Source organism: Xanthomonas sp. (assembly GCF_017163755.1).
Classification (GTDB): domain Bacteria; phylum Pseudomonadota; class Gammaproteobacteria; order Xanthomonadales; family Xanthomonadaceae; genus Xanthomonas_A.
In genome coordinates, this window is record NZ_JAFIWC010000019.1 from 1 (window position 1) to 109,297 (window position 109,297).

Here is a 109,297-nt window from a genome sequence, read left to right on the forward strand (position 1 = left end):
GTCCCGAGTCCCGAGTCCCGAGTCCCGAGTCCCGAGTCCCGAGTCCCGAGTCCCGAGTCCCGAGTCCCGAGTCCCGCCACGCCCTTGAAACCCACCCCCGCCAGCGCCATCCAGCATGCATCCCTTTCGATGCCAGGAGTCCAGCGCCATGTTGGGAATCGGTGCCTTCAAGCAACGCCTGCCGCGCCCCGGCGAGAGCCTGCCCGGCCGCGAGCAGCCGCTGCCGCTGCACAACCGCCACTTCGTCAACGGCCGTCCGTTGCGCGATGCCTTCGCCGGGCTGGAGCAGGTGCAGTTCGGCCTGGGCTGCTTCTGGGGCGCCGAGCGCAAGTTCTGGTCGCTGCCGGGCGTGTTCACCACCGCGGTGGGCTACAGCGGCGGGCAGACCCCGAACGCCACCTACCAGGAGGTGTGTTCCGGCCAGACCGGCCACACCGAGGCGGTGCTGGTGGTCTACGACCCGCATGCGGTGACGTTCGAGCAGCTGCTGCAGACCTTCTGGGAAAGCCATGATCCGACCCAGGGCATGCGCCAGGGCAACGACACCGGCACCCAGTACCGCTCGGCGATCTACTGCAGCAGCCAGGCGCAGTACGACGCCGCGATCGCCAGCCGCGACGCCTACCAGCAGCGCCTGAACGCCGCCGGCTACGGCCCGATCACCACCGAGATCGCGTATCCGGCGCCCACGTTCTACTACGCCGAGGACGACCACCAGCAATACCTGGCGAAGAACCCCGGCGGCTACTGCGGCCTCGGCGGCACCGGGGTCAGCTGCCCGCTGGGGCTGGAGGCCTGACCGGGCGCGGCCGCGAGCGCGCCGAGCTCGCGGCCGCGCGGAGCGGTCGAGCCGGATTTCGTTGCCTGGCCGCGCGCTGCGCCGTCGCGGCGACGACCGGGGCATCGGTGGTGGAGTAGCGGCGGCTGTGGCGGCACCATCCGCGGGCAGGTGGCCATGCGCGTCGTCGCCGCGCCCGCGTGGATCGGAGCACCGCCTGCCCTCCGACATCGACGCCGTACAGCGCCTCGGCCAGCGCCAGCGCCGTCCCGGTCTTGCCGAGGCGGAGGTGCCGGCGAGCATGGGCACGCCGATCGGCTTGTGCGGGTTGTCCGGTCCGGCGCTGGGGTCTGGATGCGCTTGGCGAGCATCTCCATGGCGTGGGGTGGTGGAAAGCAAGGCATCCCCGCGGCGACCGGTGGTGCCGGCTCAGTCTGCTGTGCCTGCGTGCGCGGCCGCAGCAGGGCGTGGCAGGCGCACCGGCCTGTCCGTCACGCGCTGGCGGCGCAATGGTGTCTGCGCGGCGGCGCGCGCCGCGCCGCGGCTCATGCGAACTCGGCGGCGAACGTCTGCCGCATCTGCGCGATCTGCTCCTCGCGTTCCGGATGCAGCAGGCGCAGGCACTCGACCGCGAAGCCCACCGGGCTGGTACCGGGCGCGGTGACCAGCTGCCCGGCGCTGACCACGGGCGTTTCCTGGTAGTGCGCGGTGCCGGCGTAGACGCCCACGTGCTCGCGCAGGAACGCTTCGGAATTGCTGGTGTGCGGGCGGGTGTCGAGCAGCCCGGCGTAGGCCAGCGCCAGCGTCGCGCCGCAGATCGCGGCGACCGGACGCGCGGCGGCGATGCGTTGCTGCAGCAGCGCGCTCAGCCCGGGGATCTCGCCGGCCTGCCAGCGGTCGCTGCCCGGCAGCAGCCACAGGTCCGCGTCCAGGGGCGCAAGATCGGACAGCGCGTACTGCGGTTGCAGCGTCAGTCCGCCGATCGAACCGACCGGCTTGCCGTCGATGCTGGCCACGAGGATCTCGTCGCCGAACCACGCGCGCGCCGCCGGCAGGATCGTGCCGATCTCCCAGTCCGCCACGCCGTCGACCATCACCACCGCGATCTTGCTCATTGCTGCGCCTCTTGTTCGAAGGTGCGCAGCATAGTCGCGGGGAAGTTGCGCCGGCGCAAAGGCCGAGGCGGCGCGGCACGCGCAGCGCAACCGGCGGTGGTCGACGCGCGGCGGCGGCCGAGGTCCGGCCGATGGCGAGGGGCAAAAAAAAGGAGCGGCGTCGCCGCCGCTCCCGCGTGCCGCTTGCGCGAGGCTTACTGCGCCGCCGCCAGCTTCTGCCGGATGCTGTCGCGCAGCGCCTGCAGGTCCTTGGCGAAGGTGTCGATGCCGCTGGCCAGCTTCTCGGTCGCCATCGGGTCCTGCGCCAGGTCCGCGGCGAACCGCGCCGCGTCGATCGGCGCGTCGGTCGATGCCGCCGCGGCCGCGGCCGGGCTCAGCTTGCGCGGCAGTTCGCCGTGGTCGGCGTCGAGCTTCTCCAGCAGGTCCGGCGAGATGGTCAGGCGGTCGCAGCCGGCCAGTGCCTCGATCTGCGCGGTGGAACGGAACGAGGCACCCATCACCACCGTCGCCGCGCCGCGGCGCTTGAAGGTGTCGTAGACGCCGCGCACGAACACCACGCCCGGGTCCTCGTCGATGCTCGCCGGGGTCTGCCCCTGCGCCACGTACCAGTCGAGGATGCGGCCGACGAAGGGCGAGATCAGGAACGCCCCGGCCTCGGCGCAGGCCAGCGCCTGGGTCGGGTTGAAGATCAGGGTCAGGTTGCAGTCGATGCCGTCGCGCTGCAGCTGGCGCGCGGCCTCGATGCCTTCCCAGGTCGCGGCGACCTTGATCAGCACCTTGTCGCGGCCGATGCCGGCCGCGTCGTACATGGCGATGAACTTGTGCGCCTTGGCCACGGTGGCGGCGGTGTCGTGCGCCAGATCGGCGTCGACCTCGGTGGACACGCGGCCCGGGATCAGCGCGCTGAGCCGGCTGCCGACGCCGACGGTGAGGCGGTCGGCGATCTCGTCGACCAGCGCGTCGCGGTCGCCGCCCTGGCTGCGTGCCCAGGCCAGCGCATCGTCGATCAGGTCGGCGTAGACCGGCAGGTCCAGCGCCTTCTTCACCAGGGTGGGGTTGGTGGTGCAGTCGACCGGGCGCAGCCGCTTGATCGCATCGTAGTCGCCGGTATCGGCGACCACCACGGACAGCTCGCGCAACTGGGCCAGTTTGGAGGGAGCGGAAGACGTCATCGGTATCTCTCGGAGCGAATGAAGTGGAGGATAAACCCGTGCACGTTAACGCTCAGCGGCGCAGGTCGCCAGCGGCCTCGGGCTGGTAGTGCAGCGCGGTCACGCGCAGGCGCAACGCGCGTCCGCCGGGCGCCTGCCAGTCGATCGACTGGCCCACGGCCAGGCCGAGCAACGCGCTGCCGACCGGCGCCAGCACCGAGACGCGGCCGCGTTCCACGTCCGCCTCGTGCGGATAGACCAGGGTCAGCTGGTGGCATTCGCCGTTGAGTTCGTCTTCGCATTCCACCCGCGAATGCATGGTGACGATGCCGTCGGGGATCTGTTCGGGCGGCAGCACGGTGGCGCGGCTCAGTTCCGCGCCCAGCGCGACCGCGGCCGGGTGCCGGCTCAGCGCCGGGGATTCGAGCAAGGCTTCCAGGCGGGCCAGGTCGCGGCTGGAGACGATGATGGAAGGGGGCAGGCCGCTTTGCGGTTGCGAGGACATGGCAGACTCCTAGGGTCATGAAAAAGGCGGCGCTTCGAAGCGCCGCCCGGTGGCGCTGGCTGCAACGCGCGGCGGCCGCACGGCCGCCGGCACGCTCAGACAGCGGAAGGCTGGGGCAGGGGTTGCGCGGGCAGCAGCCGCTGCAGCAGCGCCAACAGCAACGGGCCGTCGAACAGCGCGGTGTAGCTGACGCCGACCTTGCTGCCGCCGCGCAGCTGGAACTGCAGGCGCGAGGTCCACGCCGACACGTCCATGCCGACGATGTCGTCGATGCGGATGTCGTTGCCGGCGAAGGCGATGCGCTCACGGCTGACCTGCACGGTCTCGGTGGGGCCGCGGGTGAAGCCCTTCATGTTGACCGAGAACTCGCGGCGTATCGCCGCGGCGGTGGTGACCATGCGGAAGTTCGCGCTCTGCCCGGCATCGATCTGCGCCAGCAGCACCGGCACGCGCGCCTGCAGGTAGCCGTGCATGAAGCGGTCGAGGAACTTGTAGTAGCCGCCGAGGTGGCCGTTGGCGCTGTGCCACTGCGCCTGGCCGTCGCGGCGCCAGCCCAGGTTGACCGAGATGCCGCTGCGATAGAACTGGCAGGTCTCGACGATATCGCGGTACAGGAAGGTGCCGTCGCCGCGTTCGGGCAGGCGGCGCACGCCCAGCTCGCCCTGTTCCCAGCCGCCGCGGCGGATCGCCCAGCCCAGCACGGCGACCAGCGCGCCGACCAGCACCAGGCCGAGCATGGTCCATTGCAGCGTCTGCGCCGCTTCCGGTGCGACCCGGTCGCGCACCACGAACAGCAGCACGCCGCAGGCCAGCAGGGCCACGCCGAACAGCATCACCACGATCGACAGCGTCGCGTTGTTGCGATGGCGGCCGAGCACGCTTCCGATGGAGGTCATCCGCATTCCTTTACCAGGTGGGCGCTGGATTGTCGCACCGTTCGCCGCGGCCACGTGTATCGGCGTGGTCCCGCCGCAATGCGCACGCCGCTCAGGCGGTGGCCACGCTCGGCGGCGGCGCGCTGCGCGCGGCGAGGGCGATCGGCGCGGCCTTGGCCGACAGCAGCGCCTCGGGCAGCGCCTTGAACAGCTTGGCCAGCTGTTCGAGAAAATCGCTCATCGCCGAGCTGCGCCGCCACAGCATGGCGATGCGCCGGCTGGGTCCGCTGGCGTCGTCGAAACGCAGCAGGTGGATGTTGGACGGGCTGGCCACCGGCGGCTGCACCGCCAGCAGCGGCAGCAGGGTCACGCCGACGTTGGCCGCCACCATCTGCCGCAGCGTCTCCAGGCTGGTGGCCTGGAATTCGGCCTTCTCCAGCGCGCCGGACAGATGGCATACGTCCAATGCCTGCTCGCGCAGGCAATGGCCGTCCTCGAGCAACAGCAGGCGTTGCTCGCGCAATTCGCTCAGGCTCAGCGAATCGCGCCTGGCCAGCGGATGGTTCTGCGGCACCGCCAGCACGAACGGCTCCTCGAACAGGAACTCGCTGTGCAGCTGGTCGTCGTGCAGCGGCAGCGCCAGCAGCGCGGCATCGAGCCGGCCGTCGCGCAGGCGCTCGAGCAGCACGTCGCTCTTCTCCTCGATCAGCAGCAGTTCCAGCTGCGGGAAACGCTCGCGGATGCTCGGGATCACATGCGGCAGCAGGTACGGCCCCAGCGTGGGGAAGATGCCCAGGCGCACGGTGCCGGCTTCCGGATCCTGGCTGCGCCGCGCGGCCTCCTTCATCTGCTCCACCTCGGCGACGATGCCGCGCGCGCGGCTGGCCGCCTCGCGCCCGGCCGGGGTCAGCATCACCTTGCGCGGCGCGCGTTCGACCAGCGGCACGCCCAGTTCGTCCTCGAGCTTCTTGATCTGCGTCGACAGCGTCGGCTGGCTGACGAAGCAGGCCGCCGCGGCGCGACCGAAATGCTTGTGATCGGCCAGCGCCACCAGGTATTTCAGGTCACGCAGGTTCATCCGGAGCGTCCTCGTCGGTGCGATCGGTGCGGCACCGTGGTGCCGCCGGCCTGGAAAAGCAGCTTACTCCGCGCCGGCGGCGCCGGCGCGCAGCGGCGGCCCGGTGGTTCAGGCCGCTTCGGCCACCGCGCCGCTGCCGACCGGCGCGCTGCTGCGGATCAGGTGGTCGAACGCGCTCAGCGCCGCCTTGGAGCCTTCGCCCATCGCGATGACGATCTGCTTGTACGGCACCGTGGTCGCGTCGCCGGCGGCGAACACGCCGGGCAGCGAGGTCTGGCCGCGGTCGTCGACGATGATCTCGCCGCGCGGCGACAGCGCCACCGTGTCCTTCAGCCATTCGGTGTTCGGCAGCAGGCCGATCTGCACGAAGATGCCTTCCAGCCCCAGGCGGTGGGTGTCGCCGCCGACGCGGTCGCGGTACACCAGCCCGGTGACCTTGTGCCCGTCGCCGAGGACCTCGGTGCTCTGCGCGTTGACGATGATGTCCACGTTGCCCAGGCTGCGCAGCTTGCGCTGCAGCACCTCGTCGGCGCGCAGCTTGCCGTCGAACTCGATCAGGGTGACATGGCTGACGATGCCGGCCAGATCGATCGCCGCCTCGACGCCCGAGTTGCCACCGCCGATCACCGCCACGCGCTTGCCCTTGAACAGCGGGCCGTCGCAGTGCGGGCAGTAGGCCACGCCCTTGTTGCGGTACTGGTCCTCGCCGGGCACGTTCATCTGCCGCCAGCGCGCGCCGGTGGACAGGATCACCGTCCTGGACTTCAGCGACGCGCCATTGGCCAGCCGGATCTCGACCAGGCCGTCGGCGCCGGCCGGGACCAGTTGCTCGGCACGCTGCAGGTTCATGATGTCCACGTCGTACTGGCGCACGTGCTGCTCCAGCGCCGCGGCCATCTTCGGGCCTTCGGTCTCCTGCACCGAGATGAAGTTCTCGATCGCCATCGTGTCCAGCACCTGGCCGCCGAAGCGCTCGGCGGCCACGCCGGTGCGAATGCCCTTGCGCGCGGCGTAGATCGCCGCCGCCGCGCCGGCCGGGCCGCCGCCGACCACCAGCACGTCGAACGGCGCCTTGGCCGAGAGGTTGGCCGCGTCGCGCTTGGCCGCGCCGGTGTCGAGCTTGGCGACGATCTGCTCCAGGGTCATGCGGCCCTGGTCGAACAGTTCGCCGTTCAGGTACACGGTGGGCACCGACATGATCTGTCGCGCTTCCACTTCTTGCTGGAACAGCGCGCCGTCGATCGCCACGTGCTTGATGTTCGGGTTCAGCACCGCGGCCAGGTTCAGCGCCTGCACCACGTCCGGGCAGTTCTGGCACGACAGCGAGAAATAGGTTTCGAACACGTATTCGCCCGGCAGGTTGCGCACCTGCTCGATGATTTCGGCGGTGGCCTTGGACGGATGCCCGCCGACCTGCAGCAGCGCCAGCACCAGCGACGTGAACTCATGGCCCAGCGGCAGGCCGGCGAAACGCAGGTGGATGTCCTGGCCGGGGCTGCTCAGCGCGAACGACGGGGTGCGCTCGCCGCTGTCGCGGTGCACGTCCAGGCTGATCTGGTCCGACAGCAGCACTAGGTCCTCGAGCAGGTCCAGCATCTCGCGCGACTTGGCGCCGTCGTCGACCGACGCGGTGATGTGGATGGGGCGGACGACCCGCTCCAGGTAGGACTTCAACTGGGTTTTCAGATCGGCATCCAACATGGTGGACTCCTGGCAATGGGCAAAGGAAGGGCGGGCTTCGCTGCCGCAAGGGCAGGCCGCCGCAGGAAATTGGGGAGGAGGGGTGAACCGCAGCCGGCGCGGCGGAACAGGCGGGCGTGGCGGGCGTGCCGCGACGCGGGCTGCGGTTCACCCCCACCCCCGCCGCAACGGCGGAGATGGGAGCGGGGCGCGGCTTAGATCTTGCCGACCAGGTCCAGCGACGGCTTGAGGGTCTTTTCGCCTTCCTTCCACTTGGCCGGGCACACTTCGCCCGGATGCGCGGCGACGAACTGCGCCGCCTTGAGCTTGCGCAGCGTCTCGGTGACGTCGCGGGCGATCGCGTTGTCGTGGATTTCCAGGGTCTTGACCACGCCTTCCGGGTTGATGATGAAGGTGCCGCGCAGGGCCAGGCCTTCCTCGTCGATATGCACGCCGAACGCGCGGGTCAGCTGGTGGGTCGGGTCGCCGACCAGCGGGAACTTGGCCTTGCCGACCGCCGGCGAGGTCTCGTGCCACACCTTGTGCGAGAAATGGGTGTCGGTGGTGACGATGTAGACCTCGGCGCCGATCTTCTGGAACTCGGCGTAGTTGTCGGCGGCGTCCTCGACTTCGGTGGGGCAGTTGAAGGTGAACGCGGCGGGCATGAAGATCAGCACCGACCACTTGCCCTTCAGGCTGGCGTCGGTGACTTCGACGAATTCGCCGTTGTGGTAGGCGGTGGCCTTGAACGGCTGGACCTGGGTGTTGATCAAAGACATGTAGTTTCCTCTTGGGGTTGCGAAGGGGACGGGGGATGGAACGAGGGTCATGGTAAAAGCCAGCAATAGATTTCTCAAATCGATTGATGGAATTGGATAGATAGGCTCTGACTATCGATATTCAAGCCTGGCTCTTTGGTGCGCTGCGGCGACCGCCGAAGGCGCTCCAGCCGGCGCCCGTTCTACCACGTTGGCTTTTACCCATGTCTGCGTCATCGTGACGCGGATGAACGAGACCCCCGAGACCTTGCTGCGCGCGGCCTGCACGCGGATCGAGCGCGGCGACGCCGAGCCGCTGCTGCTGCATGCGCTGCAGCGCGACCGCGCCTGGCTGTTCGCGCACGCGCGCGATCCGCTGCCGGCGCACACGGTGCAGCGCTTCGAGGCGCTGCTGGCGCGCCGCGTGCAGGGCGAGCCGGTCGCCTACCTGACCGGCCGGCGCGGCTTCTGGACGCTAGACCTGGCGGTGAGCCCGGCCACGCTGATCCCGCGCGCCGATACCGAGCGGCTGGTGGAACTGGCGCTGGAACGGCTGGACGCGCGGCCCGGGCGCCGGGTGGCCGACCTGGGCACCGGCAGCGGCGCGATCGCGCTGGCGATCGCCAGCGAGCGCCCGCAGGCGCAGGTGCTGGCCACCGACCTGAGCGAGGCGGCGCTGGCGGTGGCGCGGGCCAATGCGCTGGCGCACCGCCTGGACAACGTCCAGTTCCGCCTCGGCAGCTGGTTTTCGCCACTGGCCGGGCAACGCTTCGACCTGATCGCCAGCAACCCGCCGTACATCGCCGCGCGCGACCCGCATCTGGCGCAGGGCGACCTGCGCTACGAGCCGGCCACGGCGCTGGCGTCCGGGGTCGACGGCCTGGACGCCATCCGCGCCATCGCCGCCGCCGCGCCGGCGCACCTGCTGGCCGGCGGTTGGTTGCTGCTCGAGCACGGCTGGGACCAGGGCGCCGCGGTGCGCGCGCTGCTGGCCGCGGCCGGGTTCGACGCGGTGGCGACGCACCAGGATCTGGAGGCGCGGGACCGGGTCACGCTGGGACGCTGGCTGACCGGCTGACGCGGTTGCGCACCGTTCGAGTCGCCGCGGGGGTGGAAGAAGGATCTTGGATTGCTTGGATGGAATGCCGCAGGGCTCCAGCCCGACGCTTGCGAAGGCCGCAGGTCCATCGCTTCGCTCGCCACGATCCACGACCGCAATCGACCGGCCGCCGACGCGTCGCGGCGTGGACGAAGCCGTGCCTGTCGCGCGCGGGATCGGCCGCCACGGCGCAGCGCGCGTGCGGCGTGCGGCAGCAGGGCATCGGCAGCGCGCCATCCCGGTTAAAATCGCGGTTTCTCCGCAGGAATCGCCATGCGCACTCTGTATCCCGAGATCCAGCCGTTCGACAGCGGCACGCTGCAGGTGGACGCGCGCCACACGCTGTACTACGAACAGTGCGGCAATCCGCAGGGCAAGCCGGTGGTGCTGCTGCACGGCGGTCCCGGCGGCGGCGTCAGCGCCAAGATGCGCCGCTTCCACGACCCGGCCAAGTACCGCATCGTGCTGTTCGACCAGCGCGGTGCCGGCCGCTCCACGCCGCACGCGGACCTGGTCGACAACACCACCTGGGACCTGGTCGCCGACATCGAGAAGCTGCGCGAGAAGCTCGGCATCGGGCGTTGGCAGGTGTTCGGCGGCAGCTGGGGCTCGACCCTGGCGCTGGCCTATGCGCAGACCCACCCGCAGCACGTCACCGAACTGGTGCTGCGCGGCATCTTCATGCTGCGCCGCTGGGAGCTGGAGTGGTTTTACCAGGAAGGCGCCAGCCGCCTGTTCCCGGACGCGTGGGAGCACTACGTCGCGGCGATCCCGCCGGTGGAGCGCGCCGACCTGATCTCCGCGTTCCACCGCCGCCTGACCGGCGACGACGAGGCCGCGCGGCTGGCCGCGGCGCGTGCCTGGAGCGTGTGGGAAGCGGCCACCAGCTTCCTGCACGTGGACGCGGATTTCGTCAGCGGCCACGAGGACCCGCAGTTCGCGCTGGCGTTCGCGCGCATCGAGAACCACTACTTCGTCAACGGCGGCTTCTTCGAGGTGGAAGACCAGCTGCTGCGCGATGCGCCGCGGATCGCCGACATCCCCGGGGTGATCGTGCAAGGCCGCTACGACGTGGTGTGCCCGCTGCAGAGCGCATGGGAACTGCACAAGGCGTGGCCGAAGGCGGCGCTGGAAATCACGCCCGCGTCCGGGCATTCGGCGTTCGAGCCGGAGAACGTGGACGCGCTGGTCCGCGCCACCGATGGCTTCGCCTAGCGGTTCAAGCGGTGCGGCCGGATCGCGCCGCTTGCGGCCGCGCGGCGACCCGCAGCGTGGCCGGGTCGGCGGGCCCGGCCAGGTAGCGGCAGGCACCCGCCGCGTGGACGAGCCGGCGCGGCGGCGGCGGGCAATCCCGGCCTCGCCGCGAATGCCGGCCGTCGCCGTGCCGCACCGGCCACGCCGCGGACCGGCACGCGCCGTTCCGCGATCGCCGCAGGCGCCGCCTAGGCCGGCAACGGCAGCGGCGCCGCGGCCGCTGCCGGGCGCGCGGTCAGCGCCGCCTGGTCGGTCTGTTCGGTCCACACCACGAACGATTCCAGCGTGTTGTAGCCGAAGGTGTTGCTGATCGCGACGTCGGCCGCGTCGCGCCCGCGCGCCATCAGCACCCGGCCGATGCGCGGCAGGTTGTGGCGGGCGTCGAAGGTGTACCACTGGCCGTCCAGGAAGGCCTCGAACCAGCCGGAGAAGTCCATCGGCGCCGCCGACGCGGGCACGCCGATGTCGCCCAGGTAGCCGGTGCAGTAGCGCGCGGGGATGTTCATGCAGCGGCACAGCGCGATCGCCGAATGGGCGAAGTCGCGGCACACCCCGCGCCCTTCCTGCAACGCCTGCGCCGCGCTCTTGGTCGGCCGCGCATGTTCGTAGCCGAACTCGATCTGCGCGTGCACGTAGTCGCAGATCGCCTGCACCCGCGCCCAGCCGGTGGGCGCGCTGCCGAACAGGTCCCAGGCCATGCCGGTGAGCAGGTCGGTTTCGCAGTAGCGGCTGCCGAGCAGGTAGACCAGCGCCTCGTCGGGCAGGGCCTCGACCGGCACCTGCGCGGCGTCGTACTTGAACTGGTCGGGCAGGCCGCTGTCGCGCACCACCGCGTCGGCGCGGAAGGTGAGCGCGCCGGCCGGCGCCATCAGCCGCGTGCAGATGTTGCCGAAGCCGTCGCGGTAGCTGCGCAGCGGCACCGCCGGTTCGGTGCGCAGCGGTTCGGCGACGACCACGTCGGTGCGGCGGCTGTCGTGCAGGTCGAGCATGGCCAGCACCGGCGTCGGCTGCAGGAAGCGGTATCGAATCTCGTAGCCCAAACGGATCAGCATGAGGGGTGTCCGGTGCGGGGAAGGGCCGTGCCGTCCCCGGGCGGGAACGGCGTGTGCACCGAGAGTGCGCAGCGTTCGCTCAGCCTGGTGTGAAGGCAGCTTGCAACCGATTCAGCATGATGAGCAAGTGCGCCGCCCATTGCCGCTGCCCGGCGGCGTCGGCGATCAGGTCCTGGCGGATCTCCAGTTCCACGTGCGGCAGCCCGCGCGCTTCGCCGTGGACCGGGATCGCGTAGTCGGTGGCGTCGCTGACCGAATACGGCTGGTTGTCGCCGATCACCAGGCCCGGCAGGGCGCGCAGTTCGGCCAGCAGCGCATGGGCCAGGCGTGGATCGCGCTGGTACAGCACGCCGGCGTGCCACGGCCGGGCCACGCCGGCCATCGCCGGGGTGAAGCTGTGCAGCGCGATCAGGATCGTCGGCTGCCCGGCGGCCGCGCGGCGGTCCAGTTCGGCGGCGATGCGCGCGTGGTAGGGGGTGAAGATCTCGCGCGCGCGCGCATCGCGCGCCTGCGCGTCCAGCGCCTGGTTGCCCGGCACCACGGTGCCGTCGCTGGCCGCGACGATCGAGCCGGGCGCCGACAGCGGACGGTTGCAGTCGATCACCAGCCGCGAATAGGTCTGGGTGATCGCGAACGCGTCCAGCGCCTGCGCGAGCTCGCGGGTGACGCCGTCGATGCCGATGTCCCAGCCGATATGCCGGTCCAGTTCGTGCTGCGGCAGGCCCAGCCCGCGCAGCGCCTTGGGCACGCGTTGCCCGGCGTGGTCGGCGATCAGCAGGTACGGCGAGCGGCCCTGCGGCCGGTGCACGGTGTAGGCAGGCGGGTCGTCCGCGCCGAGCAGCGTGCCGTGCGCGTCCGGCGCCGTGCGCGCCTCAGCCACGCGCGGTGCCATCCAGCTGGTGCTCGATCATCCACAGCCCGGCCCACAGCTTGGCGTCCAGCTCGTAGCCTTCGCCCATCTTCTGCACCAGCCAGGCGGCCGCGCGCGCGCGCGGGATCGCGTGCACGATGATGTCCTCGCTGGCGTCGCCGCCGCCGCCGCTGACTTGGCGCAGCCCGGTGGCGCGGACGAAGGCGACCTTCTCGTTGCTGGCGCCCGAGGAGGTCGGACCGATCATCAGCACCTCGGCATGGTCGGCGGTCCAGCCGGTCTCCTCTTCCAGCTCGCGGATCGCCGAGGCCTCGATCGATTCGCCGGCGTCGATGTCGCCGACCAGCCCGGCCGGCATCTCGATCGTGCGCGCCTGCAGCGGCACGCGGAACTGCTCCACGAACAGCACGTCGTCGTCCGGGGTCACCGCGACGATGATCGCGGCCAGGCCGCCGGCATGCACACGCTCGGAATATTCCCAGGTGCCGCGCACCACCATGCGCTGGTACTTGCCTTCGTAGACGATGCGGGGCGGAGAGTCGTGGCGATTCATGGGCGGCATTCGCTCTGCTGATGAAGAAGGAGTCGGCGCGCGCATCGCGCGCGCCGGATGGCGGAAGTGTAGGGCCATCGGCGTCGCGGCGATGCCACGGCGCATCGCCGTGCGCTGCGCGCGCCACGCTGCCGGCAGGCGCCGCGGGGGCGGGATCGAACGGTCGCGGCCGCGCGGCCGGCACCGCGCCATCGCCCTGGACCGCGTCCACTCTTCGCTGTCGCTTGGCCCCGTACCACGCGCCACGGCGGCGCGGCCCCGGGAACGGATGGCAGGCTCAGTCGCCGGCCGTTCCAAGCCCCGCCGCCTGCAGCAGCCGGCGCCGGGTCAGCGGGCCGAAGCGCAGCGCCTCGCACAGGCCGCCGAGCATGTCCGCATCGGCGCTGCCGCGGGCGAAGCCGGCCGGCGCCGAATGCAGCGGCGCGTCCAGCGCGATGGTGGTCAGCTGCCGCCACAGCAGCGCGTGTTCGCGCTGTTCGCGCAGCCGCAGCGCCATCTGCGCGGCGCCGCGCAGGCGCAGGAACGCCACTTCGTCGATCCGTGCCAGCAAGGTGTCCAGGTCGCCGAAGTGCGCCAGCAGGATCGCCGCCGACTTGGCGCCGATGCCGGTGACCCCGGGGATGTTGTCGATCGCATCGCCGGTCAGCGCCAGGTAGTCGGCGATCTGGTGCGCGTGCACGCCGTGCCGGGCCTTCACCCCGGCCGCGCCCCAGCGCTGGCCGCGCGCGTAGTCCCACTGTTCGTCGAACTCCAGCAGCAACTGCGACAGGTCCTTGTCGGCAGACACGATCACGCCGTGGAAACCGTCGCCGCGCGCGCTGTGCAGCGCGCTGCCGATCAGGTCGTCCGCCTCGTAGTCGTGGTGCACCAGCACGCCCAGGCCCAGCGCCGCGCACAGCGCCTTGCAGTGCGCGAACTGGCGCCGCAGCGCGTCCGGGGCCGGCGCGCGGTTGGCCTTGTAGGCGGCATACAGGCGGTTGCGGAAGCAGCTGTCCAGCGCCTCGTCGAAGGCGATGACGATGTGCTGCGGGCGCTCGCGTTCGAGCAGGTCGAGCAGGAAGCGCGCGAAGCCGTGCACCGCGTTGGTCGGCCAGCCCTGCGCGTCCTGGAACTCGTCGGGAATCGAATGCCAGGCGCGGAACACGTACAGGCTGGCGTCGACCAGGTACAGCGGCCGCCGCAGCGGCGCAGCGGTCGCGCCGGATCCCGGCAGCGTCGGCGGCACCGCGTTCACGGCGTCCAGTCGCTCAGCAGCTGCCGCGGGTCCGGGCGCTCGCGTTCCGGCGCCTGCAATTTCGGCGTGCCGATATGGATGAAGCCGGCGATGCGCTCGTTCGCCTCCAGCCCCAGGTGCGCGGCGACCGCATCGTCGTAGGCCATCCACGCGGTCAGCCACTGCGCGCCGAAGCCATGCGCCTGCGCGGCCTGCAGCAGCGCGAAGCAGACGCTGCCCGCGCTCAGCCACTGCTCGATCTGCGGCACCTTCGCATCGGCCTGCAGGCGCGCGATCACGGTGACGATCAGTGGCGCATGGGCGAAGCGTTCGCGGTCCTTTTCCACCGCCGCCGCCGGCGCCGCCGGATCGCGCTGCCGCGTGCGCTGGGCCAGGAAATCGCCGAGCGCGTGCCGCGCCGCACCGGCGATGCGCAGGAAACGGAACGGCACCAGCTTGCCGTGGTCGGGCACCCGCACCGCCGACGCCAGCATCGCCAGCAGGGTCTCGTCGTCGGGCCCCGGCGCGCTCAACTGCTTGGACGGCACCGAGCGGCGTTCATCCAGCGCTTGCAGCGAGTAAAGTGTGCGCATAGTCTCGAATCGGCTGGGTAAACGCGGGATTATAGTCGCGCCTCGCGGTGCGTCCTCCTGCCCGCCGGCGCGGATGCGCGCAGCGGCGGCTTGGGTCGCGATCGCCCTGCCGCGGCGCGGATCGGATCAAGTTTCAGTTGGGATCTGCCGCTAGCTTCTGAATTGACGTACGTCTCACCTGGGCTCGCGTATCACACTGCCATGACGAAAGCTGAATACGCCGAAGAGTTGCTGCCAAGCCGCAATTCGGACCTGCTCGAGCAGGTCCGTGACGTGGTGCTGGTGCCGCTCGCCGACGCCTTCGGCGAGGTGCTCGACGTGTTGGCCGACGCGCTGTTCCGCATGGCCGAGCGCGCCGGTCCTGCGCAGAACGACTATTTCGAGGCCATCCACCTGCTGCGGCAGCAGCGCGAGCCGGTCGCGGCGCGGTTCCGCGCGCATCTGGCGCAGGCCTGGCAGGCGCTGGAGGCGGGCAAGCCGCTGTCGGTGGAGCGCGCCCTGGTGCGCGAGCGCGGCAACCTCAGCCTGGTGTCGGAACAGGAGCTGGACGTGCGCCTGGCGGTGCGCAACCTGGCCGGCGCGATCCAGCACCGCTGGCGTCCGGAACTGATGCGGCTGAACCGCTTCCTCGGCTTCATCGCCGGCGGCCAGCGCGTGGACGGCGACAACAACCCGTTCGGTCCCGAGCACGTCGGCGCGGCGGTGTATGCGGCGCTGAACGGGCTGGTGCTGGCGCCGCAGGTGCAACTGGCGATCGTCAAGATCTGCGAGCAGGAGCTGCAGGAGCGCGTCGGCGAACTGTATGCGCGGCTGGAGCAGCGCCTGGACGAGGTCGCGCGCGCGCGCGAACTGCCGCTCGGCCGCGCGCGCCGCCGCCGCATCCCGCGCGATGCCGCGGCCGACGACGGTGCCGAGGCCGCGCCGGACTGGATCAGCCGCTTCTTCGAGAGCTGGGCGGCCACGCCGCCGTCGCCGGTGCAGCGGCGCGTGGCGCTGGATGCGCATGCGCGCGACGAACGCGAAGTGCTGCCGCCGGCGTTGCGCGAGCTGCTGCACGAGGCGCGACCGCCGCTGGACGCCGACGACTCCCGGCGCCGGCTGTCGCCGCGCGAACTGCTGTCGGTGCTGTCGCTGCTGCAGACCGGACCGCTGGCCGGCTACGCCGCCGTGCTCGAGGGCGGCGGCTCGCTGCCGCAAGGGCTGCAGCGGCAGGTCGTGGCGGTCGGCGCGTCGCTGGGACTGGAACCGGCCGCCACCTGCCTGGACCCGGCCGACGCGGACACGCTGGACCTGGTCGGCCTGCTGTTCGAGGTGATGCTCGGCGAGTGCGTGCTGCAGCCGGCGCAGCGCGAACTGCTCGGGCAGATGCTGGTGCCGCTGGCCAAGGTCGCGCTGATCGACGGCCGCCTGTTCGTGCGCGACGGCCATCCGGCGCGGCGCCTGCTGAACCTGCTGGCCGACGCCTGCGACGGCAACGGCGGCGAAACCGCGGCCGAACAGGCGCTGCTGGCGCAGGCGCAGGCGGTGGTGGAACGGGTGGTGCGCGACTTCGACGAACACCTGGCGGTGTTCCTGACCCTGGAAGCGGACTTCGGCAACGCCTACGACCAGTACCGGCGCCGCGTGGAGATCGCCGAGCGGCGCGCGGCCGAACTGCAGCGCGCCGAGGAGCGCCGCGAGAAGGCGCGGGCGATCGCGGCCCGCGCGCTGCAGCAGCGGCTGGCCGGCGAACCGCTGCCGCCGCCCATCGACGCCTTCCTGCGCCAAGCCTGGTGCCACTTCCTGCAGCAATCGGCGCTGCGCGACGACGGCGAGGGGCCGGCGCTGCAGGCGGCGCTGGCGCTGGGCGATGCAGTGCTGGCGCAGTGCGCGCTGGCGCGCGCGGCCGCGCCGCCGGCCGAGGGCTGGCTGCAGCCGCAGCGCGCCGGACTGCTGCGCCTGTGGGCCAGCGTGGGGCTCGACGCGGCGGCGGCCGAGGCGGCCTGGCAGGGCCTGTGCGACGCGCTGGAGGACCTGGCCAACGCGCGGCCGGCGGCACCGCTGCCGCTGGCGCCGGCATTGCCGCCGGCGTTGGCCGAAGCGCCCGCCGCCGAACCGGTGCCGGCGCTGCCCGAGCCGGCGCAGGCGTCCGACTTCGACCACATCACCGCCGACTACTTCCGCACGCTGCCGCTGGGCACCTGGCTGGACTTCGTCGACCGCGAAGGGCGGGCGCAGCCGGGCAAGCTGTCGTGGGTCAGCCCGATCTCGGCGCGGCTGATGTTCGTCAACCGCCGCGGCGGGCGCCTGTGCGTGGCGTCGCCGGAGGCGCTGGCGATGATGGTGCGGCTGGAGCGCCTGCGCCTGCACCGCGACGACGATGCGTTCTACAGCGCGATGCAGGGCGTGGTCGACCGGCTCGACGGAGCGGCGGTGGCGGCATGAACGCCGGCGCCGGCACGCAGCCCCCGGTCTGGCCGGAACGGCCGGGATGGCCCGGTTGCGGCGTTCGACATACGCTCGTCAGGTCGGGAGCGTAAAATGCCCAGCGCATCACAGTTGTCGTTCAGGTGCCTTGCCTACCATGCGGGAGCGGAAACAGGGGCCGCTTCCGTTCGACCTCCACCCACTTTCTTCCTGGCGCCTGGCAAGGCGCGGAGCCTTTGCGCATGACGCCCAGCCCCAGTTCGCCGTACGCACATTCCGCGCGCGACCCGCGTCTTCTGGCGCAGGCGCGTGACGGCATGCTGCCGGTGCTGGGGCAGGCCTTCGCCGCGGCGTTGGCGCATTTCGACGACGTGCTGTTCGACCGCGCGGAAACCGCAGGCGCCTCGCAGCTGCTGTTCCTGGACGGCATGCGCGAACTGCGCCGGCGCCGCGACGAGATCGCCGCGCGTTTCCGCGCGCAGCTGGACCTGGCCTGGCAGTCGCTCGAAGCCGGCGCGCCGTTGTCGGCCGAAGCCGCGCTGTCCGGCCATTCCGAACATGGCCAGGGGTTGAGCCTGGTGCCCGAGCACGAACTGGAATCGCGCCTGGCCGTGCGCAACCTGGCCAGCGTGCTGCTGCGCGAATGGAAGCCGGTGCTCGGACGCATCGACCGCCGCCTGGGCTGGATCGCCGGCGGCCTGGAACTGGATGCCGACAGCAACCCGGTCGGTCCCGAACACATCGGCGTGGCGGTGCACGAAGCCTTCGCCACCAGCGACCTGGCGCCGGAAGTGCGCCTGGTGCTGATCAAGCTGTGCGAGCGCGATCTCACCGCCGGCATCGGCAAGCTGTACCAGGCGCTCGACGAGAACCTGGCCAAGGCCGGAGTGATGCCGGAGATTTCGCAGCCGCGGCGACCGCCGCCGCCGCCGCGGCGCGCGCCCGGCGCCGAGGAACGCCAGGCGCGCGCCGAGCACGCCGGCGCTGGCGCCGCCGGCGAGCACGGCTTCGGCGAGGACGGCGACTACGACGAGCAGCACGCGCCGGCCTGGGCCAGCCGCTTCGTCAACCGCTGGAACGAAAGCCGCGGCCGCCTGCAGGCCGCCGAAGGCTATGCCGAGGCCGGCGCCAACCTGCCCGGCGGCAGCCAGGGCGTGCTGCTCGAAGCGCTGCACGAACTGCTGCAGCAGACCCGCAGCGTGCGCGAGAACGCCACCTCCGCGGCCACCGCCGCGGTCGGCCAGCAGCGCCCGCTGAGCCAGCGCGAGATGATGTCGGTGCTGTCGCTGCTGCAGGCCACGCCGAGCGCGACGCTGCGCGCGGCGATCGGCGACGACGGCGAATCGCTGGCGCAGCGGCTCAAGAGCGAGGTGCTGTCCAACGCCACCCAGCTCGGCGTGGACCCGGCCAGCGCGCGGCTGGACCCGGTGGACGAGGACGCGATCGACCTGGTCGGCATGCTGTTCGACGTGATGCTCGACGAGCGCGACCTGGAAGGCCGCTCGCGCGAGCTGATCGGCCGCCTGGTGGTGCCGTTCGTCAAGGTCGCGCTGCTGGACCGGCGCATGTTCGTGCAGAAGACCCATCCGGCGCGCCGGCTGCTCAACTCGCTGGCTGAGGCCTGCGAGGGCAATACCGGCGAAAGCCCGGCCGAGCGCGTGCTGATGGGCAAGGTCGAGGAGATCATCGAGCGGCTGGTCGCCGAGTTCAACGAGAACCTGGCGATCTTCCTGACCCTGGAAGAGGAATTCCGCGATTTCCTGGCCCAGCACCGGCGCCGGATCGAGATCGCCGAGCGCCGCGCCGCCGAGACCCAGCGCGGCCAGGAGAAACTCGAGCTGGCGCGGCAGCGCGGCAGCGCCGAACTGGACGCGCGCCTGGACGGCGTGCAACTGCCGCAGGCGCTGGAGGATTTCCTGCGCCAGCCGTGGCTGCACTACCTGACCATGGCGCTGCTGCGCGAGGGCGAGGACGGTGCCGGCGTGCGCGAAGCGCTGGCGCTGGCCGACGGCCTGCTCGAGGAAGCGGCCGAGGCGCGCCGACACATCGTCGGCAAGCCGTGGCTGCAGGCGTGGCAGGCGCCGCTGCACAAGGTGCTGGCCAGCGTCGGCCTGCATGCCGATGCGGCCAATGCGGCGATCAACGCGCTGCACGACACGCTGCAGGCGGTCGCCGAGCTGCGCCCGGAGCTGGAGCGGCCGCTGCCGGAGCTGCCGCAAGTGGCGCTGCCGCAGCCGCCGGTGCAGGAAGCGCAGCCGGTGGAGGTCACCGCCGCGGAGACGGTCGAGGACTACGACAATGCCGACGCCGACCGTTTCCGCTCGATGCCGATCGGCACCTGGCTGGACTTCATCGACCGCGACGGCAAGGTGCAGACCGGCAAGCTGTCGTGGGTGAGCCCGATCTCGGCGCGGTTGCTGTTCGTGAACCGGCGCGGCGTGCGCTTCTGCGTGGCCTCGCCCGAGGAACTGGCGGTGATGGTGCGGCTGGGGCGGCTGCGCAGCCACGTCAACGACGGCGCCTTCGACAGCGCGATGCAGGGCGTGATCGACCGCCTGGACCCGCACAACGCCACCTTGCACTGAGCCGGCGCCCGCCGCGGCGCTGCCATCGCGGCGCGGACCCTGTAGCATCGGCGCCGACTTAGGCGGGCAACGCACGGGGAATCGCATGGCAGTGCAAGTGCTGGTGGTGAAGGAATCGGCGAATGGCGAGCGGCGCGTGGCCGCGACCCCGGAGACGGTGAAGAAACTGGTCGCGCTGGGCGCGCAAGTGCATGTGGAGCCGGGCGCCGGCGCGGCGGCCGGCTTCGTCGATGCCGCCTATCTGGACGCCGGCGCGCAGCTGGCCGACGCGGCCACCCCGGCGCAGGCCGATCTGGTGCTGTGCGTGCAGCCGCTGCCGGTGGTGGCGCTGAACCAGCTCAAGCCCGCGGCCAGCGTGGTCGGCATCCTGCAGCCGCAGGCCGACCCGGCGCGCGCCGAGGCGATGCAGGCGCGGCAGATCGTCGCCTTCCCGCTGGAGCGGCTGCCGCGCACCACCCGCGCGCAGGCGATGGACGTGCTCAGTTCGCAGGCCGGCATGGCCGGCTACAAGGCCACGCTGATCGCCGCGCAGCTGGCGCCGCGCTTCTTCCCGATGCTGACCACCGCCGCCGGCACCATCCGTCCTTCGAAGGTGCTGATCGTCGGCGCCGGCGTCGCCGGCCTGCAGGCCATCGCCACCGCCAAGCGGCTGGGCGCGCAAGTGGAGGGCTTCGACGTGCGCCCGGAGACGCGCGAGCAGATCGAATCGCTGGGCGGCAAGTTCCTCGACCTGGGCGTCAGCGCCGCGGGCGAGGGCGGCTACGCGCGGCAGCTGACCGACGAGGAACGCGCCGAGCAGCAGCGGCGGCTGGCCGACCACCTGAAGAACATCGACGTGGTGGTGTGCACCGCGGCAGTGCCCGGCCGCCCGGCGCCGAAGATCCTGACCGCGACGATGGTCGACGGCATGAAGCCCGGCAGCGTGATCGTGGACCTGGCCGCCGAGACCGGCGGCAACTGCGAACTGACCCGCCCCGGCGAGACGATCGAACACGGTGGCGTGGTGGTGTCCGGCCCGCTGGACCTGGCCAGCATGGGCGCGGTGCATGCCAGCGAAATGTACGCGCGCAACGTGTACAACTTCGTCGCGTTGTTCCTCAAGGACGGCGCGCTGGCCTTCGACTGGGAAGACGAGCTGCTGGCCAAGACCCGCTGGAACGGCTGAGACCCGGCGCCGCACATGCCGCGCACGCCACGGCGCCGTTGGTCGATCGTCTCAAGCTCGGCGCGGGTCGCTGCGCCGCGGCAGGAAGGCGCCGGCAACCGGGCGCCCGCCGTTGCGGTGAGGTAGCGGCTTGATGCTCTGTGGGAGGGCTTCAGCCCCCGACAGCCTCCGAAGCCGGAACGTCCACCGCTACGCTCGTCGCGGTTGAAACCGCCCTACAAAAAGCCGCCGCGTGACTGGCTGGGTGCACTGTAGAGGGGCTTCAGCCCCGACACGCTCCGGCGCCGGCCGGCTTGCCGGCGCCGCGCATCGCGATCATGGCCGCCGCTACGGGAGCGGCCGATCGGCGCCCGGCGCGGGGACGTGGCGGGCGCTGTCGTCGCTGCCGGCATTGGCCTTGACCCACTCGCTGCGCTGCTGCGGGGTCATCGCCTTCCAGCGTACATGCAGCGTCTTGCGCTGCTCCGGCGTGAGCTGGCGCATGCGCTCGAACAGCACCCGCGCTTCCTCGCGCTGCTGCGGGCTCATGTCCTCGTAGCGGCGCGCGCCCTTGCGCGCGCGCGCGCGCTGCTCGGGCGTCATCGTCTGCCAGCGCTGCGCATGCTCGAACATCTTGCGGCGCTGCTGCGGCGATTCGTTCCAGCGCTGGCGTATCGGCGCGATCAGCAGTTCGCGCTGCTGCGCGCTCAGGTGTTCCCAGTCGGGCAGCGGCGGGCCTGCGTCGTCGGCCGGTGCTGGCGGCGGCGGGGGCGGCGGCGCGGCCAGCGCCAGCGGTGCCGCGCACAGCAGCGCCAGCAGCAGGGGGAAACGGGACAAGCGGTTCATCGTGTTCATTCCATCGCCAGCGAAGTTTCGGAGCCCAGCCACAGGTACAGGTCGGGATTTTCCTCCAGCATGCCGTCGCCGGCATCGGCGTCGCCTGCCGCCGCGGCCATGGCGACGGCCGGGTCGGCCGCCGCCGGCGTGGCCGCACCGGCGACGATCGGCGCCGCGGCGTCGGACTGCGGCAGCGCCGGACGCAGCAGCAGGTGCAGGCCGAACGCCGCGCCGAGCACCGCCGGCGTTGCGGCCAGCAGCCAGCCCCAGCGCCGCGGCGCGGACGCGGCATGCGCCTGGCCGGCGCCGTGGCGCGCGGCGCGCAGCCGCGCCAGCGTCTGCGGCGGCAGCGCCTGCAGCGAGGCCTGGTGCAGTTCGCGCATGCGCGCATCGAAGGCGGGGTTAACGGATTCGGGTTTCACCGGACATCCTCCAGTCGTTTCTGCAGCGCGTCGCGGGCGCGCGACAGATGGGTCTTCACCGAGCCTTCCGAGCAGCCCATCGCGCGCGCGGTGGTGGCCACGTCGAGCTCTTCGAGCACGCGCAGCGTGAACGCCTCGCGCTGGCGCGCCGGCAGTTCGCGCAGCGCCGCCACCAGATGCGCATGCGCCTGGCGCTGCTCGTGGCGCTGCGCCGGGTCCGGCCCCTGATCGGCCCAGTCCGGCTGGCTGTCCCCGTCGCGTTCGCCGCTCGGCGCCCAGAAGCGCAGGCGGAAACCGCGGCGGCGCTGCAGGTCGATGATGCGGGTGCGCAGGATGCTCCAGAACAGCGGCGTCCATTCCTGCGGCGGACGCTCGCGGTAGGCCAGCAGCTTGATCATCGCGTCCTGCACCGCGTCCAGCGCATCCTCGCGCTGGCGCAGCCCGGCCTCGGCGAAGCGGAACGCGCGCGGGCCGATCTCGGCCAGGAACGCATCCAGCGACACCGGCACGGGACGCGCGGGCGCATCGGTCGGTGGCGGGTCGAAGGCAGGGGTGCTCACCAGCACAGCTTAGCTTCCTGGCGCGGGGATGCCTCGATAACGCGCCGCCGCGGGCGCGGTTGACCGCCGCGGCGGCGATGGACGCTGCGGCGGCCGGCAATCGCGCATGGATTCAGCACGCGGTTATGATGCGGGCGGTCGGGCACGGCGCCCGGGGAGCTGAGAATGAGCGACGGTTTCGTAGCCTTGTACATCTTCATGCTGGCGGCCATCGCCGGCCATGTGATCATTTCGCGGGTGCCGGTGATCCTGCACACGCCGCTGATGTCCGGTTCCAACTTCATCCACGGCATCGTGCTGATCGGCGCGATGGTGGTGCTCGGCCACGCCGACACTACGCTGGAGAAGGCGGTGGGTTTCATCGCCGTGCTGCTCGGCGCGGGCAACGCCGCCGGCGGTTACGTGGTCACCGAGCGCATGCTGGAGATGTTCAAGTCCAGCAAGAAGCCGGAGTCCAAGCCGTGAGCCCGACCACCGCAGACGCGCTGTCGTGGCTGGTCAAGGTCAGCTACCTGGTGGCCGCCACCCTGTTCCTGCTCGGCCTGCAGCGCATGGCCTCGCCCAAGACCGCACGCAGCGGCATCCACTGGGCCGGCTTCGGCATGCTGCTGGCCACCGCGGCGACGTTCTTCCTGCCCGGCCTGCACAACCTGACCCTGATCCTGCTGGCGATCGTGATCGGCACCGGCGCGGCGTGGATCTCGGCCAAGAAGGTCGCCATCACCGACATGCCGCAGATGGTCGCGCTGTACAACGGCATGGGCGGCGGCTCGGCGGCGGCGATCGGCGCGGTGGAGCTGCTGCGCTTTTCGTTCCTGGCGCACCGCGACACCTCGCACTGGAGCGAGAGCGCGATCGCCGCGCTGGCCGCGCGCCAGCCCGATGCGACCACGCTGGCGCTGGCCATCGTCGGCTCGGCGATCGGCGCGATCTCGCTGTCCGGTTCGGTCGTCGCCTGGGCCAAGCTCGACGGGCGCCTGGACAAGCGCGTCACCTTCCCCGGCCAGCAGGCGTTCAACCTGCTGGTGTTCGTGGCGATGCTCGCGCTCGGCGCGTGGGCCGCGATCAGCCTCAGCCCGGTGGCGATCGTCGCCTTCTTCGTGGTGGCGCTGGCGCTGGGCGTGCTGATGACGCTGCCGATCGGCGGCGCCGACATGCCGGTGGTGATCTCGCTGTACAACGCCTTCACCGGCCTGGCGGTGGCCTTCGAGGGCTACGTGCTCGGCAACGAGGCGCTGATCATCGCCGGCATGATGGTCGGCGCGGCCGGCATCCTGCTGACCCGGCTGATGGCCAAGGCGATGAACCGGCCGATCAGCGGCGTGCTGTTCTCCAACTTCGGCGGCGGCGGTGCGCAGGCGCAGGAGATCGGCGGCGCGCAGAAGCCGATCGAGGCCGGCGACGTGGCGGCGATGATGGCCTACGCCGAGCGCGTGGTGATCGTGCCCGGCTACGGCATGGCGGTGGCGCAGGCGCAGCACAAGATCTGGGAGCTGGCGCAGCGGCTGATCGAGCGCGGGGTCAAGGTCAAGTTCGCGATCCACCCGGTGGCCGGGCGCATGCCCGGGCACATGAACGTGCTGCTGGCCGAGGCCGGCGTGCCCTACGACCTGATCGCCGACATGGACGACATCAATCCCGAGTTCGCCAACACCGACATATCGCTGGTGATCGGCGCCAACGACGTGGTCAACCCGGTGGCCAAGACCGACCCGGCCAGCCCGATCTACGGCATGCCGATCCTGGACGTGGTCAATTCGAAGAACACCATCGTGATCAAGCGCGGCAAGGGCACGGGCTTTGCCGGCATCGAGAACGCGCTGTTCTATGCCGACAACACCCGCATGCTCTACGGCGACGGCGCCGAGGCGGCCGGCGCGCTGGTCAGCGAGCTGAAGGCGCTGGACGGCGGGCACTGAGCCGGCGTCCGGCAATCGGCTCCGGCGAAGTATCGGTCGCGGCTGAAGCCGCTCCTACAGGGGTACGGGAGCACTGTAGGAGCGGCTTCAGCCGCGACCGCCGCCCTCAGCGCGCGCTGAAGTACGCCACGGCCAGGCCGATGCCCAGCCACAGCACGTCGCTGGGGCGGTTGGCCAGCACGGTCAGCGTCCACGCGTAGTGCGCGCCCATCTTCAGCGCCGAATCCCACGGGTCCAGGCCCATCACCGCGCCCATGTGCGCCGAGGCGATGCCCCAGTTGGCGGCGACGATCACCAGCACGGTGGCGGCCAGCGCCACGCCCACCCGCAGCGGGCCGGCGCGCAGCGTGCCCAGGCGCAGCATCCAGGCGATCTCCAGGGCGACGAAGATCGCCATCCAGCCGGCCTGGTGGCCCAGGCTCAGTGCGACCAGCATCCATCCGATCAGCGCGGTGATGCAGCCCAGGCACAGCAGCAAGGGCCATAGCCAGTGCGAGGTCCTGGCCGGCATGGAAGAGGGCGGCATTCGATGTTCCCGGAAAGTGGAGACAGGATACTCTCCGGCGCGCCGCCCGCGCACTCGGATAAACTGGCGCACTTGCACCGGCGGGGCACGGCCCCATATCGCCTCCATGTACTCACGCAGCAGCGAACCTGTCCAATTCGAACGCGATTGCGCGGCGGTGATGGTGCCGCAGGGCGACGCGGTGACCCTGCCTGCCGGCAGCTACGGCTACATCACCCAGGCGCTGGGCGGCAGCTACACGGTGTTCGTGGAGGGCAACCTGTTCCGCATCGCCGGCAAGGACGGCGATGCGATCGGCAAGGAGCCGGCGCCGGGGCTGGAACTGCCCGAAGATGCTGGCGACGAACAGGTCGAAGCGCTGATCTGGCAGCAGCTGCGCACCTGCTTCGACCCGGAGATCCCGTTCAACATCGTCGACCTGGGCCTGATCTACGAGGTCGACATGCACCCGCGCGACGACGGCCAGCGCACGGTCGAGGTGAAGATGACGCTGACCGCGCCGGGCTGCGGCATGGGCGAGATCCTGGTCGACGACGTGCGCAGCAAGCTGGAGATGATCCCGACCATCGCCGAGGCCGACGTCGAGCTGGTGTTCGATCCGCCGTGGGGCCGGCATATGATGTCCGAGGCCGCCCGCCTCGAAACCGGCATGCTCTGACCCGCTGCGCCCGGGCCCGGGTTTCGGGGAGCGGCGCCGCCGGTGCGTAGACTACGCAGCGGCCGCGGCCGTCCCTACGACTACCCACAGGAAAACCCGGTGTCCGTTACTGAGTCGTCTTCGAATTTCCGCCAGATCCGGTCCAGCGTCGCCCGCAGCGACGCCGAGCGCGCGCAGATCCTCGCCGCCCCGGGCTTCGGCAACTACTTCACCGACCACATGGTCGCGATCGAATGGGATCGCGAACAGGGCTGGCACGATGCGCAGGTGCGCCCCTACGGCCCGTTGCAGCTGGACCCGGCCGCGTCGGTGCTGCACTACGGCCAGGAGATCTTCGAGGGCATCAAGGCCTACCGCCATGCCGACGATTCGATCTGGACCTTCCGCCCGGCCGCCAACGGCAAGCGCCTGCAGCGCTCGGCGCAGCGCCTGGCGCTGCCGGAGCTGCCGGTGGAGCTGTTCGTCGAATCGCTGCGCCAGCTGATCGCGGTCGATGCCGCGTGGGTGCCGTCGGCGCCGGAGACCAGCCTGTACTTCCGCCCCTTCATGATCGCCAACGAGGCGTTCCTGGGCGTGCGCGCGGCGCAGAAGGCCGGCTACTACGTCATCGCCAGCCCGGCCGGCGCGTACTTCGCCAAGGGCGTGGCGCCGGTAGCGATCTGGCTGTCCACCGACTACGCGCGCGCGGCCAAGGGCGGCACCGGCGCGGCCAAGTGCGGCGGCAACTACGCCGCCTCGCTGCTGCCGCAGCAGCAGGCGCAGGCGCAGGGCTGCTCGCAGGTGCTGTTCCTGGACCCGGTCGAAGGCAAGTACCTGGAGGAGCTGGGCGGCATGAACGTGTTCCTGGTGATGCGCGACGGCAGCCTGGTGACCCCGGCGCTGTCCGGCAGCATCCTCGAGGGCATCACTCGCGACAGCATCCTGCAGCTGGCGCGCGATCGCGGCATGCAGGTGGTCGAGCGCCAGGTGACCATCGACGAATGGCGCGATGGCGTGGCCTCCGGCGAGATCGCCGAGATCTTCGCCTGCGGCACCGCGGCGGTGGTGACCCCGATCGGGCAGCTGAAGGGCAAGGACTTCTCGGTGGGCGACCTGACCGCGCCGGCCGGCCCGGTGACCCTGTCGCTGCGCCAGGAGCTGACCGACATCCAGTACGGCCGCGTGCCCGACCGCCACGGCTGGCTGCTGCGTCTGGACGCCTGAGCGGCGCAGGGAGATAGATGCCGCGGCGGATACTGCCGCCGCGGGCACCGCCCTGGCGCCTGCGACGTCCGCCGCCCGACGCGCGGCCCGGACTTGCCCACCATCCGTTCGCCGCCTGTGTCGCGCCGCTGCCGCCAGGCCGGCCATAACTACGTGATGCCGGCGGCGCGCCTGCAGGCGTGCCGCCATGCGTTCGGGGCAGCGGTGCGCTAGTCCGAACCTGATCGTGGCCCGCTCTGTGCCTCCAGCCAACCGATGTCCCGCATCGGTCGCGAAGCGTCAATTCCTGTCTCTCGGGTGGCGTCGCCGTGGCGCAGCGCAGCGCCAGGCGTGCAATAACCGGCTGAACGCCGTTGATGGACGTCACGGAACGGCGTTTTGGACGACGGATTTCCTAGCGGCAGGCCTCCGTACGCCATTGTATTGACCTGCGCAATTGACTAGGTTCGATGAACGGACGGCAACAGGGGGCTGGTCCGGCCTCTCGGCTTGATGCTGCGTTCAGCCCTGCGCCGAACGCATCGTCGCCGAACTATCGCCGCTTCGCGGCCATTCAACGATAAGGAAGTTCCGATGTCCGATATTTCGCAACGTCGTTCGCGTCAGCGCACGTGGCTGGTGGTGGTGGGCGCGTCGGCACTGAGCTCGCTGCTGCTGGCGACCCCGGCATTCGCCGGCGAGGTCAACCTGTCCGGCCTGTCCTCCGAACCCACCGTGCAGCGTTTCATCGTCAAGTACCGCGATGGCAGCGCCGAACGGGCGGCGCCGTCGTCGCTGCAGCGCGCGCTCACGTCCGCCGCGGCCGCGGTGCCGGGCAAGAGCGGCCGCGCGCTTGGCCTGACCTCGCTGCGGCGCCTGGCGATCGGCCCGGAAGTGGTCAAGGCCGACCGCCCGCTCGACCGTGCCGAGGCCGAGACGCTGATGCGCCGGCTCGCCGCCGACCCGAGCGTGGAATACGTCGAGGTCGACCAGCGCATGACCGCCACGCTGACCCCCAACGACCCCAGCCTGTCCTCGCAGTGGGCATTCGGCACCGGCACCGCCGGCATCAACGTGCGCCCGGCTTGGGACCAGGCCACCGGCACCGGCGTGGTGGTGGCGGTGATCGACACCGGCATCACCAACCATGCCGATCTCAACGCCAACATCCTGCCCGGCTACGACTTCATCAGCGACACCTTCGTCTCGCGCGACGGCGACGGCCGCGACGCCAACCCGGCCGACGAGGGCGACTGGAACCCGGTGGCCAACGAGTGCTACAGCGGTTCGCCGGTGACCAATTCCAGCTGGCACGGCACCCACGTGGCCGGCACCGTGGCCGCGCAGACCAACAACGCGGTCGGCGTGGCCGGCACCGCGTTCGGCGCCAAGGTGCTGCCGGTGCGCGTGCTGGGCCGCTGCGGCGGCTACACCTCCGACATCGCCGATGCGATCGTCTGGGCCTCCGGCGGCTCGGTCAGCGGGGTTCCCGCCAACACCACCCCGGCCGAGGTGATCAACATGTCGCTCGGCGGCGGCGGCACCTGCTCGACCACCTACCAGAACGCGATCAACGGCGCGGTGGGCCGCGGCACCACGGTGGTGGTGGCGGCGGGCAACAGCGCCGCGAACGTGTCCGGCTCGGTGCCGGCGAACTGCGCCAACGTGATCGCGGTGGCGGCCACCACCTCCTCGCGCGCCAAGGCGAGCTACTCGAACTACGGCGCCGGCATCGACATCTCCGCCCCGGGCTCGAGCATCCTGTCCACGCTCAATTCCGGCACCACCACGCCGGGCAGCGCCAGCTACGCGTCCTACAACGGCACCTCGATGGCGGCCCCGCACGTGGCCGGCGTGGTCGCGCTGATGCAGTCGGTCGCGCCGTCGCCGCTGACCCCGGCGCAGGTCGAGACGACGATCAAGAACACCGCCGCCAGCTTCTCGTGCTCGCAGGGATGCGGTTCGGGCCTGCTCGACGCCAACGCCGCGGTGACCTCGGCGCTGGGCGGCGGCGGTCCCGGCCCCGGCCCCGGCAACCAGTTGCAGGACGGCGTGCCGGTCACCGGGCTGGGCGCCAGCAGCGGCGCCGAACTGAACTACACGGTGGCGGTGCCGGCCGGGGTCGGTTCGCTGAGCGTGACCATCGCCGGCGGCAGCGGCGATGCCGACCTGTACGTGCGTTTCGGCAGCGCGCCGACCGACACCACCTACGGCTGCCGTCCGTACCTCAACGGCAACAACGAGACCTGCACCTTCAACGCGCCCAGCGCCGGCACGTACTACGTGCGGGTCAAGGCGTACAGCACGTTCTCGGGCGTGACCCTGACCGCGAACTACTGAGCGCGCCGCAGGGCGATACGCCCTGATCGCGCCAGCCACGGCCCCGCGTTCCGGCGCGGGGCTTTTTTTGCGCCGGCGCCGGCCGCGCCTACTCGCACAGGTCGCAGGCGCGCGCCTGCAGCGCGTCCAGCACCTGCTCGGCGGCCATCTCCAGCAGCAGCCCGCGCTGACCGGCGTTGAACCACACGCTGCTTGCGCCCAGCGCCGCGCGCTCGATCAGCACCGGCGCGGGCCGCTGCTGGCCCAGCGGGCTGATGCCGCCGACCTTGTAGCCGGTGCGGCGCTCGGCCTCGGCCACCTCCATCATCCGTGCCGACTTGCCGCCCGCGGCGGCGGCGAGCTTCTTCAGCTGCACGCGGCGGTCGGACGGGACCACCACGCATACCGCGCGGCTGTCGACCCACGCCATCAGGCTCTTGAGCACCCGCTCCGGCGGCAGGCCGAGCGCCTGCGCGGCCTGCAGGCCCTTCGCGCCGGCCTCGGCCTCGTAGTCGTAGGGGTGCAGCCGATAGGCGACGCCGGCCGCGTCCAGTGCCCGGGTCGCGCGGGTGGCCTTGGACATCGCGGCTCAGGCGGCTTCGAAACGGTTGGCCGCCACGTTCTTGCGCACCTTCTGCGGATCCCAGATCCGGCCGTTCATCGCGATGTAGACCCCGGCCGGCAGCGACTGCACCGCGCCGACTGCGCAGCCGATGTTGAACTCCGCGTCCGAGCCGCGGAAGCGCGCCGGGTTCAGCGCGCCGGTCATCACGATGGTCTTGTCCGGAATCGTCTTCAGCACCTGCCCGGTCTGCACCATCGAATCGGTGCCGTGGGTGATCAGCACGTGGCGCGCCGACTGCGCGGCCACGGTGGCGCGGATCAGTTCGCGGTCTTCGTCGGTGATGTGCAACGAGTCCTTGCGGATGATCGGAATCACGGTGAAGCGGAAGGTCACGCCCAGTTCCTTGAGGATCTGGCCGATCTGCGGATCGCCGATCTGGTAGTCGGACTTGTCGTCGAAGTAGATCTTGTCGATCGTGCCGCCGGTGGTGACGATCAGGAGTTCTTCCATTGCCGGTTCCTAGTGCATGACGGAGCGCCGCTGCGGCGGCGCGAGGCCGCCATGATACGGCGTGGGCCAGGGCCGGCGCCTCGCCGCCGAGAAGCCGCGTCTGCCGGGCCGCGCGCCGTCGCTTGCGCCAAGCCAAGGGTTCCGGCGGCTAACCGCGCTTGCGGCCGAAGCGCGCGCGCACGCCGGGCGCGCTGGACAGGCCGATCGCCAGCAGCGCCAGCAGCAGCTCCGCCCACGCGTAGAGCCGCTGCGGCGGATGGCTCCAGGCGGTCATTACCCCGTGGCTGAACCAGAACAGCCCGAACACGCCGGCCCAGAAGCGCGCCACTGCCGAGCCGCGGAACACGCCGATCGCCATCAGCAACGGCGGCAGCGCGAACACCAGCAGCGCGGCGAGGCGGTGGCGGTCGTCGTGGAACCAGGCCGCGTACAGCGCGACCAGCGCCAGCAGGGTCGCCACCAGGGCGTAGCGCAGGCGCGCCCCGCTCATGGCTGCGCCAGCCGTTGCGCGATGCCGGCCAGGCGGCGGCCCAGCGCGCGCGCCAGGTGCGCTTCCTCGTCGCTGGGTTGCGGGTCGTCGTCGGCGCCGGCGACATGGCTGGCGCCGTAGGGGGTGCCGCCGCTGCGCGTGCTGCTGAGCATCGGCTCGGTGTAGGGGATGCCGACGATCACGCAGCCGTGGTGGAGCAGCGGGATGTGCATCGACAGCAGCGTCGCTTCCTGCCCGCCGTGCAGCGACGCGGTGGAGGTGAACACCGCCGCCGGCTTGCCGGCGAGCGTGCCGCTGGCCCATTCGGCGCCCAGGCCGTCGATGAAGTGCTTGACCGGCGCGGCCATGTTGCCGAAACGGGTGGGGCTGCCCAGGGCCAGGCCGACGCAGTCGCGCAGGTCGTCGGCGTCCACGTACGGCGCGCCGCTGTCGGGCACCGGCGGGGCGCTGGCCTGGGTCACCGCCGCCACCGGCGGCAGCGTGCGCAGGCGCGCGCCCATTCCGGGCACTTCGCCGATGCCGCGCGCGATCTGCCGCGCCAGCCGCGCCACCGATCCGCCGCGGCTGTAGTACAGGACCAGGATCTCGGCCATGCGGCCCTCTTGCGCTGGAAACGGCGCCCAGTATCGGCGATGCCGGGCATCGCGCGCATCGGGTACCCTTGCCCGATGCAGCCACTGGACACGCTCAATCACTGGATGGAACGGGTACGCGACCGCGCCCGCGTCACCAGCTTCGCGCGGTTCCTGTGGCGGCGCTTCCTCGACGACCGCCTGTTTCAGGCCGCCGGTTCGCTGGCCTACACCACGGTGTTCGCGCTGGTGCCGCTGGCGATGGTGGTGTTCGGCGTGCTGTCGGCGTTCCCGGTGTTCGACCGCTGGAGCGACCAGCTCAGCGACTACGTGTTCTCCAACTTCGTGCCCAGCGCCGCGCGCGCGGTGGAGACCTACCTGCGGCAGTTCTCGGCCAGCGCCAAGGAACTGACCGCGGCCGGCGTGATCGCGCTGATGGTGTCGCTGCTGATCACCTTGAACAGCGTCGAGCAGACCTTCAACCGCATCTGGCGGGTGGCCTCGGCACGCCCGCGTTTCACCCGCTTCCTGGTGTACTGGACCGTGCTGACGCTGGGCGCGTTCCTCGCCGCCGCGTCGCTGGCGATGTCGGCGCGGTTCTTCGCCCTGCCGCTGTTCAAGACCACCGAAGGCCGGCTGCTGGCGCAGCTGGCGCTGGGCCTGGCGCCGGTGCTGATCGAGTTCGCCTGCATCGTGCTGGTGTACCGGGTGGTGCCGCACCACACGGTCAAGCTGCGCCACGCGGTGCCCGGCGCGCTGCTGGCGGTGGCGCTGCTGGAGCTGGTGAAGGGGGGGCTGAGCCTGTACCTGGGCAGCTTCCAGTCCTACCAGCGCATCTACGGCACGGTGGCGTTCGTGCCGATCTTCCTGCTGTGGACCTACCTGAGCTGGGTCGGGATACTGCTCGGCGCCTCGCTGTCGTCGTCGATCTCCGCGTACCGCTACCAGCCGGCGGCGATGCGCCTGCCGGCCGGCTACGAACTGTACGGCCTGCTGCGCCTGCTCGGCCGTTTCGCGCAGGCGCGGCGCGAAGGGCGCGGGCTGCGCGAAGACCAGATCCTGCAACTGGAGCCGATGCTGACCGACTCGCTGGTGCAGGAACTGCTGTGCGAACTGGAAAGCATCCGCCTGCTCAGTTTCAGCGAGCGCGGCGAGTGGCTGCTGTCGCGCGACCTGCACGATGTGCCGCTGACCGAACTGTACGAGAATTGCCAGCTGCGCATTCCCATCGCCGAAGCCTACCTGCCGTGCCGCGACGATGCGCTGGGACAGGCCGCGTCCCGCGCGCTGGACGAACTGCGCATGCCGCTGCGCGACGTGCTGAAACGGCGCGTCGGCGACCTCTACCCCGATACCGGAGACACCGCATGACCCCGCGCATCCTGCTCCCGCTGCTCGCCGTCGCGGCGCTGCTGTGCGCCTGCGAGCGCCAGCCGCCGGCCGGCTCCGCCGCGCCGGCCGACGCATCGTCCCCGGCTCCGGCCGCGCCGCCGGCTGCCGCGCCGCCGGCCACGCCCGCTGCGCCGGAAACCCCGGCGGTGGTGCAGGAGACCCGCCCGCAGCCGTCGCTGAAGATGAAGGCGGTGGACGGCAGCGACTACGATCTGGCCGCGCATCGCGGGCAGTGGGTAGTGGTGAACTTCTGGGCCACCTGGTGCGCGCCGTGCCTGAAGGAGATGCCGGAGCTGTCGGCGCTGCACGTGATGCGCGACAACATCGAGGTGGTGGGCCTGGCCTACGAGGATATCGAGCCGGCTGACATGCAGGCCTTCCTGAAGGAGCATCCGGTGGCCTATCCGGTGGTGATCGTCGACACCTACGCCCCGCCGGCCGACTTCGCCACCCCGCGCGGGCTGCCAATGACCTATCTGATCGACCCGGACGGCAAGCTGAGCAAGCAGTTCCTGGGCCCGGTCACCGCGCACGACATCGAGGCGGCGATCGCCGCCGGCGGCGGCCAGGCGGGCGGCAGGGCGAAGGCCGCGGGCTGATGGCGGCGGCGCGGTTCCTGGTCAGCGGCCGGGTGCAGGGCGTGTTCTTCCGCGCCTCGACCCGCGAGCGCGCGCAGGCGCTGGGGCTGGACGGGTACGCGCGGAACCTGGCCGACGGCCGCGTCGAGGTAGTTGCCGCTGGCGAGGCTGCGGCGCTGGAGACGCTGGCGCAATGGCTGCAGCACGGCCCGCCGGCGGCGCGGGTCGTGCAGGTGTCGCGCGAGCCATGGCCGGAGCCGGTGGCGGCCGGCTTCGCGATCGGTTAAAGCCGGAATCTTGGGAATCCACACGCGCATGCGGCTGCAGAAGGGGTTGCAATCCGGCCGCGTCTTTACGGAGACGTCCGGTCGCGGCTGAAGCCGCTCCTACAGAAAACCATTGCAGCGTCAGGTGCGGGCTGCATCATCGAGTCCCGAGTCCCGAACCCGGCTTCACCCCAGATACGGCGCGATCGGTTCAAGCACCCCGAACTTCTCCTTGCGCGGCTTGTGCGGCAACGGCGGCAGTTCCAGCGCCGGTTCTTGCACGCGGGTGTCCGGCAGCTGGTCGAGCAGGTGCCGGATCAGGGTGAGCCGGCCGCGCTTCTGGTCGTTGAAATCGACCAGCGTCCACGGCGCATGCGTGCGGTGGGTGGCGTCCAGCATCGCTTCGCGGGCGCGGGTGTAGTCGGCGTACTGCGCGCGCGACTGCAGGTCGATCGGCGACAGCTTCCAGCCCTTCAACGGATCCTCCAGGCGCTCGGCGAAGCGCTTTTCCTGCTGCGCCTGGTCCACGCACAGCCAGTACTTGAACAGGCGGATGCCGTCGTCGACCAGCATCTGCTCGAACAGCGGCGCCTGGCGCAGGAAGGCGTGATAGTCGGCATCGCTACAGTAACCCATCACCCGCTCGACCCCGGCGCGGTTGTACCAGCTGCGGTCCATCAGCACGATCTCGCCGGCCGCCGGCAGATGCGCCACATGGCGCTGGAAGTACCACTGCGTGCTCTCGCGGTCGGTGGGCTTGGGCAGCGCCACCCCCCGGCACTGGCGCGGGTTCAGGTGCTCGGCGATGGCCTGGATCGCGCCGCCCTTGCCGGCGGTGTCGCGGCCTTCGAACAGCACCAGCACGCGCCCGCCGGTATGCCGCAGCCACTGCGCCAGTTCGATCAGCTCCAGCTGCAGCGGCTGCATCAACGCCAGATAGTCCTTGCGCCGCAGCTTGTTCATTTGCGGCGCCCGCGCTGGCCGGCCATGCTGCGCGCCACTTCCAGCAACGCGCCCTGCTGGCGCGGGTCCAGCTCGCGGTAGGCCTGCAGCAGGCCGTGCTCGCCGCGGGTGCGGGCCGGGTCGAGCTGGCTGGCCAGCTCGCCGAGCAGCGCGCCGGCGGGAACGCCGAAGGCGCGCGCCAGCGCGTTGAGCTGGTCGCGGCCGGGCATCTTCTCCCCGGCCAGCCAGGCCTTCACCGTGGCCGCGCCGGCGCGCGGGATGGCCGCGGCGATATCGGCGGCGGTCATGCCGCTGGCCTTGGCCAGCAGGCGCAGCGTGGTATCCAGCGACATCGGGGCTCCCAGGGTCATTCCTTTAGGCGCGGGCGCAAGGTGGCCAGGTTGCATGGCCGGGTGCGCGCGTCCAGCTGCGCGGCGACGATCTTTTCCCATGCCGTGCGGCAGGCCGAGGTGGAGCCCGGCAGGCAGAACAGGAAGGTGGCGTTGGCCAGGCCGGCGAAGGCGCGCGACTGCAGCGACGAGGTGCCGATCTCCTCGAAGCTGATCGCGCGGAACAGTTCGCCGAAGCCGGGCATCTGCTTGTCCAGCAACGGCAGCAGCGCTTCGGGGGTGGAGTCGCGGCCGGTGAAGCCGGTGCCGCCGGTGACCAGGATGCCGTCGGCCTGCGGATCGGCGATCCATGCCGACACCACCGCGCGCATCCGGTAGCGGTCGTCGGGCAGCAGTTCGCGCGCGTACAGGCGGTGGCCGGCCTCGCCGAGCGCAGACACCAGGTAGTCGCCGGAACTGTCTTCGGCCAGGCTGCGCGTATCGGACACGGTCAGCACGCACAGGTTCAATGCAATGAAATCGGCTTTGGCGCTCATGCCCGCAGCCTAGCGGCTCGTCCGGCCGGCGTACAGCGCGGCGGCATGACCGCTGGCTTACCGCGCGGCGACCCGGTCACGCCCGGCGCCGCAGCGCGGCGGCGGAGATGCCGGGCCTGAACACCTCGTGCAGCCGGTAGCGCTGCGTCGTGGCTGTGGGCAGGTGGGCGAGCGGAAGCCGCTTTGGATCCCGTTGCAGCGCGCGCCGGTAGGCGTCGTCGCTGGTCCATTCGGCGTACTCGAGCAGCGAGCGCGCGTCGTCGGCCAAGTGCAGGTGCGAGGCGATCAGCCCGCGCAGCGCATGCGCGCCGTCCTGCATCGCCGCGAAGGCGGCGTCGCCGTGCCGCCGCGCCTGCGCCGTATCGGCGGTCGCCAGCGTGGTGACCACGATGCAGCCGGGCAGGCGCCGCGGATCGGAGACGCCGCTGCGGACGCGGCGGTATGCCTGCCCGATCGGCGCCATGGCCGGCGCGGCGAGCAGCGCCCGCAGCGCGGCGCCGGCCGCGTCCGGGTCGTGGCGGCATTGCAGGTACAGCAGGTCGTGCGCGGCATCGATCGATCGCAGCCAGGCCAGCGCGTGCAGCCACGGCCCGCATGCCTGGCGCTGCAGCGCGGCGATCGCGCCGGCGCACTGCGAGGCGGGCGCGGTGGTGACCAGGACGGCATGCGCGTCCGGGCAGGGCAGGGGGAACGCGAGGTCGGCGCGCATCGTCGGGGCAGTGGCGGGGCGGGACGCGCAGTGTCCAACCTCGACCCGACTCGAGGTCAAGCATCGATCGCGCCGGGTCGGTCGGCCACGTCGAGGCGCATGCGCCGCCGCGGTCGCCGCACCTGCGCGGCGATCGCAGCACGGGGTCGCCTCATCCCGCTTGCCAGCCGTGGCGGCGCGCCGTGTGCTCGATCAAGGCGTTGAAGTCGTTGGCGAAGCCGCGCATGTCGAACAGGCCGCTGGCATCACGCCGCTCCCGCACGCGGGCACCAAGCGCGGCCAAGGCCTGCGGGTCGTTGCCCAGCCGCACCGCGGTGGCTACGAAGGCCGCGTCGTCGACCGCGTTCAACGCGTCCAGGCCGAGGTGGTGGTTGAGGCTGCCGGCCACGCGCGCGGCGAAGCTCTCGCCAGGGCAGGTCAGCACCGGGCAGCCGGCCCACAGCGCATCGGAAGCGGTGGTATGCGCATTGTACGGGTGCGTGTCCAGGAACAGGTCGGCATGGCGGTAGCGCGCCAGGTAGTGCGGATGCGCCAGCTTGGGCATGAACACCAAGCGCGCCGGATCCACCCCTTGCCGCTGCGCCGCCGCGCGCAGCCGCGCGTCGGCCTGGCCCGGGCCGGACAGCAGCCACAGCACGCTGCCGGGCACCTGGTGCAGCGTCGCCAGCATCCGCGCCACGCTGCGCGGATTGAGCTTGTAGCTGTTGTTGAAGCAGCAATACACCACGCCGCGCTCTGGCAGGCCGCAGTCGCGCCGCGACGGCGGCTCGCCGACCTGGCGGGTGTCGTCCGAGGGCTGGAACGCGCGCGGCAGGCGCAGCACCTGCTCGCTGTAGTGCGGCGCCAGCGCGTCCGGCAGCGCGTAGCCGTCGCCGATCACGTAGTCCATCCACGGCGCGCCGGTGCTGCCGGGATAGGCCAGCCAGTTGATCTGGATCGGCGCCGGACGCATCGCCAGCACCTCCGGCGCGCCGCCGCCGCCCCAGCCGCGCAGGTCGAACAGCAGGTCGATGCCGGCGTCGCGGATGCGCTGGGCGATCGCGCGGTGCGGTTGCCCGGCCATGTCGTGCAGCGCGTGCGCCGCGGCGCGCAGGCGCGCGCGGATCGCGCTGCCGTCGTCGCGGTTGAGCGCGAACAGGTGCACCTGCAGCGCCGACTGCGCGCGCAGCCGCTCGAACAGCGCCACGGTCAGCAGCCCGGTCGGATGCGCGCCGAAGCCGTTGGACAGGAAGCCCACGCGCAGCGCGCCGTGCGTGCGCAACGCCGGCGCCGGCAGTGGCGCGATCGCCTGCGCCAGCGCGCGCGCGCGGTTGCGCGCGCAGGCCAGCTGTTCGGCCGGGCCGGCCTCCTCGCTGAGGAAGGCGAACGGCTCCACCGCCGGATGCCCGCGGCGCACCGCCTCGCGGACCTGCAGCGACAAAGCGTCCAGGCCGCGCCAGTCGCACAGCTTGCGGCGCCAGTTCAGCAGGTGCGCGGCGATCGACGGCTCCTGCGGCAGCAATGCGTGTGCGCGTTCGTAGGCCTGCGCGGCGGCCTCGGCCTCGCCGTTGTCCTCCAGCGCATGGCCCAGCCACAGCGCGATGCCGGGATGCTGCGGCGCCTGCTGCAGCGCCTGGCGCAGCGCGGCGGCGGCCTCGGCGTGGCGGCCCTGGGTCCAGCGCGTGCGGCCGAGCCGCGCCAGCGCCTCGGGATGGCCGGGGTGCAGCTGCAGCGCGCGCAGCGCGGCGCGTTCGCCGGCGTCGACCGCGCCGGCGCCGAGCTCGGCATCGGCCAGCATCACCCAGGCGACGAAGTCGTTCGGGTCGCGCTGTACCGCATCGCGCAGTTGGCACAGCTCCTCGGAGGCCGCGTCGTTCATGCGCGGCCGCCGTGCGGTCGCAGCGCGAGCCGCGGCCGGGTCATCGCCGCAGCGCTTTGTGGAAATGCAGCGCGGTGTCGTCCTGCATCCAGCCCTGCGCGCGGTACAGCGCCTGCGCCTGGTGGTTGTCGCGTGCGGTCTCCAGCACGATGCGCACCGCGCCGTCGTCGGTCGCATGGCGTTCGGCGGCGTCCAGCAGCGCCTGCGCCACGCCCGCGCGGCGATGCGCCGGCGACACGAACAGGTCGTTGAGGATCCACACGCGCGCCGCGCGCACCGACGAGAACGACGGATACAGCTGGGCGAATCCGGCCGCGTCGCCATCGCGCGTGGCCAGCAGCAGCACCGACTCGCCGCGTGCCATGCGCTCGCCGAGGAACGCGCGCGCCACCGCCAGGTCGGCCGGCTGCCCGTAGAACTGCCGGTAGCCGTCGAACAGCGCCGCCAGCGGCGGCAGGTCCTGCGGCTGCGCGTGGCGCACCTGCACGCTCACGGGCTGTCGCTCAGGCGCGCCAGTTCGTCGACCTGGTGCTCGTGGCTGAGCCGCTCGATCAGCGCATCCAGGTCGCCTTCGATCACGTTCGGCAGGTCGTACAGGGTCAGGCCTTCGACGCGGTGGTCGGTGATGCGTCCCTGCGGGTAGCTGTAGGTGCGGATGCGCTGGCTGCGGTCGCCGCTGCCCACCTGCAGCTTGCGGGTCTGCGCCTCGGCGGCGGCCTGCTTGCTGCGCTCGGCGTCGAGCAGTTGCGCCTTCAGCCGCTTCATCGCCTTGTCGCGGTTGGCGTGCTGGCTGCGCTCGGTCTGGCATTCCACCACCGTGCCGGTGGGCAGGTGGGTGATGCGGATCGCCGATTCGGTCTTGTTGACGTGCTGGCCGCCGGCGCCGGAGGAACGGAACGTGTCCACCTTCAGGTCGGCCGGGTTGATCGCGATCTCCTCCACGTCGTCGGCCTCGGGGATGATCGCCACCGTCGCCGCCGAGGTGTGGATGCGGCCCTGCGACTCGGTCGCCGGCACCCGCTGCACGCGATGCGTGCCGGATTCGAACTTGAGCTTGGAATACGCGCCGCGGCCGACGATGCGCGCCACCACCTCCTTGTAGCCGCCATGCTCGCCGGGGCTGTCCGATTCCACCTCGACCTTCCAGCCCTGGCGTTCGGCGTAGCGCGCGTACATGCGGAACAGGTCGCCGGCGAAGATCGCCGCTTCGTCGCCGCCGGTGCCGGCACGCACCTCCAGGAACAGGTTGCCCTCGTCGCGCGGGTCGCGCGGCAGCAGCAACAGCGCCAGCTGTTCGTCCAGCGCGACCAGCCGCGCCTGCGCCGCGGCGATCTCTTCCTCGGCCAGCTCGCGCAGCTCCGGATCGGCGCGCATCGCCTCGGCCGCGGCCAGGTCGGCCTTGGCCTTGGCCTCGTCGGCCAGCGCGGCAGCGACCGGTTCCAGCTGCGCGAACTCGCGCGAGTAGTCGCGGAAGCGCGCGTTGTCGCTCACCACCTCCGGATCGGACAGCAGGCGTTCGAGTTCTTCGCGACGCTCGGCCAGCGCCTCCAGCTTACGGCGCAGGGTCGGTGTCATCGGTCTTCAGGATAGGGTGGAGATAGCCCGGTTTTTCCGGGAACAGGCGTTCGGCCGCGCGCGCCAGCTCGGCGTCGCCGCTCAGCGCGGCCTCGCGCAGCGCCGCGGTGGGCGGATGCAGCAGGCGGTTGGTCAGCGTGTTGGCGAGGAATTCCAGCACCTCGTCGGCGGGCTTGCCGTTGGCCAGCTGCTGCCGCGCCTTGGCCAGCACGTCGTCGCGGGTGCTGTCGCCGTGCGCGCGCAGGCGCTTGAGCGGCGCCTGGCGCGTGCTGGCCTGCAGCGTCTCGACGTAGCGCAGCACCTGCAGGTCGATGATCGCCTCGGCGGCCTCGGCCGCCTCGCGGCGGCCGCGGCGGTTGTCCTCGACCGCGCGTTCCAGGTCGTCGACGGTGTACAGGTAGGCGTCGGCGAGTTCGGCGACGCCGGCCTCGATGTCGCGCGGCACCGCCAGGTCGAACAGCAGCATCGGCTTGTGCTTGCGCCGGCGCAGCGCGTCGTCGACTTGCGCACGGGTGACGATCGGCTCGCGGCTGGCGGTGGCCGAGAACACCACGTCGGCGTCCTGCAGGTGGCGATCGAGCTCGCTCAGCGGCAGCGCCACGCCGCCATGGCGGCTGGCCAGCTCCTGCGCGTGGGCGAGGGTGCGGTTGGCGATCAGCAGCCGGCGCACGCGGCCTTCGCTCAGGTGCTTGGCCGCCAGCTCGATGGTCTCGCCGGCGCCGATCAGCAGCACGGTGGATTCGTTCAGCCGGGCGAAGGAGTTCTGCGCCAGGCGCACCGCGGTCGAGGCCACCGACACCGGATTGGCGCCGACGCGGGTGTCGGTGCGCGCGCGCTTGGCCACCGCGAAGGTCTGCTGGAACAGGCGGTCCAGGCGCCCGCCCATCGCCCCGTGTTCGCGCGCCAGCGCCCAGGCGTCCTTCACCTGGCCGAGGATCTGCGGCTCGCCCAGCACCATGGAATCCAGGCCGGTGGCGACGCGGAACAGATGCCGCACCGCGTCGGCGTCCTGGTGCTGGTAGAGGTAGCCGTGCAGGCCGGCGGCCTGCGCGTCCAGCCAGCCGGCCAGGCGCTGCGCGTCGTCGGCGATCGCGTACAGCTCGGTGCGGTTGCAGGTGGACAGCAGCGCGGCCTCGGCCACGCCCGGCAGCTCGCGCAGCGACTGCAGCGCGCGCGGCAGCGCATCGCCGGCAAAGGCGACCCGTTCGCGCAGGTCGACCGGCGCGGTCTGGTGGTTCAATCCAAGCACCCACAACGTCATCTGTTCAGTCGCTTGCGATAAGCTGCTGGCCATTCAGGGCCCCATTTTACGGCCCGGCTGCTTCCGATGCCCGAATTGATACGCATCCGTACCTTTCCGCTGCTGTTCGCAATCGCGCTGGCCCCGGCCGCCGTTGCCGCCCCGGCCGTGCCGACCGCCACCGCCGCGCTGCCGCAGGGCGCCGCCACGACCTCGCTGACGCCGGTGCTGGCCGGCGAATTCGCGTTGCAGGCCGGGCAGTTGGCCGATGCGTCGCGCTGGTACCTGGACGCGGCCCACGACGCCCCCGGCGATGCCGGACTGGCCGAGCGCGCGACCCGCATCGCGATGCTGGCCAACGACAATGCCCGCGCCGCGCAGGCGCTGGCGCTGTGGCGCGAACGGGCGCCCGAATCGCTGGCGATGCGCAGTTCCGAGGCATCGCTGGCGCTGCGCACCGGCAACCTGCGCAAGGCACGCAGCGGCCTGGTGGCGCTGTTGCGCGATCCGGACCCGCGCGGCTGGCGCTTCGCACTGGTCGCCCTGGTCAGCGGCAGCCGCGATCCGGACGTGGCCGCCAAGGCGCTGGACCAGCTGCTCGACGCCAATGCCATTCCCAACCAGCTCGAGGCCTGGCAGGAATTCGGGCGGCTGGCGCTGCGCCTGGAGCAGCCGAAGCTGGCCGAGCGCATCGTCGACCAGCTGGTCAAGCGCTTCCCGGCCGAGCCGCGGGTGGCGCTGCTGCATGCCACCCAACTGCACCAGGCCGGCGACACCGAGCGGGCGCAGGCCCTGCTGCAGGGCGTGGAACCCAAGGCGGTCCAGGATCCGGAACTGCGCGGCGCGCTGGCCTACGCCTACGATGCGATGGGCAACACCGCCGCGGCGGCGCGGGTGCTGGCGCTGGGTCCGCAGGACACGCAGAACTACGGCCTGCGCGCGTCGATGCTGGCCAAGCTGCAGGACAACGCGGCGCTGACCGCGCTGTACGAGGAACTGCGCAAGGGCGCCGCCAAGCCCGATCCGGAGCGGCGCCTGCTGCTCGGCAAGATGGCCGAATTCCTCAAGCGCTACCAGGAGGCGGTCGACTGGTACCACGGCGTGCCGGGCGGCCCGCAGCGCAACGAGGCGCGGCTGCGCGCCGCCAGCGCGCTGTACGAGCTGGGGCAGAAGGAGACCGCGTTCGCCGAGGCGCGCGCGTTGCAGGGCGACGCCTCCGCCGACGATGCCGCGCGCCGCGACGCCTACGTGCTGGAGGCCGAGCTGCGCCAGCGCAGCGGCGACGACGCCGGCGAACTGGACGTGTTCGCGCGCGGGCTGGCCGCCTATCCGGACGACAACGCATTGCTGTACGCGCGCGGCCTGGCCTGGGAGCGGCGCGACCGCATCGACCGCGCCGAGGCCGATCTGCGCAAGATCCTGGTCACCGAGCCGGAGAACGTGTCGGCGCTGAACGCGCTCGGCTATACCCTGGCCGACCGCACCCACCGCTACCGCGAGGCGCTGGAACTGATCGACCGCGCGCGCACCGCCGATCCGGACAATGCCGCGATCATCGACAGCTACGGCTGGGTGCTCTACCGGCTGGGCAAGACCCAGGAAGCGCTGGTGCAGCTGCGCCGCGCCTGGAGCCTGTTCAAGGATCCGGAGATCGCCGCGCACATTGGCGAGGTGTTGTGGAGCCAGGGCAAGCGCGAGGAGGCCAACCGCTACTTCGAGGAGGCGCGCAAGCTCGATCCGAAGAACCGCGCGCTGCAGCGGGCGATGGAAAAGGTCGCGCCATGACCGCGACGCTGCGCGCGGGATGGTGGCTCGGCGCGTTGCTGGCGCTGGGTGGGTGCACCTCGATGGCGCCGCGGCAGGCGCCGACGGTGCCGGTAGCCGCGGTCAGCGACGCCGCGCGCCAGGCCGAGGCCGCACGTGGGCAATGGCTGCGCGCGCATCCGCAGTGGTCGTTCCAGGGCCGCGCGGCGATCACCAAGGGCCGCAACGGCGGCAGCGGGCGCATCGACTGGAGGCAGCAGCAGCGGCAGTACCAGGTGGAGCTCAGCGCGCCGGTGACCCGGCAGAGCTGGCGCCTGATCGGCGACAGCCATTCCGAGGCTGGCCGTTTGGAAGGGCTGGAAGGCGGCACGCGCGAGGGCGAGGACGCCCAGCAACTGCTGCTGGAGGCCACCGGTTGGGAGATTCCGGTCAACTTGCTGCCGGACTGGGTGCGCGGGCTGGTCGCCTTCGATGCGCAAGCGCCCGAACAGGTCCGCTACGACGCCGAGGGGCGGCCGCAGGCGCTGCGGCAGATGGGCTGGGAGATCGAGTTCCAGGAATGGTATCCGCCTGCGGATGGCCGGCCGGCGCTGCCGCGGCGCATCGAGGCGCGCAGCGGCGATGCCAAGGTGCGGCTGCTGTTCGACCAGTGGGATTTCGCCGCGCTATGAACGGGCCGGCAATCGGGCGCTGGTCGAGCTGGCCGGCGCCGGCGAAGCTGAACCTGTTCCTGCGCATCACCGGCCGCCGCGCCGACGGCTACCACCAGCTGCAGACCGTGTTCCGCCTGCTGGACTGGGGCGACACGGTGCATCTGCGCCTGCGCGCGGACGCGCGCATCGCCCGCGTCGGTGAGTCGGTGCCGGGCGTGGCGGAGGCCGACGACCTTCTGGTCCGTGCGGCGATGTTGCTGCAAAATGAAGCCAATATCAGTCAAGGTGCCGACATCTGCGTCGAAAAACGCATTCCAGCCGGCGGCGGCTTCGGTGGCGGTTCGTCCGACGCGGCCACCGCGCTGGTGGCCCTGAACGCGCTGTGGGGCGCCGGGCTGGACGAGGAGGCGCTGGCGGCGCTCGGCCTGCGCCTGGGCGCGGACGTGCCCGTGTTCGTGCGCGGCCGCGATGCCTGGGCCGAAGGGGTGGGCGAGCGGCTGACGCCGATGACCCTGCCGCCGGCCTGGTACGTGCTGGCGGATCCGGCCGTTCATGTGCCCACTGCGGCTCTGTTCCAATCGCAGGATTTGACGCGGGATGCTGCGCCCGTGAAAATGGCGGACTTCGTTTCAGGTTCCCAGCTCGGCAACGCGTTCGAGCCGGTGCTGCTTCGCCGCGAACCGGCCGTCCAGGCCGCGTTCGACGCGCTGAAGCGGATCGGCACGCCGCGGCTCACCGGGTCGGGGAGCGGCTGTTTCGTCGAGTTCGCCGATCGCGCTGCCGCTGAGCGCGCGCTGGCGGACTTGCCGGAAGGCCTGCGCGCCTGGGTGGCGGGGAGCGTGACGCGCTCGCCGCTGCTCGATGCGCTGCAGGCATAGCAAGTGTTCCATGCAGGGGCGTCGCCAAGAGGCCCAAGGCACCAGGTTTTGATCCTGGCATTCGTAGGTTCGAATCCTACCGCCCCTGCCATTTGTGTATGCAGGTCCCTCTGCAAGAGCCCGCACATCCGTGTGCGGGGATTCAAAAATGCGAGTCCCTCGCAAAAGCCCGCACATCCATGTGCGGGGGTTCGACGGGTAGAAGCTCGCTTCGCCTGGTTTTCCGGTTCCACGCTGTTTCTTCGCTTCACGCTCTTTGCCGCCGCCCAAGAGAACCCTCATGCAAGATCAACGCAACCTGCTGGTGTTCTCCGGCAATGCCAACAAGCTTCTGGCCAAGAACATCTGCCAGGAGCTGGGCGTGCGTCCGGGCAAGGCGATGGTCTCGCGCTTCTCCGACGGCGAAGTGCAGGTGGAGATCGAGGAGAACGTGCGCCGGCAGGAAGTGTTCGTGATCCAGCCGACCTGCGCGCCGAGCGCGGAGAACCTGATGGAGCTGCTGGTGCTGATCGACGCGCTCAAGCGCGCCAGCGCCGCCAGCGTCACCGCGGTGGTGCCGTACTTCGGCTATTCGCGGCAGGACCGGCGCATGCGTTCCTCGCGCGTGCCGATCACCGCCAAGGTCGCGGCGAAGATGTTCTCGGCGGTCAACGCCGACCGCGTGCTGACCGTCGACCTGCATGCCGACCAGATCCAGGGCTTCTTCGACATCCCGGTCGACAACGTCTACGCCTCGCCGCTGCTGCTGGCCGACATCTGGCGCGCCTACGGCACCGACAACCTGATCGTGGTGTCGCCGGACGTGGGCGGCGTGGTCCGCGCGCGCGCGGTGGCCAAGCGCCTGGACGACGCCGACCTGGCGATCATCGACAAGCGCCGCCCGCGCGCCAACGTGTCCACGGTGATGAACATCATCGGCGACGTCGAAGGCAAGACCTGCGTGCTGGTCGACGACATCGTCGACACCGCCGGCACGCTGTGCGCCGCCGCGGCCGCGCTGAAGGCACAGGGCGCGCTGAAGGTGGCCGCGTACTGCACCCATCCGGTGCTGTCGGGCCCGGCGGTCAGCAACATCAGCAATTCGCAGCTGGACGAACTGGTGGTCACCGACACCATCCCGCTGTCGGACGCCGCGCGCGGCTGCAACAAGATCCGCCAGCTCAGCGTCGCCGAGCTGCTGGCCGAAACCATCCGCCGCATCGCCTTCGGCGAATCGGTGAGTTCGTTGTACGTGGATTGATCAAGGGCGGGGATTGGGGATTCGGGATTGGGGATTCGCAGAGCAGGCGCTGTTGCGAATCCCCAATCCCGAATGCCGAATCCCGGCTTTCCAACGACTCTTCTGGTCGCGGAAGAGTCCTCAAAACCGCCGCGAGGCGGTTCATTCAACCTAGGTAGTAAACGCAAATGGCAACCACACATGAAATCAAGGTTCAGCGCCGCGAGGTCGAGGGTAAGGGTGCGAGCCGCCGCCTCCGTCGCGACGGCCTGATCCCCGCCATCGTCTACGGTGGCGACCTGAAGCCGGTCAACATCGAGTTGAACCACAACGAAGTCTGGCTCGCCAGCCAGAACGACTGGTTCTATTCGTCGATCCTGAGCCTGAGCCTGAACGGCGACGTGCAGAAGGTGCTGCTGCGCGATATGCAGCGTCACCCGTTCAAGCAGCTGATCATGCACATCGACTTCCAGCGCGTGAACGACAACGAAGTGCTGCACGCTTCGGTGCCGCTGCACTTCCTCAACGAGGACACCTCGCCGGCCGGCAAGTCGGCCGAAGTCGTGGTCACCCACGAGCTGAACGAGATCCAGGTCGTGTGCCTGCCGAAGGACCTGCCGGAGTTCGTCGAAGTCGACCTGTCCACGCTGAGCGTCGGCGACGTGATCCACCTGTCCGACCTGAAGCTGCCGGCCGGCGTCGAGCTGCCCGAGCTGAAGCTGGGCAAGGAGCACGACGTGGCGGTGGTCATCGCCAAGCACGGCCGTGTCGAGGCCGAGCCGGAAGAGGCCGAGGCGCCGGCTGCGGCCGAGCCGAAGAAGGACGGCGCCAAGTAATCGCCCGTGCTGCGTCCGGATCGTTCGGTCCGGGCGCAGCGGCGATTGCCTGCGGTATGGCTGGCCTGCGTCTGATCGTCGGTCTGGGCAACCCCGGACCGGAACACGCGAATACCCGGCACAACGCCGGGTTTCGCTTCGTCGAACATCTGGCCGAACGGGCCGGCGCGCGCTGGAGCGTGGACGCCAAGCTGTTCGGTGAAACCGCCAAGGCCGACGTGGCCGGGCAGGCGGTGTGGCTGTTGAAACCGGCCACCTTCATGAATCTCAGCGGCAAGTCGGTGATCGCCGCGCTGCGTTACTGGAAGATCGAACCCGAGCAGGCGCTGCTGGCGCACGACGAACTGGATCTGGCGCCGGGCACGGCGCGCTTGAAGTTCGACGGCGGCCATGGCGGCCAGAACGGGTTGCGCGACACCATCCGTCTGCTGGGGCACGCCGGCTTCCACCGGCTGCGCATCGGCATCGGCCACCCCGGGCACAAGGACAAGGTCGTGCCGTGGGTGCTCGGACGCGCCAGCAAGGACGACCAGATCCTGATCGACCGCGCCATCGACGACGCCATCGCGGTGCTGCCGCTGGCGGTGAACGGCGATTTCAACGAGGCGATGAAGCGGCTGCATACGGTCGGGACTCGGGACTCGGGACTCGGGACTCGAAACCCCTGAATTCCCTGGAAGCATGTCCCTGTCTCACCCCATGAACATAGGATTGCTGCGAATGTACAAACAACCGCGTGCCGGCTTTGCGCCGAGTCCCGAGTCCCGAGTCCCGAGTCCCGGAGCCAACAATGGGCATTAAGTGCGGCATCGTCGGCCTGCCCAACGTCGGCAAGTCGACCCTGTTCAATGCGCTGACCAAGGCGGGCATCGCCGCGGCCAACTTTCCGTTCTGCACCATCGAACCGAACGTCGGCGTGGTGCCGGTGCCCGATCCGCGGCTCGGCGAGCTGGCGGCGATCATCAATCCGCAGAAGGTCGTGCCGACCGCGGTGGAGTTCGTCGACATCGCCGGCCTGGTCGCCGGCGCGGCCAGCGGCGAGGGCCTGGGCAACAAGTTCCTGGCGCACATCCGCGAGGTCGATGCGATCACCCACGTGGTGCGCTGCTTCGAGCACGGCGACATCATCCACGTGAACAACAAGGTCGATCCGATCTCCGATATCGAGACCATCGACACCGAGCTGGCGCTGGCCGACCTGGACAGCGTGGAAAAGGCGCTCAACCGCGCCGAGCGCAGCGCCAAGGGCGGCGACAAGGACGCGGCGGCGCGCAAGCCGGTGCTGGCCAAGCTGCAGGCCGCGCTGGCCGACGGCAAGGCCGGCCGCAGCGCCGGGCTGGACGAGGAGGAGAAGGCGCTGGTGCGCGACCTGTTCCTGTTGACGCTCAAGCCGGTGATGTACATCGCCAACGTGCTCGAGGACGGGTTCGACAACAATCCGCACCTGGATGCGGTGCGCGCGCGGGCGGCCACCGAGGGCGCCGAGGTGGTGCCGGTGTCGGCGGCGATCGAGGAAGAGCTGTCGCAACTGGACGACGCCGACCGCGACACGTTCCTGGCCGACCTGGGCCTGGCCGAGCCGGGCCTGAACCGGGTGATCCGCGCCGCCTACAAGCTGCTCGGGCTGCAGACCTACTTCACCGCCGGGGTGAAGGAAGTGCGCGCGTGGACGGTGAAGGCGGGCTCGACCGCGCCGCAGGCCGCGGCCGTGATCCACACCGACTTCGAGAAGGGCTTCATCCGCGCCGAAACCATCGCCTACGACGACTTCATCAAGTACAAGGGCGAGGCCGGCGCGCGCGAGGCCGGGCGGCTGCGCCTGGAAGGCAAGGAATACCGCGTGCAGGAAGGCGACGTGCTGCATTTCCGCTTCAATGTGTGACGGGCGCGCGCAGGTCCGGGCTTCCTCGGACGCTGCGCACCGCCGGGCGCTTCCCGCGCGCGCCGCGTCAAAATACTGTTGACAAGCCCAGGGTGTCAGGGAAGAATAGCGGGCTGTTTCACCCCGGTCTGATTTCGGCCTTGCGGCCAACGCGGAACGGGCAGTTGGAGGGATACCCAAGCGGCCAACGGGGGCAGACTGTAAATCTGCTGGCTTACGCCTTCGGTGGTTCGAATCCACCTCCCTCCACCAGTTATTTTGTTGTGGCAATGCGGCATCCCGTAGCGGGAGTAGTTCAACGGTAGAACCTCAGCCTTCCAAGCTGATGGTGCGGGTTCGATTCCCGTCTCCCGCTCCATTGAACGCGCTTTAGGTGTCACAATAGAACAACGCTCACGTAGCTCAGTCGGTAGAGCACCTCCTTGGTAAGGAGGAGGTCGAAGGTTCGATTCCTTTCGTGAGCACCATATTCAGTCGTCAATCTTTCTACGATCATCGAGAAGAAGCAGCCATGGCCAAGGGTAAGTTCGAGCGCACCAAGCCCCACGTGAACGTGGGCACGATCGGTCACGTTGACCACGGTAAGACGACGCTGACCGCGGCGCTGACGAAGATCGGCGCAGAGCGCTTTGGCGGCGAATTCAAGGCGTACGACGCGATCGACGCGGCGCCGGAAGAGAAGGCGCGCGGGATCACGATCTCGACCGCGCACGTGGAATACGAATCCCCGAACCGCCACTACGCGCACGTGGATTGCCCGGGCCACGCCGACTACGTGAAGAACATGATCACCGGTGCGGCGCAGATGGACGGCGCGATCCTGGTGTGCTCGGCCGCGGACGGCCCGATGCCGCAGACCCGCGAGCACATCCTGCTGGCGCGTCAGGTCGGCGTGCCGTACATCGTGGTGTTCCTGAACAAGGCCGACATGGTCGACGACGCCGAGCTGCTCGAGCTGGTCGAGATGGAAGTGCGCGAGCTGCTGAGCAAGTACGATTTCCCGGGCGACGACACCCCGATCATCCACGGTTCGGCGCTGAAGGCGCTGGAAGGCGACCAGAGCGAGATCGGCGTGCCGGCGATCATCAAGCTGGTGGATGCGCTGGACAGCTACATCCCGCAGCCGGAGCGCGACATCGACAAGCCGTTCCTGATGCCGGTGGAAGACGTGTTCTCGATCTCGGGCCGCGGCACCGTGGTGACCGGCCGTATCGAGCGCGGCGTGATCAAGGTGGGCGACGAAATCGAGATCGTCGGCATCCGCACCACGCAGAAGACCACCGTGACCGGCGTGGAAATGTTCCGCAAGCTGCTGGACCAGGGCCAGGCGGGCGACAACGCGGGTCTGCTGCTGCGCGGCACCAAGCGTGACGACGTGGAGCGCGGCCAGGTGCTGTGCAAGCCGGGTTCGATCAAGCCGCACACCGACTTCGAAGCCGAAGTGTACGTGCTGTCGAAGGACGAGGGCGGCCGCCACACCCCGTTCTTCAAGGGCTACCGTCCGCAGTTCTACTTCCGCACCACCGACATCACCGGCGCGTGCGAGCTGCCGGAAGGCGTGGAGATGGTGATGCCGGGCGACAACGTGAAGATGGTGGTGTCGCTGATCAACCCGGTGGCGATGGACGAAGGCCTGCGTTTCGCGATCCGCGAAGGCGGCCGCACCGTCGGCGCCGGCGTGGTTGCCAAGATCATCAAGTAATGCCCGCTCCGGCGGCCCCCAGGGTCGCCGGAGTTCGACGTTGTACCGGCAGCCTGGGCTGCCGGCCGAGCGAAGGGCGGGCCGGAACCTTCGGTCCGCCTTCGCCGTCTAAGGGAAGTGCAGTCGTTTTTCTACACGCCAGTAGCTCAATTGGCAGAGCAGCGGTCTCCAAAACCGCAGGTTGGGGGTTCGAGTCCCTCCTGGCGTGCCATTCTGCCTCCCCTATCCAGTGACCTTGGTCGCACCAGCAGCAAGAGTCGGATGAACAGCAAGATCGAGCATTCCAAAGGTGCCGCCGCTTCCTCGGGTGGCGACATCGTCAAGTACGTGATCGCCGCCTTGCTGGTGGTCGCGGGTCTGTTCGTCTGGTTCTGGTTCGACGACCCCATCCGTTCGGCGCCGCTGGGCGGCTGGTCGGCGCCGCTGCGCGGCCTGGCCGTGATCATCGGCCTGGTCGCCGGCGCGGCGGTGTTCATGATGACCGCCAAGGGCCGCGAGGCGCGCGAGTTCCTGTCCGAGTCCCGGTTCGAACTGCGCAAGGTGGTGTGGCCGACGCGGCAGGAGGCGATCCGTACCACCTGGGTGGTGATCGTGGTGGTGATCATTCTGAGTCTGCTGCTGGGCGGTTTCGATTTCGTGATCCAGAAGCTGATGCAGTGGTTCGTGAGTCGTTGAGGAGAATGCAGCAGTGAAGCGTTGGTATGTCGTTCACGCCTATTCAGGCTTCGAGAAGTCCGTGGCCCAAGCGCTGCGCGACCGTATTGTGCGTGACGAGATGCAGGAGCGCTTCGGCGACGTCCTGGTGCCGACCGAGGAAGTGATCGAGATGCGCTCCGGCCAGAAGCGCCGTTCCGAGCGCAAGTTCTTCCCGGGTTACGTGCTGGTGCAGATCGAGACCCACGAAGAGGCCGGCATCCCGCGCATCGACAACGAAAGCTGGCACCTGGTCAAGGAAACCCCGAAGGTGATGGGCTTCATCGGCGGCACCGCCGACCGTCCGCTGCCGATCCGCGACGAAGAGGCCGATGCGATCCTGCAGCGCGTCCAGGACGGCGTGGAGAAGCCGCGTCCGAAGGTGCTGTTCGAGCCGGGCCAGATGGTCCGGGTCACCGACGGCCCGTTCAACGACTTCAACGGCGTGGTCGAGGAAGTCAACTACGAGAAGAGCCGCCTGCGCGTGGCGGTGCTGATCTTCGGTCGCTCGACCCCGGTGGAGCTGGAATTCGGCCAGGTCGAGAAGGCCTGAGCCCGCGCCGGCGCGGCTGCGCCGGACACCCAAAACCCTGCTATACTGCGCGGCTCGCTGTCCAGGCTTGTCGCCGGGCAGACCGGAAGCCGCCGCAAGGCGGCTTTCTGCGCACTTCAAACGTGATGGCGGGACACGTGATTTTCCCGTCGCGATGGGGAGCCTGCGGTTTGGGCGCTAGCACCCGGAGACACTAAAATGGCAAAGAAAGTAGTCGGTTACATCAAGCTGCAGGTGAAGGCCGGTCAGGCCAACCCCTCGCCGCCGGTCGGTCCTGCGCTGGGTCAGCGCGGCCTGAACATCATGGAGTTCTGCAAGGCGTTCAATGCCGCCACGCAGAAGCTGGAGCCGGGCCTGCCCACTCCGGTCATCATCACGGCCTACTCGGACCGTACCTTCACCTTCATCACCAAGAGCACCCCGGCCACCGTCCTGTTGAAGAAGGCGGCGGGCGTCACCTCCGGTTCCAAGCGCCCCAACACCGAAAAGGTGGGCAAGGTCACCCGCAAGCAGCTCGAGGACATCGCCAAGGCGAAGGAAGCCGACCTGACTGCAGCCGAGCTGGAAGCGGCGGTACGTACGATTGCGGGTTCCGCCCGCAGCATGGGCCTGACGGTGGAGGGTTAAGCGATGGCACAGACCAAGCGACAGAAAGCGATCCGTGCTGCCGTGCAGCCGGGCAAGGCGTATTCGATCGACGAAGCGCTGAAGATCATCAAGTCCACCAGCAAGGCCAAGTTCGTCGAAGCCGTCGACGTGGCCGTGCGCCTGGGCGTGGATGCGAAGAAGTCGGACCAGCAGGTGCGCGGTTCCACTGTGCTGCCGGCCGGTACCGGCAAGAGCGTGCGCGTGGCCGTGTTCGCCCCGGCCGGCGCCAAGGCTGACGAAGCCCTGGCCGCCGGTGCCGAAGCGGTGGGCATGGACGACCTGGCCGAGAAGATGCAGGCCGGCGACCTGAACTACGACGTGGTCATCGCCACCCCGGACGCGATGCGCGTCGTCGGCAAGCTGGGCACGCTGCTGGGCCCGCGCGGCCTGATGCCGAACCCGAAGGTCGGCACCGTCTCGGCCAATCCGGCCGAAGCGGTGAAGAACGCCAAGTCGGGCCAGGTGCGCTACCGCACCGACAAGGCCGGCATCATCCACTGCACCATCGGCAAGGCCAGCTTCGAAGACGACGCGCTGAAGAACAACCTGCAGGCGCTGCTGATGGACCTGGTCAAGGCCAAGCCGGCCACGTCCAAGGGCACCTACCTGCAGAAGATCTCGGTGAGCTCGACCATGGGTCCGGGCGTCACCGTCGATCAGGCGTCGCTGTCCCTCAAGTAATCGCATCACGGCGGCGCTCCGCGAGGCGCGCCGCCGGTTCCACCCTTTTGAAGGCGTCGCCAGGGGCAACCCGACGCGAAGCCGTCAAAGACCGCAGGCGCGGTCGGCGCATACCGACGACGGGCACGGAAGCTCGATATGGCAAGGAGTCGCCGTCGGTACAGCGGGATCGCTTAATCCAGTCCCCTCGGGGACGGGCCGGCGTAGATGGTGCCGCCTTTCTGGAGTTTTTCTGGTTCAGGCCAGTCGGGTTTCCCGGCCGCGCTCACTCCAGGTCTGGAACGGCCACCAACTGGGATTCCATTTCGGCGTCCCCGGCATCCAGGATGGAGGCCGCCCAGGACCGCAAGCGGCAGGAGCCGTGAGCGGAGTATGTTTGAAGCAGGGATTCGGGATTCGGAATCGGGGATTGGCAAGAGCGCATCACGGCTCCTGCGACTCGCGAACGACCGGCCTCGAGCCCGGCTTTAACGGAGGAGTGCAATGGCTCTCAATCTGTCCCAGAAGCAAGAAGTCGTCGCCGAACTGGCAGACGTTGCCGCGAAGGCTCACTCCTTGGTTGCTGCCGAGTACGCCGGCATCACGGTCGCCCAGCTGACCGCGATGCGCAAGAAGGCGCGCGAAACCGGTGTGTACTTGCGTGTTGTCAAGAACACCCTGGCCTCGCGTGCCGTTGCCGGTACCGAATACGAGTGCGTCCAGGACGCGCTGGTCGGTCCGCTGCTGTATGCGTTCTCGACGGAAGAACCCGGCGCTGCCGGTCGTCTGATCAAGGAATTCGCCAAGGGTAACGACAAGCTGCAGGCCAAGGTCGTGTCTGTGGGTGGCCAGCTGTATCCGGCCGCTCATCTCGAGGTGCTGGCATCGCTGCCGACCCGCGAGCAGGCGCTGGCCATGCTGGCACGTGTCCTCGCCGAGCCGGCGAGCATGTTCGCCCGCGCGGTCAAGGCAGTGGGCGACAAGCTCGGTGGTGGCGAAGAAGCCCCCGCCGCAGCGGAAGAAGCCCCGGCCGAAACGGCTTAAGTTCGCGACACCTGAAACGGTTCACTAGAACCTCATCCAGAAAAAATTCCAAAGGTAATCACAATGTCCCTGTCTAACGAACAGATCGTCGACGCAATCGCCGAAAAGTCCCTCATGGAAGTGATGGAGCTGGTCAAGGCCATCGAAGAGAAGTTTGGCGTCTCCGCCGCCGCCCCGGTCGCCGCTGCCGGCCCGGCCGCTGCCGCCGCCCCGGTCGAAGAGCAGACCGAGTTCACCGTCACCCTGAAGGCTGTCGGTGAGAAGAAGGTCGAAGTCATCAAGGCTGTCCGCGCCATCACCGGCCTGGGCCTGAAGGAAGCGAAGGACCTCGTCGAGGGTGCTCCGCAGACCGTCAAGGAAGCCGTGTCGAAGGAAGATTCCGAGAAGTTCAAGAAGGATCTCGAGGCCGCCGGCGCGACCGTCGAAATCAAGTAATCGGCATCTTGCATCGCCAGCGTGTCAGGTGATGCATCGAAGGCTGGGGGCGCAAGCCCCCGGCCTTTGGCCGTTGTTGCAAAGCCGGGAAATTCGGCGTTGGAGATTCGGTCGGGGCCGCCTGGCTCGTCCCGAATCCCCTGATCCCCAATCTCGGCCTCACCGAGTTGGTAGTTGGAAGTAGCAAGAGAAGGCGTGCTGGTGCCGGCAATACCAGCGACTTCCAACTGACAATTTATGTTCACTCAGGGCCGCGGACGCGCGGCCCGCACAGCCAAGGTGATACCTCATGACGTCCTATTCGTTCACCGAAAAGAAGCGTATCCGCAAGGATTTCGGCAAGCAGCGCTCGATTCTCGAAGTGCCGTTCCTGCTGGCGATCCAGGTGGATTCCTACCGCGAGTTCCTGCAGGAGAACACCGACCCGAACAAGCGTTCGGACCACGGCCTGCACGCGGCCCTGAAATCGGTGTTCCCCATTTCCAGCTACAGCGGCAACGCCGCGCTGGAATACGTCGGCTACAAGCTGGGCGATCCGGTGTTCGACGAGCGTGAATGCCGCCAGCGCGGCATGAGCTACGGCGCGCCGCTGCGCGTGACCGTGCGCCTGGTGATCTACGACCGCGAGTCCTCGACCAAGGCCATCAAGTACGTGAAGGAGCAGGAGGTCTACCTCGGCGAGATCCCGCTGATGACCGAGAACGGCACCTTCATCGTCAACGGCACCGAGCGCGTGATCGTCTCGCAGCTGCACCGTTCGCCGGGCGTGTTCTTCGATCACGACCGCGGCAAGACCCACAGCTCGGGCAAGCTGCTGTACAGCGCCCGCATCATCCCGTACCGCGGTTCCTGGCTGGACTTCGAGTTCGACCCGAAGGACGCGCTGTTCACCCGTATCGACCGCCGCCGCAAGCTGCCGGTGTCGATCCTGCTGCGCGCGCTCGGCTACAGCAACGAAGAGATGCTGGCCGAGTTCTTCGAGATCAACACCTTCCACATCGACCCCAAGGAAGGCGTGCAGCTGGAGCTGGTGCCCGAGCGCCTGCGCGGCGAGACGCTGAACTTCGACCTGGCCGACGGCGACAAGGTCATCGTCGAGGCCGGCAAGCGCATCACCGCGCGCCACGTCAAGCAGCTCGAAGCCGCCGGCGTCGCCGCGCTGGCCGTGCCCGACGAATACCTGGTCGGCCGCATCCTGTCGCACGACGTGGTCGATGCCTCGACCGGCGAACTGCTCGCCAGCGCCAACGACGAGATCAGCGAAGACCAGCTGACCGCGTTCCGCAAGGCCGGCGTCGACGCCGTGGGCACGCTGTGGGTCAACGACCTGGACCGCGGTCCGTACCTGTCCAACACCCTGCGCATCGACCCGACCAAGACCCAGCTCGAAGCGCTGGTCGAGATCTACCGGATGATGCGTCCGGGCGAGCCGCCGACCAAGGACGCGGCGCAGAACCTGTTCCACAACCTGTTCTTCACCTTCGAGCGCTACGACCTGTCCACGGTCGGCCGCATGAAGTTCAACCGCCGTGTCGGCCGCAAGGAAGTCACCGGCGAGTCGGTGCTGTACGACAAGAAGTACTTCGGCGAGCGCAACGACGAAGAGGCCAAGCGCCTGGTCGCCGAGCACGCCGACAGCTCCGACATCCTGGACGTGATCAAGGTGCTGACCGAGATCCGCAACGGCCGCGGCGTGGTCGACGACATCGACCACCTGGGCAACCGTCGCGTGCGTTCGGTCGGCGAGATGGCCGAGAACGTGTTCCGCGTGGGCCTGGTCCGCGTCGAGCGCGCGGTCAAGGAGCGCCTGTCGATGGCCGAGTCCGAAGGCCTGACCCCGCAGGAACTGATCAACGCCAAGCCGGTGGCCGCCGCGATCAAGGAATTCTTCGGCTCCTCGCAGCTGTCGCAGTTCATGGACCAGAACAACCCGCTGTCGGAAGTGACGCACAAGCGCCGCGTCTCCGCGCTCGGCCCGGGCGGCCTGACCCGCGAGCGCGCCGGCTTCGAAGTGCGCGACGTGCATCCGACCCACTACGGCCGCGTCTGCACCATCGAGACGCCGGAAGGCCCGAACATCGGCCTGATCAACTCGCTGGCGGTGTATGCCCGCACCAACCAGTACGGCTTCCTGGAGACGCCGTACCGCAAGGTGCTGGACGGCCAGATCACCGACGATGTCGAGTACCTGTCGGCGATCGAGGAGAACGAGTACGTGATCGCGCAGGCCAACGCGCTGCACGACTCCAAGAGCCGCCTGACCGAGCAGTTCGTGCCGTGCCGCTACCAGGGCGAGTCGCTGCTGAAGCCGCCGGCCGAGGTGCACTTCATGGACGTGTCGCCGATGCAGACGGTGTCCATCGCCGCGGCGCTGGTGCCGTTCCTGGAGCACGACGACGCCAACCGCGCGCTGATGGGCGCGAACATGCAGCGCCAGGCGGTACCGACGCTGCGTGCGCAGAAACCGCTGGTCGGCACCGGCATCGAGCGCGCCGTGGCGCGCGACTCGGGCGTGACCGTGAACGCCCGCCGTGGCGGCGTGATCGAGCAGATCGACGCCGGCCGCATCGTGGTCAAGGTCAACGAGGAAGAGATCGGCGGCGGCACCGATGCCGGCGTGGACATCTACAACCTGATCAAGTACACGCGCTCCAACCAGAACACCTGCATCAACCAGCGTCCGCTGGTCAATGTGGGCGACGTGATCGCGCGCGGCGACGTGCTGGCCGACGGTCCCTCGACCGACATCGGCGAGCTGGCCCTGGGCCAGAACATGCTGATCGCGTTCATGCCGTGGAACGGCTACAACTTCGAAGACTCCATCCTGCTCTCCGAGCGCGTGGTGGAGGAGGATCGCTACACCACGATCCACATCGAAGAGCTGACCTGCGTGGCGCGCGACACCAAGCTGGGGCCGGAGGAAATATCCGCCGACATCCCGAACGTGTCCGAGCAGGCGCTGAACCGCCTGGACGAGTCGGGCGTGGTGTACATCGGCGCCGAAGTGCGCGCCGGCGACATCATGGTCGGCAAGGTCACGCCGAAGGGCGAGAGCCAGCTGACCCCGGAAGAGAAGCTGCTGCGCGCGATCTTCGGCGAGAAGGCCTCTGACGTGAAGGACAGCTCGCTGCGCGTGCCGCCGGGCATGGACGGCACCGTCATCGACGTGCAGGTGTTCACCCGCGACGGCATCGAGAAGGACAAGCGCGCCCGCCAGATCGAGGAGAACGAGATCAAGCGGGTCAAGAAGGACTTCGACGACCAGTTCCGCATCCTGGAAAGCGCGATCTATGCGCGCATGCGCGCGCAGCTGATCGGCAAGGTCGCCAACGGCGGTCCGAACCTGAAGAAGGGCGACATCGTCACCGACGCGTACCTGGACGGGCTGAAGAAGTCCGACTGGTTCGCGCTGCGGATGAAGGACGAGGACGCCTCCGACGCCATCGAGCGCGCGCAGAAGCAGATCCAGGCGCACGAGAAGGAATTCGAGCGTCGCTTCGCCGACAAGCGCGGCAAGATCACCGCCGGCGACGACCTCGCCCCGGGCGTGCTGAAGATGGTCAAGGTGTTCCTGGCGGTGAAGCGACGCATCCAGCCCGGCGACAAGATGGCCGGCCGCCACGGCAACAAGGGTGTCGTGTCGATGATCCAGCCGATCGAGGACATGCCGTACATGGCCAACGGCGAGACCGTGGACATCGTGCTGAACCCGCTGGGCGTGCCGTCGCGCATGAACATCGGCCAGGTGCTGGAAGTGCATCTGGGCTGGGCCGCCAAGGGCCTGGGTCGCAAGATCCAGAACATGCTCGAAGCGCAGACCAAGGTCGCCGACCTGCGCAAGTTCCTGACCCAGATCTACAACCACGACCAGAAGCTGGGCGAGGACCGTGTGGACCTGGATCAGTTCAGTGACGAAGAGCTGCTGCGCCTGGCCGGCAACCTGACCGACGGCGTGCCGATGGCCACCCCGGTGTTCGACGGCGCCACCGAAGCGGAGATCAAGCACATGCTCGAACTCGCCGACCTGCCGATCAGCGGCCAGACCCAGCTGTACGACGGCCGCACCGGCGAGGCGTTCGACCGCCACACCACGGTCGGCTACATGCACATGCTGAAGCTGAACCACCTGGTGGACGACAAGATGCACGCGCGTTCGACCGGTCCGTACTCGCTCGTCACCCAGCAGCCGCTGGGCGGCAAGGCGCAGTTCGGCGGCCAGCGCTTCGGCGAAATGGAAGTCTGGGCGCTGGAAGCCTACGGCGCGGCCTACACCCTGCAGGAAATGCTGACGGTGAAGTCCGACGACGTGCAGGGCCGCAACCAGATGTACAAGAACATCGTCGACGGCGAGCACGAGATGGTCGCGGGCATGCCGGAATCCTTCAACGTGCTGGTGAAGGAAATCCGCTCGCTGGCCATCAACATGGAATTGGAAGACTAAGGAGCCGGGACGCGGGACCCGGGACCCGGGACTCGGAAAAGCGAGAAGCGCGAGCGCTCCTGCTTTCCGAGTCCCGAGTCCCGAGTCCCGAGTCCCGCAAAAAGCCTTCCCGCCCCGTCCTCGATACGAAATTCCTCCGACCCGGAGATACCCAATGAAAGACCTGCTCAATCTCTTCAACCAGCAGCGCCAGACGCTGGACTTCGACGCGATCAAGATCGCGTTGGCTTCGCCCGACCTGATCCGTTCGTGGTCCTTCGGCGAAGTGAAGAAGCCGGAAACCATCAACTACCGCACCTTCAAGCCCGAGCGCGACGGCCTGTTCTGCGCCGCGATCTTCGGCCCGATCAAGGACTACGAGTGCCTGTGCGGCAAGTACAAGCGCATGAAGCACCGCGGCGTGGTCTGCGAGAAGTGCGGCACCGAAGTGACCCTGGCCAAGGTGCGCCGCGAGCGCATGGGCCACATCGACCTGGCCTCGCCGGTCGCGCACATCTGGTTCCTCAAGTCGCTGCCCTCGCGCATCGGCCTGATGCTGGACATGACCCTGCGCGACATCGAGCGCGTGCTGTACTTCGAAGCCTATGTCGTCACCGAGCCGGGCCTGACCGCCCTGGAGCGCCGCCAGCTGCTGACCGAAGAGCAGTACCTGACCGCGCGCCAGGAGCATGGCGACGACTTCGACGCCGCGATGGGCGCCGAGGCCGTGTACGAGCTGCTGCGCACGATCGACCTGCAGTCGGAAATGACCCGCCTGCGCGAGGAGATCGCCGGCACCGGTTCGGAAACCAAGCTCAAGCGTCTGACCAAGCGGATCAAGCTGGTCGAGGCGTTCCTGGAGTCGGGCAACCGTCCGGAGTGGATGGTGATGACCGTGCTGCCGGTGCTGCCGCCGGACCTGCGTCCGCTGGTGCCGCTGGACGGCGGCCGCTTCGCGACCTCCGACCTGAACGACCTGTACCGCCGCGTCATCAACCGCAACAACCGCCTGCGCCGCCTGCTCGAACTCAATGCGCCTGACATCATCGTGCGCAACGAGAAGCGCATGCTGCAGGAGTCGGTGGATGCGCTGCTGGACAACGGCCGCCGCGGCCGTGCCATCACCGGCACGAACAAGAGGCCTTTGAAGTCGCTGGCCGACATGATCAAGGGCAAGCAGGGCCGCTTCCGCCAGAACCTGCTCGGCAAGCGCGTGGACTACTCCGGCCGTTCGGTCATCGTGGTCGGCCCGACCCTGCGCCTGCACGAGTGCGGCCTGCCGAAGAAGATGGCGCTGGAGCTGTTCAAGCCGTTCGTGTTCGCCAAGCTGCAGCGTCGCGGCCTGGCCACCACCATCAAGGCCGCCAAGAAGCTGGTCGAGCGCGAAGAAGCCGAAGTCTGGGACATCCTGGAAGAGGTCATCCGCGAGCACCCGGTGCTGCTGAACCGCGCGCCGACCCTGCACCGCCTGGGCATCCAGGCGTTCGAGCCGGTGCTGATCGAAGGCAAGGCGATCCAGCTGCATCCGCTGGTCTGCACCGCGTTCAACGCCGACTTCGACGGCGACCAGATGGCCGTGCACGTGCCGCTGTCGCTGGAAGCGCAGCTGGAAGCGCGCGCGCTGATGATGTCGACCAACAACATCCTGTCCCCGGCCAACGGCGAGCCGATCATCGTGCCGTCGCAGGACGTGGTGCTGGGCCTGTACTACATGAGCCGCGCCCTGGAGAACAAGAAGGGCGAGGGCATGGTGTTCGCCAACATTGCCGAAGTGAAGCGTGCCTACGACAACCGTGCGGTCGAACTGCACGCCAAGGTCAAGGTCCGCATCACCGAGACGGTGATCGACGAGGACGGCAACCGCAGCAAGAAGACCTCGATCGTGGACACCACGATCGGGCGCGCGCTGCTGGCCGAAATCCTGCCGGAGGGCCTGCCGTTCGCGCTGGCCAACACCGAGCTGACCAAGAAGAACATCAGCCGCCTGATCAACTCCAGCTACCGCCAGCTGGGCCTGAAGGACAGCGTGGTGTTCGCCGACAAGCTGATGTACACCGGCTTCGCCTACGCGACCCGCGCCGGCGTGTCGATCGGCATCGACGACATGCTGATCCCGTCGGAGAAGAAGGGCATCCTCGGCGAAGCCGAGCAGGAAGTGCTGGAGATCCAGGAGCAGTACCAGTCCGGCCTGGTCACCGCCGGCGAGCGCTACAACAAGGTCGTGGACATCTGGTCGCGCACCAACGAGCGCATCGCCAAGGCGATGATGGACACCATCGGCACCGAGAAGGTGGTCAACGCCAAGGGCGAGACCATCGACCAGAAGTCGATGAACTCGCTGTACATCATGGCCGACTCCGGTGCCCGTGGTAGCCAGGCGCAGATCCGTCAGCTGGCCGGCATGCGCGGCCTGATGGCGCGTCCGGACGGCTCGATCATCGAGACCCCGATCAAGGCCAACTTCCGCGAAGGCCTGAACGTGCAGGAGTACTTCAACTCCACCCACGGCGCGCGCAAGGGCCTGGCCGATACCGCGTTGAAGACGGCGAACTCCGGTTACCTGACCCGTCGCCTGGTCGACGTGGCGCAGGACGTGGTGATCACCGAGCCGGACTGCGGCACCACCGACGGCCTGACCATGACCCCGATCGTGGAAGGCGGCGACGTGGTCGAGCCCTTGCGCGACCGCGTGCTCGGTCGCGTGGTGGCCGAGGACGTGTTCCTGCCGGGCAACGACGAGGATCCGATCGTCACCCGCAACACGCTGCTCGACGAGCAGTGGGTGGCCAAGCTGGAAGAGGCCGGCGTGCAGACGCTGAAGGTGCGCTCCACGATCACCTGCGAGTCCTCGTTCGGCGTGTGCGCGCGCTGCTACGGCCGCGACCTGGCCCGCGGCCATCTGGTCAACATCGGCGAAGCGGTCGGCGTCATCGCCGCGCAGTCGATCGGCGAGCCCGGCACCCAGCTGACCATGCGTACGTTCCACATCGGCGGCGCGGCTTCGCGTGCGGCGGCGGTGGACAACATCACGGTCAAGACCACCGGCTCGGTCAAGTTCAACAACCTCAAGTCGGTCGACCACGCCAACGGTTCGCTGGTGGCGGTGTCGCGTTCGGGCGAACTGTCCGTGCTCGACGGCCACGGCCGCGAGCGCGAGCGCTACAAGCTGCCGTACGGCGCGACCATCACCGCCAAGGACGGCGATGCGGTCAAGGCCGGCCAGTCGGTCGCCAACTGGGATCCGCATAACCACCCGATCGTGTCGGAAGTGGCCGGTTTCATCCGCTTCATCGACTTCATCGACGGCGTCACCGTCATCGAGAAGACCGACGAGCTGACCGGCCTGGCCTCGCGCGAGATCACCGATCCGAAGCGTCGCGGCACCCAGGCCAAGGACCTGCGCCCGATCGTGCGCATCGTCGACGCCAAGGGCAACGACCTGTCCATCCCGGGTACCGATCTGCCGGCGCAGTACCTGCTGCCGCCGCGCTCCATCGTCAACCTGCAGGACGGCGCGGCCGTGGGCGTGGGCGACGTGGTCGCCAAGATCCCGCAGGAAGCGTCCAAGACCCGCGACATCACCGGCGGTCTGCCGCGCGTGGCGGATCTGTTCGAAGCGCGCAAGCCGAAGGATCCGGCGATCCTGGCCGAGCGTTCGGGCATCATCAGCTTCGGCAAGGACACCAAGGGCAAGCAGCGCCTGATCATCAAGGACACCGACGGTTCCGAGCACGAAGAGCTGATCCCGAAGTACCGCCAGATCATCGTGTTCGAAGGCGAGCACGTGGCCAAGGGCGAGACCGTGGTCGACGGCGAGCCGAGCCCGCAGGACATCCTGCGCCTGCTCGGCGTCGAGCCGCTGGCCGCGTACCTGGTCAAGGAAATCCAGGACGTGTACCGCCTGCAGGGCGTGAAGATCAACGACAAGCACATCGAGGTCATCACCCGGCAGATGCTGCGCAAGGTCGAGATCACCGACCAGGGCAACAGCAAGTTCCTCAACGGCGAGCAGGCCGAGCGCCAGCGCGTCATCGAGGAAAATGCCCGCCTGGCCACCCGCAACGAGCTGCCGGCCAAGTACGACCCGGTGCTGCTGGGCATCACCAAGGCCTCGCTGGCCACCGAGTCGTTCATCTCGGCGGCGTCGTTCCAGGAGACCACCCGCGTCCTCACCGAGGCGGCGGTCCGCGGCACCAGCGACACCCTGCGCGGCCTGAAGGAAAACGTGATCGTCGGCCGCCTGATCCCGGCCGGCACCGGCCTGGCTTACCACAGCCTGCGACGTCGCAACGCCAGCGGCCTGACCGAATCGGAAATGCAGACCCTGTCCGGCGGCAATGCCGAGCCTGCGGTCGAAGCGCCGGTTCCGGCCGCCGCCGGCAGCGAGGAGTGAGCCGCTGCCGGCCCCGACGGGGCCGGCAGTTCCAAGCGAAAGGGGGCGCAACGGACGCGCCCCGTATTCCGGTCCGGGACGGACCAGCACGTTAAAATCCCGTGTAGTTGACGGGGCTTTTACTTGCCCGCTATACTTTCCTGTCTCGGCAGGCCGTCCTTCGGCCTGCCTTCGTTTTCACGCATCAGGCCCGACGGCCTCAATCAGAAGAATCCACTGATGGCGACGATCAACCAGCTGGTCCGCAAGCCGCGGCAGGCGACCACCTACAAGAGCGCCTCTCCGGCGCTGGACAAGTGCCCGCAGCGCCGCGGCGTCTGCACGCGCGTGTACACCACCACCCCGAAGAAGCCGAACTCGGCCCTGCGTAAGGTCGCCAAGGTGCGCCTGACGAACCAGGAAGAGGTCATCAGCTACATCGGCGGCGAAGGCCACAACCTGCAGGAGCACTCCGTGGTCCTGATCCGCGGCGGCCGCGTCAAGGACCTGCCGGGCGTGCGCTACCACACCGTCCGCGGTTCGCTCGATGCCGCCGGCGTCGCCAAGCGTCGCCAGGGCCGTTCCAAGTACGGCGCCAAGCGTCCGAAGAGCTAAGGGAAAAGCACTATGTCTCGTAAAGGTTCTACTCCACAGCGCACCGTCCTGCCGGATCCCAAGCACGGCAGCGAAACCATCGCCCGTTTCATCAACATGGTGATGCTGAGCGGCAAGAAGTCGGTCGCCGAGAAGATCGTGTACGGCGCGATGGACGTCATTGGCGAGAAAAACCCCAATGCGGTCGAGCTGGTGCAGAAGGCGCTGGACAACGTCGCTCCGGCGGTCGAGGTCAAGTCGCGTCGCGTCGGCGGTGCCACGTACCAGGTGCCGGTCGAGGTGCGTTCCTCCCGTCGCACGGCGCTGGCGATGCGCTGGCTGATCGATTCGGCGCGCAAGCGTGGCGAAAACTCGATGCCGCGCAAGCTCGCGGCCGAGCTGGTCGACGCCTCGGAAAACCGTGGTGGCGCCATCAAGAAGCGCGAAGAAACGCACCGCATGGCGGAAGCGAACAAGGCGTTCGCGCACTACCGCTGGTGACCTTCCGGGCCTTGGAAACGGGGCCCGTCAGCACCATCTGAGTGCTGCTAGCCGCGCCGTTGAGCGCTGCACAAATCCGAAGGCCGCCGCAAGGCGGCGTTCGGCCATCCGAAATCCAAGAAATTTGAGAGGCTCCCTGTGGCCCGTACCACTCCCATCGAGCGTTACCGCAATTTCGGCATCATGGCCCACATCGATGCCGGCAAGACCACCACGTCCGAACGCATCCTGTTCTACACCGGCGTCAGCCACAAGATCGGCGAGGTCCATGACGGTGCCGCGACGATGGACTGGATGGAGCAGGAGCAGGAGCGTGGCATCACCATCACCTCCGCCGCGACCACCGCGTTCTGGAGCGGCATGGACAAGTCCCTGCCGCAGCACCGCTTCAACATCATCGACACCCCCGGGCACGTCGACTTCACCATCGAAGTCGAGCGTTCGCTGCGCGTGCTCGACGGCGCGGTGTTCGTGCTGTGCGCGGTCGGCGGCGTGCAGCCGCAGTCCGAGACGGTGTGGCGCCAGGCCAACAAGTACGCGGTGCCGCGTCTTGCGTTCGTCAACAAGATGGACCGCACCGGCGCCAACTTCGACAAGGTCGTCGAGCAGCTGAAGTCGCGCCTGGGCGCATACCCGGTGCCGATGCAGGTGCCGATCGGCGCCGAAGACGGCTTCGAGGGCGTCATCGACCTGCTCAAGATGAAGGCGGTCCATTGGGACACCGCCTCGCAGGGCACCGTGTTCGAATACCGCGACATCCCGGCCGACCTGCTCGACCGGGCGACCGAAGCGCGCGCGTTCATGGTCGAGGCCGCGGCCGAAGCCACCGAAGACCTGATGGACAAGTACCTCAACGAAGGCGACCTGTCCGAGGCCGAGATCGTCGCCGGTCTGCGCGAGCGCACCCTGAAGGTGGAAGTGGTGCCGGTGTACTGCGGCACCGCGTTCAAGAACAAGGGCGTGCAGGCGATGCTCGACGGCGTGATCCAGCTGCTGCCGTCGCCTTCCGACCGTCCGCCGGTCAAGGGCATCGACGAGGACGAGAAGGAAGACAGCCGTCCGGCCACCGACACCGCGCCGTTCTCGGCGCTGGCGTTCAAGATCATGACCGACCCGTTCGTGGGTTCGCTGACCTTCTTCCGCGTCTATTCCGGCACGCTGAACTCGGGCGACCAGGTGTACAACCCGGTCAAGTCGAAGAAGGAGCGCGTGGGCCGCATCCTGCAGATGCACTCCAACAACCGCGAAGAGATCAAGGAAGTGCGCGCGGGCGACATCGCCGCGGCGGTGGGCCTGAAGGACGTCACCACCGGCGACACGCTGTGCGCGCAGGACCACATCATCACCCTGGAGCGCATGGTGTTCCCGGAGCCGGTGATCTCGATGGCGGTGGAGCCGAAGACCAAGTCGGACCAGGAAAAGATGGGCATCGCGCTGAGCCGCCTGGCGCAGGAAGATCCCTCGTTCCGGGTCAACACCGACGAAGAGTCCGGCCAGACCATCATCCGCGGCATGGGCGAGCTGCACCTGGAAATCATCGTCGACCGCATGAAGCGCGAGTTCAACGTCGAGGCCAACGTCGGCAAGCCGCAGGTCGCCTACCGCGAGACCATCCGCAAGGCGGTCAAGCAGGAAGGCAAGTTCGTGCGCCAGTCCGGCGGTAAGGGCCAGTACGGCCACGTCGTGCTCGAGATCGAGCCGCAGGAGCGCGGCCTGGGCTACACCTTCGAGAACGCGATCGTCGGCGGCGTGGTGCCGAAGGAATACATCCCGGCGGTGGACAAGGGCATCCAGGAAGCGGTGGCCAACGGCGTGATGGCCGGCTACCCGATCGTGGACGTCAAGGTGCGCCTGATCGACGGTTCCTACCACGACGTCGACTCGTCGGAAATGGCGTTCAAGATCGCCGGCTCGATGGGCTTCAAGGAAGGCTTCAACAAGGCCAGCCCGGTGCTGCTGGAGCCGATCATGAAGGTCGAGATCGTGACCCCGGAAGACTACCTGGGCGACGTGATGGGCGACGTCAGCCGTCGTCGCGGCATCCTGCAGGGCCAGGACGACAGTCCGTCCGGCAAGGTGATCAACGCGATGGTGCCGCTGGGCGAGATGTTCGGCTACGCCACCACGCTGCGCTCGATGTCGCAGGGCCGTGCCACGTTCTCGATGGAATTCGACCACTACGCTGAAGCGCCGGCCAACATCGCCGACTCCGTGATCAAGAAGTCCTGAGTCCGCTCAGGCTTCCCACCCCAATTCAGATAAGAAGGTAAAACTACAATGGCAAAGGGTAAGTTCGAGCGCACCAAGCCGCACGTCAACGTCGGCACCATCGGTCACGTCGACCACGGCAAGACCACGCTGACCGCGGCGCTGACGAAGATCGGCGCAGAGCGCTTCGGCGGCGAGTTCAAGGCGTACGACGCGATCGACGCGGCGCCGGAAGAGAAGGCGCGCGGGATCACGATCTCGACCGCGCACGTGGAATACGAATCCCCGAACCGCCACTACGCGCACGTGGATTGCCCGGGCCACGCCGACTACGTGAAGAACATGATCACCGGTGCGGCGCAGATGGACGGCGCGATCCTGGTGTGCTCGGCCGCCGACGGCCCGATGCCGCAGACCCGCGAGCACATCCTGCTGGCGCGTCAGGTCGGCGTGCCGTACATCCTGGTGTTCCTCAACAAGGCCGACATGGTCGACGATGAAGAGCTGCTCGAGCTGGTCGAGATGGAAGTGCGCGACCTGTTGAGCACCTACGATTTCCCGGGCGACGACACCCCGATCATCCACGGTTCGGCGCTGAAGGCGCTGGAAGGCGACCAGAGCGAGATCGGCGTGCCGTCGATCATCAAGCTGGTGGACGCGCTGGACAGCTACATCCCGCAGCCGGAGCGCGACATCGACAAGCCGTTCCTGATGCCGGTGGAAGACGTGTTCTCGATCTCGGGCCGCGGCACCGTGGTGACCGGCCGTATCGAGCGCGGCGTGATCAAGGTGGGCGACGAAATCGAGATCGTCGGCATCCGCACCACGCAGAAGACCACCGTGACCGGCGTGGAAATGTTCCGCAAGCTGCTGGACCAGGGCCAGGCGGGCGACAACGCGGGCCTGCTGCTGCGCGGCACCAAGCGTGACGACGTGGAGCGCGGCCAGGTGCTGTGCAAGCCGGGTTCGATCAAGCCGCATACCGACTTCGAAGCCGAGGTGTACGTGCTGTCGAAGGACGAGGGCGGCCGTCACACCCCGTTCTTCAAGGGCTACCGTCCGCAGTTCTACTTCCGCACCACCGACATCACCGGCGCGTGCGAGCTGCCGGAAGGCGTGGAGATGGTGATGCCGGGCGACAACGTGAAGATGGTGGTGTCGCTGATCAACCCGGTGGCGATGGACGAAGGCCTGCGTTTCGCGATCCGCGAAGGCGGCCGCACCGTCGGCGCCGGCGTGGTTGCCAAGATCATCAAGTAAGCTGTAGAATCACCGCCCCGCAACCACTGGGTTGGTTGCGGGGATACCGCGAAAAGAGGGGCAGGACGCCGCTCGTGTTCGCCAGACCGGGAAGGTCGCGTTGCTGGGTCGATGTCTTCAGTGCAATGCTGTTGACTCGGCCCCAAGTGCGCTTTATACTTTTCCGTCTGGGCAGATCGGGCAACTGATCTGCCTCAGTTTTTGAGGCCTGGGAAGCGGCCTTGCGCGGATCCGGCGATCGCCGATCCGTGCCGTCATAAGCAGGATTAAACCGGGGCAGGTATCCCAGAGGCCTTGCCCGTCGCTCTTTTAACGAAGGAACCCACCGTCATGGCGGACCAAAAGATCCGGATTCGGCTGAAGGCGTTCGATCATCGTTTGATCGACCGTTCGGCCAGCGAGATCGTCGAAACGGCCAAGCGGACCGGCGCGCAAGTGCGTGGCCCGATCCCGCTGCCGACCAAGATCGAACGCTACACCATCCTCGTTTCTCCGCACGTCGACAAGGACGCGCGCGACCAGTACGAGACCCGCACGCACAAGCGCGTGCTCGACATCGTCGACCCCAACGACAAGACCGTGGACGCGCTGATGAAGCTCGAACTCGCGGCGGGCGTCGATGTGCAGATCAAGTTGACCTGAGGACTACGACCATGACGAAGAAATATTCGTTGGGCTTCGTGGGCCGCAAGGCCGGCATGAGCCGCGTCTTCACCGAAGACGGCCGCTCCATCCCGGTGACCCTGATCGAGGCGACCCCGAACCGCATCACCCAGCTCAAGACCGTCGAGAGCGACGGCTACAGCGCCGTGCAGATCACCGTGGGCGCCCGCCGCGCCGCGCTGGTCAACAAGCCGGCGACCGGGCATTTCGCCAAGGCGAAGGTCGAAGCGGGTCGCGGCCTGTGGGAGTTCCGCGTTGAAGACGCGCAGCTGGGCGATTACGCCATCGGCGGCGAGATCAAGGCGGACATCTTCGAGGTCGGCCAGAAGGTCGACGTCCAGGGCGTCACCAAGGGCAAGGGCTTCCAGGGCACCATCAAGCGGTACAACTTCCGCATGGGCGACGCCACCCACGGTAACTCGCTGTCGCATCGCGCGCCGGGTTCGCTGGGCCAGCGCCAGACCCCGGGCCGCGTTTTCCCGGGCAAGAAGATGTCCGGCCACATGGGCGCGGTGCAGCAGAGCACGCAGAATCTGGAAGTGGTCAAGGTTGACGTCGAGCGTGGCCTGATCGCCATTCGCGGCGCCGTGCCTGGCGCTGCCGGTGGCGACGTGATCGTGCGTCCGGCTAGCAAGGCATAAGGAGAGATGACGATGGAACTCGTTATCACGGGTAGCAACAACAAGGTCTCGGTCTCCGACGCCGTGTTCGGTCGCGATTTCAGCGAGGATCTGGTCCACCAGGTCGTCGTCGCCTATCGCAACGCCGGCCGCGCCGGCACCAAGGCGCAGAAGACGCGTTCGGAAGTCAACGGCACCACCAAGAAGTCGAAGAAGCAGAAGGGCGGTGGCGCTCGCCACGGCGCGCTGACCGCTCCGATCTTCGTCGGCGGCGGCGTGACCTTCGCGGCCAAGCCGCGCAGCTTCGAGCAGAAGGTGAATCGCAAGATGTATCGCGCGGCGATCTGCGCGATCCTCTCCGAGCTCAACCGCCAGGGTCGCCTGATGGTCGTCGACGCGTTCGATGTCGAAGCCAGCAAGACCAAGGGTCTGATCGAGAAGCTGAAGGGTCTGGAAGTGGGCAAGCGCCCGCTGATCGTGACCGAAGAGGCGTCCGAGCATCTGTACCTGTCGGCGCGAAACCTTCCCTACGTGGAAGTGCGTGACGTGCAGGGCCTGGATCCGGTGTCGCTGGTGGGGGCCGATACGGTCGTGATCACCGCCGATGCGGTCAAGAAGGTCGAGGAGTGGCTGGCATGAGCAGCAACGAAAAAATCTTCAGCGTGCTGCGTGCTCCGCGAGTCTCGGAAAAGACCGCGCGCCTGCAGGAACTCTCCAATCAGTACGTCTTCGAAATCTCGAGCGAAGCCACCAAGGCCGATGTCAAGGCCGCGGTCGAGCAGCTGTTCGACGTCAAGGTCGAGTCGGTCAATGTGCTGAACGTCAAGGGCAAGAACAAGTCCTTCCGTTCGCGCAGCGGTCGCCGCGGCGATTGGCGCAAGGCGTACGTGCGTCTGGCCGACGGCCAGTCCATCGACGTAACGGCCAAGGCCTGAGGTCCATCCCATGCCATTGATGAAATTCAAACCCACTTCACCCGGCCGCCGTTCGGCCGTGCGCGTGGTCACGCCTGATCTGCACAAGGGCGCCCCGCACGCTGCGCTGGTGGAAAAGCAGAGCAACTCCGGTGGTCGCAACCACCACGGCCGCATCACCACCCGTCACGTCGGCGGTGGCCACAAGCAGCACTACCGCATCATCGACTTCAAGCGCAACAAGGAAGGCATCGCGGCGCGCGTGGAGCGGATCGAATACGATCCGAACCGCACCGCCCATATCGCCCTGCTGTGCTACGCCGACGGCGAGCGCCGCTACATCATCGCGCCGAAAGGCCTGAAGGCCGGCGACCAGGTGATCTCCGGTTCCGATGCGCCGATCAAGACCGGCAACACGCTGCCGCTGCGCAACATCCCGGTCGGTACGACGGTGCATGGCATCGAGCTGAAGCCGGGCAAGGGCGCGCAGATCGCGCGCGCTGCCGGCGCCGCGGTGCAACTGGTCGCTCGCGAAGGCATCTACGCCACGCTGCGTCTTCGCTCCGGCGAAATGCGCAAGGTGCCGGCCGAGTGCCGCGCCACGATCGGCGAAGTCGGCAACGACGAGCACAACCTCGAGAAGCTGGGCAAGGCCGGCGCCAAGCGTTGGCGCGGCGTGCGTCCGACCGTTCGCGGTGCGGCCATGAACCCGGTCGACCACCCGCACGGTGGCGGCGAGGCGAAGGCCGGTCAGGGTAATCCGCATCCGGTCACCCCGTGGGGCGTGCCGACCAAGGGTTACAAGACGCGCCATAACAAGCGCACCGAACAATTCATCGTCCGCGATCGTAGGGGCTAATCGACCATGGCACGTTCACTCAAGAAGGGCCCGTTCGTCGATCACCACCTCGTCAAGAAGGTGGAGGCCGCGGCCGGCAGCAAGCGTCCGATCAAGACCTGGTCGCGTCGTTCGATGATCCTGCCGGAGATGGTGGGCTTCACCATCGCCGTGCACAACGGCAAGAACCACGTTCCGGTGCTGGTCAACGAGAACATGGTCGGCCACAAGCTCGGCGAATTTGCCGTCACCCGGACCTTCAAGGGTCACGGTGGCGACAAGAAGTCGAGCCGGTAAGGAGAGATGACGATGGAAGCGAAAGCAATCCTGCGCACTGCGCGCATCTCCCCGCAGAAGGCCCGCCTGGTCGCCGACCAGGTGCGCGGCCTTTCCGCCGAGCGGGCGGTCAACCTGCTGAAGTTCTCGGACAAGAAGGCTGCCCACCTGATCAAGAAGGTGGTGGAGTCGGCGATCGCCAATGCCGAGAACAACCAGGGCGCGGATGTCGACGAGCTGAAGGTCAAGACCATCATGGTTGATGAGGGTCCCACCCTGAAGCGTTTCATGGCGCGGGCGAAAGGCCGCGGTACCCGCATCCTCAAGCGCACCAGCCACATCACTGTGGTTGTGGGCGCCGCCAAGTAAGCGGAAAGGAAAAGACGATGGGTCATAAAGTTCATCCGATTGGAATCCGCTTGGGTGTCTCCAAGGACTGGAATTCCAAGTGGTACGCCAACAAGGGCGAGTTCGCCGGGTATCTGGCGGCCGACCTCAAGGTCCGCGAAATGCTGCGCAAGAAGCTGGCGCAGGCGGGCATCAGCAAGATCCTGATCGAGCGTCCGGCCAAGACGGCGCGCGTGACGATTCACACCGCCCGCCCGGGCGTGGTGATCGGCAAGCGCGGCGAGGACATCGAGAAGCTGCGCAAGGAAGTGAGCGAGATGATGGGCGTCCCCGCCCACATCAACGTCACCGAAGTGCGCAAGCCGGAGCTGGACGCGCAGCTGGTCGCCGAGTCGATCGCGCAGCAGCTGGAGCGCCGCATCATGTTCCGCCGCGCGATGAAGCGTTCGGTCGGCAACGCGATGCGCCTGGGTGCCCTGGGCATCAAGGTCAACGTCGCAGGCCGCTTGAACGGCGCGGAAATCGCCCGTTCGGAGTGGTACCGCGAAGGCCGCGTGCCGCTGCACACGCTGCGTGCCGACATCGACTATGGCTTCGCTGAAGCCAAGACGACCTACGGCATCATCGGCATCAAGGTTTGGATCTACAAGGGCGAGATCTTCGATTTCTCCCAGGTTGGCCAGGAAAAGCAGGACGATTCCCCGCGCAACGATCGTAGCGATCGCGGCGACCGTGGTGACCGTCCGTCGCGTCCGGCTCGTGAAGCGAGGTAACGGCAATGTTGCAACCCAAGCGAACCAAATACCGCAAGATGCACAAGGGCCGCAACGACGGCCTGGCGTGGAGCGGCAACGCCGTCAGCTTCGGCGAGTACGGGCTGAAGGCCACCGCGCACGGTCAGCTGACCGCGCGCCAGATCGAGGCGGCGCGCCGCTCGATCAGCCGCTACGTCAAGCGCGGCGGCAAGATGTGGATCCGCGTGTTCCCGGACAAGCCGATCACCAAGAAGCCGATCGAAGTGCGAATGGGCTCCGGTAAGGGCAACGTCGAGTACTGGGTCGCCCAGATCCAGCCCGGTCGCATGATCTATGAAATCGAAGGCGTCGGCGAAGATGTCGCGCGCGAGGCGTTCCGCCTGGCCGCTGCCAAGCTTTCGGTGACCACCACCTTCGTGACCCGGACGGTACGCTGATGGACATCAAACAACTCCGCGAGAAGTCGGCTGACGATCTGAAGTCCCACCTGACCGACCTGCGCAAGGAGCAGTTCGCCCTGCGCATGCAGCAGGTCACCGGGCAGCTGCCGAAGACCCACGAAACCCGCCGGGTACGCCGCGAGATCGCTCGCGTGAAGTACCTGATCGGCAGCACGAAGTAAGGATGGCCGCCATGAGCGACACTAACGAAAGCAAGACGCTGCGCACGGTCGAAGGCCGTGTCGTCAGCAACAAGATGGACAAGACCGTCACCGTGCTGGTGGAGCGTCAGGTCAAGCACGCGCTGTACGGCAAGTACATCAAGCGCTCGACCAAGCTCCACGCCCACGACGCCGACAACGCCTGCAACGAAGGCGATGTGGTGCGCGTGACCGAGATTGCGCCGATGTCCAAGACCAAGAACTGGCGGGTGGTCGAAATCGTCACCCGTTCGGCCGAATAAGGGAGATCTGAATCATGATCCAGATGCAGAGCTACCTCGACGTTGCCGACAATTCCGGTGCCAAGGAAGTGATGTGCATCAAGGTGCTTGGCGGTTCCAAGCGCCGCTACGCGCACATCGGCGACATCATCAAGGTCACCGTCAAGGACGCGATCCCGCGCGGCAAGGTCAAGAAGGGCGAAGTCTACGACGCCGTGGTCGTGCGTACCCGCAAGGGTGTGCGTCGTCCCGACGGTTCGCTGATCCGCTTCGACGGCAACGCTGCGGTGTTGCTCAACAACAAGCAGGAGCCGATCGGCACGCGCATCTTCGGGCCTGTTACCCGCGAGCTGCGTTCCGAGAAGTTCATGAAGATCGTCTCGCTCGCTCCCGAAGTGCTGTGAGCGGAGGACATACACATGGCTAACCGTATCAAGAAGGGCGACCAGGTCGTCGTCACTACCGGCAAGGACAAGGGCAAGCAGGGCGAAATCGTCCGCGTCGACGGCGATCGGGTGATCGTCTCCAACGCGAACATCGTCAAGCGCCACACCAAGCCGAACCCGCAGGCGGGTGTCGCCGGCGGCGTGGTCGAGCGTGAAGCGTCGATCCATATCTCCAACGTGGCGATCGTCAACCCGGCAACGGGCAAGGGCGAGCGCGTTGGCTTCAAGGTGCTGGAGGATGGACGCAAACTGCGTGTGTTCCGCTCCAGCGGTGAGGCGCTTGACGCCTGAGGAATGAAACGATGAATTCCCGTCTCGAAAAGATCTACAAGGAAGAAGTGGTACCGGCTCTGATGAAGAAGTTCGGTTACACCAATCCGATGGAAGTGCCGAAGCTGGTCAAGGTCACGCTGAACATGGGCGTGGGCGAGGCGGCAACGAACAAGAAGATCCTGGAAAACGCCGTCGCCGACATGGCCAAGGTCTCCGGCCAGAAGCCGGTGGTCACCAAGTCGCGCGTGTCGGTGGCGTCGTTCAAGATCCGCGATGGCTGGCCGATCGGCTGCAAGACCACGCTGCGTCGCGCCAAGATGTACGAGTTCCTGGACCGCCTGATCAACATCTCGCTCCCGCGCGTGCGCGACTTCCGCGGTGTGTCCGGCCGTTCGTTCGACGGTCGCGGCAACTTCAACATGGGCGTGAAGGAACAGATCATCTTCCCGGAAATCGACTTCGACGCCGTCGATGCGATCCGCGGCATGGATATCGCCATCACCACCACCGCCAAGACCGACGCCGAAGCCAAGGCGCTGCTCGAGGCGTTCAAGTTCCCGTTCCGTAACTGATAGTCGGGATTCGGGATCCGGAAGTCGGGGTTGGAAGAGCGCTGCTCTCCAATCCCGTTTCCCGCCGATCCCCAATCCCCAATCCCGAATCCCGAGGATTTACAGATGGCAAAGACCTCCATGGTCAACCGCGACATCAAGCGCAAGAAGCTGGCGAAGAAGTTCGCCGACAAGCGCGATGCGCTGAAGAAGATCATCGCCGCCGACAGCTCGTCCTACGACGAGAAGGCCGACGCGGTGGTCAAGCTGCAGAAGCTGCCGCGCGATTCGTCGCCGAGCCGCCAGCGCACCCGTTGCGAACTGTCCGGCCGTCCGCGTGGCGTGTACCGCAAGTTCGGCCTCGGCCGCAACATGCTGCGCAAGGCGACGATGAACGGCGACGTGCCGGGCCTGCGCAAGGCCAGCTGGTAAGCGAGCCTCGCCGCTCCGGGTCCTCTTCGGGGCCGGGGCAGGGCGGTTCCACGCCAGTTCGTTGTTCAGACATCGAGTCCGACGCAAGTCGGACTCTTTGTCGTATAATCCCGCTCCTTGCCTGCGCCAAGGCGAGGCGGGCCGCGACAAGGACCTGGCCTTCCAGGACAAGATCCCCGCGTCATACCACTGCTTCACATCACAAGATTTTCGCGAAAGCGGATATCGGTGCACTCAAAGGTAAACACTATGAGCATGACTGATCCCATCGCCGACCTGCTGGTCCGCATCAAGAATGCGGCCGCGGTTGGCAAGCCGACGGTGAAAATGCCGTCCTCCAAGATCAAGGTATCGATCGCAGAAGTGCTGAAGGCCGAAGGCTACATCAGCGACCTGCGCGTCAATCCGATCGAGAACAACAAGTCCGAACTGGAAATCGTGCTGAAGTATTTCGAGGGCCGCCCGGTCATCGATACGCTCAAGCGCGTGTCGCGTTCGGGCCTGCGCCAGTATCGCGGTAAGGCCGAGCTGCCGAAGGTTCTCGGCGGCCTGGGCGTTGCCATCATTTCCACGTCCAAGGGCATCATGACCGATGCGCAGGCCCGTCAGGCCGGCGTCGGTGGCGAAGTCCTGTGCTTCGTGGCCTAAGGGAAGGAGCAAGTAAATGTCCCGCGTAGCCAAGAAGCCGATCTCCCTCCCGAAGGGCGTCGAACTGAATGTCCAGCCCGAGCTGGTGAGCGTCAAGGGCCCGAAGGGCACCCTGACCCTGCCGAAGCCGGCTGGCGTCGAAATCAAGCAGGAAAACGGTGTCGCCACGCTGTCGGCCAACGACCCGTCGCAGATCGCCATCACCGGCACCGTCCGCGCGATCCTGGCCAACATGGTGCAGGGCGTGTCCGAAGGCTTCGAGCGCAAGCTCGAGCTGGTCGGCGTCGGCTACCGCGCCACGATGCAGGGCAAGGATCTGAGCCTGGCGCTCGGTTTCTCGCACCCGGTCGTGTTCAAGGCGCCGGAAGGCATCACCCTGGCCACCCCGACTCAGACCGAGATCGTGGTGCAGGGCGCCGACAAGCAGCGCGTCGGCGAAGTCGCCGCCAAGATCCGTGGCTTCCGTCCGCCGGAGCCCTACAAGGGCAAGGGTGTGAAGTACGCCGGTGAAGTCATCATTCGCAAGGAAGCCAAGAAGGCGTAAGGCAGGCTCCTGTGCCAGGAGCCCGGCCGTCCATGGCCGGACTCTTCGATGCAAAAGCCTGTTTTCCTTCAGCTTCCGTAGGACACATATCATGACCATCAACAAGAACATCGCCCGCCTGCGCCGCGCCAAGTCGACCCGTGCGCACATCCGCGAACTCGGCGTCGCCCGCCTGTCGGTGCTGCGCACCGGCCAGCACCTGTACGCACAGGTCTTCACCGCCGACGGTTCCAAGGTGATCGCCGCGGCGAACACCTTGCAGGCCGACGTCAAGGACGGCCTGAAGAGCGGCAAGAACAGCGAGGCCGCCGTCAAGGTGGGCAAGCTGATCGCCGAGCGGGCCAAGGCCGCGGGCATCGAGAAGGTCGCCTTCGACCGCTCGGGCTACCGCTACCACGGCCGCATCAAGGCGCTGGCCGATGCCGCGCGCGAAGGCGGCCTGAAGTTCTGATCCTTGCGGGCGCGGCGTCCACGCCGCACCCGACCTGCCGATGCGGGCCGCATCGGACCTTGGCGCGCCTTGTGCGCGCGTCCGGGGAACACGGTTCCAGTCAACAACTACAAGCGGCATGCAAGCCGTAAATCTTTCAACTACCAAGGAATACACAATGGCTGAAGAACAGCGTGCACCGCGGGGTCGTGATCGCGACCGCAACCGCGAAGAGAAAGTCGACGACGGCATGATCGAGAAGCTGGTCGCGGTCAACCGCGTCAGCAAGACGGTCAAGGGCGGTCGCCAGTTCACCTTCACCGCGCTGACCGTGGTCGGCGACGGCAACGGCAAGATCGGCTTCGGTTACGGCAAGGCGCGCGAAGTGCCGGTCGCGATCCAGAAGTCGATGGAGTATGCGCGCAAGGGCATGCTCAACATCGATTTGAACAACGGCACCCTGTGGCACCCGGTGAAGTCCGGCCACGGCGCGGCGCGCGTGTTCATGATGCCGGCGTCGGAAGGTACCGGCGTCATCGCCGGCGGCGCCATGCGCGCCGTGCTCGAAGCGGTCGGGGTCAAGAACGTGCTGGCCAAGGCGGTCGGTTCGCGCAACCCGATCAACCTGGTGCGCGCCACCCTGCGCGGCCTGGAAGACATGCAGTCGCCGTCGCGGATCGCGGCCAAGCGCGGCAAGAAGGTGGAGGAACTCAACCATGGCTAATGAGTCCAACAAGACGGTGAAGGTGCGCCTGGTGCGCGGCCTTCGTGGTACCCAGTCGCGTCACCGCCTGTCGGTGCGTGCGCTGGGCCTGAACAAGCTCAACGATGTGCGTGAACTGAAGGACAGCCCGCAGGTGCGCGGCCTGATCAACAAGGTTCAGTACCTCGTCCAGGTTGAGGAGTAATCGACCATGACTTTGCATCTGAATGATCTGAAGCCCGCCGACGGCGCGCGTACCGAGCGCACCCGCGTCGGCCGCGGCATCGGTTCGGGCCTGGGCAAGACCTGCGGCCGCGGCCACAAGGGTTCGTTCGCGCGCAAGGGCGGCGGCAAGATCAAGGCCGGCTTCGAAGGCGGCCAGACCCCCATGCAGCGTCGTCTGCCGAAGGTCGGCTTCCGTTCCAAGATCGCCAAGGACACCGCCGAAGTGCTGTCCTACCAGCTCGACAACCTGCCGGAAGGCGAGATCGACTTCGCCGCGCTGCGCGCCGCCAAGCTGGTGCCGAGCATCGCCAAGCGGGCCAAGATCGTCCTCAAGGGCGAGCTGACCAAGAAGTTCGTGCTCAAGGGCATCGCGGCCACCGCCGGTGCCAAGGCGGCAATCGAGGCTGCCGGCGGCAGCGTGCAGGAGTAACACGCAGATGGCGCAGGCTGGCATGGGTAACCTCGGCGGCGGGCTCGGCAAGTTCACTGAACTTCGCCAGCGCCTGCTGTTCGTTCTCGGCGCGTTGATCGTCTACCGCATCGGCTGCTTCGTGCCGGTGCCGGGCGTCAATCCCGAAGCCATGCTTGCGCTGATGCAGGCGCAGGGCGGCGGCATCGTGGACATGTTCAACATGTTCTCGGGCGGCGCCCTGCACCGTTTCAGCATCTTCGCGCTGAACGTGATGCCGTACATCTCGGCATCGATCGTGATCCAGTTGGCCACGCACATCTTCCCGTCGTTGAAGGCGATGCAGAAGGAAGGCGAATCGGGCCGACGCAAGATCACCCAGTATTCGCGCATCGGCGCCGTGCTGCTGGCGGTGGTGCAGGGCGGCAGCATCGCGCTGGCGCTGCAGAACCAGACCGCGCCGGGCGGCGCGCCGGTCGTCTACGCGCCGGGCATGGGCTTCGTGCTCACCGCGGTGATCGCGCTGACCGCCGGTACCATCTTCCTGATGTGGGTCGGCGAGCAGGTCACCGAGCGCGGCATCGGCAACGGCGTGTCGCTGATCATCTTCGCCGGCATCGTCGCCGGCCTGCCGGCGGCGACGATCCAGACCGTCGAGGCCTATCGCGACGGCAACATGAGCTTCATCTCGCTGCTGCTGATCGCGCTGACCATCCTCGCCTTCACCCTGTTCGTGGTGTTCGTCGAGCGCGGGCAGAGGCGGATCACGGTCAACTACGCGCGACGCCAGGGCGGCCGCAACGCGTACATGAACCAGACCTCGTTCCTGCCGCTGAAGCTCAACATGGCCGGCGTGATCCCGCCGATCTTCGCTTCCAGCATCCTCGCCTTCCCGGCGACGCTGTCGATGTGGTCGGGCCAGGCGGCGTCCAACAGCCCGGTCGGCGGCGCGCTGCAGCGTATCGCCAACGCGCTGGGGCCGGGCGAGCCGGTGCACATGATCGTGTTCGCGGCGCTGATCATCGGTTTCGCGTTCTTCTACACGGCGCTGGTGTTCAACTCGCAGGAGACGGCCGACAACCTGAAGAAGTCGGGCGCGCTGATCCCGGGCATCCGTCCCGGCAAGGCCACCGCCGACTACGTCGACGGCGTGCTGACCCGGCTGACCGCCGCCGGCTCGCTGTACTTGGTGATCGTGTGCCTGTTGCCGGAGATCATGCGCGCGCAGCTCGGCACCTCGTTCCACTTCGGTGGCACCTCGCTGCTGATCGCGGTCGTGGTGGTGATGGACTTCATCGCGCAGATCCAGGCGCACCTGATGTCGCACCAGTACGAAAGCCTGTTGAAGAAGGCCAACCTCAAGGGTGGCTCGCGCGGCGGCGGTTTCGCCCGCGGTTGATTGCTATAATTTGACTTCCTTCCGCGAAGGCGCCCCGGTTCCCGGCGCAGCCTTCCGACTTGAAGGGCGGCCCATGCAGCGGTCTCGTGCGTGGGTGAGACGTGGTGGTCCTGCGCTGGAGTAGCGCGGGCGGCGGAGGCGCCTCATGGCCCGAGCCAACGACGTCCGGCGCCGGAGCATGGGCACACTCCCCATGCCGGGTCCGGTGGAACCGAAAGGTTCCACGGGCTTCCATGTAACCCGAGACCTTGCTACACTTACAAGTTCACTTTTTGATCCATCCTGCCGGATGGCGCCTCGTGTGCGCCGTCGGGCCATCACTCAGTTGGAGAACCGCGTCATGGCGCGTATTGCAGGCGTCAACCTGCCAGCCCAGAAGCACGTCTGGGTCGGGTTGCAAAGCATTTTCGGCATCGGCCGTACCCGTTCGAAGAAGGTCTGCGAAGCCGCAGGCGTGACTTCGTCCACCAAGATCCGTGACCTGTCCGAGCCGGAAATCGAGCGCCTGCGCCTCGAAGTCGGCAAGTACATCGTCGAAGGCGACCTGCGTCGCGAAGTGGGCATCGCCATCAAGCGGCTGATGGACCTGGGCTGCTACCGCGGCCTGCGTCATCGTCGCGGCCTGCCGCTGCGTGGTCAGCGCACCCGCACCAACGCCCGCACCCGCAAGGGCCCGCGCAAGGCGATCAGGAAGTAAGGGACAGACATGGCTAAGCCCGCAGCAGCAAAGACCAAGAAGAAGATCAAGCGCGTCGTCACCGACGGCGTCGCCCACGTCCACGCTTCGTTCAACAACACCATCGTGACCATCACCGACCGTCAGGGCAATGCGTTGTCCTGGGCGACCTCCGGTGGCGCCGGTTTCCGCGGTTCGCGCAAGTCCACGCCGTTCGCGGCGCAGGTTGCCGCCGAGAAGGCCGGGCGCGCTGCGCTCGACTACGGCGTGAAGTCGCTGGAAGTGCGCATCAAAGGCCCGGGTCCGGGTCGCGAGTCCGCCGTCCGTTCGTTGAACAACGTCGGATACAAGATCACCAACATCATCGACGTGACGCCAATCCCGCACAACGGTTGCCGTCCGCCGAAGAAGCGTCGCGTCTAAAGGAGCGATAAGAAATGGCTCGTTATATCGGTCCTACCTGTAAGCTCGCGCGCCGCGAAGGCGCCGACCTTTCCCTCAAGAGCCCGGCGCGTGCGCTGGATTCCAAGTGCAAGCTGGAGCAGAAGCCCGGCCAGCACGGCGCGACCGCCCGCAAGGGCAAGCTGTCCGACTACGCCACCCAGCTGCGCGAAAAGCAGAAGGTCAAGCGTATCTACGGCCTGCTGGAGCGTCAGTTCCGCAACTACTACAAGAAGGCCTCGACCAAGAAGGGCAACACCGGCGAGAACCTGCTGCAGCTGCTGGAAACCCGCCTGGACAACGTCGTCTACCGCATGGGCTTCGCCGTCACCCGCCCGGCCGCGCGCCAGCTGGTGTCGCACCGTGGCGTGCTGGTCAACGGCAAGTCGGTGAACCTGGCTTCGTACCAGGTCAAGGCCGGCGACGCGATCGCGCTTTCGGAGAAGGCACAGAAGCAGCTTCGCGTGCAGGAAGCGCTGACCGTCGCCGAAACGCACGACCTCAACCCGTCGTGGGTGGAAGTCGATTCGAAGAAGTTCAGCGGCGTGTTCAAGGCCGTGCCGGACCGTGCCGACCTGCCTGCTGACATCAACGAAGCGCTGATCGTCGAGTTGTATTCGAAGTAATCACATTGGAGAGCCTCCGGCAACGGAGGCTCGTCAGGAGAACCCGCAACATGACGGTTACCGCCAACCAGGTTCTGCGCCCCCGTGGGCCGCAGATCGAACGCCTTACCGACAACCGCGCCAAGGTCGTAATCGAGCCCTTGGAGCGTGGTTACGGGCATACGCTGGGCAATGCCCTGCGTCGGGTGCTGCTGTCCTCGATTCCCGGCTTCGCCATCACCGAGGTCGAGATCGACGGCGTGCTGCACGAGTACACCACGGTCGAGGGGCTGCAGGAGGACGTGCTGGAAGTCCTGCTCAACCTCAAGGACGTGGCCATCCGCATGCATACCGGTGACAGCGCCACGCTGTCGCTGTCCAAGCAGGGTCCGGGCACGGTCACTGCCGCCGACATCAAGACCGACCACAACGTCGAGATCCTCAACAACGACCACGTGATCTGCCACCTGACCAAGGATACGGCGATCAACATGCGTCTGAAGATCGAGCGCGGTTTCGGCTACCAGCCGGCTGCCGCGCGCCGCCGTCCGGACGAAGAAACCCGCACCATCGGCCGCCTGGTCCTGGATGCGTCGTTCTCGCCGGTGCGCCGCGTCGCCTACGCCGTGGAATCGGCGCGCGTCGAGCAGCGTACCGACCTGGACAAGCTGGTCCTGGACATCGAGACCAACGGCACCATCGACGCCGAGGAAGCCGTGCGCACCGCCGCCGACATCCTCAGCGACCAGCTGTCGGTGTTCGGCGACTTCACCCATCGCGACCGTGGCGCGGCCAAGCCGGCCAGCAACGGCGTCGACCCGGTGCTATTGCGTCCGATCGACGACCTGGAACTGACCGTGCGTTCGGCCAACTGCCTGAAGGCCGAGAGCATCTACTACATCGGCGATCTGATCCAGAAGACCGAAGTGGAGCTGCTCAAGACCCCGAACCTGGGCAAGAAGTCGCTCACCGAGATCAAGGAAGTGCTGGCACAGCGCGGCCTGTCGCTCGGCATGAAGCTGGAGAACTGGCCGCCGGCCGGTGTCGCCCAGCACGGCATGCTCGGCTGATCGAAGCAGTAACGGTAGCCCGCATGCCTGGCATGCGGGCTACCGCGTTGTAGCGTCATCCGCATCGATGGGCCTGAACGCCCACGGTGCCGGTTGTCCAGGACGGGCGACCAAGGGCCATCCGCAGTCCGTGCTTCAACGCCAGGAAGGCGACAGCGAATCTCAGTCGTTTCACCATTACTCCAGGAATCAACACCATGCGCCACCAGAAATCCGGACGCAAGTTCAACCGCACCAGCGCGCATCGCGAAGCGATGTTCCGCAACATGGCTGCGTCGTTGTTCAAGCACGAACTGATCAAGACCACGCTGCCGAAGGCGAAGGAGCTGCGTCGCGTCGCCGAGCCGCTGATCACCATTTCCAAGGTCGACGGCGTCGCCAACCGCCGCCTGGCGTTCTCGCGCCTGCGCGACAAGGAAGCGGTGGGCAAGCTGTTCGTCGAGCTCGGCCCGCGCTACCAGTCGCGTCCCGGCGGCTACCTGCGCATCCTCAAGTGCGGCTTCCGCGCCGGCGACAACGCGCCGATGGCCTATGTCGAGCTGGTGGACCGCCCGACCGCGGTCGCCGAGGAAGTGGCCGAGTAATCCCGGCCGCAGCGCGACAAGCAGAAAGCCCGGCATGTCCGGGCTTTTTTGCGTCCGGACGATGGCGCTGCGGCATGCCGGCCCGCGCGGCACGTGGTGGCGAAGCGGGCGATGGCGGATAATGCCGCGATCGTTCATGTGAGCCCGTCCCGATGAACCCGTTACGCTGGAGTTTCCGCGCGCAGTTCCTGCTCGGCTTCCTGGTCTGCGCCGCGCTGCTGGGCTATGCGATCTACGTGCAGCTGCAGCTGGGCATCGAGCCCTGTCCGCTGTGCATCTTCCAGCGCATCGCGTTCGCCGCGCTGGGGTTGCTGTTCCTGGCCGGCGCCTTGCATGGCCCGGCGCGCAGCGGCGGGCGCAAGGCCTACGGCGTGCTGGCGTTCCTCGCGGCCGCGGTGGGGGCCGGCATCTCCGGCAAGCACGTGTCGGTGCAGCTGTTCCCCGATCCGATGGCTTCGTGCGGGCCGCCGCTGAGCTTCCTGCGCGAGACGCTGGGGCCGTTCGAGGCGATGCGCCGGGTGCTGACCGGCACCGGCGACTGCGGCAATATCGACTGGCGCTTCCTCGGCCTGTCGATGCCGATGTGGTGCCTGATCTGCTTCGTGCTGCTGGGCGCATTCGCGCTGTACGCCGGCTTCAAGGCGCGGCGGCGTACGCTGATCTGATCCCGGCCGCTACCGCCCGGCGCCGGGCGCTGCAGACGCCCGTGCGTTGCCTGTGCAGCGCTCGGGCAGCCGGATTGGCCGACAAGACATCGCTTCGCGTCCGCCGCGGCCCGGGCGCGCACGCAGGCGTCGCTCCTACCTCTCCGAACGCCTGGCGGCCTCGCCCGGACCGATAAGGCTTTGCGCGGCGCGCCGCCTCTGCGAACATGGCAGGTTGTCAAGGAGCCCGCACATGAGCCTTTCCGCCGCCGCCCCCGAAATCCCTCCGGCCTGGGCGCCCGTCAGCTGGCGCGGCAAACCCGCGCTGCAGATGCCGGTGTATCCGGACGCGCAGGCGCTGGAGGCGACCTTGGGCGAATTGCGCCACCTGCCGCCGCTGGTCACCTCGTGGGAGATCTTCGCGCTGAAGAAGCAGCTGGCCGAGGCCCAGGAAGGCAAGCGCTTCCTGCTGCAGGGCGGCGACTGCGCGGAGAACTTCAGCGACTGCGAGTCGGGTACGATCTCCAACCGGCTCAAGGTGCTGCTGCAGATGAGCCTGGTGCTGGTGCACGGGCTGCGCCTGCCGGTGGTGCGGGTGGGACGCTACGCCGGCCAGTACGCCAAGCCGCGTTCGGCCGATACCGAGACCCGCGACGGCGTGACCCTGCCCAGCTACCGCGGCGACGTGGTCAACGGGCCGGAATTCAACGAACAGGCGCGCATTCCCGATCCGCGGCGGATGATCACCGCGCATTCGCGCTCGGCGATGACGATGAACTTCGTGCGCGCGCTGATCGATGGCGGCTTCGCCGACCTGCACCACCCCGAATACTGGAACCTGAGCTGGGTCGGCTGCTCGCCGCTGGCCGAGGACTACCAGAAGATGGTGTCCTCGATCGGCGATGCGGTGCGCTTCATGGAGACCTTGTCCGGCGCGCAGCTGTACAACCTCAACCGGGTCGACTTCTACACCTCGCACGAAGCGCTGCTATTGCCGTACGAGGAGGCGCTGACCCGCGAGGTGCCGCGGCAGTGGGGCTGGTTCAACCTCAGCACGCACTATCCGTGGATCGGCATGCGCACCGCGGCGCTGGACGGCGCGCACGTGGAGTACTTCCGTGGCATCCGCAACCCGATCGCGATCAAGGTCGGGCCGTCGGCGCAGCCGGACCAGCTGTTGCGCCTGATCGACGTGCTCAATCCGGAAGACGAGCCGGGCCGGCTGACCTTCATCCATCGCATGGGCGCGGCGCAGATCGCGCAGAAGCTGCCGCCGCTGCTCGACGCGGTCAAACGCGACGGCCGCCGCGTGCTGTGGGTGTGCGATGCGATGCACGGCAATACCGAGAGCACCAGCAACGGCTACAAGACCCGGCGCTACGACAACGTGCTGGGCGAGGTAGAGCAATCGTTCGACATCCACGCCGCGGCCGGCACGCGGCTGGGCGGCGTGCACCTGGAACTGACCGGCGAGGACGTCACCGAATGCACCGGCGGCGCGCGCGAGTTGACCGAGCGCGACCTGGAGCGGGCCTACCGCTCCAGCGTGGATCCACGGCTGAACTACGAGCAGTCGCTGGAGATCGCGATGGCGATCGTGCGCAAGCAGAACGGACGCAGCTTGCCGCTGGCGACGGACTGACCCTGCCGGGGCTCGCAGCGGCGCATCGCGGCCGCTGGCGATCGCGCCTGGCGGGTAGGCCGTTGCGGTTGAAACCGCTCGGTGAGCGTGCGATGCGTACCCAAGGCGATCAATCCGCTCGTGCCGGCGAGCGCGCATCGTTCCGCGTGGCCGGTCCTGACGCCGCGCTCCGCACGCAGCACGCGCTGCCACGTCGTGCGCCTGCGTCGATGGAATCGCTGCGCCATGCGTGCAGCGGTGCCTGCGCCGCGACAGGCGGACGATGAGTGCGCGCTCGACAATGCGCTAATGGCGGCTTTGGCAAGCTGTGCCGACTCCTCTCCCCCGTTCAAGGAACGCGCATTGAATTTCGATCTCGAGTGGATCCCCTGGCATGGCTATACGGTGCCGATCGGCGCCGCACTGATCCTCGGATTCCTGGTCTGGTGGCTGATGCTGCGCATCGCCCAGCGCATGCGCGGACGCGATTACCGGCGTGCGCGCATCGTCGGGGTCATCAGCGTGCCGCTGGCGTTCCTGCTGCCGATGCTGATGCTCAGCTTCGCGCTGGAGTCCACGCCGCTGCAGGAGGAGGCGCTGGCGGAGATCCAGCACCTGCTGCACCTGGGCGTGATCGGCTGCATCACCTGGCTGCTGGTGCGTGGCGTGGCCGCGATCGAGCGCGCGATACTGCGCACCTATCCGATCGAAGTGTCCGACAACCTGACCGCGCGCCGCATCCAGACCCAGACCCGGGTGCTGTCGCGCGTGGCGATGGGCACGATCATCCTGCTCGGCGTGTCGATCATGCTGCTCACGTTCCCGGCGGTGCGGCAGATCGGCACCACGCTGCTGGCCTCGGCCGGCATCATCGGCCTGGTCGCCGGCATCGCCGCCAAGCCGGTGTTCGGCAACCTGATCGCCGGCCTGCAGATCGCCTTGACCCAGCCGATCCGGCTCGACGACGTGGTGATCGTCGAGGGCGAGTGGGGCCGCATCGAGGAGATCGGCAGTTCCTACGTGGTGGTGCGGATATGGGACGAGCGGCGCATGGTGGTGCCGCTGACCTGGTTCATCGAGAACCCGTTCCAGAACTGGACCCGCAGCAGCGCCGACCTGCTCGGCACCGCGTTCCTGTGGCTGGACTACCGCACGCCGATGGCGCAGGTGCGCGCCGAGCTGGAACGGATCTGCAAGAGCGAGCCGCTGTGGGACGGCCGCGTATGCGTGACCCAGGTGACCGACACCAGCGAGAGCACGATCCAGGTGCGCCTGCTGGTCAGCGCGCGCAATTCCGGCGATGCGTTCGACCTGCGTTGCATCGCGCGCGAGCGGATGATCGACTTCCTGATCCGCGAACATCCGTATGCGTTGCCGAAGCTGCGCGCGGAGATCTCGTCGGAGGCGTCGCGGCCGCTGCGGCCGGCGCCGGCGAGCAGCGATTCGACGGCGATGCGTTCGCCCGGTGCGGAGGACGGCGCGCCGGCGAAGGCGGCGACCGCGAACGCGGATACGGATGCCGATGCGGATCAGGCGCCGGGCGCCGCGAGACCGGGAACACCGTAGACGGGCATCGCGTGCGGCGGCGGTGCCGGCTGCGTAGTGCTGCCGGGGCCGCAATCGCCTTGGCAGTCCCGCTGCACCGATGCTGCAGCGCACGGCGGCAGGCGTGCCTTGCCTTTGGCCGGTCCGGGCGAACGCCCTCGCGCAAGCGCCGGTGTCCGGGCGCGGCGTCGGCATGGATGGGGGCCGTCGCATCAGCGCTGGTCAGATGTGCGGTGCCGGATGGCACGGAGCGGCGAACGCGGATCATGCAACGGGTCGCTCGTGTCGCGCCATCGCCGTCGCGGCCTGCATCCATCGCCGCAGCGTTGGCATCGCTCGCGGCCCGATATCGCGTCCCGGTCCGCTTACGGCTTGTCCGCGTGCGTCCGCACCGGCAGCGTCGGCAGGAATGCCGGCGGCCGGCGCGCGCGGCTGCGTTGTTCATAGGCGTAGCCGAGTTCGATCAGCCGCGGCTCGCTCCACGCCGGGCCCATGAAGATCAGCCCCAGCGGCAGGCCGTCGCTGTCGCCCATCGGCACGGTCAGGCTGGGATAGCCGGCGACCGCCGCCGCGCCATAGCTGCCGCCGGGAAAGTCGTCGCCGCGCGCCAGGTCGGTCTTCCATGCGCGGCCGGTGGTCGGCGCGATCAGCGCATCCAGCCGCTGCGCGCGCAGCGCCGCGTCGATGCCGTCGGCGCCGGCCATGCGCCGCGCCTTGGCGCGCGCGTCCAGATACGCCGGATCGTCCAGCCCGCCGCCGGCCTGCGCCTGCTCGAGCAGTTCCTGGCCGAAATGCGCCAGTTCGCGATCGGCGTGGCGCTGGTTGAACGCGATCAGCTGCGCCAGCGTGCGCAGCGGCGCGCGATGCTCCTGGAGATAGCGCTCCAGCCCGGCCTTGAACTCGGTCAGCAGCACGAGCAGTTCGGCGTCCTCCCACTGGCCATCGCCGGGAATGCGCGCATCGACCACGGTGGCGCCGGCCGCGCGCAAGGCCTGCACGGCGCGGTCCATCGCCGCGGCGATGTCCGGCGTCTGCGTCAGCGGCGAGGGCAGCAGGCCGATGCGCGCGCCGCGCAGCGCGCCGGGCTTGAGGTGCGCTGCGAAGTCGTAGTCCGCATGCGGGTTGGCCGTGGTGGCGGGATCGGCCGCATCGCGCGCGGCCAGCACCGTCAGCAGCGTGGCCGCGTCGGCGACGCTGCGCGTCATCGGTCCGGCGGTGTCCTGGCTGGCGGCAATGGGGATGATGCCGTCGCGGCTGACCAGGCCCACCGTCGGCTTCAGCCCGACCAGGCCGTTGACCGCGGCCGGGCAGACGATGCTGCCGTCGGTCTCGGTGCCGATGCCGGCCACGGCCAGGTTCGCCGCCACCGCCACGCCGGTGCCGGCGCTGGAGCCGCACGGGTTGCGGTCGAGCACGTAGGGGTTGCGGGTCTGCCCGCCACGCCCGCTCCAGCCGGAACTGGACTTGCCGGAGCGGAAGTTGGCCCATTCGCTGAGGTTGCTCTTGGCCAGGATCACCGCGCCGGCCTGGCGCAGGCGCTGCACCAGGAACGCATCGCGCTCCGGGCGGAAGTCGGCCAGGGCCAGCGATCCGGCCGAGTTGACCATCGGCCGCGCATCGATGTTGTCCTTGAGTACGATCGGGATGCCGTGCAGCGGGCCGCGCACGTGCCCGGCACGGCGCTCGGCGTCCAGCCGCCGCGCCTCGTCCAGCGCCTGCGGGTTGGTTTCGATGATCGCGTGCAGCGCCGGGCCGGCGCGGTCGAGCGCATCGATGCGCTGCAGGTAGGCGCGGGTCAGGGCGAGGCTATCGAATTCGCCGCGGCGCATCTGCGCCTGCAGCATGGCGATATCGGCTTCGGCATGGACGAAGGACTGCGGCGGCGACGGTTGCGCGGGCGCGGTGCGCGCCGCGCCGGCGCGGTGCTGGCAGCCGGCGACGGCGATGCACAGCAGCGGCAGCAAGACAGGCAGGCGCATCGGCAGGCTTCCCGGAGTGGCTCCAGGCAGGCTACGCAGCGATGCGGGGATTGGCAAACCGGCCGCGGCCGGCGCCATGGATCAGCGTCGCCGGCGGCGGACCAGGTCGCGGGCGAGGATGCCGACCACGGCCAGGTTGACCACCAGCACCGCCCATGCGGCCCAGCCGGGATGGCGCACGATCGCGTAGATGTCGAACGGCAGGTAGATCGCCGCCGACAGGCAGCCGAGCAGCGAGGCCCATGCCTTGGCACGCCACAGGCCCCAGGCTTCGACCAGATGCAGGATGCCGTAGGCGAGCATGCCGGCCGCGGCCAGGTGCACCGCGTCCGGGTTGATCATGGTGAGCAGCGACGGCAGCGCGCCGTGCTCGGGGTCCAGGCTGAAACGGACGATCAGTTTGCCCACCGCCGCGCGCAGCGGCAGCGGGCCCATGATCTCCAGCCCGGTGGCCGCCAGCACCGCCAGCAGGCCCTTGCCGGCCTCCAGCAGTGCGATCAGGTGCAAGCCCGGATGCGCATGCGGATCCGGGTTGTACGCGGCGTCGGCCACGTGGGGCGGGCGATCAGCCGCCGCGACCGGCGCGCTTGCGGTCGCTTTCGGTCAGGAACTTCTTGCGCAGGCGGATTTCCTTCGGGGTGACCTCGACCAGTTCGTCGTCCTCGATGAAGTCCAGCGCCTGTTCCAGCGTGTACTTGATCGCCGGCGTCAGCTTGATCGCATCGTCCTTGCCCGAGGCGCGCATGTTGGTCAGCGGCTTGGTCTTGATCGCGTTGACGGTCAGGTCGTTGTCCTTGGAATGGATGCCGATCAGCTGGCCTTCGTACACGTTGTCGCCTTCGGCGGCGAACAGACGGCCACGCTCTTCCAGCGGCCCCAGCGAGTAGGCGGGGGTGGCGCCGGCGGCATTGGCGATCATCACGCCGTTCTGGCGCTTGGCGATCGGGCCGGTTTCCTTCGGGCCGTAGTGGTCGAACACGTGGAACAGCAGGCCCGAGCCCTGGGTCAGGGTGCGGAACTCGTTCTGGAAGCCGATCAGGCCGCGCGCCGGGATCATGTAGTCCAGGCGCACGCGGCCCTTGCCGTCCGGTTCCATGTTCTTCAGCTGGGCCTTGCGGATGCCGAGCTTCTCCATCACGCCGCCCTGGTGCTGTTCCTCGATGTCCACCACCAGCTGCTCGATCGGCTCCATCAGCTGGCCGTCGATCTCCTTGATGATCACTTCCGGGCGCGACACCGCCAGTTCGAAGCCTTCGCGGCGCATGTTCTCGATCAGCACCGACAGGTGCAGCTCGCCGCGGCCGGAGACCAGGAACTTGTCCGGATCCGAACCTTCCTCGACCTTCAGCGCGACGTTGTGCAGGGTCTCGCGCTCCAGGCGCTCGCGGATCTGGCGGCTGGTGATGAACTTGCCGCCGCTGTGCTCCTTGCTGCCGGCGAACGGCGAGTTGTTGACCTGGAAGGTCATGCTGATGGTCGGCTCGTCCACGGTCAGCGCCGGCAGCGCTTCCGGAGTGTCCAGCGCGCACACCGTATCGGAGATGCTCATGTCGGCCACGCCGGAGATGGCGACGATGTCGCCGGCCTCGGCTTCCTCCACTTCCACCCGCTCCAGGCCCATGAAGCCGAGCACCTGCAGGATCTTGCCCTGGCGCTTCTTGCCTTCGCGGTCGACGATGCTGACCGGCATGTTCTTCTTGACCTTGCCGCGCTGGATGCGGCCGATGCCGATCAGGCCGACGAAGTTGTTGTAGTCCAGCTGGCTGATGCGCATCTGGAACGGACCGTCCGGGTCCACCTGCGGCGGCGCCACGTGCTTCATGATCGCTTCGTACAGCGGGGTCATGTCGCCTTCGCGCGCGCTGTCGTCCAGGCTCGCGTAGCCGTGCAGCGCCGAGGCGTAGACGATCGGGAAGTCGAGCTGTTCGTTGGTCGCGCCGAGCTTGTCGAACAGGTCGAACACCTGGTCGATCACCCAGTCCGGACGCGCGCCGGGGCGGTCGATCTTGTTCACCACCACGATCGGCTTGAAGCCCATCGCGAAGGCCTTCTGGGTCACGAAGCGGGTCTGCGGCATCGGCCCGTCCATCGCGTCGACCAGGATCAGCACCGAGTCCACCATCGACAGCACGCGCTCCACTTCGCCGCCGAAGTCGGCGTGTCCGGGGGTGTCGACGATGTTGATGCGGTTGCCCTGCCAGGTGATGGCCGTGTTCTTGGCCAGGATCGTGATGCCACGTTCCTTTTCCTGATCGTTGCTGTCCATCACGCGCTCGGCCAGCACCGTACGCTCGGAGAGGGTGCCGGACTGCTTCAGCAGGCAGTCGACGAGGGTGGTTTTGCCATGGTCGACGTGGGCGACGATGGCGATATTGCGAAGATTTTCGATGGACATGCGAAAGGGGGCCGACCGGCGCCAGAAGGGAAGGAAAGTAAGCCCCCTATTATACCTGTATCCGGGGCGGGCTGCCGGACGCCGGCCGGCGGGCGCCGCAGGCGCCTGTTCAGCTGGGTTTTTCGGTGCCGGCAGGGGAAGGCGAAGCGGGCTGCCGTGTATCCTATGCGGCCATCGTGACGACCCCGTTTCCAAGGAATCCCATGTCCCTGATCGCCCATTTCGACACCGCCCGCGGCCCGATCAAGATCGAGCTGTACCCCGACAAGGCGCCGCTGACCGTGGCCAACTTCGTCAATCTGGCCAAGCGCGGCTTCTACGACGGGCTGAGCTTCCACCGCGTGATCGCCGACTTCATGATCCAGGGCGGCTGCCCGGAAGGCTCCGGCCGCGGCGGCCCCGGCTACCGCTTCGAGGACGAGACCGACAACGGCGTGCGCCACGAGCGCGGCGTGCTGTCGATGGCCAACGCCGGCCCCAGCACCAACGGCAGCCAGTTCTTCATCACCCACACCGCCACGCCGTGGCTGGATGGCAAGCACACCGTGTTCGGCAAGGTGGTCGAAGGCCTGGACGTGGTCGACAGCGTCGCCCAGGGCGATGCGATCAACAAGATCACCATCGAAGGCGACGCCGATGCGGTGCTGGCGGCCAAGGCCGACCGCGTCGCCGAGTGGAACCGCCTGCTCGGCGCCTGAGCCCGTGTGCGGCCGGCCGGTCACGGCCGGCCGCGCCTGCCCTGCGTGCTAACATTTCCCGGTTGACCGCCGCACTCGATTGCCGATGACGATGCGCTCCCTTCTGGTATGCCTGCTGCTGCTCGGTCTGGGCGGCGGCGCGCATGCGTGGTGGCAGAGCCGTGCGGACGATGCGCCGCTGGCCGCCGACGATCCGCGCCGGCTCACCGGCGACAGCGGCATCGTGATGCTCGCCGCCGAATGGTGCGGCTACTGCCGCCAGCAACAGGCCGATTTCGAGCGCGCCAAGGTGCGCTACCGCGTGCTGGACGTGGACCAGGAAGACGGCCGCCGCGCCGCCGCCGCGCTCGGGCGCGAAGGCGTGCCGATCACCGTGATCGGCCAGCAGGTGATCGACGGCTACGACACCGAGGCGCTGGACGAACGGCTGACCCCGCTGGGTTACCGCGTCTACTGACACCCATCCCCACTTTTTTCGCAGAGGATTCCCCCATGAAGACACCCGTACGTGTTGCCGTGACCGGCGCTGCCGGCCAGATCGGTTATGCCCTGCTGTTCCGGATCGCTTCCGGCGAGATGCTGGGCAAGGACCAGCCGGTGATCCTGCAGTTGCTCGAGCTGCCGATGGAGAAGGCCCAGGCCGCGCTGAAGGGCGTGATGATGGAGCTGGAAGACTGCGCGTTCCCGCTGCTGGCCGGCATGGTCGGCACCGACGACGCCGAAGTGGCGTTCAAGGACGCCGACATCGCCCTGCTGGTCGGCGCGCGTCCGCGCGGCCCGGGCATGGAGCGCAAGGACCTGCTGCTGGAGAACGCGAAGATCTTCACCGCGCAGGGCGCGGCGCTGAACAAGGTCGCCAGCCGCAACGTCAAGGTGCTGGTGGTCGGCAACCCGGCCAACACCAACGCCTACATCGCGATGAAGTCGGCGCCGGACCTGAACCCGAAGAACTTCACCGCGATGCTGCGCCTGGACCACAACCGCGCGCTGAGCCAGCTGGCGCTCAAGCTCGGCAAGCCGGTCGGCGGCATCGAGAAGCTGGTGGTGTGGGGCAACCACAGCCCGACCATGTACCCGGACTACCGCTTCGCCACCGCCGACGGCGCCTCGGTCGCCGAGGCGATCAACGACCAGGACTGGAACGCCGGCACCTTCATCCCCACCGTCGGCAAGCGCGGCGCGGCGATCATCGAAGCGCGCGGCCTGTCCTCGGCCGCCTCGGCCGCCAACGCCGCCATCGACCACGTGCGCGACTGGGTGTTGGGTAGCAACGGCAAGTGGGTCACGATGGGCGTGCCGTCCGACGGCAGCTACGGCATCCCGGAAGGGGTGATGTTCGGCTTCCCGGTGACCACTCAGAACGGCGAGTACACGCTGGTCAAGGACCTGCCGATCGACGAGTTCAGCCGCAAGTACATCGACAAGACCCTGGCCGAGCTGGAAGAAGAACGCAGCGGCGTGGCGCACCTGCTGGGTTGATCCGGCAGGCGGGACGGTTCAGGACGCCGGGGACATCCCCGGCGTTTTCGTTTGCGGCAGGGTCGGGGAGCGAGGTGGCTGGATTCGTGTGGATCTTGTTGACGGCGCCGTTGGCGCCGGCCGCCCGGCGGCAGCTGGAGACGCGGTCCGCATGCCCGGCGCTGCCGTTGCGCCGCGGCGATGACGGCGATGCGGGCCGGCCGCCGAGGCGCGCGCGATGATGAATCTGATCCACTGGCGGCTGCTGGTCGCCGTCGCCGAGGCCGGCAACATCACCCGTGCGGCGCAGCGTTGCGGCATCACCCAGTCCGGCGCCAGCCAGGCCATCGCGCAGATGGAAGCGTTGCTTGGCGCGGCGCTGTTCGCGCGCGAGCGTGGCCAGGTGCGGCCGACCGCCTTCGGCGAAGAGGTGCTGGCGCATGCGCGCGGCATGCTCGCCGAACTGGCGGCGATCCAGGCGCTGGCCGCGCAGGCGCGGCGGACGCCGCCGACACGGCTGCGCCTGGCCGGCTTCCCGTCGTCGCTGGCGTTGCTGCAGCCGCGGCTGCAGGCGTTCGCGCGGCGCCACCCGCAGCACGCGCTGGTGCTGCTGGAAGGCAGCGACGAGGAAATCGAGGCGTGGCTGGAGGCCGGCCACGTCGACCTGGGCGTGGTGCTGGATCCGGCGCCGGCGCGGGAGGCGCAGCCGCTGGGATGCGACGAGTGGGTGGCGGTGCTGCCGGCCGGCGACGCGCAGGGCGACGCCGCCGCGCCGATCGCGCTGGAGGCGTTGCTGGCGCGGCCGTTCGTGCTGGCCACCGGCGGCTGCCGGGTCAATGCCGAATTGCTGGCCGAGCGCGCCGGACTGCGCCTGCGCGACGTGCGCATGACGGTGCGCGACTGGGCCAGCGCGCTGGCGCTGGTGCGCGAAGGCGTGGGCGCGACGCTGCTGCCCGCATCGACGCTGCCGGCGGCGCGCCAGGGCCTGCACGTACGCGCGCTGCAGCCGCCGCTGTATCGCCGCTTCGCCCTGGCGCGCAGCGCGGCCGCGGCCGACGCGCCGGCAGTGCGGGCGCTGCTGGCGTTCCTTGCCGAGCAGTAGCGCAGTTACTGGCCGCGCGCTGAAATCCTGATTTCCACTGGCGCGCGGCGTTGCGCAGACTGCGTCCTCGCCGCGGCATGCGCGTGCGAAGCAAGGCCGCGTCGCGCGGCATCCCCGACTGGAGATTCCCGATGAAACTGTATTTCGCCGCCGGCGCCTGCTCGCTGGCGCCGCATATCGTGCTGCGCGAACTGGCGCTGCCGTTCGAACTGGTCCGCGTCGACAACCGCAGCAAGCGCACCGCCGATGGCCGCGATTTCCTGTCGATCAACCCGAAGGGATACGTCGCCGCGCTGGCGCTCGACGACGGCCAGGTGCTGAGCGAGGGTCCGGCGATCCTGCAGTTCCTCGCCGACCTGCGCCCGCAGGCCGGGTTGGCGCCGAGCCACGGCATGGCGCGTGCGCGGCTGCAGGAGTGGCTGGCGTTCCTCAACAGCGAAGTGCATGCCGGTTGCGCGCCATTGTTCGATGCCTCGCTGCCGGCAGCGGCGCACGCCCATTTCCGCGCGCGGCTGGAGCGTCGGCTGGGCTACCTGGACGGCGCGCTGGGCGATCGGCGGCACCTGCTCGGGCGAGACTTCGGGGTCGCCGATGCCTATCTGTTCACGCTGCTCGGCTGGCTGCCGCGCTTCGGCATCGAGCTGGCGCAGTGGCCTGCATTGGCCGCCTTCCAGGCGCGCGTCGGCATGCGCGCCGCAGTGCGCGCCGCCCTGGCCGCCGAGGTACGGGCCGCGCCGGTGCCCTGAGGCGGCTTCGACCAAGGTCGGGCGGTGGCGGCGCCGCGATGGGACTATGCTCGGCGCTCGTGACCGCGGGTCTGGGAGGGCTGTGTGAGCTACGAAGCGACCTATCGCCGTTCGATCGAGCGGCCGGAGGAATTCTGGGCCGAGCAGGCCGAGGCCATTCACTGGCAGCCGCCGCCGCAACAGATCCTCGATTATTCGCATCCGCCGTTCCGGCGCTGGTTCGCCGGCGGGCAGACCAACCTGTGCTACAACGCGCTCGACCGGCACCTGCCCGAACGCGCCGGGCAGCTGGCGCTGGTCGCGGTGTCCAGCGAAACCGGCGACACGCGCGAGTTCACCTACGCCGCGCTGCATCGCGAAGTGAACGCCTTCGCCGCGGTGCTGCAGCGCCTGGACGTGCAGCGTGGCGACCGCGTGGTGATCTACATGCCGAACATGGCCGAGGCGGTGTTCGCGATGCTGGCCTGCGCGCGCATCGGCGCGGTGCACTCGGTGGTGTTCGGCGGCTTCGCCGCGCACAACCTGGCGCTGCGCATCGACGACGCGCGGCCCAAGCTGCTGATCGCCGCCGACGCCGGCAGCCGCGGCGGCAAGGTCATTCCCTACAAGCCGCTGATCGATGCGGCCTGCGCCGAGGCGCAGGCGCCTCCGCCGAAGGTGCTGATCGTCTCGCGCGGGCTGGATCCGGCCGAGCCGAGACAGGCGCCGCGCGACGTGGACTATGCGGCGCTGCGCGCCGAGGTCGGCGATGCGCAGGTGCCGGTGGTGTGGCTGGAGTCCAACGAGCCCAGCTACCTGCTGTACACCTCCGGCACCACCGGCAAGCCCAAGGGCGTGCAGCGCGACGTCGGCGGCTATGCGGTGGCGCTGGCGTTGTCGATGCGCACCGTGTTCGATTGCGCGCCGGGCCAGGTGATGTTCTCCACCTCCGATGTCGGCTGGGCGGTGGGGCATTCGTACAACGTCTACGGCCCGCTGATCGGCGGCTGCACCACGCTGCTGTACGAAGGGCTGCCGGTACGCCCGGATCCGGGCGTGTGGTGGGCGCTGTGCGAGAAGTACGGCGTGCGCACCATGTTCTCTTCGCCGACCGCGATCCGCGTGCTGAAGAAGCACGACGCGCGGCACATCCGCGACCGCGACCTGTCCGCGCTGAAGTATCTGTTCCTCGCCGGCGAACCGCTGGACGAACCGACCGCGCAGTGGATCAGCGGCGCGCTCGGCAAGCCGATCATCGACAACTACTGGCAGACCGAGACCGGCTGGCCGGCGCTGACCCTGCTGCCGGGGCTGGAGATGAAGCCGGTGAAGTTCGGCTCGCCGGGCCTGCCGAACCTGGGCTACCGGATGAAGATCGTCGACGAGCGCAGCGGCGAGGAAGTGCCGGCCGGGCGCAAGGGCGTGCTGGTGATCGTGCCGCCGCTGCCGCCGGGCTGCATGACCACGGTGTGGAACGACGACGCGCGCTTCCTGAGCAGCTACTTCAGCCACTTCGACGAACTGCTGTACAGCTCGCTGGACTGGGCGATCCGCGACGAGGACGGCTATACCTTCATCCTCGGCCGCACCGACGACGTGATCAACGTCGCCGGCCACCGCCTGGGCACGCGCGAGATCGAGGAGGCCATCGCCGGCCATCCCGGCGTGGCCGAAGTGGCGGTGATCGGCATGCACGATGAGCTCAAGGGCCAGGTGCCGATCGTGTTCGCGACGATGAAGCAGGCGCCGCAGGGCGACACCGCCGAACTGGTGGCGCAGTTGCAGCAGACGGTGGTCGAGCGGCTCGGCGCGGTGGCGCGGCCGGCGCAGGTGTACCTGGTCAACGCGTTGCCGAAGACGCGCTCGGGCAAGCTGCTGCGACGTTCGCTGCAGGCGCTCGCCGAGCGCCGCGATCCGGGCGACCTGTCGACGCTGGACGATCCGGCGGCGCTGGACGACATCCGCCGCGCGTTGGGCCATTGATTCGCCGCCGCCGGCGGCTCAGGATGCGCAGGACAGGCGGAGCCGCGCGGGGGCGCGGCGGCGCAGGCGCGCAGGCCGGGCACGGCAGCGCCGCGCGGTCGGCCTGGAGCACGTCAGGGGGGAGGGAAACATGAGCCAGCGATACGGCAAGACCGAGGCGGGACGGCAGGAAATCGTGGATCGCGGCCGGCGCCTGCCGGCGGTGCTGCGCTCGATCCTGCTGATCGTGGACGGGCAGAAGGAAGATGCGGCGCTGCAACAGATCATCGGCGGCCTGCACGCGCCCGCCGACGCGCTGTCGCAACTCGAGCAGATGGGGTTGATCCAGCGCGGCGCCGGCGACCCCGTGCCAGCGGCGGCAACGGCGACGTCGCCAGCGCCGGCAGCCGCGGCTGCGAGCGAAGCGCCACACGCCGACGCACCGCCGTTGCAGGCGGAAGTCTCCGATGCGTCGGCGCAGCGCCATTCGCGGCTGTACGACGCGATGAGCGAGGCGGTACGCCAGCACCTGGGGCTGAAAGGCTATTTCATGCAGTTGAAGATCGAGCGCTGCAGCGACGTCGCGGCGCTGGAGGCGCTGTTGCCGGAGTTCGTCGCCGCGCTCGCCAAAGCCACCAGTCCGGCGCTGGCGTCGCGCTGGATGCAGGAAACGCTGCAGACCGACGCGACGAACTGAACGTCGCCAGCGCGCAGCGGCGTCGCTGTGGCGGGGCGATGGCGGCGCCGCGCACGTGCCGGCGCCGCCGCTGCGCGATCAACCCGGATTCAATCCTTCGGCGCCGAGGGCGGCCTGCACGTCGGCATCGCCGAGCATGCGCTGCACGAACGCGTCCAGCGCATGCAGGCCGTCCAGCTCGACGCCGACCTTGCGCGCCCACAGCAGGGTCACGAACAGGTAGGCGTCGGCACCGGAGCGCGCACCGTTGGCCAGCCATGCCTGCGTCTGCAGGTGCGCGTCGACCCGTTCGTACAGCGTGCGCAGCTTCTGCCGCGCGTCGCGATGGCTGAGTTCGATCAGCGCCTTGTCCTGCAGGTACGCGGTGCTGCCGAAGATCGGCTTGAAGGCCGGATGCAGGTCGGCGTTGACGAAGGCGATCCAGCGGTTGATCTCGGCACGCGTGCGCGCGCTGCCGTCGCCAGCCAGGCCGCTGGCCGGGGCCAGGTCGGCGATGTAGTTGAGGATCGCCGCGTTCTGGGTCAGCGCCCAGTCGTCCACGGTCAGCACCGGCACCGAGCCGGCCGGATTGAGCCTGAGATATTCCGGCGACTTGATGCCGGCGCCGTCCATCACCTGCAGTTCGAACGGCAACCCGGACCAGCGCAGCGCGATATGGTCGGCCAGCGAGCAGGCGCCGGGTTTGGTGTAGAGCTTCATGCGGACTCCGCAGATACAGGGCAGGCGAGATTACCGCCAAGCGCGCCCGCTGCGTGAGTGGCGATCAGGACGCGTTGCGCGGGCGCAGCTTCTGCACGCGATAGAACGTGTGGTCGCCGATCGTGGCCACCTGGTAGGCGTTGCGCCAGCTCGGGCTGGCGATCGCATGCGCAGCGAAGTGGCTGGCGCCGGGCACGATCTCCTTGCGCTCGCCCTGCGGCAGCGCCCAGTTGCGTTCGGCGGCGAAGGCCACGTCGACCGCGTCGGCCCAGGCGTCGTCGTTCTTCAGTTCGGTGCCGGGTTTGACCAGGCCGGGCGCGAACTGCTTGCGCGCGGTGACCACCTGGCACATCGAGTTGCCCCACAGGCCGCTGTCCAGGCGCCGCAGCGCGACTTCGGCCACTGCCTGCTGCCCGCGCAGGGTCTGGTCGCGCGCTTCCAGGTACACGGTGGTGCTCAAGCACAGCGAATCGGCGGCCGGCTGCGGCAGCAACTGCGACAACCAGAGTATCCAGGCCAGTTTCATATAACTCCTTGCTCCGTATGGGCCCTCATCGAAGTCCCGCCGGATGGCAGGCATGGCGATGCGGCTTGGCGTCATGGGGAGGCGGCCTGTCACGGGCCGCCCGGGTGCCGGCGCAATGTGGAGGCCGGCGCATCCACCAGAGGGGCGGACGGGAAGTGGCGCGGACGATAGGCCGCGCCTACCCAATCGGAACTGAACCCGGGTTGTTGACAGCGGTCACAAGAACGGGCTGGTCCGCGGGCGTGCGCGCGTCGGGAACGACGTGCCGATGGGCGCAGCAGGACGTCCGCGTGCACCATCACCGCGATCGAAACGACGGTCGGCGCGATGCGCCGGCGTGGACGTTGTCGGCGCTGCCGGCCGCCTGGGCATGGTCCCGTTCGCGCGCGCTGGACTGCGCCGGGCGATGCGGCGCACCCGGCCGCCGACGCCGCGGTGTCACCTCCAGCGACGTGACGCTACAGTGTGGCAGCCAGCCGGCTGCCCTGGGCGATGGCGCGTTTGGCGTCCAGTTCGGCGGCCACGTCGGCGCCGCCGATCAGGTGCGCGCTGCGGCCGGCGGCCTGCAGCGCATCGAGCAGTTCGCGGCGCGGTTCCTGCCCGGCGCAGACCACCACGGTGCCGACCGGCAGCAACTGCTCGGCCCCGTCCACGCGGATGCGCAGTCCGGCATCGTCCATGCCCAGGTAGTCCACGCCGCCGAGCATGCTCACGCCCTTGGCCTTGAGCGTGGCGCGGTGGATCCAGCCGGTGGTCTTGCCCAGCCGCGCGCCCGGGCGGCCCGGGCTGCGCTGCAGCAGCCACACCCGGCGTGCCGGCGGCTCCGGCCGTGCCGGCGCCAGCGCGCCGCGCGCCTCGAAGCTCGGGTCCACGCCCCATTCGGCCATCCAGCGCGCGGGGTCCAGCGCCGGCGACGGCCCGGCATGCACCAGGAACTCGCCGACGTCGAAGCCGATGCCGCCGGCGCCGATGATCGCGACCGCGTCCGCCGCCTGCACCCGGCCCTGCAGCACGTCCAGATAGCCGACCACGTTCGGGTGGTCGGCGCCGGGGAAATCCACCTTGCGCGGCACGATGCCGGTGGCCAGCACCACCTCGTCGAAGCCGGACAGCGCGGCGACGTCGGCGACGGTGTCCAGGCGCAAGGTCACGCCGGTGGCGTGGAGCTGGTGGCGGAAGTAGCGCAGCGTCTCGTGGAATTCCTCCTTGCCGGGAATGCGCTTGGCCACGTTGAACTGGCCGCCGATCTCCGCGGCGCCGTCGAACAGCGTGACCTGGTGGCCGCGCTGCGCGGCGACCGTGGCGCAGGCCAGCCCCGCCGGCCCGGCACCGACCACCGCCACGCGCTTGGGCGCGGCGGTGCGCACGTAGTTCAGCTCGGTTTCCGCCGCCGCGCGCGGATTGACCAGGCAGCTGGCGGTCTTGTTCTCGAACACGTGGTCCAGGCACGCCTGGTTGCACGCGATGCAGGTGTTGATCGCCTGCGGCTGCCCGCGCCGCGCCTTGGCCGCCCACTGCGGGTCGGCGAGCAGCGGCCGCGCCAGCGACACCATGTCGGCACCGCCGCCGGCGAGGATGCGCTCGGCCACGTCGGGCATGTTGATGCGGTTGGTCGCGATCACCGGCACGCGCACGTGCGGCTTGAGCTTGGCGGTGACGCCGGCGAAGGCGGCGCGCGGCACCGAGGTGGCGATGGTGGGGACGCGCGCTTCGTGCCAGCCGATGCCGGAGTTGATCAGCGTCGCGCCGGCGGCCTCGATCGCCTGCGCCTGCGCCACGATCTCCTGCCAGTCGCTGCCGCCGTCGACCAGGTCCACCAGCGACAGGCGGTAGATGATGATGAAGTCCGCGCCGCAGGCCTCGCGGATGCGGCGCACGATCTCCACCGCGAAGCGCATGCGCCTGGCCGCGTCGCCGCCCCAGGCGTCGTCGCGGCGGTTGGTGCGCGGGGCGACGAATTCGTTGATCAGGTAGCCTTCCGAGCCCATCACCTCCACGCCGTCGTAGCCGGCCTCGCGCGCCAGCCTGGCCGCGCGCGCATAGGCGGCGATCTGCCGGTCCACCGCGCGCGCGGACAGCGCGCGCGGGGTGAACGGATTGATCGGCGCCTTCAGCTTCGACGGCGCCACCGACAGCGGGTGGTAGGCGTAGCGGCCGGCATGCAGCAACTGCAGGCAGATCTTGGCGCCGTGCTCGTGCACCGCGCGCGTCACCCGCCGGTGCGGGCGCGCTTCCCACGGCCACGACAGCTTGCCGCCGAACGGCTTCAGCCAGCCGACCAGGTTGGGCGCGAAGCCGCCGGTGACGATCAGTCCGACCTCGCCGGCCGCGCGCTCGGCGAAATAGGCGGCGAGCTTGCCGAAATCGCGCGCGCGGTCCTCCAGCCCGGTGTGCATCGAGCCCATCAGCACCCGGTTGCGGATCCGGGTGAAGCCCAGGTCGAGCGGGGCGAACAGGTGCGGGTAGGCGGTGGAGGACGGTTCGGGCTGGCCGGAGGCGGGCGACATGGCTTGGATACGCTGGCGTACGGAAGCGCGCAGGGTGCCCCGAATCCCGTGTTTCGGCAAGAGGCGTGCGTCGACGGGGGCTCGAGCCATGGCTTTGGCCCGTCGACGCCGTCAGCGCGCGCCGCCGCGCCGTGCGTGTTTTGCAGGCAGTGAGCAGGGCCGGTGTGCTTCGCTAGTGGTTGCGATAGGTTGCACCGCCGCAACGGTTGTCGTGGCGGCGCCTTGTAGGAGGGGCTTCAGCCCCGACCGGTCGTTACTGGCGCCCGGTCGGGCCGAAGACCCTCCTACAGCGTGCCCTCGCGCCGAACGCGCCGGCCGTTCAGCCCCAGCCGGCCAGCGCCAGCTTGCCGATGGTGCTGCCAGATTCCAGCCGCCGGTGTGCCTCGCGCAGGTTGGCCGCATCGATCGGCGCCAGCGTCTCGGTCAGCGTGGTGCGCAGTTCGCCGGCGTCGATCAGGCTGGCCGCACGCGCCAGGATGCGGTGCTGCTCGATCATGTCGGCGGTCCTGAAGCGTGGGCGCGCGAACATCATTTCCCAGTGGATGCCGATGCACTTGGCCTTGTACGGATCGCCGATGCGCAGCGCGCCGGACGGCTCCACGATCAGGCCGACATGGCCCTGCGGCGCGACCAGTTCGCCCAGCGCGTCCCAGTAGCGGTCGGTGTCGGCGAGGTTGATCGCCGCATCCACCTGCTCGATGCCAAGCGCCTGCAACTGCGGCGCCAGCGCCTGCCGGTGGTCGATCACGTGCCTCGCGCCCAGGCCCAGGCACCAGTCGCGGGTCTGCTCGCGCGAGGCGGTGGCGATCACCTCGAAACCGGCGTGCCGCGCCAGCTGGATCGCGATCGAGCCGACGCCGCCGGCGCCCCCGATCACCAGCAGGCGGCGGCCGCGGTTGCGTTCGTCGTCGAAGTCGAACGGCATGCGCTGGAACAGCAGCTCCCACGCGGTCAGCGTGGTCAGCGGCAGCGCCGCGGCCTGGGCGAAATCCAGCGTCGCCGGCTTGCGCGCGACGATGCGCGCATCGACCAACTGGTACTGCGCGTTGCTGCCGGGGCGGGTGATGTCGCCGGCGTAGTAGACCTCATCGCCCGGCTCCAGGCCGACGACGTCCGGACCGACCGCTTCGATCACCCCGGCCGCGTCGTAGCCGAGCACCTTGGGTTGCGGTTCCACCTGCGGCTTCGGTGCGCGGACCTTGGTATCGACCGGGTTGACCGATACCGCCTCGACCCGCACCAGCAGGTCGAAACCGGTGGGCGCGGCGGGCGCGGGCAGGTCGACGTCGCGCAGCGAATCCGGGTCGTCGATGGGCAGGTAGTGGGTAAGGGCTACGGCTTTCATGCGTTCTCCAGGAGGGCGATAGGGATCGGGGGTCATACCGGACGCGGATTGCGTTCGGCGAAGCCGCGCTGGTGCCAGTACGGGTACGGCGGCACCACCGCGCTGGCCTCGTCCAGCCGCCGCACCTGCTCGGCGCTGAGGTTCCAGCCGACCGCGCCCAGGTTCTGCCGCAACTGCTCCTCGTTGCGCGCGCCGATGATGACGCTGCTGACCGTGGGCCGTTGCAGCAGCCAGTTCAGCGCGATCTGCGGCACGCTCTTGCCGGTCTCGGCGGCCACCGCGTCGATCGCCTCGACCACCCGGTACAGGCGTTCGTCCTCGACCGGGGGACCGGCCTCGGTGACCTTGCTGTCGTGCAGGCGGCTGCTCTGCGGCAGCGGCTGGCCGCGGCGCACCTTGCCGGTCAGCCGGCCCCAGCCCAGCGGGCTCCACACCAGCGCGCCCACGCCCTGGTCCAGCCCCAGCGGCATCAGCTCTTCCTCGTAGTCGCGGCCGACCAGCGAGTAGTACGCCTGGTGCGCGACGTAGCGCGACCAGCCGTAGCGGTCGGCGACCGCCAGCGACTTCATCAGGTGCCAGCCGGAGAAGTTGGACACACCCAGGTAGCGGATCTTGCCGGCGCGGACCAGGTCGTCGAGGGTGGACAGGGTTTCCTCCACCGGCGTCTTCGCATCGAAGCCGTGCAGCTGGAACAGGTCGATGTAGTCGGTATCCAGGCGCTTGAGCGCCGCCTCGACCGCGCGCACCAGATGGAAGCGCGAGGACCCGACGCTGTTCGGATCGTCGGCGTCGAAGCGGAACGTGGCCTTGGTCGAGATCAGCACCTGGTCGCGGCGGCCCTTGATCGCCGCGCCCAGTACCGACTCGGCCGCGCCGCCGGAATAGATGTCGGCGCTGTCGAACAGGTTGACCCCGGCCTCCAGGCAGATGTCGATCAGGCGCCGCGCCTGGTCCACGTCGGAGTTGCCCCAGACGGAAAAGAAATCGCCCTGGCCGGCGAAGGTGCCGGTGCCGAAGCTGAGCACGGGGACCTTGAAGCCGGAGGCGCCGAGATGACGGTATTCCATACGAATGACTCCTGTTGGGGGGAAGGATCTGAGGATCTAGGGTCGCGCGCCGCCGCGCGGGGCGGCGTCGCGCAGCACCCGCGCGGCCGCCTCGGCCATGGCGGCGTAGCCGGCATCGCCAGGATGCAGGTGATCGCCGGAATCGAATGCGGTCAGCATGCGGGTGGGGTGCGCGGGATCGCGGAGCAGGGCGTCGAAATCGATGATCGCATCGAAACCGTTGCCTTCGCGTATCCAGGCGTTGACCTGCTGGCGCACGCGTTCCTTGTCGCCGGTGTAGTAGCCGCCGATCGGCGTGTCCGGCAGCGCGCCTTCGAACGGCGTCAGCGTGGCCCCGACCACCTGCAGGCCGTGCGCACGCGCGCGCTGCACCAGCTGCCGGTAGCCGTCGATCAGGGCCTGCGCCGATACCGGCGCATCGTCGGGCGCGAACGGCGTGCCGTACCAGCTCAGATCGTTGATGCCGATCAGCAGTACCAGGGTGCGCACGCCCGGCTGCGCCAGCACGTCGCGATCCAGCCGCGCCAGCGCGTTGCGGCCCATGCGGTCGCGCAGCACGCGGCCGCCGGAGATGCCGGCATTGACCACCGCCACGCGCTGCGGCGCCAGCTGCGCGGCCAGGTAGTCGGGCCAGCGCCGGTCGCGTCCGGGCGTGGACGCGGCGCCGTCGGTGATCGAGTCGCCGAGCGTCACCACCGCGCCGGCGGCGTCCGCGCGCCGCACCTGCACGCCGCTGAGGAACACGCGCACCGGCAGCGGCGCGGCCTCGGCCGGCGCGACCGCCGAGCCGGCGTCGCCCGGCAGCAGCCATGCGCTCTGCAGGCCTTCCCAATGGAAGGTGGCGGGCTCGGTCGGCTGCGGCAGGTACAGGCTGACGCTGAGCCGGCCCAGGTCCGGCACCGACAGCGCGACCGGGTCGCTGAGCATCGGCGCGCCCGGCGGAATCGTCACCGACGCACTGCCGGCAAAGCGCAGCATGCGGTCCGAGCCCGGTACGGTCGCCGCGCCGTCGCCGGCGAGGGCCACGTGCGCCGCGCCGATCCGCAGCGGTTCGCGGCCGTAGGCGTTGGACAGCTCGATGCGCAGTTCGTCGCCGCCCAGGCTGATCCGCGCGACCTGGCGCACGGTCTGCCGCCACAGGTTGAACGGCGCCTGGGTCGGGAACGGGAACTCCGGCGACCACAGCGGCTGCGGGCTGGCCTGCCAGCTCGCGATCCAGCCCTCGTCCGCCGCGCCGGCCGGCGCGATCGCGCCACCGAGCATCGCCGCCAGCGCCGCGCGCCGCAGCGGGCGGTTCATGCCCGGCCTCCGGCGCAGGCGGCGCCCGCCGCCGTTGCCGTGGCCTGCGGCAGGCGCAACGCGACCAGCGCCAGGGCCAGTCCGGCGCTGGTGACCAAGGCGGCGATCCAGGTCAGGTGGCCGAGCGCGGCGCCGTGCGCGATCACCGCACCGCCCAGCCACGCGCCCAGCGCATTGCCCAGGTTGAACGCGCCGATGTTGAGGCTGGACGCCAGGTGGCGGCCGGCCTCGCCGGCACGGCCCAGCACCCACAACTGCAGCGGCGCCACGGTGGCGAACGCGGCCACGCCGAGCAGCCCGGTGAACAGCACCGTCGCGGCGGCCGACGGCAGCGCGAAGAACATCGCCGCCAGCACCAGTGCCAGCGCGCCCAGGGTGATCGGCAGCGCCGCGGCCGGGCGGCGGTCGGCCAGGCGCCCGCCGTACAGGTTGCCGACGATCATGCCGATGCCGAACACCAGCAGCACCGGCGACACCGCGCTGTCGGCCAGGCCGGTGACCCGGGTGAGGATCGGCTGGATATAGGTGTAGACGGTGAACACCCCGGCATAGCCGAGCACGGTCACCGCCAGGCCGAGCAGCACCGGCACGCGGCCGACCGCGCGCAGCTCCTCGCCAAGCCGCGGCGGCGCCGCCGCGTCGTGGCTGCGCGGCACCAGCGCGACGATCACCGCGGTGGCGATCGCGCCGATCGCGGCCACCGCCCAGAACGTCGCGCGCCAGCCGTAGTGCAGGCCGAGCCAGGCGCCGGCCGGCACCCCGAGCAGGGTGGCCACGGTCAGTCCGGTGAACATCATCGAGATCGCCGAGGCCCGGCGCTCCGGCGCGACCAGGCCGGTGGCGACCACCGCGCCGACGCCGAAGAAGGTGCCGTGCGCCAGCGAGGTGAGCACCCGCGCGGCCATCAGCAGCGCGTAGTTCGGCGCCAGCGCGCAGGCCAGGTTGCCGGCGGTGAACACCAGCATCAGCGCCACCAGCACCGTCTTGCGCGGCCAGCGGCGGCTGAGCACGGTCAGCAGCGGCGCGCCGACGAATACCCCCAGCGCATAGCCGGAAATCAGCAAGCCGGCGGCCGGCACGCCGACCCCGAGGTCGGCGCCGACCTGCAGCAGCAGGCCCATGATCACGAACTCGGTGGTGCCGATCCCGAACGCGCCGGCGGTCAGCGCGAACAGCGCCAGCGGCAGGCGGGGCGGGTTTGGCGTGGGAGATGGGGCGCGGAGCGGTGGCATGGCATTCCTGAGCGGCGGGGACATCGCAGCCTAGGAGCGCGCTTTGCGAACGGAAACTGGCAATATCCACAGTCACTTTCAACAAAACCAATAGAATGGACCGGATCGGCGACATCGCCCTGTTCCTGCGCGTGCTCGACCTGGGCTCGATCAGCGCCGCCGCGCGCAGCCTGGACCTGTCGGTCGCCGTCGCCAGCCAGCGCCTGCGCCGGCTGGAACGCGAGCTGGGCGTGCGCCTGCTGCACCGGACCACCCGGCGCCTGCACCCGACCCCGGAAGGGCAGCAACTGGCCGAACAGGGGCGCGCGCTGGTCGAGGACCTGGAATCGCTTGCCGGCAGCCTGCGCGGCGAGGGCGCGGCAGGTACCTTGCGGGTGACGATGTCGGCCTCGTTCGGACGCCAGTACGTCTCGCCGCTGCTGCCGCAGTTCATGGCGCGCTACCCGCAGCTGCGGCTGAGCGTGCACCTGAGCGACAACGTGGTGGACCTGGTCAGCGAAGGCTTCGACCTGGCGATCCGGATCGGCGCGCTGCGCGACTCCAGCCTGGTCGCGCGCCGCATCGCCGGCAACCGGCGCGTGCTGTGCGCCTCGCCCGACTACCTGCGCCGCCATGGCGCCCCGGCCACGCCGCGCGAGTTGGCCCGGCATGCCTGCCTGCTGCTGAGCGGGGCCGAAGGCCGGCAGGACGTATGGCGCTTGCACGGTGCGCAGGGCGAGGAGGCGGTGAAGGTGAGCGGGCCGATGGAGTCGAACCTGGGCGAGGTGCTGCGCGACGCGGCGGTGAACGGGCTGGGCATCGCGCTGCATTCGGTATGGCACGTGGCCGAGGATCTGCGCAATGGACGCCTGCAGGTGGTGCTGCCGGACCATCCGCCGGCCGAGACCGGCATCCACGCGGTGATGCCGCAACGCCGGCTGGTGCCGCCGCGGGTGCGCGCGTTCACCGAGTTCATGGCCGAGCAGTTCGCCGATCCGCCGCCGTGGGAGCGCCTGTCATCGCCATGAATCGTCGGCGCTGCAAGCTGACAGACGCGAAAACTCGTCTACGGGCATGGCATTGCGTTATTTCATCAAGCTGTATAGGGTGCATCGCCAGCCGCTCTAGGGTCTGGCATTGGCTTTCACATGTTACGCGGTCGTTAACGCCGTCTTCACTTTGCCAAGCCTAATCTGCGCGTCGATGGCATGAGCAAGCGGCCGTCTGGGTGTGATGACATCTGAGCTGGACCATGCCTTACCGGTTTATATCCCCGAAACAAGGAGCTGTATACATGAACAAGAAAATTCTTACTGCCGCATTGCTGGGCGGTCTGGCCGTTGCCCAGGCAGCGTCCGCGCAGGAGTTCGACGACCGCTGGTACCTGACCGGTGCGGCTGGCTTCAACTTCCAGAACAATGATCGCGGCACCAACGATGCTCCGTTCGTGTCCCTGGGCCTGGGCAAGTTCGTCAGCCCGAACTGGTCGATCGACGGCGAGCTGAACTACCAGAACCCGAACTTCGACGACAACCAGGACCTGAACTGGAGCCAGTACGGCATCTCGTTCGACCTGCGTCGCCACTTCATCCAGGAAGGCCGCGGCTGGAACCCGTACCTGCTGTTCGGCCTGGGCTACCAGCGTTCGGAAGAAGAGTTCGACGCGTTCCCGAATCCGGATTCCCCGGGCCAGCGCAAGGACGGCAACTTTGCCGCCAAGGCCGGCGTCGGTCTGCAGACCACCTTCGACAAGCGCGTTGCCGTGCGTGCCGAAGTGGCCTACCGCGCTGACTTCGACGACGCGAGCGTGAACCCGGCGCTGGTCGGCGAAGACAAGGATTGGTTCGGCGACGTGCTGGCTTCGGTCGGCGTCGTGATTCCGCTCGGCCCGCCGCCGTCCGCTCCGGTTGCCGCTCCGGCTCCGTCCGCCGCCCCGAGCTGCGCGGATCTGGATGACGACGGCGACGGCGTCAACAACTGCGACGACAAGTGCCCGGCTTCGCAGCCCGGCCAGACGATCGGTCCGGACGGTTGCCCGGTGCCGGTGTCGATCGACCTGAAGGGTGTCAACTTCGACTTCGACAAGGCGACCCTGCGTCCGGACGCCGTGGCGATCCTGAGCGAGGCCACCGAGATCCTGAAGCGTTACCCCGACCTGAAGGTCGAGGTCGCCGGTCACACCGACTCGAAGGGTACCGACGCCTACAACCAGAAGCTGTCGGAGCGTCGTGCCACCGCGGTGTACAACTACCTGACCCAGAACGGCGTGGACGCTTCGCGTCTGGTCGGTCCGATCGGCTACGGCGAGAGCCGCCCGATTGCGCCGAACGCCAACCCGGATGGTTCGGACAACCCGGAAGGCCGTGCGAAGAACCGTCGTACCGAGCTGAACGTCCAGAACTAATCGGACGCTTCATGCTTCAAGCAAAGCCCGGCCCCGTGCCGGGCTTTGTTTTTTTGCGCCCGAAAAACGCAGTGCTGCCCCTGCAGGAGCGACTTCAGTCGCGACAGGCCTTGCCGGTAACACCCCGGGTCGCGACTGAAGCCGCTTCTGCAGGGACGGCGCTGCCAAGCTGAATTTTTTCAGTCTTCCCAATTATTTAGCGCATGCAGTGCCGGTATCGGTTGAAACCGCGCGTGGCGCTGCCTACACTCGCGGCGTCGTCTCGCCTGAATGGAAAAAAACCGATGCTGCGTATCGTTACGGCCGGCCTGCTTGGCCTTGCACTGATTCCTGCCGCCCACGCCGCCCCGGACTGTTCCGGCGACGTCCTGCCCAAGCCGCTGCCGCTGCCGGCCACGGTCGGCGCCCCGGTCGCTTCGGAGCTGTACACGCGCAGCCTGCAGCTGGGCATGCCCAGCGGCGTGCTGGCCCAGTCCTACAGCAGCGACCAGTCGGTCGACCGCGTGCTGCTGCGCCTGCGCGTGGAAGGCTGCCAGAGCCTGGCCAACGCGATGCCGGCCGGCGCCGCGGTCAAGCCGAACGATCCGGCGGCGTACAAGCCGGCGACCGCGTTCGACAACACCCCGTGGCGCTTCGACATGAGCCAGAACGGCAAGCGCATGACCGCCGAAGAGTTCGACGCGTGGATGAAGGCGCGCGGCGTGCGCGTGGTCAAGGCGCGCCCGGTGGCGGTGCCCGCCGCCGCGGTGCCGGCCGAAGCCAAGCCGGCCGAAATCAAGTAAGCGCGCCGCGCGGCCAGCGGCCGCGCCTGCGCCCGCAGCGCCAGCGGTGAAGCCTCCGCGTCCCCGCCGCCCCGCGCTCCGCCCGGTGGCGCCCTTGGCCACGGCCGCGCGGTCGCCGCGCGCCGCGGCGGCCGGCGAGACCCGCCATGGCCTGGCGCGGACCCTGTCCAAGCTCGGCCTGTGCTCGCGCAGCGAGGCCGCGCGCTGGATCGCCGCCGGCCGCGTCGCGGTCGACGGCCGCATCGTCACCGACCCCGAGTTCCCGATCCTGCGCAGCCGGCACCGCCTTGCGCTCGATGGCGCGCCGCTTGCCGCCACGCGGCGCGTGTACCTGATGCTCAACAAGCCGCGCGGCCTGGTCACCACCGCGCAGGACGAACGCGGCCGCGACACCGTCTACCGCTGTTTCGACGGTGCCGGGCTGCCGTGGCTGGCGCCGGTCGGGCGGCTGGACAAGGCCAGCGAAGGCTTGCTGTTGTTCAGCAACGATCCGCAGTGGGCGGCACGGGTCACCGATCCGGCCAGCGGCCCGGACAAGACCTACCACGTGCAGGTCGATGCGCTGCCGGACGCGGCGCTGCTGGCGCGCATCGGCCAGGGCGTCGTCGTGGACGGCGAGCCGTTGCGCGCGAAGGCGGTGCGGCCGCTGCGCCAGGGCGACAAGCATGCGTGGCTGGAAGTGGTGCTCGACGAAGGCCGCAACCGGCAGATCCGGCGCCTGCTCGAGGCATTCGACCTGCGGGTGCTGCGGCTGGTGCGGGTGGCCATCGGCGACCTGGCGCTCGGCGAACTGGGCAAGGGCGCCTGGCGCGAGCTGAGTGAGGCCGAGGTGCAGGCGTTGGGGGCGGGACCGGGGACTGG

Annotated in this window: 113 protein-coding genes and 5 tRNA genes; 80 read left to right on the top strand and 38 right to left on the bottom strand. The window is 68.9% G+C overall.

Annotation, left to right across the window (positions count from 1 at the left end; all coding sequences use genetic code 11):
* The first annotated feature begins 148 nt into the window (after window positions 1–148).
* Window positions 149–799 carry a peptide-methionine (S)-S-oxide reductase MsrA gene (gene msrA, locus JR065_RS13490; protein WP_206234776.1) on the top strand — a complete coding sequence of 217 codons (651 nt, stop codon included), beginning with the start codon at window positions 149–151 and terminating at the stop codon, window positions 797–799.
* 524 nt (window positions 800–1,323) lie between these two features.
* On the opposite strand, the gene JR065_RS13495 is transcribed toward msrA, so the two are convergent.
* The 7 genes from JR065_RS13495 to ahpC form a co-directional block, all read right to left on the bottom strand.
* Window positions 1,324–1,893 carry a type 1 glutamine amidotransferase family protein gene (locus JR065_RS13495; protein WP_206234778.1) on the bottom strand — a complete coding sequence of 190 codons (570 nt, stop codon included), beginning with the start codon at window positions 1,891–1,893 and terminating at the stop codon, window positions 1,324–1,326.
* Window positions 1,894–2,087: 194 nt separating this feature from the next.
* Window positions 2,088–3,065, bottom strand: coding sequence for a transaldolase (locus JR065_RS13500; protein WP_206234779.1), 978 nt, complete (start codon window positions 3,063–3,065; stop codon window positions 2,088–2,090).
* 52 nt (window positions 3,066–3,117) lie between these two features.
* The gene (gene rnk / locus JR065_RS13505) at window positions 3,118–3,549 is read right to left on the bottom strand and encodes a nucleoside diphosphate kinase regulator (protein ID WP_206234780.1); all 432 of its coding nucleotides are present in this window, start codon (window positions 3,547–3,549) and stop codon (window positions 3,118–3,120) included.
* A gap of 95 nt (window positions 3,550–3,644) precedes the next feature.
* Entirely contained in the window at window positions 3,645–4,445 is an 801-nt protein-coding gene (locus tag JR065_RS13510; RefSeq protein WP_206234781.1) for a hypothetical protein, read from the bottom strand.
* A gap of 91 nt (window positions 4,446–4,536) precedes the next feature.
* Window positions 4,537–5,502 (bottom strand): LysR substrate-binding domain-containing protein, encoded by a 966-nt coding sequence (locus JR065_RS13515; RefSeq protein ID WP_206234782.1) that lies wholly within the window; start codon window positions 5,500–5,502, stop codon window positions 4,537–4,539.
* Between the two features lie 108 nt (window positions 5,503–5,610).
* On the bottom strand, window positions 5,611–7,203 hold the full coding sequence (ahpF, locus tag JR065_RS13520) for an alkyl hydroperoxide reductase subunit F (protein WP_206234784.1): 1,593 nt from the start codon (window positions 7,201–7,203) through the stop codon (window positions 5,611–5,613).
* A gap of 194 nt (window positions 7,204–7,397) precedes the next feature.
* The gene (gene ahpC / locus JR065_RS13525) at window positions 7,398–7,961 is read right to left on the bottom strand and encodes an alkyl hydroperoxide reductase subunit C (RefSeq protein WP_206234785.1); all 564 of its coding nucleotides are present in this window, start codon (window positions 7,959–7,961) and stop codon (window positions 7,398–7,400) included.
* A 226-nt stretch (window positions 7,962–8,187) separates the two neighbouring features.
* Here ahpC and prmC point away from each other — a divergent pair, with 226 nt between their 5' ends.
* Both prmC and pip read left to right on the top strand, forming a co-directional pair.
* On the top strand, window positions 8,188–9,018 hold the full coding sequence (gene prmC, locus JR065_RS13530) for a peptide chain release factor N(5)-glutamine methyltransferase (protein WP_206234786.1): 831 nt from the start codon (window positions 8,188–8,190) through the stop codon (window positions 9,016–9,018).
* Window positions 9,019–9,312: 294 nt separating this feature from the next.
* Window positions 9,313–10,254 carry a prolyl aminopeptidase gene (pip, locus tag JR065_RS13535; protein WP_206234787.1) on the top strand — a complete coding sequence of 314 codons (942 nt, stop codon included), beginning with the start codon at window positions 9,313–9,315 and terminating at the stop codon, window positions 10,252–10,254.
* Between the two features lie 227 nt (window positions 10,255–10,481).
* Here pip and JR065_RS13540 read toward each other — a convergent pair whose 3' ends face one another.
* From JR065_RS13540 to JR065_RS13560, 5 genes are all read right to left on the bottom strand, one after another.
* Window positions 10,482–11,345, bottom strand: a complete 864-nt coding sequence (locus tag JR065_RS13540) for a transglutaminase domain-containing protein (protein ID WP_206234789.1) — start codon at window positions 11,343–11,345, stop codon at window positions 10,482–10,484.
* A 79-nt stretch (window positions 11,346–11,424) separates the two neighbouring features.
* Entirely contained in the window at window positions 11,425–12,237 is an 813-nt protein-coding gene (locus JR065_RS13545; protein WP_206234790.1) for an N-formylglutamate amidohydrolase, read from the bottom strand.
* Entirely contained in the window at window positions 12,218–12,769 is a 552-nt protein-coding gene (locus JR065_RS13550) for an NUDIX hydrolase (RefSeq protein ID WP_206234791.1), read from the bottom strand. Before JR065_RS13550 ends, JR065_RS13545 begins: the two co-directional genes overlap by 20 nt.
* A gap of 277 nt (window positions 12,770–13,046) precedes the next feature.
* Window positions 13,047–13,982 (bottom strand): 5'-3' exonuclease H3TH domain-containing protein, encoded by a 936-nt coding sequence (locus JR065_RS13555; RefSeq protein ID WP_241093621.1) that lies wholly within the window; start codon window positions 13,980–13,982, stop codon window positions 13,047–13,049.
* 17 nt (window positions 13,983–13,999) lie between these two features.
* Complete coding sequence (locus tag JR065_RS13560; protein ID WP_206234792.1) at window positions 14,000–14,575, bottom strand: nitroreductase family protein; 576 nt, start codon at window positions 14,573–14,575, stop codon at window positions 14,000–14,002.
* 201 nt (window positions 14,576–14,776) lie between these two features.
* On the opposite strand from JR065_RS13560, the gene JR065_RS13565 reads away from it, so the two are divergent.
* From JR065_RS13565 to JR065_RS13575, 3 genes are all read left to right on the top strand, one after another.
* Window positions 14,777–16,999, top strand: coding sequence for a DUF1631 family protein (locus JR065_RS13565; RefSeq protein WP_206234793.1), 2,223 nt, complete (start codon window positions 14,777–14,779; stop codon window positions 16,997–16,999).
* Window positions 17,000–17,223: 224 nt separating this feature from the next.
* Complete coding sequence (locus JR065_RS13570) at window positions 17,224–19,566, top strand: DUF1631 domain-containing protein (RefSeq protein WP_206234795.1); 2,343 nt, start codon at window positions 17,224–17,226, stop codon at window positions 19,564–19,566.
* 85 nt (window positions 19,567–19,651) lie between these two features.
* On the top strand, window positions 19,652–20,731 hold the full coding sequence (locus JR065_RS13575) for an NAD(P) transhydrogenase subunit alpha (RefSeq protein WP_206234796.1): 1,080 nt from the start codon (window positions 19,652–19,654) through the stop codon (window positions 20,729–20,731).
* 327 nt (window positions 20,732–21,058) lie between these two features.
* On the opposite strand, the gene JR065_RS13580 is transcribed toward JR065_RS13575, so the two are convergent.
* Genes JR065_RS13580 through JR065_RS13590 form a run of 3 tightly spaced genes read right to left on the bottom strand, consistent with a single transcriptional unit; the run spans window position 21,059 to window position 22,535 of the window.
* Window positions 21,059–21,556 (bottom strand): DUF3106 domain-containing protein, encoded by a 498-nt coding sequence (locus tag JR065_RS13580; RefSeq protein ID WP_206234797.1) that lies wholly within the window; start codon window positions 21,554–21,556, stop codon window positions 21,059–21,061.
* A gap of 5 nt (window positions 21,557–21,561) precedes the next feature.
* Window positions 21,562–21,969: a hypothetical protein gene (locus JR065_RS13585; protein WP_429001870.1), complete on the bottom strand. Its 408-nt coding sequence runs from the start codon at window positions 21,967–21,969 to the stop codon at window positions 21,562–21,564.
* Window positions 21,966–22,535, bottom strand: a complete 570-nt coding sequence (locus tag JR065_RS13590; protein WP_206234799.1) for an RNA polymerase sigma factor — start codon at window positions 22,533–22,535, stop codon at window positions 21,966–21,968. The genes JR065_RS13585 and JR065_RS13590 overlap by 4 nt, the downstream gene beginning before the upstream one ends.
* A 159-nt stretch (window positions 22,536–22,694) precedes the next feature.
* Here JR065_RS13590 and JR065_RS13595 point away from each other — a divergent pair, with 159 nt between their 5' ends.
* Together JR065_RS13595 and JR065_RS13600 are read left to right on the top strand one after the other, a co-directional pair.
* On the top strand, window positions 22,695–22,994 hold the full coding sequence (locus JR065_RS13595) for an NAD(P) transhydrogenase subunit alpha (protein ID WP_206234800.1): 300 nt from the start codon (window positions 22,695–22,697) through the stop codon (window positions 22,992–22,994).
* Window positions 22,991–24,448 (top strand): NAD(P)(+) transhydrogenase (Re/Si-specific) subunit beta, encoded by a 1,458-nt coding sequence (locus JR065_RS13600; RefSeq protein ID WP_206234801.1) that lies wholly within the window; start codon window positions 22,991–22,993, stop codon window positions 24,446–24,448. Before JR065_RS13595 ends, JR065_RS13600 begins: the two co-directional genes overlap by 4 nt.
* A gap of 106 nt (window positions 24,449–24,554) precedes the next feature.
* On the opposite strand, the gene JR065_RS13605 is transcribed toward JR065_RS13600, so the two are convergent.
* Entirely contained in the window at window positions 24,555–24,974 is a 420-nt protein-coding gene (locus tag JR065_RS13605; protein WP_206234802.1) for a hypothetical protein, read from the bottom strand.
* Between the two features lie 106 nt (window positions 24,975–25,080).
* Between JR065_RS13605 and sufT the strand changes: the two genes are divergently transcribed.
* From sufT to JR065_RS13620, 3 genes are all read left to right on the top strand, one after another.
* Window positions 25,081–25,632: a putative Fe-S cluster assembly protein SufT gene (sufT, locus tag JR065_RS13610; protein ID WP_206234804.1), complete on the top strand. Its 552-nt coding sequence runs from the start codon at window positions 25,081–25,083 to the stop codon at window positions 25,630–25,632.
* 135 nt (window positions 25,633–25,767) lie between these two features.
* Window positions 25,768–26,835, top strand: a complete 1,068-nt coding sequence (locus JR065_RS13615) for a branched-chain amino acid aminotransferase (protein WP_429001871.1) — start codon at window positions 25,768–25,770, stop codon at window positions 26,833–26,835.
* Window positions 26,836–27,408: 573 nt separating this feature from the next.
* Window positions 27,409–29,154, top strand: coding sequence for a S8 family peptidase (locus JR065_RS13620; protein ID WP_206234807.1), 1,746 nt, complete (start codon window positions 27,409–27,411; stop codon window positions 29,152–29,154).
* Window positions 29,155–29,242: 88 nt separating this feature from the next.
* On the opposite strand, the gene ybaK is transcribed toward JR065_RS13620, so the two are convergent.
* The 4 genes from ybaK to wrbA all read right to left on the bottom strand — a co-directional run bounded on the left by ybaK (window position 29,243) and on the right by wrbA (window position 31,291).
* Entirely contained in the window at window positions 29,243–29,716 is a 474-nt protein-coding gene (gene ybaK, locus JR065_RS13625) for a Cys-tRNA(Pro) deacylase (protein ID WP_206234808.1), read from the bottom strand.
* A 6-nt stretch (window positions 29,717–29,722) separates the two neighbouring features.
* Entirely contained in the window at window positions 29,723–30,208 is a 486-nt protein-coding gene (locus JR065_RS13630) for an asparaginase domain-containing protein (protein ID WP_206234809.1), read from the bottom strand.
* Window positions 30,209–30,356: 148 nt separating this feature from the next.
* A complete protein-coding gene (locus JR065_RS13635) occupies window positions 30,357–30,698 on the bottom strand; it encodes a DUF2069 domain-containing protein (protein WP_206234810.1) in 342 nt (113 codons plus the stop codon).
* On the bottom strand, window positions 30,695–31,291 hold the full coding sequence (wrbA, locus tag JR065_RS13640; protein ID WP_206234811.1) for an NAD(P)H:quinone oxidoreductase: 597 nt from the start codon (window positions 31,289–31,291) through the stop codon (window positions 30,695–30,697). The genes JR065_RS13635 and wrbA overlap by 4 nt, the downstream gene beginning before the upstream one ends.
* 75 nt (window positions 31,292–31,366) lie before the next feature.
* Between wrbA and JR065_RS13645 the strand changes: the two genes are divergently transcribed.
* Genes JR065_RS13645 through JR065_RS13655 form a run of 3 tightly spaced genes read left to right on the top strand, consistent with a single transcriptional unit; the run spans window position 31,367 to window position 33,527 of the window.
* Complete coding sequence (locus tag JR065_RS13645; protein WP_206234812.1) at window positions 31,367–32,641, top strand: YihY family inner membrane protein; 1,275 nt, start codon at window positions 31,367–31,369, stop codon at window positions 32,639–32,641.
* Window positions 32,638–33,261, top strand: a complete 624-nt coding sequence (locus JR065_RS13650; RefSeq protein WP_206234813.1) for a TlpA family protein disulfide reductase — start codon at window positions 32,638–32,640, stop codon at window positions 33,259–33,261. Before JR065_RS13645 ends, JR065_RS13650 begins: the two co-directional genes overlap by 4 nt.
* A complete protein-coding gene (locus tag JR065_RS13655; protein ID WP_206234815.1) occupies window positions 33,261–33,527 on the top strand; it encodes an acylphosphatase in 267 nt (88 codons plus the stop codon). Before JR065_RS13650 ends, JR065_RS13655 begins: the two co-directional genes overlap by 1 nt.
* Before the next feature lie 165 nt (window positions 33,528–33,692).
* Here JR065_RS13655 and ppk2 read toward each other — a convergent pair whose 3' ends face one another.
* The 8 genes from ppk2 to hemA all read right to left on the bottom strand — a co-directional run bounded on the left by ppk2 (window position 33,693) and on the right by hemA (window position 40,737).
* Entirely contained in the window at window positions 33,693–34,469 is a 777-nt protein-coding gene (gene ppk2 / locus JR065_RS13660; protein ID WP_206234816.1) for a polyphosphate kinase 2, read from the bottom strand.
* The gene (locus JR065_RS13665) at window positions 34,466–34,801 is read right to left on the bottom strand and encodes a helix-turn-helix domain-containing protein (protein WP_206234817.1); all 336 of its coding nucleotides are present in this window, start codon (window positions 34,799–34,801) and stop codon (window positions 34,466–34,468) included. The genes ppk2 and JR065_RS13665 overlap by 4 nt, the downstream gene beginning before the upstream one ends.
* A gap of 14 nt (window positions 34,802–34,815) precedes the next feature.
* Window positions 34,816–35,334 carry a molybdenum cofactor biosynthesis protein B gene (gene moaB / locus JR065_RS13670; protein ID WP_206234818.1) on the bottom strand — a complete coding sequence of 173 codons (519 nt, stop codon included), beginning with the start codon at window positions 35,332–35,334 and terminating at the stop codon, window positions 34,816–34,818.
* A gap of 76 nt (window positions 35,335–35,410) precedes the next feature.
* Window positions 35,411–36,043: an antibiotic biosynthesis monooxygenase gene (locus JR065_RS13675; protein ID WP_206234819.1), complete on the bottom strand. Its 633-nt coding sequence runs from the start codon at window positions 36,041–36,043 to the stop codon at window positions 35,411–35,413.
* A gap of 151 nt (window positions 36,044–36,194) precedes the next feature.
* Window positions 36,195–37,901: a tetratricopeptide repeat protein gene (locus JR065_RS13680; protein WP_206234821.1), complete on the bottom strand. Its 1,707-nt coding sequence runs from the start codon at window positions 37,899–37,901 to the stop codon at window positions 36,195–36,197.
* A gap of 40 nt (window positions 37,902–37,941) precedes the next feature.
* Window positions 37,942–38,394, bottom strand: a complete 453-nt coding sequence (locus tag JR065_RS13685; protein WP_206234822.1) for a GNAT family N-acetyltransferase — start codon at window positions 38,392–38,394, stop codon at window positions 37,942–37,944.
* Window positions 38,391–39,476, bottom strand: a complete 1,086-nt coding sequence (gene prfA, locus JR065_RS13690) for a peptide chain release factor 1 (RefSeq protein ID WP_206234823.1) — start codon at window positions 39,474–39,476, stop codon at window positions 38,391–38,393. The genes JR065_RS13685 and prfA overlap by 4 nt, the downstream gene beginning before the upstream one ends.
* Window positions 39,454–40,737, bottom strand: coding sequence for a glutamyl-tRNA reductase (gene hemA / locus JR065_RS13695; RefSeq protein ID WP_206234824.1), 1,284 nt, complete (start codon window positions 40,735–40,737; stop codon window positions 39,454–39,456). Before hemA ends, prfA begins: the two co-directional genes overlap by 23 nt.
* 66 nt (window positions 40,738–40,803) lie before the next feature.
* On the opposite strand from hemA, the gene JR065_RS13700 reads away from it, so the two are divergent.
* From JR065_RS13700 to JR065_RS13970, 55 genes are all read left to right on the top strand, one after another.
* Window positions 40,804–42,501 (top strand): tetratricopeptide repeat protein, encoded by a 1,698-nt coding sequence (locus tag JR065_RS13700; protein WP_206234825.1) that lies wholly within the window; start codon window positions 40,804–40,806, stop codon window positions 42,499–42,501.
* Window positions 42,498–43,151, top strand: coding sequence for a lipoprotein insertase outer membrane protein LolB (gene lolB / locus JR065_RS13705; protein WP_206234826.1), 654 nt, complete (start codon window positions 42,498–42,500; stop codon window positions 43,149–43,151). The genes JR065_RS13700 and lolB overlap by 4 nt, the downstream gene beginning before the upstream one ends.
* On the top strand, window positions 43,148–44,011 hold the full coding sequence (gene ispE / locus JR065_RS13710) for a 4-(cytidine 5'-diphospho)-2-C-methyl-D-erythritol kinase (protein WP_206234827.1): 864 nt from the start codon (window positions 43,148–43,150) through the stop codon (window positions 44,009–44,011). Before lolB ends, ispE begins: the two co-directional genes overlap by 4 nt.
* Before the next feature lie 14 nt (window positions 44,012–44,025).
* Window positions 44,026–44,102, top strand: a tRNA-Gln gene (locus JR065_RS13715).
* Window positions 44,103–44,291: 189 nt separating this feature from the next.
* Window positions 44,292–45,251 (top strand): ribose-phosphate diphosphokinase, encoded by a 960-nt coding sequence (locus JR065_RS13720; protein ID WP_206234829.1) that lies wholly within the window; start codon window positions 44,292–44,294, stop codon window positions 45,249–45,251.
* 167 nt (window positions 45,252–45,418) lie between these two features.
* Window positions 45,419–46,066 (top strand): 50S ribosomal protein L25/general stress protein Ctc, encoded by a 648-nt coding sequence (locus JR065_RS13725; protein ID WP_206234830.1) that lies wholly within the window; start codon window positions 45,419–45,421, stop codon window positions 46,064–46,066.
* A 56-nt stretch (window positions 46,067–46,122) separates the two neighbouring features.
* Window positions 46,123–46,734 (top strand): aminoacyl-tRNA hydrolase, encoded by a 612-nt coding sequence (gene pth, locus JR065_RS13730; RefSeq protein ID WP_206234831.1) that lies wholly within the window; start codon window positions 46,123–46,125, stop codon window positions 46,732–46,734.
* 122 nt (window positions 46,735–46,856) lie between these two features.
* A complete protein-coding gene (gene ychF, locus JR065_RS13735; protein ID WP_206234832.1) occupies window positions 46,857–47,948 on the top strand; it encodes a redox-regulated ATPase YchF in 1,092 nt (363 codons plus the stop codon).
* 166 nt (window positions 47,949–48,114) lie between these two features.
* Window positions 48,115–48,200, top strand: a tRNA-Tyr gene (locus tag JR065_RS13740).
* Window positions 48,201–48,232: 32 nt separating this feature from the next.
* A tRNA-Gly gene (locus JR065_RS13745) sits at window positions 48,233–48,306 on the top strand.
* Window positions 48,307–48,339: 33 nt separating this feature from the next.
* Window positions 48,340–48,415, top strand: a tRNA-Thr gene (locus JR065_RS13750).
* 44 nt (window positions 48,416–48,459) lie between these two features.
* Window positions 48,460–49,650: an elongation factor Tu gene (tuf, locus tag JR065_RS13755; protein ID WP_206234833.1), complete on the top strand. Its 1,191-nt coding sequence runs from the start codon at window positions 48,460–48,462 to the stop codon at window positions 49,648–49,650.
* A 135-nt stretch (window positions 49,651–49,785) separates the two neighbouring features.
* Window positions 49,786–49,861 (top strand) — tRNA-Trp (locus JR065_RS13760).
* Between the two features lie 50 nt (window positions 49,862–49,911).
* On the top strand, window positions 49,912–50,325 hold the full coding sequence (secE, locus tag JR065_RS13765; protein WP_206234834.1) for a preprotein translocase subunit SecE: 414 nt from the start codon (window positions 49,912–49,914) through the stop codon (window positions 50,323–50,325).
* A gap of 13 nt (window positions 50,326–50,338) precedes the next feature.
* Window positions 50,339–50,896 (top strand): transcription termination/antitermination protein NusG, encoded by a 558-nt coding sequence (gene nusG, locus JR065_RS13770; RefSeq protein WP_179571232.1) that lies wholly within the window; start codon window positions 50,339–50,341, stop codon window positions 50,894–50,896.
* A gap of 198 nt (window positions 50,897–51,094) precedes the next feature.
* Window positions 51,095–51,523: a 50S ribosomal protein L11 gene (gene rplK / locus JR065_RS13775; protein ID WP_162315241.1), complete on the top strand. Its 429-nt coding sequence runs from the start codon at window positions 51,095–51,097 to the stop codon at window positions 51,521–51,523.
* A 3-nt stretch (window positions 51,524–51,526) separates the two neighbouring features.
* On the top strand, window positions 51,527–52,225 hold the full coding sequence (gene rplA, locus JR065_RS13780) for a 50S ribosomal protein L1 (protein ID WP_179571231.1): 699 nt from the start codon (window positions 51,527–51,529) through the stop codon (window positions 52,223–52,225).
* 483 nt (window positions 52,226–52,708) lie between these two features.
* Entirely contained in the window at window positions 52,709–53,248 is a 540-nt protein-coding gene (rplJ, locus tag JR065_RS13785) for a 50S ribosomal protein L10 (protein ID WP_206234835.1), read from the top strand.
* 63 nt (window positions 53,249–53,311) lie between these two features.
* A complete protein-coding gene (gene rplL / locus JR065_RS13790) occupies window positions 53,312–53,683 on the top strand; it encodes a 50S ribosomal protein L7/L12 (protein WP_206234836.1) in 372 nt (123 codons plus the stop codon).
* Window positions 53,684–53,972: 289 nt separating this feature from the next.
* Complete coding sequence (gene rpoB / locus JR065_RS13795) at window positions 53,973–58,124, top strand: DNA-directed RNA polymerase subunit beta (protein ID WP_206234837.1); 4,152 nt, start codon at window positions 53,973–53,975, stop codon at window positions 58,122–58,124.
* A gap of 154 nt (window positions 58,125–58,278) precedes the next feature.
* Window positions 58,279–62,496: a DNA-directed RNA polymerase subunit beta' gene (gene rpoC / locus JR065_RS13800; RefSeq protein ID WP_206234838.1), complete on the top strand. Its 4,218-nt coding sequence runs from the start codon at window positions 58,279–58,281 to the stop codon at window positions 62,494–62,496.
* A 219-nt stretch (window positions 62,497–62,715) separates the two neighbouring features.
* A complete protein-coding gene (gene rpsL, locus JR065_RS13805) occupies window positions 62,716–63,090 on the top strand; it encodes a 30S ribosomal protein S12 (protein WP_003469157.1) in 375 nt (124 codons plus the stop codon).
* A gap of 12 nt (window positions 63,091–63,102) precedes the next feature.
* Window positions 63,103–63,570, top strand: a complete 468-nt coding sequence (gene rpsG / locus JR065_RS13810; protein ID WP_206234839.1) for a 30S ribosomal protein S7 — start codon at window positions 63,103–63,105, stop codon at window positions 63,568–63,570.
* Window positions 63,571–63,708: 138 nt separating this feature from the next.
* Complete coding sequence (gene fusA / locus JR065_RS13815) at window positions 63,709–65,799, top strand: elongation factor G (protein ID WP_206234840.1); 2,091 nt, start codon at window positions 63,709–63,711, stop codon at window positions 65,797–65,799.
* 48 nt (window positions 65,800–65,847) lie between these two features.
* Window positions 65,848–67,038 carry an elongation factor Tu gene (gene tuf, locus JR065_RS13820; protein ID WP_206234841.1) on the top strand — a complete coding sequence of 397 codons (1,191 nt, stop codon included), beginning with the start codon at window positions 65,848–65,850 and terminating at the stop codon, window positions 67,036–67,038.
* Window positions 67,039–67,368: 330 nt separating this feature from the next.
* On the top strand, window positions 67,369–67,680 hold the full coding sequence (rpsJ, locus tag JR065_RS13825; RefSeq protein WP_010341589.1) for a 30S ribosomal protein S10: 312 nt from the start codon (window positions 67,369–67,371) through the stop codon (window positions 67,678–67,680).
* An 11-nt stretch (window positions 67,681–67,691) separates the two neighbouring features.
* Window positions 67,692–68,342 carry a 50S ribosomal protein L3 gene (gene rplC, locus JR065_RS13830; protein WP_206234842.1) on the top strand — a complete coding sequence of 217 codons (651 nt, stop codon included), beginning with the start codon at window positions 67,692–67,694 and terminating at the stop codon, window positions 68,340–68,342.
* Window positions 68,343–68,354: 12 nt separating this feature from the next.
* Window positions 68,355–68,960: a 50S ribosomal protein L4 gene (gene rplD / locus JR065_RS13835; protein WP_048490092.1), complete on the top strand. Its 606-nt coding sequence runs from the start codon at window positions 68,355–68,357 to the stop codon at window positions 68,958–68,960.
* Window positions 68,957–69,256 (top strand): 50S ribosomal protein L23, encoded by a 300-nt coding sequence (gene rplW / locus JR065_RS13840; protein WP_206234843.1) that lies wholly within the window; start codon window positions 68,957–68,959, stop codon window positions 69,254–69,256. The genes rplD and rplW overlap by 4 nt, the downstream gene beginning before the upstream one ends.
* Window positions 69,257–69,266: 10 nt before the next feature.
* The gene (gene rplB, locus JR065_RS13845) at window positions 69,267–70,094 is read left to right on the top strand and encodes a 50S ribosomal protein L2 (RefSeq protein ID WP_206234844.1); all 828 of its coding nucleotides are present in this window, start codon (window positions 69,267–69,269) and stop codon (window positions 70,092–70,094) included.
* Window positions 70,095–70,100: 6 nt separating this feature from the next.
* Window positions 70,101–70,370 (top strand): 30S ribosomal protein S19, encoded by a 270-nt coding sequence (rpsS, locus tag JR065_RS13850; protein WP_003470666.1) that lies wholly within the window; start codon window positions 70,101–70,103, stop codon window positions 70,368–70,370.
* A gap of 12 nt (window positions 70,371–70,382) precedes the next feature.
* Window positions 70,383–70,718: a 50S ribosomal protein L22 gene (gene rplV, locus JR065_RS13855; protein WP_003470663.1), complete on the top strand. Its 336-nt coding sequence runs from the start codon at window positions 70,383–70,385 to the stop codon at window positions 70,716–70,718.
* A 17-nt stretch (window positions 70,719–70,735) separates the two neighbouring features.
* The gene (gene rpsC, locus JR065_RS13860; RefSeq protein ID WP_206234845.1) at window positions 70,736–71,470 is read left to right on the top strand and encodes a 30S ribosomal protein S3; all 735 of its coding nucleotides are present in this window, start codon (window positions 70,736–70,738) and stop codon (window positions 71,468–71,470) included.
* 5 nt (window positions 71,471–71,475) lie between these two features.
* Window positions 71,476–71,889: a 50S ribosomal protein L16 gene (rplP, locus tag JR065_RS13865; RefSeq protein ID WP_003470657.1), complete on the top strand. Its 414-nt coding sequence runs from the start codon at window positions 71,476–71,478 to the stop codon at window positions 71,887–71,889.
* Window positions 71,889–72,074, top strand: coding sequence for a 50S ribosomal protein L29 (gene rpmC, locus JR065_RS13870; protein WP_145701693.1), 186 nt, complete (start codon window positions 71,889–71,891; stop codon window positions 72,072–72,074). The genes rplP and rpmC overlap by 1 nt, the downstream gene beginning before the upstream one ends.
* Window positions 72,075–72,085: 11 nt before the next feature.
* Window positions 72,086–72,355 (top strand): 30S ribosomal protein S17, encoded by a 270-nt coding sequence (rpsQ, locus tag JR065_RS13875; protein WP_179570572.1) that lies wholly within the window; start codon window positions 72,086–72,088, stop codon window positions 72,353–72,355.
* A 14-nt stretch (window positions 72,356–72,369) separates the two neighbouring features.
* Window positions 72,370–72,738 (top strand): 50S ribosomal protein L14, encoded by a 369-nt coding sequence (gene rplN, locus JR065_RS13880; protein ID WP_003486699.1) that lies wholly within the window; start codon window positions 72,370–72,372, stop codon window positions 72,736–72,738.
* A gap of 15 nt (window positions 72,739–72,753) precedes the next feature.
* Window positions 72,754–73,071: a 50S ribosomal protein L24 gene (gene rplX, locus JR065_RS13885; protein ID WP_009607346.1), complete on the top strand. Its 318-nt coding sequence runs from the start codon at window positions 72,754–72,756 to the stop codon at window positions 73,069–73,071.
* Window positions 73,072–73,082: 11 nt separating this feature from the next.
* A complete protein-coding gene (gene rplE / locus JR065_RS13890; RefSeq protein WP_206234846.1) occupies window positions 73,083–73,625 on the top strand; it encodes a 50S ribosomal protein L5 in 543 nt (180 codons plus the stop codon).
* 105 nt (window positions 73,626–73,730) lie between these two features.
* Window positions 73,731–74,036: a 30S ribosomal protein S14 gene (gene rpsN / locus JR065_RS13895; RefSeq protein ID WP_046979788.1), complete on the top strand. Its 306-nt coding sequence runs from the start codon at window positions 73,731–73,733 to the stop codon at window positions 74,034–74,036.
* A gap of 249 nt (window positions 74,037–74,285) precedes the next feature.
* Window positions 74,286–74,684 carry a 30S ribosomal protein S8 gene (gene rpsH, locus JR065_RS13900; protein WP_206234848.1) on the top strand — a complete coding sequence of 133 codons (399 nt, stop codon included), beginning with the start codon at window positions 74,286–74,288 and terminating at the stop codon, window positions 74,682–74,684.
* A 16-nt stretch (window positions 74,685–74,700) separates the two neighbouring features.
* Window positions 74,701–75,228 carry a 50S ribosomal protein L6 gene (gene rplF, locus JR065_RS13905; RefSeq protein WP_206234849.1) on the top strand — a complete coding sequence of 176 codons (528 nt, stop codon included), beginning with the start codon at window positions 74,701–74,703 and terminating at the stop codon, window positions 75,226–75,228.
* A gap of 91 nt (window positions 75,229–75,319) precedes the next feature.
* Window positions 75,320–75,679, top strand: coding sequence for a 50S ribosomal protein L18 (gene rplR / locus JR065_RS13910; protein WP_206234850.1), 360 nt, complete (start codon window positions 75,320–75,322; stop codon window positions 75,677–75,679).
* Between the two features lie 157 nt (window positions 75,680–75,836).
* Window positions 75,837–76,382: a 30S ribosomal protein S5 gene (gene rpsE, locus JR065_RS13915; protein WP_104557639.1), complete on the top strand. Its 546-nt coding sequence runs from the start codon at window positions 75,837–75,839 to the stop codon at window positions 76,380–76,382.
* Window positions 76,375–76,566 carry a 50S ribosomal protein L30 gene (gene rpmD, locus JR065_RS13920; RefSeq protein ID WP_005408214.1) on the top strand — a complete coding sequence of 64 codons (192 nt, stop codon included), beginning with the start codon at window positions 76,375–76,377 and terminating at the stop codon, window positions 76,564–76,566. Before rpsE ends, rpmD begins: the two co-directional genes overlap by 8 nt.
* A 6-nt stretch (window positions 76,567–76,572) precedes the next feature.
* On the top strand, window positions 76,573–77,016 hold the full coding sequence (gene rplO / locus JR065_RS13925; RefSeq protein ID WP_206234852.1) for a 50S ribosomal protein L15: 444 nt from the start codon (window positions 76,573–76,575) through the stop codon (window positions 77,014–77,016).
* Window positions 77,017–77,023: 7 nt separating this feature from the next.
* Entirely contained in the window at window positions 77,024–78,394 is a 1,371-nt protein-coding gene (gene secY, locus JR065_RS13930) for a preprotein translocase subunit SecY (RefSeq protein ID WP_206234853.1), read from the top strand.
* A 340-nt stretch (window positions 78,395–78,734) separates the two neighbouring features.
* On the top strand, window positions 78,735–79,091 hold the full coding sequence (rpsM, locus tag JR065_RS13935; protein ID WP_003470634.1) for a 30S ribosomal protein S13: 357 nt from the start codon (window positions 78,735–78,737) through the stop codon (window positions 79,089–79,091).
* A 9-nt stretch (window positions 79,092–79,100) separates the two neighbouring features.
* Window positions 79,101–79,493, top strand: coding sequence for a 30S ribosomal protein S11 (gene rpsK, locus JR065_RS13940; RefSeq protein WP_003470632.1), 393 nt, complete (start codon window positions 79,101–79,103; stop codon window positions 79,491–79,493).
* Window positions 79,494–79,507: 14 nt separating this feature from the next.
* Entirely contained in the window at window positions 79,508–80,137 is a 630-nt protein-coding gene (gene rpsD, locus JR065_RS13945) for a 30S ribosomal protein S4 (RefSeq protein ID WP_128420165.1), read from the top strand.
* A 50-nt stretch (window positions 80,138–80,187) separates the two neighbouring features.
* Window positions 80,188–81,186 carry a DNA-directed RNA polymerase subunit alpha gene (locus tag JR065_RS13950; RefSeq protein WP_010340455.1) on the top strand — a complete coding sequence of 333 codons (999 nt, stop codon included), beginning with the start codon at window positions 80,188–80,190 and terminating at the stop codon, window positions 81,184–81,186.
* A 197-nt stretch (window positions 81,187–81,383) separates the two neighbouring features.
* On the top strand, window positions 81,384–81,770 hold the full coding sequence (rplQ, locus tag JR065_RS13955) for a 50S ribosomal protein L17 (RefSeq protein WP_206234854.1): 387 nt from the start codon (window positions 81,384–81,386) through the stop codon (window positions 81,768–81,770).
* Window positions 81,771–81,922: 152 nt separating this feature from the next.
* Complete coding sequence (locus tag JR065_RS13960; RefSeq protein ID WP_206234855.1) at window positions 81,923–82,435, top strand: disulfide bond formation protein B; 513 nt, start codon at window positions 81,923–81,925, stop codon at window positions 82,433–82,435.
* A gap of 232 nt (window positions 82,436–82,667) precedes the next feature.
* Window positions 82,668–84,056 carry a class II 3-deoxy-7-phosphoheptulonate synthase gene (locus JR065_RS13965; RefSeq protein WP_206234856.1) on the top strand — a complete coding sequence of 463 codons (1,389 nt, stop codon included), beginning with the start codon at window positions 82,668–82,670 and terminating at the stop codon, window positions 84,054–84,056.
* Between the two features lie 342 nt (window positions 84,057–84,398).
* Window positions 84,399–85,601, top strand: coding sequence for a mechanosensitive ion channel family protein (locus tag JR065_RS13970; RefSeq protein WP_241093618.1), 1,203 nt, complete (start codon window positions 84,399–84,401; stop codon window positions 85,599–85,601).
* 344 nt (window positions 85,602–85,945) lie between these two features.
* Here the strand turns inward: JR065_RS13970 and JR065_RS13975 are convergent, their stop codons facing one another.
* The 3 genes from JR065_RS13975 to typA all read right to left on the bottom strand — a co-directional run bounded on the left by JR065_RS13975 (window position 85,946) and on the right by typA (window position 89,954).
* Window positions 85,946–87,559: an amidase gene (locus JR065_RS13975; protein WP_206234859.1), complete on the bottom strand. Its 1,614-nt coding sequence runs from the start codon at window positions 87,557–87,559 to the stop codon at window positions 85,946–85,948.
* An 81-nt stretch (window positions 87,560–87,640) separates the two neighbouring features.
* Window positions 87,641–88,111, bottom strand: a complete 471-nt coding sequence (locus tag JR065_RS13980; protein WP_206234860.1) for a DUF2127 domain-containing protein — start codon at window positions 88,109–88,111, stop codon at window positions 87,641–87,643.
* Between the two features lie 13 nt (window positions 88,112–88,124).
* On the bottom strand, window positions 88,125–89,954 hold the full coding sequence (typA, locus tag JR065_RS13985) for a translational GTPase TypA (RefSeq protein WP_206234861.1): 1,830 nt from the start codon (window positions 89,952–89,954) through the stop codon (window positions 88,125–88,127).
* A 203-nt stretch (window positions 89,955–90,157) separates the two neighbouring features.
* Between typA and JR065_RS13990 the strand changes: the two genes are divergently transcribed.
* The 7 genes from JR065_RS13990 (at window position 90,158) to JR065_RS14020 (ending at window position 96,596) form a co-directional block, all read left to right on the top strand.
* Entirely contained in the window at window positions 90,158–90,652 is a 495-nt protein-coding gene (locus tag JR065_RS13990) for a peptidylprolyl isomerase (protein WP_206234863.1), read from the top strand.
* A gap of 85 nt (window positions 90,653–90,737) precedes the next feature.
* A complete protein-coding gene (locus JR065_RS13995; RefSeq protein WP_241093619.1) occupies window positions 90,738–91,109 on the top strand; it encodes a glutaredoxin family protein in 372 nt (123 codons plus the stop codon).
* 35 nt (window positions 91,110–91,144) lie between these two features.
* Window positions 91,145–92,131, top strand: a complete 987-nt coding sequence (locus JR065_RS14000; RefSeq protein ID WP_206234864.1) for a malate dehydrogenase — start codon at window positions 91,145–91,147, stop codon at window positions 92,129–92,131.
* 217 nt (window positions 92,132–92,348) lie between these two features.
* Complete coding sequence (locus JR065_RS14005) at window positions 92,349–93,212, top strand: LysR family transcriptional regulator (protein WP_206234865.1); 864 nt, start codon at window positions 92,349–92,351, stop codon at window positions 93,210–93,212.
* Window positions 93,213–93,343: 131 nt separating this feature from the next.
* Window positions 93,344–93,958 carry a glutathione transferase GstA gene (gene gstA, locus JR065_RS14010; protein ID WP_206234866.1) on the top strand — a complete coding sequence of 205 codons (615 nt, stop codon included), beginning with the start codon at window positions 93,344–93,346 and terminating at the stop codon, window positions 93,956–93,958.
* Between the two features lie 84 nt (window positions 93,959–94,042).
* Window positions 94,043–95,920: a propionate--CoA ligase gene (gene prpE / locus JR065_RS14015; protein WP_206234867.1), complete on the top strand. Its 1,878-nt coding sequence runs from the start codon at window positions 94,043–94,045 to the stop codon at window positions 95,918–95,920.
* Between the two features lie 130 nt (window positions 95,921–96,050).
* Entirely contained in the window at window positions 96,051–96,596 is a 546-nt protein-coding gene (locus tag JR065_RS14020; RefSeq protein WP_206234868.1) for a hypothetical protein, read from the top strand.
* Window positions 96,597–96,674: 78 nt separating this feature from the next.
* Here the strand turns inward: JR065_RS14020 and JR065_RS14025 are convergent, their stop codons facing one another.
* The 7 genes from JR065_RS14025 to JR065_RS14055 all read right to left on the bottom strand — a co-directional run bounded on the left by JR065_RS14025 (window position 96,675) and on the right by JR065_RS14055 (window position 105,271).
* Window positions 96,675–97,295, bottom strand: coding sequence for a glutathione S-transferase N-terminal domain-containing protein (locus JR065_RS14025; protein ID WP_206234869.1), 621 nt, complete (start codon window positions 97,293–97,295; stop codon window positions 96,675–96,677).
* Between the two features lie 64 nt (window positions 97,296–97,359).
* Window positions 97,360–97,821 (bottom strand): cell wall hydrolase, encoded by a 462-nt coding sequence (locus tag JR065_RS14030; protein WP_206234871.1) that lies wholly within the window; start codon window positions 97,819–97,821, stop codon window positions 97,360–97,362.
* 458 nt (window positions 97,822–98,279) lie between these two features.
* Window positions 98,280–100,328, bottom strand: a complete 2,049-nt coding sequence (locus JR065_RS14035) for an NADPH-dependent 2,4-dienoyl-CoA reductase (protein ID WP_206234872.1) — start codon at window positions 100,326–100,328, stop codon at window positions 98,280–98,282.
* 319 nt (window positions 100,329–100,647) lie between these two features.
* Window positions 100,648–101,673: a zinc-binding alcohol dehydrogenase family protein gene (locus JR065_RS14040; RefSeq protein ID WP_206234873.1), complete on the bottom strand. Its 1,026-nt coding sequence runs from the start codon at window positions 101,671–101,673 to the stop codon at window positions 100,648–100,650.
* Window positions 101,674–101,705: 32 nt separating this feature from the next.
* Window positions 101,706–102,740, bottom strand: coding sequence for an aldo/keto reductase (locus tag JR065_RS14045; protein ID WP_206234874.1), 1,035 nt, complete (start codon window positions 102,738–102,740; stop codon window positions 101,706–101,708).
* 36 nt (window positions 102,741–102,776) lie between these two features.
* Window positions 102,777–104,039, bottom strand: coding sequence for an SGNH/GDSL hydrolase family protein (locus JR065_RS14050; RefSeq protein ID WP_206234876.1), 1,263 nt, complete (start codon window positions 104,037–104,039; stop codon window positions 102,777–102,779).
* Window positions 104,036–105,271 carry an MFS transporter gene (locus JR065_RS14055; RefSeq protein ID WP_206234877.1) on the bottom strand — a complete coding sequence of 412 codons (1,236 nt, stop codon included), beginning with the start codon at window positions 105,269–105,271 and terminating at the stop codon, window positions 104,036–104,038. Before JR065_RS14055 ends, JR065_RS14050 begins: the two co-directional genes overlap by 4 nt.
* A 95-nt stretch (window positions 105,272–105,366) precedes the next feature.
* Between JR065_RS14055 and JR065_RS14060 the strand changes: the two genes are divergently transcribed.
* The 4 genes from JR065_RS14060 to JR065_RS14075 form a co-directional block, all read left to right on the top strand.
* A complete protein-coding gene (locus JR065_RS14060) occupies window positions 105,367–106,278 on the top strand; it encodes a LysR family transcriptional regulator (RefSeq protein WP_206234878.1) in 912 nt (303 codons plus the stop codon).
* A 266-nt stretch (window positions 106,279–106,544) separates the two neighbouring features.
* Window positions 106,545–107,654, top strand: a complete 1,110-nt coding sequence (locus tag JR065_RS14065; RefSeq protein ID WP_206234879.1) for an OmpA family protein — start codon at window positions 106,545–106,547, stop codon at window positions 107,652–107,654.
* Between the two features lie 284 nt (window positions 107,655–107,938).
* The gene (locus tag JR065_RS14070) at window positions 107,939–108,436 is read left to right on the top strand and encodes a hypothetical protein (protein WP_206234881.1); all 498 of its coding nucleotides are present in this window, start codon (window positions 107,939–107,941) and stop codon (window positions 108,434–108,436) included.
* A gap of 46 nt (window positions 108,437–108,482) precedes the next feature.
* The coding region (locus JR065_RS14075; protein ID WP_206234882.1) for a pseudouridine synthase at window positions 108,483–109,297 on the top strand (815 nt) is incomplete at its 3' end.

Coding starts and splice junctions, on each gene's coding strand:
- ahpC (WP_206234785.1), bottom strand. CDS start 7,961: ATGTCTTTGATCAACACCCAGGTCCAGCCGTTCAAGGCCACCGCCTAC.
- rpsN (WP_046979788.1), top strand. CDS start 73,731: ATGGCAAAGACCTCCATGGTCAACCGCGACATCAAGCGCAAGAAGCTG.
- tuf (WP_206234833.1), top strand. CDS start 48,460: ATGGCCAAGGGTAAGTTCGAGCGCACCAAGCCCCACGTGAACGTGGGC.
- ybaK (WP_206234808.1), bottom strand. CDS start 29,716: ATGTCCAAGGCCACCCGCGCGACCCGGGCACTGGACGCGGCCGGCGTC.
- msrA (WP_206234776.1), top strand. CDS start 149: ATGTTGGGAATCGGTGCCTTCAAGCAACGCCTGCCGCGCCCCGGCGAG.
- JR065_RS14050 (WP_206234876.1), bottom strand. CDS start 104,039: ATGAACCGCCCGCTGCGGCGCGCGGCGCTGGCGGCGATGCTCGGTGGC.
- JR065_RS13645 (WP_206234812.1), top strand. CDS start 31,367: ATGCAGCCACTGGACACGCTCAATCACTGGATGGAACGGGTACGCGAC.
- pip (WP_206234787.1), top strand. CDS start 9,313: ATGCGCACTCTGTATCCCGAGATCCAGCCGTTCGACAGCGGCACGCTG.
- rplO (WP_206234852.1), top strand. CDS start 76,573: ATGACTTTGCATCTGAATGATCTGAAGCCCGCCGACGGCGCGCGTACC.
- JR065_RS13575 (WP_206234796.1), top strand. CDS start 19,652: ATGGCAGTGCAAGTGCTGGTGGTGAAGGAATCGGCGAATGGCGAGCGG.
- pth (WP_206234831.1), top strand. CDS start 46,123: ATGGCTGGCCTGCGTCTGATCGTCGGTCTGGGCAACCCCGGACCGGAA.
- JR065_RS14025 (WP_206234869.1), bottom strand. CDS start 97,295: ATGAAGCTCTACACCAAACCCGGCGCCTGCTCGCTGGCCGACCATATC.
- JR065_RS13550 (WP_206234791.1), bottom strand. CDS start 12,769: ATGAATCGCCACGACTCTCCGCCCCGCATCGTCTACGAAGGCAAGTAC.
- JR065_RS13620 (WP_206234807.1), top strand. CDS start 27,409: ATGTCCGATATTTCGCAACGTCGTTCGCGTCAGCGCACGTGGCTGGTG.
- ppk2 (WP_206234816.1), bottom strand. CDS start 34,469: ATGAACAAGCTGCGGCGCAAGGACTATCTGGCGTTGATGCAGCCGCTG.
- ychF (WP_206234832.1), top strand. CDS start 46,857: ATGGGCATTAAGTGCGGCATCGTCGGCCTGCCCAACGTCGGCAAGTCG.
- JR065_RS13700 (WP_206234825.1), top strand. CDS start 40,804: ATGCCCGAATTGATACGCATCCGTACCTTTCCGCTGCTGTTCGCAATC.
- JR065_RS13960 (WP_206234855.1), top strand. CDS start 81,923: ATGAACCCGTTACGCTGGAGTTTCCGCGCGCAGTTCCTGCTCGGCTTC.
- JR065_RS13595 (WP_206234800.1), top strand. CDS start 22,695: ATGAGCGACGGTTTCGTAGCCTTGTACATCTTCATGCTGGCGGCCATC.
- JR065_RS14065 (WP_206234879.1), top strand. CDS start 106,545: ATGAACAAGAAAATTCTTACTGCCGCATTGCTGGGCGGTCTGGCCGTT.
- gstA (WP_206234866.1), top strand. CDS start 93,344: ATGAAACTGTATTTCGCCGCCGGCGCCTGCTCGCTGGCGCCGCATATC.
- rplQ (WP_206234854.1), top strand. CDS start 81,384: ATGCGCCACCAGAAATCCGGACGCAAGTTCAACCGCACCAGCGCGCAT.
- rplK (WP_162315241.1), top strand. CDS start 51,095: ATGGCAAAGAAAGTAGTCGGTTACATCAAGCTGCAGGTGAAGGCCGGT.
- rplB (WP_206234844.1), top strand. CDS start 69,267: ATGCCATTGATGAAATTCAAACCCACTTCACCCGGCCGCCGTTCGGCC.
- JR065_RS14060 (WP_206234878.1), top strand. CDS start 105,367: ATGGACCGGATCGGCGACATCGCCCTGTTCCTGCGCGTGCTCGACCTG.
- JR065_RS14000 (WP_206234864.1), top strand. CDS start 91,145: ATGAAGACACCCGTACGTGTTGCCGTGACCGGCGCTGCCGGCCAGATC.
- rpsS (WP_003470666.1), top strand. CDS start 70,101: ATGGCACGTTCACTCAAGAAGGGCCCGTTCGTCGATCACCACCTCGTC.
- rplE (WP_206234846.1), top strand. CDS start 73,083: ATGAATTCCCGTCTCGAAAAGATCTACAAGGAAGAAGTGGTACCGGCT.
- rpmD (WP_005408214.1), top strand. CDS start 76,375: ATGGCTAATGAGTCCAACAAGACGGTGAAGGTGCGCCTGGTGCGCGGC.
- JR065_RS13605 (WP_206234802.1), bottom strand. CDS start 24,974: ATGCCGCCCTCTTCCATGCCGGCCAGGACCTCGCACTGGCTATGGCCC.
- JR065_RS13510 (WP_206234781.1), bottom strand. CDS start 4,445: ATGACCTCCATCGGAAGCGTGCTCGGCCGCCATCGCAACAACGCGACG.
- rplW (WP_206234843.1), top strand. CDS start 68,957: ATGAGCAGCAACGAAAAAATCTTCAGCGTGCTGCGTGCTCCGCGAGTC.
- rpsJ (WP_010341589.1), top strand. CDS start 67,369: ATGGCGGACCAAAAGATCCGGATTCGGCTGAAGGCGTTCGATCATCGT.
- JR065_RS13560 (WP_206234792.1), bottom strand. CDS start 14,575: ATGCGCACACTTTACTCGCTGCAAGCGCTGGATGAACGCCGCTCGGTG.
- wrbA (WP_206234811.1), bottom strand. CDS start 31,291: ATGGCCGAGATCCTGGTCCTGTACTACAGCCGCGGCGGATCGGTGGCG.
- JR065_RS13635 (WP_206234810.1), bottom strand. CDS start 30,698: ATGAGCGGGGCGCGCCTGCGCTACGCCCTGGTGGCGACCCTGCTGGCG.
- ahpF (WP_206234784.1), bottom strand. CDS start 7,203: ATGTTGGATGCCGATCTGAAAACCCAGTTGAAGTCCTACCTGGAGCGG.
- rplC (WP_206234842.1), top strand. CDS start 67,692: ATGACGAAGAAATATTCGTTGGGCTTCGTGGGCCGCAAGGCCGGCATG.
- JR065_RS13540 (WP_206234789.1), bottom strand. CDS start 11,345: ATGCTGATCCGTTTGGGCTACGAGATTCGATACCGCTTCCTGCAGCCG.
- rpsL (WP_003469157.1), top strand. CDS start 62,716: ATGGCGACGATCAACCAGCTGGTCCGCAAGCCGCGGCAGGCGACCACC.
- secY (WP_206234853.1), top strand. CDS start 77,024: ATGGCGCAGGCTGGCATGGGTAACCTCGGCGGCGGGCTCGGCAAGTTC.
- rplX (WP_009607346.1), top strand. CDS start 72,754: ATGGCTAACCGTATCAAGAAGGGCGACCAGGTCGTCGTCACTACCGGC.
- rpsH (WP_206234848.1), top strand. CDS start 74,286: ATGAGCATGACTGATCCCATCGCCGACCTGCTGGTCCGCATCAAGAAT.
- rpoB (WP_206234837.1), top strand. CDS start 53,973: ATGACGTCCTATTCGTTCACCGAAAAGAAGCGTATCCGCAAGGATTTC.
- JR065_RS13965 (WP_206234856.1), top strand. CDS start 82,668: ATGAGCCTTTCCGCCGCCGCCCCCGAAATCCCTCCGGCCTGGGCGCCC.
- JR065_RS14035 (WP_206234872.1), bottom strand. CDS start 100,328: ATGTCGCCCGCCTCCGGCCAGCCCGAACCGTCCTCCACCGCCTACCCG.
- JR065_RS14070 (WP_206234881.1), top strand. CDS start 107,939: ATGCTGCGTATCGTTACGGCCGGCCTGCTTGGCCTTGCACTGATTCCT.
- JR065_RS13545 (WP_206234790.1), bottom strand. CDS start 12,237: ATGGCACCGCGCGTGGCTGAGGCGCGCACGGCGCCGGACGCGCACGGC.
- rplJ (WP_206234835.1), top strand. CDS start 52,709: ATGGCTCTCAATCTGTCCCAGAAGCAAGAAGTCGTCGCCGAACTGGCA.
- JR065_RS14045 (WP_206234874.1), bottom strand. CDS start 102,740: ATGGAATACCGTCATCTCGGCGCCTCCGGCTTCAAGGTCCCCGTGCTC.
- secE (WP_206234834.1), top strand. CDS start 49,912: ATGAACAGCAAGATCGAGCATTCCAAAGGTGCCGCCGCTTCCTCGGGT.
- lolB (WP_206234826.1), top strand. CDS start 42,498: ATGACCGCGACGCTGCGCGCGGGATGGTGGCTCGGCGCGTTGCTGGCG.
- rplD (WP_048490092.1), top strand. CDS start 68,355: ATGGAACTCGTTATCACGGGTAGCAACAACAAGGTCTCGGTCTCCGAC.
- JR065_RS13675 (WP_206234819.1), bottom strand. CDS start 36,043: ATGCGCGCCGACCTCGCGTTCCCCCTGCCCTGCCCGGACGCGCATGCC.
- rplA (WP_179571231.1), top strand. CDS start 51,527: ATGGCACAGACCAAGCGACAGAAAGCGATCCGTGCTGCCGTGCAGCCG.
- JR065_RS13725 (WP_206234830.1), top strand. CDS start 45,419: ATGGCAACCACACATGAAATCAAGGTTCAGCGCCGCGAGGTCGAGGGT.
- hemA (WP_206234824.1), bottom strand. CDS start 40,737: ATGACGTTGTGGGTGCTTGGATTGAACCACCAGACCGCGCCGGTCGAC.
- rnk (WP_206234780.1), bottom strand. CDS start 3,549: ATGTCCTCGCAACCGCAAAGCGGCCTGCCCCCTTCCATCATCGTCTCC.
- rpsD (WP_128420165.1), top strand. CDS start 79,508: ATGGCTCGTTATATCGGTCCTACCTGTAAGCTCGCGCGCCGCGAAGGC.
- JR065_RS13515 (WP_206234782.1), bottom strand. CDS start 5,502: ATGAACCTGCGTGACCTGAAATACCTGGTGGCGCTGGCCGATCACAAG.
- JR065_RS13655 (WP_206234815.1), top strand. CDS start 33,261: ATGGCGGCGGCGCGGTTCCTGGTCAGCGGCCGGGTGCAGGGCGTGTTC.
- JR065_RS13630 (WP_206234809.1), bottom strand. CDS start 30,208: ATGGAAGAACTCCTGATCGTCACCACCGGCGGCACGATCGACAAGATC.
- prfA (WP_206234823.1), bottom strand. CDS start 39,476: ATGACACCGACCCTGCGCCGTAAGCTGGAGGCGCTGGCCGAGCGTCGC.
- JR065_RS14005 (WP_206234865.1), top strand. CDS start 92,349: ATGATGAATCTGATCCACTGGCGGCTGCTGGTCGCCGTCGCCGAGGCC.
- moaB (WP_206234818.1), bottom strand. CDS start 35,334: ATGAGCGCCAAAGCCGATTTCATTGCATTGAACCTGTGCGTGCTGACC.
- JR065_RS14020 (WP_206234868.1), top strand. CDS start 96,051: ATGAGCCAGCGATACGGCAAGACCGAGGCGGGACGGCAGGAAATCGTG.
- JR065_RS13975 (WP_206234859.1), bottom strand. CDS start 87,559: ATGCGCCTGCCTGTCTTGCTGCCGCTGCTGTGCATCGCCGTCGCCGGC.
- rplL (WP_206234836.1), top strand. CDS start 53,312: ATGTCCCTGTCTAACGAACAGATCGTCGACGCAATCGCCGAAAAGTCC.
- JR065_RS14055 (WP_206234877.1), bottom strand. CDS start 105,271: ATGCCACCGCTCCGCGCCCCATCTCCCACGCCAAACCCGCCCCGCCTG.
- rpsM (WP_003470634.1), top strand. CDS start 78,735: ATGGCGCGTATTGCAGGCGTCAACCTGCCAGCCCAGAAGCACGTCTGG.
- JR065_RS13495 (WP_206234778.1), bottom strand. CDS start 1,893: ATGAGCAAGATCGCGGTGGTGATGGTCGACGGCGTGGCGGACTGGGAG.
- JR065_RS13990 (WP_206234863.1), top strand. CDS start 90,158: ATGTCCCTGATCGCCCATTTCGACACCGCCCGCGGCCCGATCAAGATC.
- typA (WP_206234861.1), bottom strand. CDS start 89,954: ATGTCCATCGAAAATCTTCGCAATATCGCCATCGTCGCCCACGTCGAC.
- JR065_RS13565 (WP_206234793.1), top strand. CDS start 14,777: ATGACGAAAGCTGAATACGCCGAAGAGTTGCTGCCAAGCCGCAATTCG.
- rplN (WP_003486699.1), top strand. CDS start 72,370: ATGATCCAGATGCAGAGCTACCTCGACGTTGCCGACAATTCCGGTGCC.
- JR065_RS13570 (WP_206234795.1), top strand. CDS start 17,224: ATGACGCCCAGCCCCAGTTCGCCGTACGCACATTCCGCGCGCGACCCG.
- tuf (WP_206234841.1), top strand. CDS start 65,848: ATGGCAAAGGGTAAGTTCGAGCGCACCAAGCCGCACGTCAACGTCGGC.
- rpsE (WP_104557639.1), top strand. CDS start 75,837: ATGGCTGAAGAACAGCGTGCACCGCGGGGTCGTGATCGCGACCGCAAC.
- JR065_RS13680 (WP_206234821.1), bottom strand. CDS start 37,901: ATGAACGACGCGGCCTCCGAGGAGCTGTGCCAACTGCGCGATGCGGTA.
- JR065_RS13665 (WP_206234817.1), bottom strand. CDS start 34,801: ATGTCGCTGGATACCACGCTGCGCCTGCTGGCCAAGGCCAGCGGCATG.
- JR065_RS14030 (WP_206234871.1), bottom strand. CDS start 97,821: ATGAAACTGGCCTGGATACTCTGGTTGTCGCAGTTGCTGCCGCAGCCG.
- rpoC (WP_206234838.1), top strand. CDS start 58,279: ATGAAAGACCTGCTCAATCTCTTCAACCAGCAGCGCCAGACGCTGGAC.
- rplR (WP_206234850.1), top strand. CDS start 75,320: ATGACCATCAACAAGAACATCGCCCGCCTGCGCCGCGCCAAGTCGACC.
- JR065_RS13650 (WP_206234813.1), top strand. CDS start 32,638: ATGACCCCGCGCATCCTGCTCCCGCTGCTCGCCGTCGCGGCGCTGCTG.
- JR065_RS13720 (WP_206234829.1), top strand. CDS start 44,292: ATGCAAGATCAACGCAACCTGCTGGTGTTCTCCGGCAATGCCAACAAG.
- sufT (WP_206234804.1), top strand. CDS start 25,081: ATGTACTCACGCAGCAGCGAACCTGTCCAATTCGAACGCGATTGCGCG.
- rpsC (WP_206234845.1), top strand. CDS start 70,736: ATGGGTCATAAAGTTCATCCGATTGGAATCCGCTTGGGTGTCTCCAAG.
- rplV (WP_003470663.1), top strand. CDS start 70,383: ATGGAAGCGAAAGCAATCCTGCGCACTGCGCGCATCTCCCCGCAGAAG.
- JR065_RS13580 (WP_206234797.1), bottom strand. CDS start 21,556: ATGAACCGCTTGTCCCGTTTCCCCCTGCTGCTGGCGCTGCTGTGCGCG.
- JR065_RS13500 (WP_206234779.1), bottom strand. CDS start 3,065: ATGACGTCTTCCGCTCCCTCCAAACTGGCCCAGTTGCGCGAGCTGTCC.
- JR065_RS13995 (WP_241093619.1), top strand. CDS start 90,738: ATGACGATGCGCTCCCTTCTGGTATGCCTGCTGCTGCTCGGTCTGGGC.
- rpmC (WP_145701693.1), top strand. CDS start 71,889: ATGGACATCAAACAACTCCGCGAGAAGTCGGCTGACGATCTGAAGTCC.
- JR065_RS14040 (WP_206234873.1), bottom strand. CDS start 101,673: ATGAAAGCCGTAGCCCTTACCCACTACCTGCCCATCGACGACCCGGAT.
- rplF (WP_206234849.1), top strand. CDS start 74,701: ATGTCCCGCGTAGCCAAGAAGCCGATCTCCCTCCCGAAGGGCGTCGAA.
- JR065_RS13950 (WP_010340455.1), top strand. CDS start 80,188: ATGACGGTTACCGCCAACCAGGTTCTGCGCCCCCGTGGGCCGCAGATC.
- rpsK (WP_003470632.1), top strand. CDS start 79,101: ATGGCTAAGCCCGCAGCAGCAAAGACCAAGAAGAAGATCAAGCGCGTC.
- rpsQ (WP_179570572.1), top strand. CDS start 72,086: ATGAGCGACACTAACGAAAGCAAGACGCTGCGCACGGTCGAAGGCCGT.
- rplP (WP_003470657.1), top strand. CDS start 71,476: ATGTTGCAACCCAAGCGAACCAAATACCGCAAGATGCACAAGGGCCGC.
- rpsG (WP_206234839.1), top strand. CDS start 63,103: ATGTCTCGTAAAGGTTCTACTCCACAGCGCACCGTCCTGCCGGATCCC.
- ispE (WP_206234827.1), top strand. CDS start 43,148: ATGAACGGGCCGGCAATCGGGCGCTGGTCGAGCTGGCCGGCGCCGGCG.
- prmC (WP_206234786.1), top strand. CDS start 8,188: ATGAACGAGACCCCCGAGACCTTGCTGCGCGCGGCCTGCACGCGGATC.